This window comes from Streptomyces sp. NPDC038135 (genome assembly GCF_055601245.1).
On the sequence record NZ_JBVJXS010000007.1, the window covers coordinates 358023 to 465805 of the forward strand.

The following is a 107783-nucleotide window of genomic DNA, read 5'->3' on the forward strand; positions in this document are numbered from 1 at the left end:
GGGGTGGGGTGCGGGGAAAAACAAGGGGGCGGGAGGGTGGTTTTGTGGGGGGGGGGTGGGGTTCCCCCCGTCCCCCCCCTTCCGCCTCAGCCCGTCCCGAGCCCCGCGAGGAACCCCTTGAAACCGCTCGCCCGAATCCGGTCCAGCAGTGTGCTGTGGGCGTCGCCCGTCGTCTTGCTGCTCGTGCTCGCCTACTACTTCACGGACATCACGTCCGACCTGCGACTCGACCCGCTCGACTACGCGCCCACCGTCGTCGACGGGGTGCTGCGCAACCTGGTACCCGTCGCCTACGCGGTCGCCGCGGCCCTGGGCGCCTGGGAGGCGCGCAAGCTCGGCAACGCGGACATCTGGCAGTGGGGCGCCGTGCGTTCCCGTTACGCCATCGCCGCGCACAGCCTCGTCCCCGTGGTCGCGCTGGCCTGGCTGGTCCTGATCCTGCCCGTCGTATGCGGGCTGATCCAGACGGGAACCCCGCCGAACACGGCGGGAGCGGGCCTCCTGGTGCTCGCCATGGCGCTCTGCGCGGCCCACGCGGTGATCGGGTTCGGCTGGGGAACGGCGGTCCGGCACATCGCGGCGGTCCCGGTGATCGCGGTCCTCGACTTCCTGGCCCTCGGCTGGTCCACCGGACTCACGGTCCCCTGGCCCCGGCATCTCACCAGCCTCTACCCGGGCAGGCTGATGTTCGGCGAACTGCCGACCGCGGCCGCCCTGGTGGCTCCTCTCCTGGTCGGCCTCGGCGCCGCCGCGGCGGTGGCCCTGCTCTGGTCGGGCATACCCCGGGCGTGGCTGCGCGCCGCCCTCGCCGGGGCACTGGCGCTGTCCTGCTTCGGCGGCGGCTACGCCATCGTCAAGGACTGGAGCTACATCGGGCCGCGGAGCACCGGGAACGGATCGATGTCCTGCACGAGCGGCAGCCCTCGCATCTGCACCCCCTCGGCCTACGCCGCCGAACTCCCCGCTCTGCGCGAGGAGGTCACGGGCACCCTGCGGACCCTCCGCGGAGCGGGCGTCGAGGCTCACCCCGCCACGCTGACGGACACCCTCGCCGCGGTGCGGTACCCGGAGCCGTCCACGACCACCGACTGGCACCTCCCGCTCGGCGCGAGCCAGGCGGCGGGCATGACGCCGTACCAGGTCGCCCGTGCGGCGGTGCGCTTCGAATGTGCGCCGCCCGCGACGGAGCCCGCCCGCCTCGTCTACTACTGGGTGTCCATGAGGGTCGGCCAGGGCGACGTCTACCTGCGGCGTCTGTCCACCGAACCCGACTTCACCGCGGGCAAGCGGGAACTGCTGCGGGCCCGGGTGAACAAGGTCCTCGGCATGGACGGCGCCGACCAGGCGGAGTGGTTCCGGCGCACCGTCGCGTCCGCGTGCGGGAAGGCGTCATGACCTGGTGGCTCAAGGCGCGGCGGGTGCACACGCATCTGCCGGCCGGACTCCTGCTGTTCGTCCTGCTGGCCGCCGTCGTACAGGACGGCCCGGTCCACCTGCCGTCGATCTCCCTGGGCACCTCGGAAGGGGTGCAGGCCATGGTCTTCGTACCGCTCGTACCGGCGGCGGTCCTCTTCAACTGCCTGGGATCACGGTTCGTTCCGGCGGAGGAGTCGGGGATCCGGCGGGTACGGCAGTACGACGCGCTGCTCGCGCTCGCGGTCGTCGCGCTCACCTCTCCGCTGGGCTCCGCCGTGGCGGCCGCGACCGGTTCCCGTGCCGCCGAGTCCCTGGGCCGCAACACCGCCTTCCTGGTGGGCCTCACCCTGCTGTGCGGCGCGCTGTTCGGCGGCTCCGCGGTGCTCATGCCGGCGGTGTGGCCCCTGGTGGTGGTCATGTTCGGTCTGCGCCGCCCGAACGATCCGTACCCGTGGACCGTGCTGCTCGAGCCCGCCCACACCTGGTACGCCACCACCGGCGCCGCGCTGATGCTCGCCACCGGCATCGGCGCCCATCTCTTCTTCGCTCGGAGGTCCGCATGACCGTCGTAATGGAATCCTGCAGCTATGGCTACGGGCGCCGTCGGCGTCCCGTGCTCTCGGACTTCGGCTACCGGCTCCCGGACGGACTGACGATTCTGCTCGGACCCAACGGCGCCGGAAAGTCCACCCTGCTCAAGCTCGCCGCCGGGGTCACCTCCCCCCGGAAGGGGACGGTGACGCTCGACGGCGTCTCCGCGCGGTCCAAGGAGTACCGCCGCGCGGTGGCCTGGATGCCGCAGACCGTCACCCCGCTGCCCTCCCTCACCGTGCGGGAGTACGTCGCCTATGCGGGATGGCTGAAGGGAATGAACCGGCGCGCCGCCTGGGACGAGGCGCCCCGGGCACTGGCCCGCGTGGAGATGGGCAGGAAGGCGAGGGAGAGGACGGACCGGCTCTCCGGAGGTCAGCTGCGCCGCGTCGGCGTGGCCTGCGCCCTGGTGCACGAGGCGCGCGTACTGCTCCTGGACGAGCCGACGGCCGGAATGGACCCGCGCCAGCGCCGCGTCTTCCGGGACCTGCTGGCGAGCCTGAAGCAGGATGTCAGGGTTCTGATGTCCACCCACGACGTGGCCGATCTCGCCGAGGAGGCCGACCACGTGTCGATCCTGGCGTCCGGGAAGCTGGTCCTCAGCGGCACGACCGCCGAGTTCCTGGCCCACACCCCCGCGGGGACGGCCGAGGGCAGAAGCGCGGAAGGCGCCTACACGGCACTGCTGCAGTCGCACTGACGCACACCCGCGAGGCGGGCCGCGCACCTCACCTCCCGGAGCCGGGGCCCCGCGACCAGTCTCCGGGGCTCCGGGGCCCCGTCGCCACCCGTGGCGCGCTACCGTCGAACTGCCGGCGCGGCCGGCACCGAACCTGGCCCCCGGAGAAGCCGAAGGACTGCGCGGACCGACATGAACCACGCCCAGCTCACCGCCCTCGGACGCGCCCTCAGGCTGCTCGGGGAGCACGGGGAGACCCTGTCCGCCGACACCCCGGACGCCCGGCTGCACGAGGTCAAGGCCGATCTGCGGCGCGCCCTCGACCTGCTGGACGAGTCCGTGGGGGCGGGGGCGCCCAGCACCCGGTGCCCCGAGCACCCGCACGGGCCCGTCGACAAGAGCGCGCCCGACCTGTGTCTGCTGTGCGAGACCCGCAGACGGGCCGCCCGCCGCTCGGAGTACCAGAGCGGCGGGCGGGCGCAGGCCGGGGAGGCGCCCGCCGGCGCGCCCTCGCGCTACGGCGTCCGCGCCGACCGCCCCCAGCCCCAGCAGCGGTGGCTGCCGGAGGCCTGGAACGGCCGGGAGTGGCAGCTGTGCGGCACGCCCCGGCGGGACCGGCGGGAGGCCGAGGCGTATCTGGCCGCCCAGCGGCGCGGGTCCCGGCCGGCGATGGCGTACCGGCTGGTGCACGAGTTCACCGACTACGAGGTGCTGCGGGTGTGGGGGACGCCGGTCCAGGTCGACATCGAGCCGATGGGCAACCTCTAGGCGCCCCCCGGACCCGCCTCAGCTGAGGGACTGCAGCGCCGCCGCGTCGTACGGCTTCAGCTCGTCGAAGCGGTCGCCGAGCACCTTGGCCGCCCACTCGGGGTCCTGGAGCAGGGCGCGGCCGACGGCGACCATGTCGAACTCCTCGGCCTCCAGGCGGTCCAGCAGGTTGTCGATGCTCTTGACCGGGGAGCCCTCGCCCTGGAATGCGTTGATGAAGTCGCCGTCGAGGCCGACCGAGCCGACGCTGATGACCGGCTTGCCGGTGAGCTTCTTCGTCCAGCCGGCGAGGTTCAGGTCGGAGCCCTCGAACTCGGGGAGCCAGTAGCGGCGGGTGGAGGCGTGGAATACGTCGACGCCGGCGGCGGCCAGCGGCGCGAGGATGGCCTCCAGTTCCTCCGGGGTCTCGGCGAGACGGGCGTCGTAGGCCTCCTGCTTCCACTGCGAGAAGCGGAAGATGACCGGGAAGTCCGGGGAGACGGCGGCGCGGACGGCCGCCACGATCTGCGCGGCGAAGGTGGTGCGGGCGACCGGGTCGCCGCCGTAGGCGTCGGTGCGGCGGTTGGTGCCCTCCCACAGGAACTGGTCGAGCAGGTAGCCGTGGGCGCCGTGGATCTCCACACCGTCGAAGCCGATGCGCTCGGCGTCGGCCGCTGCCTGGGCGAAGGCGTCGATGACGGCGTCGATGTCGTCCTGGGTCATGGGCGTGGCGTCGTCGGTGCCGTCCACGCGCAGCCCGGAGGGGCCGTGGGAGGGGGCCTCCGGGTTGGGCTTCTGGCCCTGCTTGCGCACCGTGCCGATGTGCCAGAGCTGCGGCACGATGGTGCCGCCGGCCTCGTGCACCGCCTCGGCGACCTTCGCCCAGCCCGCGAGCGCCTCCTCACCGTGGAACCGGGGCACACGGCTGCTGCCGCCGGCCGACTCGTGGCCGACGTAGGTGCCCTCGGTGACGATCAGGCCGACACCGGCGGCGGCGCGCCGGGCGTAGTACGAGACCACGTCCTCGCCGGGGACGCCGCCCGGGGAGAACATCCGGGTCATCGGCGCCATCACGATGCGGTTCGGGACGGTGAGGCCGCCCAGGGTGATCGGGCGGGAGAGGATCTGGGCCGCGCGGGACGCGGGGGGCGGCGTGACGGTCACGGTGGGGGCTCCTCGGTGACGACTCGGTAGACCGATTGGTATGTGCGCACGCATTGTTGCAGCTCCTTAAGCAACCGCCCAGGGGCTCCCGCACATTCCTTTCGCGGCCGTTCAGGAGTGTGATCCCGGACACGCCCGAGGGCGGCACCCCCTGCCTGAGACAGGGAGTGCCGCCCTCGGAAAGGACAGGCCGATCCGCGCGGGATCAGAAGTCCATGTCACCGCCCGGCATGCCGCCCGGAGCGGCCGCGGCGGCCTTCTCCGGCTTGTCGGCGATGACGGCCTCGGTGGTGAGGAACAGCGCGGCGATGGAGGCGGCGTTCTGCAGCGCGGAACGGGTCACCTTCGCCGGGTCGATGATGCCCTCGGCGACCAGGTCGACGTACTCGCCGGTCGCGGCGTTCAGGCCGTGGCCCGGGGTCAGGTTGCGCACCTTCTCCACCACGACACCGCCCTCGAGGCCGGCGTTGACGGCGATCTGCTTCAGCGGGGCCTCGAGCGCGAGCTTCACGGCCTGGGCGCCGGTCGCCTCGTCACCCTCGAGCTCCAGCTTCTCGAAGACCTGGGAGGCCTGCAGCAGGGCCACGCCACCACCGGCGACGATGCCCTCCTCGACGGCGGCCTTCGCGTTGCGGACGGCGTCCTCGATGCGGTGCTTGCGCTCCTTGAGCTCCACCTCGGTGGCGGCGCCGGCCTTGATGACCGCGACACCGCCGGCGAGCTTCGCCAGGCGCTCCTGCAGCTTCTCGCGGTCGTAGTCCGAGTCGCTGTTCTCGATCTCGGCGCGGATCTGGTTCACCCGGCCGTTGACCTGGTCCGAGGAACCGGCGCCGTCGACGATGGTGGTCTCGTCCTTGGTGATGACGACCTTGCGGGCGCGGCCCAGGAGGTCCAGGGTCGCGTTCTCCAGCTTGAGGCCGACCTCCTCGGAGATGACCTCGCCGCCCGTGAGGATGGCGATGTCGCCGAGCATGGCCTTGCGGCGGTCGCCGAAGCCCGGGGCCTTGACGGCGACGGACTTGAAGGTGCCGCGGATCTTGTTGACCACCAGGGTCGACAGGGCCTCGCCCTCGACGTCCTCGGCGATGATCAGCAGCGGCTTGCCCGACTGCATGACCTTCTCCAGCAGCGGGAGCAGGTCCTTGACGGAGCCGATCTTGGAGTTGGCGATGAGGATGTACGGGTCCTCGAGCGACGCCTCCATGCGCTCCATGTCGGTCGCGAAGTAGGCGGAGATGTAGCCCTTGTCGAAGCGCATGCCCTCGGTGAGCTCGAGCTCGAGGCCGAAGGTGTTGCTCTCCTCGACGGTGATGACGCCTTCCTTGCCGACCTTGTCCATCGCCTCGGCGATGAGCTCGCCGATCTGGGTGTCGGCGGCGGAGATGGACGCGGTGGAGGCGATCTGCTCCTTGGTCTCGACGTCCTTCGCCTGCTCCAGCAGGGCGGCGGAGACGGCCTCGACGGCCTTCTCGATACCGCGCTTCAGGGCCATCGGGTTGGCGCCGGCGGCGACGTTGCGCAGGCCTTCCTTGACCAGGGCCTGGGCGAGCACGGTCGCGGTGGTCGTACCGTCACCGGCGACGTCGTCCGTCTTCTTGGCGACTTCCTTGACCAGCTCGGCGCCGATCTTCTCGTACGGGTCCTCGAGCTCGATCTCCTTGGCGATGGAGACACCATCGTTGGTGATCGTGGGGGCGCCCCACTTCTTCTCGAGGACGACGTTGCGGCCCTTGGGGCCGAGCGTCACCTTGACGGCGTCCGCGAGCTGGTTCATGCCGCGCTCGAGGCCGCGCCGCGCCTCCTCGTCGAACGCGATGATCTTGGCCATGTGAAGTGGTCCCTCCAGGACTGGGGGTGATTCCTTCGGACCGCGCCCGCGCCCGCGACGGACGGCTCGCCGGCCTCGCGGTTCCTTGCCCCACTTGGCCTGCGGGCCTCACCGACCCGGTCCTCGTTGTCACTCTCACCTTCAGAGTGCTAACGCAATGATTAGCACTCGGCATGGCCGAGTGCAAGCGCCTCCCGGGGTACGGGGCGCCCAGTCAGCCGCCCGCGAACGCACGGGCCCGCGCCCCCGCGCGCGAGCCGGGGCACGGCGAAGGGCCCGCACCCTGTGCGAGGTGCGGGCCCTTCGTGCAAGAAACGTTCAGGCGCTGAGGCGAACCATGTCGGCCTGCGGGCCCTTCTGGCCCTGCGAGATCTCGAACTCCACCCGCTGGCCCTCTTCCAGGGTGCGGTAGCCGTCCATCTGAATGGCGCTGTAGTGGACGAATACGTCCGCACCACCGTCGACCGCGATGAAGCCGTACCCCTTCTCCGCGTTGAACCACTTGACGGTGCCCTGAGCCATGCCTAACTCCCCTATTACTGGCCCTTGCACAGATCCGCACTTCGCGGACCCGGGTCAGACCTCACCCCCCATTGGCCGGGGGCGTGCGCCGGAACGCGTCGACCGCCGCTGAATGTATCTGCCCAACTGCCGTCTGCAACAGGTCAATCGGACGAGAAATATGGACGCGAACGGTCCGGAATGTAGCGTGAATTCGCCCGAATTCAGGGCAAGTCGGGCCCCATAAAATGCGCAAAAGCCGCAGAAAGCACCCGCACTTTGGCTGTTTCTTGTCGGGTGCACCGCGGTGAATCCAAGGCTCCTGACCCACGGTCCGGGAGCGGGTTCCCCAACTCTACCGCGCTCAATCACTCAGAATGGCCCCCTCCGCTTCTCTCGCGGAGGAGGCCATTCAATGAACAACGGGTAACCGGCGTTACCGAAGGTAATGATCGGTCATTCTGTCAGCCGCCGGCGACGGCCGGAATGATGGAGACGCCGGCGCCGTCCGGGGTCGCGGTCTCCAGCCCCTGCTCGAAGCGGACGTCGTCGTCGTTGACGTACACGTTGACGAAACGGCGCAGCTTGCCCTGGTCGTCCAGCACCCGCGCGGCGATCCCGGTGTGGTTCTTCTCCAGGTTCTCGATGACCTCGGCGAGGTTCGCGCCCTCGGCGGGGACCTCGGCCTGCCCGCCGGTGTAGGTGCGCAGGATGGTGGGGATGCGAACGGTCACGCTCATGCGAGGCCAGCCTCTCGGAAGGAGTCCAGGTTCGGGCGGATGGTGGCGGTGAGGCCGGTGCCGGCCACCGCGTCGAGGGTCTTGAGGCCGTCGCCGGTGTTGAGGACGACCGTGGTCTTCGCCGGGTCCAGCACGCCCTCCTTGAGCAGCTTGCGGGTGACGCCGACGGTCACGCCGCCCGCCGTCTCCGCGAAGATGCCCTCGGTCCGGGCCAGCAGCTTGATCGCGTCCACGACCTCCTCGTCCGTCACGTCCTCGACCGCGCCGCCGGTGCGGCGGGCGATGTCCAGGACGTACGGCCCGTCGGCCGGGTTGCCGATGGCGAGGGACTTGGCGATGGTGTTCGGCTTCTGCGGCCGTACGACGTCGTGGCCCGCCTTGTACGCGGTCGACACCGGCGAGCAGCCCTCGGCCTGGGCGCCGAAGATCTTGTACGGCCGGTCCTCGACCAGACCCAGCTTGATCAGCTCCTGCAGGCCCTTGTCGATCTTCGTGAGCTGGGAGCCGGAGGCGATCGGGACCACGATCTGGTCCGGCAGCCGCCAGCCGAGCTGCTCGCAGATCTCGTACGCCAGCGTCTTGGAGCCCTCGGCGTAGTACGGCCGCAGGTTGACGTTGACGAAGCCCCAGCCCTCGCCGGCCGGGTCGCCGATCAGCTCGGAGCAGAACCGGTTCACGTCGTCGTAGTTGCCCTCGATGCCGACGAGTTCACCGCCGTAGACCGCGGCCATGACGACCTTGCCCTGCTCCAGGTCGTGCGGGATGAACACGCAGGAGCGGAAGCCGGCCCGGGCGGCGGCGGCGCCGACGGCGCCGGCGAGGTTCCCGGTGGAGGAGCACGACAGGGTGGTGAAGCCGAAGGCGCGCGCGGCCTCCAGGGCCTGGGCGACGACGCGGTCCTTGAAGGAGTGCGTCGGGTTGCCGGAGTCGTCCTTCACGTACAGCCCGCCGGTGACGCCCAGCTCGGCGGCCAGGTTGTCGGCCTTGACGAGCTTGGTCCAGCCGGGGTTGATGTTCGGCTTGTCGGCCACGTCGGCGGGGACGGGCAGCAGGGGCGCGTAGCGCCAGATGTTCGCGGGGCCCGCCTCGATGCGCCGGCGCAGTTCCTCGGTGTCGTAGGCCGAGAAGTCGTAGGCGATCTCCAGCGGGCCGAAACACTCCTCGCACGCGAAGACCGGTCCGAGGGGTACCCGGTGGCCGCATTCGCGACAGCTCAGGGCAGCGGCGGGGCCGAGATCGACGGCGGGATTGCTGGTGCTTGCAACTGTCTGCACAGCCATGGAGGCGAGGCCCTTTCTCCTCATCTTCCTCACGACGCATCTCGCCGCGAGACGGATTTGGCACCTTCCCTGGCCGGGAGCCTCGCGCGAAACGAGTGCGGCTCAGGGGGGTTGCCGGGGCTTCATCGGGCCGTGTCCCTCTGCCCCTCTGGATGAGCGGTATTCGGTTGTGAACGCCGGGCGACCCCCGACATGCGATGGTCATCGGCGTTGTTCAAGACTGTAACCGACGGCCGGGACAGTTGAGATAGTCGTCCGAACCGCGAGATGCATCACCCCCCTCAACAGGCGTGATCACGACAGTGAGGAGCCGCAGACCGTGCTGGAAGAAGTCGAGCGCTGGCTGGCCACCCGCTCCTGGTCCGTGGCCGACCGCCCGCTGCACGGAGTCCTGGCCGCCAAACAGCGCTCCGGCCAGTCCGTCTCCGTCGTCCTGCCCGCGCTGAACGAGGAGGAGACGGTCGGCGACATCGTCGCCGTCATCCGCCGCGACCTCGTGCGGCAGGCTCCGCTGGTCGACGAGATAGTCGTGGTCGACTCCGGGTCCACCGACCGCACCGCCGAGGTCGCCGATGCGGCCGGCGCCCGGGTGGTGCACCGCGACAGCGTCCTGCCGCGCATACCGGCCGTCCCCGGCAAGGGCGAGGTGCTGTGGCGCTCGCTGCTGGCGACGAGCGGGGACATCGTCTGCTTCGTCGACGCCGACCTGCGGGAGTTCTCCTCCGACTTCGTCCTCGGCATCGTCGGCCCGCTGCTCACCGACCCGGACGTCGACCTGGTCAAGGCGATGTACGACCGTCCGCTGGGCGGCGCCGCCGGACAGGGCGGCCGGGTCACCGAGCTGATGGCCCGCCCCCTGCTGAACATGCACTGGCCGCAGCTCGCCGGCTTCGTGCAGCCGCTGGGCGGGGAGTACGCGGCCCGCCGCTCGCTGCTGGAGCAGCTCCCGTTCCCGGTGGGCTACGGCGTGGAGCTCGGCATGCTGGTGGACGCCCTGCACCTGGTGGGCCTGGACGCGCTGGCCCAGGTGGACGTGGGGGTGCGCAGGCACCGGCACCAGGACGGGCAGGCGCTCGGCCGGATGGCCGCGGCGATCTACCGCACCGCGCAGCTCCGGCTGGCCCGCGGCCACCTCGTACGGCCCGCGCTCACCCAGTTCGAGCGCGGCGAGGACGGGTTCGAGCCGCGCACCTACCCGGTGGACACCGAGGAGCGGCCGCCGATGGTGGAGATCGCGGAGTACGCGCACCGCAGGGTGGCCTGAGCGGCGCGGTGAACGCGGAAGAACGGCCGTATACAGCCGCCTTCCGGGGCGGAGCGCACGTTTGAGCGTTTCCGGGCCGGGCTAGGTTGAGAATCATGGCTTCCACGCAGGGTGCTGAGGTACTGGTCGCGTCCAACCGCGGCCCGGTTTCGTACGAGGCGCTCGAGGACGGTTCGCTGCGCGCCAGACGGGGCGGCGGCGGACTGGTCTCGGGTCTTTCGGCCATCGGGCCGGACGCCAACGCGGTGTGGGTCTGCGCCGCGCTCGGCGACGGCGACCGGGAGGCGGCACGGCGGGCGGGCGGCGGCCTGCTGCCGTCCGAGGACACCGGCGGGCAGCACGTGCGGATGCTGGACATCGACGCGGCCGTGCACCACGACGCCTACAACGGCATCGCCAACTCGGTGCTCTGGTTCGTCCACCACATGCTGTACCAGACCCCGCTGGAGCCGGTCCTCGACGCGGAGTTCCGCCGCCAGTGGGCCTCGTACCAGGCGTACAACCGGGCGTTCGCCGAGGCGCTGGCGCAGGAGGCGGCCGAGGGTGCCGCGGTGCTCATCCAGGACTACCACCTGGCCCTCGCCCCCCGGATGCTCCGGCAGCTCCGTCCGGACCTGCGCATCGGCCACTTCTCGCACACCCCGTGGGCCCCGCCGGACTACTTCCGGCTGCTGCCCGACGACATCGCCGCCGAGCTGCTGACCGGCATCCTCGGCGCGGACCGGGCCGCGTTCCTGACCGAGCGCTGGGCGGACGCGTTCAAGGACTGCTGCCACGCGGTGCTCGGCCCCGGCATCCCGTCCGGGACCCGGATCGGGGTGCACGGGCTCGGCGCGGACGCCGACTTCCTGCGCGAGCGGGCGCACCGGCCGGACGTGGACGAGCGGATGGCGGCCCTGCGCGAGGAGATCGGCGAGGGGCGCCGCACCATCGTCCGGGTGGACCGCACCGAGCTGTCCAAGAACATCGTGCGCGGACTGCTGGCGTACCGGCAGCTGCTGGACGCCCGTCCGGAGTGGCGCGAGCGGGTCGTGCACATCGCGTTCGCCTACCCCTCGCGCCAGGACCTCGCGGTCTACCGCGACTACACGGCCGAGGTGCGGCGGGTCGCGGACGAGATCAACTCCGACTACGGGACGCCCGGCTGGACGCCGGTGGTGCTGCACGTCAAGGACGACTTCGCCCGCTCGCTGGCCGCGTACCGGCTCGCGGACGTGGCCCTGGTGAACCCGATCCGGGACGGCATGAACCTGGTCGCCAAGGAGGTGCCCGTCGTCTCCGACGAGGGGTGCGCGCTGGTGCTGTCGCGGGAGGCGGGCGCGTACGAGGAGCTGGGCGACGACGCGATCGTGGTCAACCCGTACGACGTCGTCGGGACGGCGGACGCGCTGCACGCCGCACTGAGCCTGCCCCAGGGCGAGCGGGCCGAGCGCTCCAAGCGGCTGGCCGCCGCGGCCACCGCGCTGCCGCCGGCGCAGTGGTTCCTGGACCAGCTCGGCGCGCTGACCGGCTGAGGGCCGGCGGACCGGCGGGCCGGGTCAGCCGAGCCGCTCCGCCAGCGCGCGCAGCAGCGCGACGACGCCCTCCGGGCCGTCGACCACCAGGTCCGCCCGTTCGGCGAGTTCGGTGACCTCGGCGCTGCCGCTGCAGACCAGCAGGCCGGGGACGCCCTCGGCGCGGAGCTCCTCGACGGCCGCGAAGGCGGGCAGGTCGCCGAGGTCGTCGCCCGCGTAGAGGACGGATCCGGCGGCGGTGCGGCGGACGTGGTCGAGGAGGGCGACGCCCTTGTCCATGCCGGGCGGCCGCAGTTCCAGGACCAGCCGGCCCGGTTCGACGATCAGGCCGTGCCGGGCGGCGAGCTCGGCGAGGGGTGCGCGCAGGGCCTCGAAGGCGGCCTGGGGGTCGTCGGCGCGGCGGGTGTGCACGGCGACGGCCCGGCCCTTGTCCTCGGTCCAGGTGCCGTGCCCGGCGCCGGAGCGCTCCAGCAGCCCGGGCAGTTCGGCGCGGACCGCGGCCACACCGGGGTGCGGCGGGGGCGCGGTGACCTCGCCGGTCGCGGCGTCCCAGCGTTCGGCGCCGTAGTGGCCGAGGACGGTGAGGTGTTCCAGGCCGGGCACGTCCGCGAAGCCGCCGTAGCGCACCGCGACCTCGGCGGGCCGGCCGGTGACCACGGCGACGGAGGCCACCTCGGGGGCGAGCGCGGCGAGCGCCGGGACGGCTTCGGGGTGGGCGCGGGCCTGCTCGGGGTCGGCGACGATCGGTGCGAGGGTGCCGTCGAAGTCGAGCCCGATCACCGCCGCGCGGGGCTTGGCCAGCAGCGTGTGCAGCCCGTCGCGGCCCGCCTGGGTCGCCGGGGTCGGCAGGAGGTCCATACAGGGACAGTATCCGGCGCGGGCCCGGGTCACTCCTGGAGTGTTTCCCCCGCACGCGCCGCGGCTTCAGCGCTCCGCGCGGCGGGCCTCCCGCACCCGGCGCAGGCGGTTGACCGTGACCGGGTCCGCGGCGAGCGCCCGGGCGTCGTCCAGGAGGGCGTTGAGGAGCTGGTAGTAGCGCACCGGGGCGAGGCCCAGCTCCTCGCGGATGGCCCGTTCCTTCGCGCCGGGGCCGGCGAAGCCCCGGCGCTCCAGCGCGAGGATGGCCTGTTCGCGGCTGCCCAGTTCCTCCATGGGGCAACCGTAGCGCCGGGCGCCGACAGCCGGTCTCAGTTCACGTCGGCGCTGTCCGCCGCCGACGCCGTGGACTGCAGCCGGGCCAGCACGTCGGTGGGGTTGCCGCCGGGAGCGACCGCCTGGCCGATGTTCTTCTTCACGGCCGCGCTGACCGAGGCCCACGAGGTCTTGCCGACAGGGTAGAGCTGGGAGACCGGGAGCTGGTCGAGGAAGGGGCGCAGGGCCTTGTCGCCGGGCGCTTCCGAGTCGGCCATGGCGCTGGACGCCGAGTCGGTGACCGGCAGCAGCCCGTACTCGCGGGAGAAGGCGAGGACGTTCTTCTTCTCGTAGACGAAGTCGAGGAACGCGCCGATCTCGCGGGCGTGCCCGTTCTGCCTGAAGCCCATCATCCAGTCGGCGACGCCCATGGAGGCCTTGGCCCGGCCGGTGCGGCCCGGCATCGGCACGGTGCCGAACTTCACGCCCTTCTTCTCGGCCTGCTGGATCAGCGTGGGGTGGCCGTTGAGCATGCCGACCTGGCCGTCGGCGAAGGCGGCGAAGGCGTCCGCGCGGTTGAGCCTGCCGGGGGCGACCGGGCCGGTCAGGCCCTTGCCGACCAGGTCGTCCTTGAGCCAGTTGAAGGTCTCCACGTTCTTCGCGGAGTCGATGCTGTAGGCGCCGATGTCGTCGGTGTAGGCGTCGCCGCCGCCCAGCAGCCACTGCATGGTCTCGGCCTGGGCCTCCTCGGGGCCGAGCGGCAGCGCGTAGGGGTACTTCACGCCCTTGGCCTTGAGCGCGCGGGCGTCGGCCGCCAGCTCGTCCCAGGTGGTGGGCGGGGTGATGCCGGCCTGGTCGAACAGGGTCTTGTTGTAGAAGAGCACCCGGGTGGAGGCCGCGAACGGGATGCCGTACTGCACGTGCTTCCACTGGCCGGCGTCGGAGAGCGCGGCGAGGAGGTCGGCCTGGGTGCGGATGGAGAGCAGGTCGGAGGCCTGGTAGAGCTTGCCCGCGGCCGCGTAGTCGGCGTAGGCGCCGATCTGGGCCAGGTCGGGGGCGTTCCCGGCGTCGACCATCTCCTTGACCTTGCGGTCGACGTCGTTCCAGGAGTAGACGCTGACCTCGACCTTCACCCCGTGCTCGGCCTCGTACTCCTTGGCCAGCGCGTCCCAGTACTTCTTGGAGCCGTTCGCCGCCGAGTCGCCGTAGTCGGCGGCGACGAGTCTGAGGGTCACGTCGGAGTCCGTGCTCCCGCAGCCGCCGAGAACCGCCGTCATGCCCAGTGCGGACACCACCGCGATCGTTCCTGCCGTACGCCGACGCACCCTCAAAGCCCCAACCCTGCTGTCTGACCGTTCAATATGTGGACACATAAGGTCTACACCACGTGAGTGGACTAGACCTCTTGTGGGTCAGGGGGCCACACTGTCCCCCGTGAGACATGTCATCGCCCTGGACGTGGGCGGTACCGGGATGAAGGCCGCCCTCGTCGGAGACGACGGCGAGCTGCTGCACCGCGTCCGCCGGGCGACCGGTCGCGAGCGCGGACCGGACGCGGTGGTCGGGACGATCCTCGGCTTCGCCGCCGAACTGCGCGCGTACGGCCTCGAGACCTACGGCGAGCCCGCCGCCGCGGCCGGCATCGCGGTCCCCGGCATCGTCGACGACGAGCGCGGGATCGCCGTGTACGCCGCCAACCTCGGCTGGCGGGACGTCCCGCTGCGCGCGCTGCTCGCCGAGCGGCTCGGCGTCCCGGTGGCGCTCGGCCACGACGTGCGCACCGGCGGCCTCGCCGAGGGGCGGATCGGCGCCGGCAAGGGCGCCGACCGGTTCCTGTTCGTGCCGCTGGGCACCGGGATCGCCGGCGCGATCGGCGTGGACGGCCGGGTGGAGGCGGGCGCGCACGGGTTCGCCGGCGAGATCGGGCACATCGTCGTACGGCCCGGCGGCGCCGCGTGCCCCTGCGGGCAGCACGGCTGCCTGGAGCGGTACGCCTCCGCGTCCGCCGTCAGCGAGGCGTGGGCCGCGGCCTGCGGCGACCCGGAGGCGGACGCCGCCGACTGCGCCAAGGCCGTCGCGTCCGGTGACCCGAACGCCGTCCGGGTGTGGCAGGAGGCGGTGGACGCGCTCGCCGACGGGCTGGTCACCGCGCTCACCCTGCTGGACCCGCGCACGCTGATCATCGGTGGCGGCCTGGCCGAGGCGGGGGAAGTGTTGTTCCAGCCGCTGCGGGACGCCGTCCGGCGCCGGGTCACCTTCCAGAAACTGCCGTCCATCGTCCCCGCCGCCCTCGGCGACACCGCCGGCTGCCTGGGCGCGGGGCTTCTCGCCCGGGATCTCCTCGACTCCACCGACCCCACGACCGACCCCTCGGAGGTAACCGCCTGATGGCTCCCAGCTTGGTTCTCGCAGGTGCTCGGGTGGTGCTGCCCACCGGGGTGGTGGACGACGGGCGCGTGACCGTGGAGGGCACGAGGATCACCGCGGCCGGCGCGCCGGACCCCGGAGGCGCCGCGGCCCCGGCCGGCGCCGAGGTGATCGACGTGAGCGGTCACTGGCTGGTCCCGGGCTTCGTGGACCTCCACAACCACGGCGGCGGCGGGGCGTCCTTCTCCGGCACGGCCGAGGAGATCCTCACCGCCGTCCGCACCCACCGGCTGCACGGCACCACCACGCTGGTCGCCTCCACCGTCACCGACGAGATGGACCTGCTGGTCAGGCAGGCCGGGCTGCTGAGCGAGCTGGCCGAGCAGGGCGACATCGCGGGCATCCACTTCGAGGGGCCGTTCATCTCGCCGTGCCGCAAGGGCGCGCACTCCGAGGAGCTGCTGCGCGACCCGGAGCCGGCCGAGGTGCGCAAGCTGATCGACGCCGGGCGCGGCCGGGCGAGGATGGTCACGCTCGCCACCGAACTGCCGGGCGGCATCGACTCGGTGCGGCTGCTCGCCGAGCACGGGGTGATCGCGGCGGTCGGGCACACGGACGCCACCTACGAGCAGACCGTCGCGGCCGTCGACGCGGGCGCCACCGTCGCCACCCACCTCTTCAACGCCATGCCCGCCCTGGGCCACCGCGCCCCCGGCCCGATCGCCGCCCTGCTGGAGGACGAGCGGGTCACGGTCGAGCTGATCAACGACGGCACGCATCTGCACCCCGCCGCGCTGGAGCTGGCCTTCCGTCACGCGGGCGCCGACCGGGTCGCGTTCATCACCGACGCGATGGACGCGGCCGGCACCGGCGACGGCCGCTACATGCTCGGCCCGCTGGAGGTCGAGGTCAGCGACGGCGTGGCCCGGCTGGTGCACGGCGGTTCGATCGCCGGCTCCACGCTGACCCTGGACCGCGCGTTCAAGCGGGCGGTCACGGTCGACGGGCTGGCGGTGACGGACGCCGTCACCGCGCTGTCCGTCAACCCGGCCCGTCTGCTCGGCCTGTCCGACCGCATCGGCTCCCTGGAGCCCGGCAAGGACGCCGACCTGGTGCTGCTGGACGCGGACTTCGACCTCAAGGGCGTGCTGCGCCAGGGGGAATGGGTCGTCGCGCCCCGACTGCCCTGATCCGTCCCGGCGCCGAGAGACGGTGACCGGCCCGCGCACTGGGCCGGCCGCCGTCTCTTTGGCATGATCAGGTCCCCGCAGACCGATGACGCGACGGACTTCGAGGGAGGTCGGACCTGGTGATCCTCACGGTCACGCTCAACACCGCTCTCGACATCACCTATTACGTACGGTCGTTGCGGCCGCACGCCTCGCACCGGGTCTCCCAGGTCCTCGAACGGCCGGGCGGCAAGGGCGTGAACGTGGCCAGGGTGCTGGCCGCCCTCGGCCACGAGGTGACGGCCACCGGCTTCGCGGGCGGCGCCACCGGCCGGGTGCTGCGCGAACACCTCGCGGCCGCGCCCGGGGTGACGGACGCGCTGGTGCCCGTCGCCGGGGCCACCCGGCGCACGGTCGCCGTCGTGGACGAGCGGACCGGCGACACCACCCAGCTCAACGAACCGGGCCCGCAGATAGCGCCGGCCGAGTGGGGCGCCTTCCAGGACCGGTACGCGGAACTGCTCGGCCGGGCCTCGGCGGTGGCGCTGTCCGGCAGCCTCCCGCCCGGCGTGCCCGTCGGCGCGTACGCGGGACTGATACGCGCGGCCCGCGCCCACGGTGTGCCCGTGCTGCTGGACGCCGGCGGGGAGCCGCTGCGCCGCGGGGTGGCGGCCCGCCCCGACATCATCAAGCCGAACTCCGAGGAACTGGCCGAACTCACCGGCTCCCACGAGCCGCTGCGCGCCACCCAGGACGCCCGCCGCCGCGGCGCCCACGCGGTGGTCGCCTCCCTGGGCCCGGACGGCCTGCTCGCGGCCACCCCCGAGGGCCGCTGGCGCGCCACCCCGCCCGCGCGCATCCACGGCAACCCGACGGGCGCGGGCGACTCGGCGGTGGCGGCCCTGCTGTCGGGGCTCGTGGAACGACTCCCCTGGCCGGACCGCCTGGCCCGCGCGGCGGCCCTGTCGGCGGCGACGGTACGAGCGCCCGGCGCGGGCGAGTTCGACCCCGGGACCTACGAGGAACTGCTGGCACGGGTCGCGGTGTCCGGGGTGGTCAGCGCGGCGTGACGTGACGCGAAGCCATCCGGCGCGCCTCAGTTCCGTCCTACCTTGCCCTTCTTCAGCCGAAGCTGGTCCAGGAGGACGTTGCACTTGTCGCCGGGCGCGCAGGAGAGCGAGAGGGTGTTGGACCCCTTGTTCAGGTTCGGGTAGGCGAAGCTCTCCGTCCAGGCGAGCTTCGGATCGGTCTGGTGCGTGAAGTTGGCGAAGTTGAATCCGCTGCCGTACTTCTGACCGTTGACGGTGAGGGTCATCGACTGGTCCTCACCGGCGTTGTTGTACCGCGCGAGGAGGGTGTACGCGCCCTCCTCGGGAATGTCCACGGTCCAGGTCACCGAGGCGCCCACTGTGCTCAGGCCGCCCACGTAGGTGCCACCGGCCGCCTGCGCGCCCGGTACGTCCGTCGCCTTGGTCGCACCGCCGGCCAGCTGGAGGGCGCTCGCGTCCGACTTCGGCAGCTCGCCGGCCGGGGCCGAGGCGCTGTTCGACGGGCTCGGCGCGCCGGTCTGGGACTGGCTCGGGGAGGCGTCCGCCTGGTTGCCGGACTTGTCGTCGTCCGTGTTGCCGTTGATCATCGCCACACCGATGCCGATGACGACCGCCGCGACCACCGCGATCGCGCCGATCAGCAGGCCCTTGGTGTTGGGGCCGCGGCGCCCGCCGCCGGCGGGCGGCATGGACTGCCTGCTCGTCGGCGCGCCGCCGGGCAGCGTCTCCGGGGCCTGGTAGTGCGTGTTCGGCTGGCCGTAGGCGCCCTGCTGCGGGACCGTGGGCTGCTGCTGGCCGTAGGCGGCCTGCGGCTGGCCGTACTGGCGCTCGCCGACCGCGCGCACTCTGCTGACCGAGTTCGGATAGCCGTAGCCACCCGACGGCGGCTGGGCGCCTCGGGCCTGACCGTCGGCGTACAGGTAGCCGAACGGGTCGTCGTCCTCGGGCGTGCTCGCGCCGTTGTCGCCGGGCGTCATCCCTTGGTACTCCTCAACAGGTGCGGGTGGATGCGATACGGGTGTGGAATGGCGAGCCTACCCGCTCCGACTGGGCCAAACGGGTGACCCGGATCGCATCAGCTCACTGACCTGCGATTCATCCGGCGCGCCGGTGCTGTTTGGGACGAGATCTTTTCTCGACGTACATCCGTTCGTCGGCGGACTTCAACACTTCGTCCGCCGTCATGCCGCAGTGTGCCCACCCGATGCCGAAGCTGGCGCCCACCCGGACGGCCCGGCCCTCGGCGCGGATGGGCTGGATGATCTCGTTGCGCAGGCGTACCGCGAGGTCCTGGGCGTCGGCCTTGCCGAGGCCGTCGGCGAGGATCACGAACTCGTCGCCGCCGAGCCGGGCGACGGTGTCGCCGTCGCGCACCCCGCGGGTCAGCCGCCGGGCGACCTCGATCAGCACCGCGTCGCCCGCGTTGTGGCCGAACCTGTCGTTGATCGACTTGAAGCCGTCCAGGTCGCAGAAGAGGACGGCGAGGCCCTTGGCGCCGTCGTCGTGGCCGTCCTCGGGGGCGACGGTGTGGACGTGGTGGTCGTAGCCGTCGAAGGCCTCGGCGCCCTGCGCGAAGTCGAAGCCGTGCCCGGGCTGGGCGTCGAAGGCGGGGTGGCCGTAGGCCGCGTCCAGCGACTCCAGGGCGCCGGCGTGGGACGGACGGTGGCACAGGCGGGCGGACAGCCGGGAGCGCAGCTCGGCGGAGTTCGGCAGGCCGGTGAGGGAGTCGTGGGAGGCGCGGTGGGCGAGCTGCAGCTCGCGGCGCTTGCGCTCCTCGATGTCCTCGACGTGGGTCAGCAGGAAGCGGGGCCCGTCGGCGGCGTCGGCGACGACGCTGTTGCGCAGGCTCACCCAGACGTAGCTGCCGTCGCGGCGGCCCAGGCGGAGTTCGGCCCGGCCGCCCTCGGCGGAGGTCCTCAGCAGCGTGCCGATGTCCTCGGGGTGGACCAGGTCGGAGAAGGAGTAGCGGCGCATCGCGGAGGCGGGGCGGCCGAGCAGCCGGCACAGGGCGTCGTTGGTGCGCAGGATGCGGCCGTGCTGGTCGCCGCCCATCTCGGCGATCGCCATACCGGAGGGCGCGTACTCGAAGGCCTGCCGGAAGCTCTCCTCGCTGGCCCGGAGCGCCTGCTGCTCGCGCTCGAGCCGGACCAGGGCGCGCTGCATGTTGGACCGCAGACGCGCGTTGCTGATCGCGATGGCGGCCTGGAAGGCGTACATCTGCAGGGCCTCGCGGCCCCAGGCGCCGGGGTGGCGGCCGTTGCGCGGCCGGTCGACGGATATGACGCCGAGCAGCTCGCCGGAGGAGCCGCCGCCCTGCGCCCCGGGCGTGTACATCGGGGCGAAGAGGCGGTCGGAGGGATGCCACTCGTCCTCGAAGCGCGGGGCGGGGCCGTCGGTGTACCACTGCGGGACGTCGTCGTCGTCCAGCACCCAGCCCTCGGTGTGGGGTATGAACACGAGGTCGCCCCACTGCTCGCCCATGCTCAGCCGCCGGTCCCAGGCGTCGCGGGAGCCGACCCGGCCGGTGATCAGGGCCTCGGCGGCGGCGTTGCCCGAGAAGGCGGCGATGACGAGGTCACCGTCGGGGCGCACGAGGTTGACGCACGCCAGCTCGTACCCGAGGGCGCTGACCGCGCCGTCGGCGACCGTCTGCAGTGTGTCCGCCAGGCTGCGTGCCGTGTTCATGTCGGCCATGACCTGGTGCAGCTGCCGCAGGGACGCAAGGCGGACATACGGTTCCGACTCGGTCTCCATGCTCGCCCTCCCCCCAGACCTCGCAGCGAATCAAGGGCTGTGTCCGGCGCTTCCTTACAGTGCTTCCCGTCGTCTCTCAGTGGTCTTCAGCCACTGAATCACAGCGCGCTGCCCACTCGGTACACAGGGTCAACAATATCTGTCCCTTGTGACTCAAGTCACAGGGGAACGTGAACAATTGAGTGGAGTTTCTGCGTTTTCCCTGTGCGTTTACTGAACGCAAGCTTTGTCGTTGTGCGCACATGATGCACGAACCGTCACCTCGTGGTCCCCCGGTCCTAGGACCCGGCTAGGGCCAGGGCCCGATGCGGCCCGTCCGGGGCGGAGATTAGCGTTCATGGCGTGCTGAACACCTCCTCCACCACCGCCGCAGCAGTCAACGGGCATGCTGAGGGGGTGAGCAACGACGAGTTCCGGGCCGCCATGTCCCGGCTGGCCGCGGGCGTGGTCCTGGTGACCGCGCAGGAACCGCCGCTGGACCCCGACGACCCGGCCGCGCCCGGCGGCGAGGACGTCGGCATGACCGCCACCGCCTTCATGTCCGTCTCGCTGGACCCGCCGCTGGTGATGGTCAGTCTGCGCGAGGGCTCGCGTATGGACGAACTGCTCGCCGAACAGCCGCTGTGGGGGGTGTCGGTGCTCGCCGACGGCCAGCGCCACATCGCCGGGCGGTTCGCCATGAAGGGCCGCATCAGCGACCGGCTGCTCTTCCAGGACCTGCCGCGCGAGCGCGGGGAGGTCTCCGGCGCCCCGCTGGTCGACGGCGCGCTGGCCACCCTGGAGTGCCGCACCGAGCAGCGGGTGCCGGCCGGCGACCACACCCTCGTCATCGGCCGGGTGCTGACCGCACGGGCGCCGGACGCGCAGGGCGGCCCGCTGATGTACTTCCGCGGCCGCTACCGCCATCTGGGCTGACGGCCGACCCGGCCGGGGGGTGTCAGCCCCAGTCCCGCCCGGAGCGGCCGCGCTTGCGTTCCGAGCGCTGCTTCTTCTCGCGCAGCCGGCGCTCGTTGATGCCCCGCGGGATGCGGGTGGGGCGGCGGGGTTTCGGCGGGGGCGCGGTGGCCTCGGCGAGGAGGGCGGCGAGGCGCACGGCGGCGGCCTCGCGGTTGCGCCACTGGGAGCGGTGCTCGGAGGACCGCACGACGACCACGCCGTCCACCAGCCGCCCGGCCAGCCGGGCGAGCGCCCGCTCCTTCCACACCGGCGGCAGCGCCTCGGTGCGCGCCAGGTCGAAGCGCAGCTCGACCTGCGAGTCACTGGTGTTGACGTGCTGCCCGCCCGGCCCGGAGGACCTCGAGAAACGCCACATCAGCTCGGCCTCGGGCAGCGAGACCGAACCGCGGATGACATGGGGACCGGACATGCCTCCCATGTTCCCGGCACCGCCCGTCCCACGTCACGCGGTTTTCACCGGGAGACGGCCACATGGGTAAAAAAGGTAAAGGGATCCGGAACCACCGGGACCCCCCTCGACGTTGTCCCCGGTGACGGTAGCTTCGTCGGCACAGATGCGCACGAATAACTAGGGAAGGGACTCCCAATCATGGCTGTAAGCCTGTCCAAGGGTGGCAACGTCTCGCTCACCAAGGAGGCTCCGGGCCTGACCGCCGTCACCGTGGGCCTCGGCTGGGACGTCCGCACCACCACCGGCACGGACTTCGACCTGGACGCCTCCGCCATCGCGGTCAACGGGCAGGGCAAGGTCTACTCCGACGCCCACTTCGTCTTCTTCAACAACAAGCAGACGCCGGACAACTCCATCGTCCACACCGGTGACAACCGCACCGGCGAGGGCGCCGGCGACGACGAGGCGATCAACGTCAACCTGGCCGCGCTCCCGGCCGACATCGACAAGATCGTCTTCCCGGTCTCCATCTACGACGCCGAGAACCGCGGCCAGAACTTCGGCCAGGTCCGCAACGCCTACATCCGCATCGTCAACCAGGCCGGCGGCGCCGAGATCGCCCGCTACGACCTCTCCGAGGACGCCGCCACCGAGACCGCCATGGTCTTCGGCGAGCTGTACCGCAACGGCGCGGAGTGGAAGTTCCGCGCGGTGGGCCAGGGCTACGCCTCGGGCCTGGTGGGCATCGCCCAGGACTTCGGCGTGAACGTCTGACGCACGCCCCGCCGGGGCGGACAGGCCCGGCCCGCGGGCCGGGGGCCTGTCCGCCCCGGCCCGCGCCCGCCCGTGATTTCCGGCGGAGCCGCCAGGGCCCCGCGATACGTTGCCCGGGTGATCCTCGAACCCCTCGCCCGCACCGCCGGTCATGACCTCCCGGGCCCGCTGCTCACCGAGCTGACCGCGCTCTACGCCTCCAACCGCGCCTTCCACGCGCTCAGCGGCGACTTCCCCGACCCGGACGACGTCCGCAGCGAGCAGGTGGCGGCGGCGCTGGCCGACGAACTGGCCCAGCCGGACGCCGAGGTCCTGCTGGCCCGGTCCGAGGGGCGTCTGGTCGCGGTCGTGATCACCCTCGCCCGCCACCCCGACCCGGCCGACCCCGATCCGTGGATCGGGCTGCTGATGGTGGACGCGACCGAACAGGGCAAGGGGTACGGCCGCCGGGTCGCCGCGGCGGTCGAGGAGCGCTTCCGGGCCGCCGGCCGCCGGGCCGTGCGCCTGGCCGTCCTGGAGAACAACCCCGGGGCGCTGGCCTTCTGGACGGCCCTCGGCTACGAGGTCGTGGACCACCGCCGCGACCACGCCCTCGGCCGCCCCTGCGCCGTGCTGCGCAAGGTGCTGCGGACACCCCGTCAGGCCGCCCGGGTCGCCGTCGTGGATCCCGACGGCGCGGTACTGCTCTTCCGCTACGACAACGTCGAGGTCGGCGTGCACTGGGCGCTGCCCGGCGGCGGGCTGGAGCCGGGCGAGACCCCGCGCGAGGGCGCCCTGCGGGAACTGACCGAGGAGACCGGCTGGACCGACCTGCAGCCGGGCCCGCTGCTGTGCACCTGGGAACACGACTTCACGCACACGGGCGTCCCCGTCCACCAGCACGAGCACGTCTACGTCACCCACGGCCCGCACCGCGAACCGGCCGGCCCCCATCTGGCCGCCGCGCACGCCGCCGACGGCATCCTCACCTGGCGCTGGTGGAGCAGGGAGGAACTGGCCCGGGAGCCGGAGCCGGTCTGGCCGCCCGGCCTCGCCCGGATGCTGGACGAGTGGGAGGGCTGAAAGCCCGTCACACCGGCCGGCCCGCGAGGTGTGACGCCGGAGCGCTCAATTGCGCTTACAGAATGCTGAGTTGAACTCTCCGCGCACGTCCGGATAACGGTTTTCGAGGCACGGCATTCGGAAACGAACACGTAACATCTTGTCGGCGCTCTGTCAAACAGTGGCTGCCCAGTGTCACTCTCTCCGCACCCGCCGCAGTTGTACGTCCCCTGTGCCCCAACTGTGTCTCCGGCCCCACCGGAGGCCAGCCATAAGGAGATCGAGTGACTCAGCACCCCAGCGCCTCCCGCAGGACCGCCATGCGCACCGCCGCGCTGGCCGGCTCGGCGGCGATGGTCGTCCTCGCCCTGCAGAACGGTTCCGCCACCGCCGCCCCCACGCACACCCCCGGCGCCACGGCGGCCCCGCTCAGCGCCCCGGCCCGCGCCGCCGCCATCGAGACGGCCCAGCGGCACGCCGGCGCCACGGCCCGCGAACTCGGTCTCGGCGCCAAGGAGAAGCTGGTCGTCCGGGACGTGATCAAGGACGCCGACGGCACCGTGCACACCCGTTACGAGCGGACGTACGCGGGTCTTCCCGTGCTCGGCGGCGACCTGGTCACCCACGTGACGAAGAGCGGCTCCCTCGAGGGCGTCAGCAAGGCGGCCAAGGCCCGCATATCCGTGCCGACCACCACGGCCGCCGTCTCCGCCGCGAGCGCGAAGAAGACCGCCCTCAAGGCCGCGGACACCGCGAAGGCCGCCGCTTCGACCTCCCGCAAGGTGGTCTGGGCCGCCGGCGCCAAGCCGGTCCTCGCCTACGAGTCGGTCGTCAAGGGCGTCCAGCACGACGGCACCCCGAGCGAGCTGCACGTCGTCACCGACGCGCGGACCGGCAAGAAGATCTACTCCTACGAGGCGATCGAGACGGGCACGGGCACCAGCCAGTACAGCGGCACCGTCACCATCGGCACCACCGCCTCCGCCTCCGGCGGCTACGACCTGATCGACGGCGGCCGCGGCGGCCACAAGACGTACGACCTGAACGGCGGCACCACCGGCACCGGCGCCCTCTTCCACGACGCCGACGACGTCTGGGGCAACGGCACGGTCTCCAACCGCCAGACCGCCGCCGTGGACGCCGCCTACGGCGCCGCCGCCACCTGGGACTTCTACAAGTCCGCCTTCAACCGCAACGGCATCGCGGGCGACGGCAAGGCCGCCTACTCCCGCGTCCACTACGGCAACGCCTACGTCAACGCCTTCTGGGACGACAGCTGCTTCTGCATGACGTACGGCGACGGCTCCGGCAACGCCGACCCGCTGACCTCGCTCGACGTGGCGGGCCACGAGATGAGCCACGGTCTGACCGCGGCCACGGCGAAGCTCAACTACCGGGGCGAGTCCGGCGGCCTGAACGAGGCCACCAGCGACATCTTCGGCACCGCGGTGGAGTTCTCCGCGAACAACTCCTCCGACCCCGGTGACTACCTCATCGGCGAGAAGATCGACATCAACGGCAACGGCACCCCGCTGCGCTACATGGACAAGCCCAGCAAGGACGGCGGCTCCGCCGACTACTGGTCGAAGTCCGTCGGCCGCCTGGACGTGCACTACTCGTCCGGTGTCGCCAACCACTTCTTCTACCTGCTGTCCGAGGGCAGCGGCGCGAAGACGGTCAACGGGGTGTCCTACAACTCCCCGACGTACGACGGCTCCACGGTCACCGGCATCGGCCGGGACAAGGCGATCCAGATCTGGTACAAGGCCCTGAGCACGTACTTCACCTCGACCACCAACTACGCGGGCGCCCGCACCGGCACCCTGCAGGCGGCGGCCGCCCTGTACGGCTCGGGCAGCGCGGAGTACAACGCGGTGGCGGCGGCCTGGAAGGCGGTCAACGTCAACTAGCACCGCGCAGCGGGGCAAGGGCAGCCGGGCCGTCCGTCACGGGCGGTCCGGCCTGCCGTCTCCGTAGAGCCAGTCCCTCCAGATCCCGCCGAAGTCCTTGCCCGGGGCCCGCTTCTCCACGAACGCGGTGAACTGGGCTGTGTCGGCGGTGCCGTGGCGGTGGGCTGCGGCCCAGCCACGGAGGAGGTCGCGGAACGCGCCGTCGCCGACCTTCTGGCGGATCTTCTGCAGCACCATCGCGCCGCGCTCGTAGACCGGGGTGTCGGAGATGTGCGCGGCGCCGGCCGGCCTGGCCGGCGGGAAGTCCCAGACGGCGTCGTCGTCGCCGTCGTACAGGTCGGTGAAGGTCTGCTGGGCGCTCTTGCCGCCGTGGTCCTCCTGGTACAGCCACTCCGCGTATGTCGCGAAGCCCTCGTTGAGCCACATGTCCTGCCAGCTCAGCGGGGTGACCGAGTCGCCGTACCACTGGTGGGCGAGTTCGTGGACGAGCGTGCCGGTGTCGGGGGCGCCGGGGAAGACGGGGCGGGTCTGCGTCTCCAGGGCGTAGTCGGCGTCCCCCGGGCGGTCGACGATCACGCCGGCGGAGGAGAAGGGGTAGGGACCGAAGGTGCGCTCCTCCCAGCCGAGGATCTCCGGGATCTTCGCCAGGACGTCCTTGCTCGCCTTCGCCTGCCGGGGATCGACGGCGTTGAGGACGGGCAGGCCGTGCGGCCCGGTGCCGCGGCCGATGTCGTAGTGCCCGACGGCGACGGTGGCCAGGTAGCTCGCCATCGGCTCGGCGGCGTGCCAGGAGTACGTCGTCCGGCCGCCCTTTCCGGTCCGTCCGGTCAGCTCCCCGTTGGAGACGGCCTGCAGTCCCTCGGGGACGGTCACCGTGATGTCGTACGTCGCCTTGTCCGAGGGATGGTGGTTGCCCGGGAACCACGCCATCGAGCCGACCGGCTCGCCGAGCCCGAGCGCGCCGTCGGCCGTGGGCAGCCAGCCCTCCTCGGAGCCGTCCGGGTCGGTGAGGGTCCGCGGGGTTCCGGAGTAGCGGACGGCGGCGGTGAAGGTCTCGCCCTCGCGGAGGTCGTCGTGGGGGCGGACGGTGAGTTCCTGGCCGGCCCGGTTCCAGCGGGCGTCCTCGCCCCCGACGGTGACCGCGGCGACGTCCAGTCCGTCGAGGTCGAGGTCGAAGGCGGTCAGGTCCTGGGTGGCGCGGGCGGTGATCACGGCCCGGCCGGTGAGCCGGCGGGTGTCCGGGGTGTAGTCGAGGGTCAGGGCGTAGTGGGTGACGTCGTAGCCGCCGTTGCCCGCCTTCGGGAAGTAGGGGTCGTGCACGCCCGAGCCGCCCGGGGTGCCGCGGACGCCGGCCTCGCACGCGGTGCCGGTGAGCGCGAGCGCGAGGAGGGCGGCGGCGGCCGGGACAAGGCGTGCGGCTCCGGACATGTCCCCGATGCTACGGCGCGGCGCGGCACCGGATCGGGGCGCCGTGGCGGGGCGTGACACCATCTCCTGCGTGCTCGACATCGGCTACGCCCTCTCCAACCGCTTCCCGGACCCGCCGCAGACCGACTACCGCCGTGCGGACGTCCACGCGCTGCGGCACGACCTGTTCTGCGGGGACGTCTATCTCGCGGACACGAAATCGGACCGGGAGCTGTCCACGGCCTGGGGATGGGTGCCGGTGCTGGACTTCGCGTGGGCGCTGTGCGACATCGTGGAGCGGCTGGACCGGGACCCGATGGGCTCGCGTGCCTCCCGGCCGCAGCAGGCGGAACTGGACTTCACCGAGTCCACCGACCGGATGCTCTTCGAGCGCCGCTTCGGCTGGGTGGACATCGAGGCCGACTGGATGCCGGCCGAGGAGGCCCCGCTGTCCTTCTCCCACTCGGAACTGCGCCGGGAGGCCCGGGACTTCCTGCATGACCTGATCGCCGATCTGAGCGATCTCCACGAGGACCTGTCGGAGAATCCGGCGATCTGGACCCTGCAGGCCCGCTTCCCCCGCGTGGCCTGAGCCCTCAGTCCTCCACCCTGATCCCCAGCTCGCCCGCCAGCACCGGAGCCAGGTCCAGCAGCTGCCCGGTGCTGATCACCGCCCCCGCCAGCCGGTCCAGGCCCCGGACGATCTCCAGCGGGGCGGCCCCGCGCAGATCGACGTCCCTGAGGGTCGCGCCGCCGAAGTCGGCCTCCTTCAGGGCGCAGCCGGTGAACTCCACCCGCTCCAGACGGGCGCCGGCGAAGTCCGGCTCGACCAGGACGCAGGAGTCGAAGACCACGTCCCTGAGCCGGGCCTCGCGCAGGTTGAGGAAGTCGATCTTGCCGCCGCGGATGACGACCCGCTCCAGCACGGCGCCGTGCAACTGGGTGCCGCCCAGCCGCGGGTCCAGCAGCTCCACGTCCCGGAACGTGGCCTCGGCGAGGTCGGTGCCGACGCCCCGCAGGCCGCGCAGGACCGAGTCCAGCACGCGCGCGCGGCGCAGCACCGCCTCGTCCACCGCGCACTCCGTCAGCGCGCAGTCCATGAAGCGGGCGCCGGCGCCGTCCTGCCCGGCCAGGTCCGCCGCGCGGAACTCGAGACCGTCGTAGTCGCCGTCCGGCTCCAGGCCGCCGCCGGTCCAGGGCTCCAGGGGCGGCAGCCGCACCTCCGGCCGCCGCGCGCCCTTCACCCGTGTCCCGTCCGCGCCCGCCGCTCTCCTCGCCATGCCCCCATGCTGCACCGGACCACTGACAGTCGGGCCGGCCTGCGGGAACCGGCCCGCGTGCGCGAGAGCTCCGGCGCACGCGGATGCGACAAGCACCGATTCGTGGTGTTCTGACCAGATGGATAGCGGCCGAAAGGGTGAGGCCCCGCGTTCGTCCGCCGACGCCGGACGAACCGACCCCCACCGCTGGTGGGGCCTGGTCGTCATCGCCCTCGCCCAGCTGATGGTGGTCCTGGACGCGACGATCGTGAACATCGCGCTGCCCTCCGCCCAGCACGACCTGCACATGTCCGACGCCAACCGGCAGTGGGTGATCACCGCCTACACGCTGGCCTTCGGCGGGCTCCTGCTGCTGGGCGGCCGGGTCTCCGACCTCGTGGGCCGAAAACGCACCTTCGTCGTCGGCCTCATCGGCTTCGCGGCCGCCTCCGCGCTCGGCGGCGCCGCCACCAGCTCCGGGATGCTGTTCGGCGCCCGCGCCCTCCAGGGCGTCTTCGCCGCCCTGCTCGCGCCCTCCGCGCTGAGCCTGCTGACCACGACGTTCACCGACCCGCGCGAGCGCGGCAGGGCCTTCGGCATCTACGGCGCGCTGGCCGGCAGCGGCTCGGCCATCGGGTTCATCGTCGGCGGCCTGCTCACCGAGTACCTGAACTGGCGCTGGTGCCTGTACGTCAACGTGCCCATCGCCGTCGTCGCGGTGCTCGGCGCGCTCGCCCTGCTGCGCGACCACCCGGGCCACCGCGAGTCCCGGCTCGACGTGCCCGGCGTGCTGCTCGGCTGCGGCGGGCTCGTCGCGATCGTCTACGGCTTCGCCGAGGCCGAACCGCGCGGCTGGAGCGACCCGCTGGTGATCGCCCTGTTCGCGTCCGGCGCGGTGCTGCTCGTGGCGTTCGTGCGGTGGCAGAGCCGGGCGCCGAGCCCGCTGCTCCCGCTGCACATCGTCCGGGACCGCAACCGCGCGGGCTGCTTCCTGACCATGATGCTCGCGGTGATCGGCATGTTCGGGCTGTTCCTGTTCATGACCTACTACCTGCAGGTCATCCTCGGCTACTCGCCGGTCCGAGCCGGCCTCGCCTTCCTGCCGCTGACCGCGGCGATCATCATCGGCTCCACCCAGATATCGGCCCGGCTGCTGCAGCGGGTCGCCCCGCGCCTGCTCATGGTCCCCGGCATGCTGCTGGCCGCGTCCGGGCTGCTGCTCCTGACCCGGATGACCGTCGGCTCCTCCTACACGGGCGAGATCCTGCCCGCGCTGATCCTGATGGGCCTCGGCATGGGCCTGACCTTCATGCCGGTGTTCGCCACCGCCACCGCCGGCGTGGCCCCGCGCGACGCCGGCGTCACCTCGGCGACCGTCAACACCTCCCAGCAGGTGGGCGGCTCGATCGGCACGGCCCTGCTCAACACCGTCGCCACCACCAGCAGCGCCGCCTACATCAGCGCCCACCTGCGCGGTCCGGCCTCGAAGGCCGCGGTCGTCCCGGCGGGCGTGGTGCACGGCTACACGGTCGCGATCGCGTGGGCGGCGGGCGTGATGCTGCTGGCCGGCCTGGTGGCGGGCCTGATGGTGACCGCCCGGGCCCCGGGACGCGGGGCCCCGGCCGAGACGGCGGTGCCGGAGTCAGTCGGCTGAGCGGCCCAGCCCGGCCAGCGCCCCGTCGGTGAGCCGGTACACCGTCCACTCGTCCTGCGGGCGCGCGCCGAGGGCCTCGTAGAAGCCGATCGCGGGCCGGTTCCAGTTCAGCACCGACCACTCCAGGCGCTCGTAACCGCGCCGCACGCAGATGCGCGCCAGCTCGGTCAGCAGCGCCCGGCCGTGCCCGCCGCCCCGGGCGGAGGGACGGACGTAGAGGTCCTCCAGGTAGATGCCGTGCACACCGCGCCAGGTGGAGAAGTTCAGGAACCACAGCGCGAAGCCGACGCTCTCCCCGGTCTCCTCGTCCACGGCCATGTGCGCGTACGCCGCCGGCCGCTCCCCGAACAGCGCCTCGCGCAACTGCTCCTCGGTCGCCCGCGCCTCCCGCGGGGCCTTCTCGTACTCGGCCAGCTCGCGGATCAGGGCGTGGATGACGGGGACGTCGGCGGGGGTAGCGGAGCGAATCATGAGGGTGAGGCTAACCGGGCGCGTCCGGCCCGGTCACCCCGGTCAGCTCCGGCCCGCCACCCGGTCGGCCACCCTGGCCAGCCGGGAGGACCCGGCGCCCGGGCGGAGCAGCTCCCGGCGGTCGGCGGCCCGGTAGGTGGCGTACATGCCGTGCACACCGAGCCAGCGGAAGGGTTCCGGCTCCCACTTGCGGACCTTGTGGTTCACCCAGGGCAGGTCGGTCAGTTCGGTCCGGCCGGCCTGGCCCGAGTCCTGCTGCACGAGGTCGCGCAGGGTGCGGGCGGCCAGGTTGGCGGTGGCGACGCCCGAGCCGACGTAGCCGCCCGCCCAGCCGAGTCCGGTGGCCCGGTCGAGGGTGACCGTGGCGCACCAGTCGCGCGGGACGCCGAGCACACCGGACCAGGCGTGCTCGACCCGCACCCCCGCGAGGGCCGGGAAGAAGCGGGTCAGGATCTCCCGCAGGGCCTCTACCGTCTCGCTCTGGGTGCGGCCGTCGTTGTCGGTGCGCGAGCCGAAGCGGTAGGGCACCCCGCGCCCGCCCAGCGCGATCCGGCCGTCGGCGGTGCGTTGCGCGTACATGTAGGCGTGCGCCATGTCGCCCAGCGTCTCCCGGCCGTCCCAGCCGATCGCCGCCCACTGCTCGTCGCCGAGCGGCTCGGTGGCGATCATCGAGGAGTTCATCGGCAGCCAGGTCCGCCGCTGGCCCCGGAGCGAGGCGGTGAAGCCCTCCGTGCAGCGCAGCACGTAGGGCGCGCGGACCGTGCCGTACGGGGTGACGGCGTGCTTGGGCCGGATCTCGGTGACCGGCGTCGACTCGTGGATGACCACGCCCAGCGCCTCCGCGGCCGCCGCGAGCCCCTTGACCAGCTTCACCGGGTGCAGCCGGGCGCCGTGCGGGGTCCAGCTCGAGCCCACCGCGCCGGCCACCCTGATCCGCTCGGCGGTCTGCCGGGCCCCGTACAGCTCGCGGTCCTTCTCGCCGTACGACAGCTCATGCTCGTGGAACGCCCGCAGCCGGGCCAACTGGGCCGGTGTGGTCGCCACTTCCAGCACCCCGCCCTTGTGCACACCGGCGTCGATGCCCTCCGCCTCGGTGACGGCGACCACCTCGGCCACGGTGTCGTTCATCGCCCGCTGCAGGCGTACGGCGGCCTCGTGGCCGTGCAGCTTCGCGTACCGGTCGCGGCCCGCGATCCCGTTGTAGAGCCAGCCGCCGTTGCGGCCGGAGGCGCCGTATCCGCAGAACTTCTGCTCCAGGACGGTGATCCGCAGGAAGGGGGCGGCCTTCTTCAGGTAGTACGCGGTCCACAGCCCCGTGTAGCCGCCGCCGACGATGACGACGTCCGCCGAGGCGTCCCCGGACAGCGGCTCGCGCGCGGCCGGGAGGCCGTCGTCCGCGTACCAGAAGGAGATCCCACCGTTGACGACACTGGTTGCCGAGCTGCTCATGGCCGGGACGTTAACCCCTGGGAGCGGCCAGTGTCTCCTTCGGATTCCATGCTTTTCCGCGGCCTCTGACCAGCGGACGGCAGGCGAGACCGACCAGGACGGCCAGGAAGTGCCCGAAGTCGGTGAAGGTACGGCCGGCGGCCAGCGGCACTGCGTAGAAGGCGAGCAGACAGGCGAGGTACAGGTACCGCCAGGGCTTCGCGATCCGGTAGGTGAGCACGGCCATCACCCCGGCCAGCGCGTAACTCACGCCGATGTCGAGCGAGTTGACGGCGGACGGCGGGGCATGGCCGGCGTGGATCGCCTGGAGCAGGGCCAGCTCGCTGATCAGCGTGGCGAGCACGTGCGCGGCGACGCACACCGCGAGCCAGCGCAGGGTGCCGAGCCAGCGCTCGGCCTGGGCGTGGAAGACGGTGTACAGCACGGCGTACGGCAGCCAGCGCCCGCTGTCGATCCACATCGCGCTGGTGATGAGCACCCGCACCGGGTTCCGCGACAGCTCGTGGATGTTGGTCGAGCGCTGCCGCAGGAAGTCCTGCTCGAACGCCGGTGACATGTGGTGCAGGGCGACGGTGGTGAAGAACAGGATCGTGAGCCAGACGTAGGCGCCCGGGGCGCTGAGCACGTAGGCCGCGGCCGCCCGGAGCCCTCGCCGTGCGCGGATGACCCGGTTCACAACCGACAGTATGGTCGCCGCGGGGTCCGGGGCGCCCGGCGACTCCGGCCCGGGGCCGTCCCCGCCGCTTCGCGCGCTGCGCCGTCCGGGTGAAGCCGGGGCGGTGCCCGGCGGGGCCGAACGGGTCACCGCCGGCCCCGGCACACCGGTCGGCGCGCCCGCTTCCGGCCCGCCGTCCGCGCCGCCCCTGACACGCCGCCGGATGGCCCATACGGCCATAGCAGGATAAAACAGCCATACCGTAGGCGATATGAAGAGATGTCACATCGCATATCTCGCGTGCACCGCCGCCCTCGTCGGCACCGCCCTCGGCGCCGCTCCCGCGGTGGCCGCCCACTCGACGCTGGTGGTCCGCCCCGGCGAGTCGATCCAGAAGGCGGTCGACGCCGCCAAGGCCGGCGACACCGTCCTCGTGCTCGCCGGCACCTACCACGAGAGCGTGACGATCCGCACCCCCTACGTGACCCTGCGGGGCGTGGGTTCCGGGACGGTCATCGAGCCCGCCGCCAAGAAGGCCAAGAAGGCCAAGAAGAAGCCCGCCGGGGCGAGCGCCGGAAAGGCCGCCGAGAAGGTCTCGAAGAAGGCCTCCAAGAAGCCCAAGAAGGTCGCGAAGAGCTGCGCCGAGGGCGGCAACGGCATCTGTGTGCTCGGCACCAAGACCAAGGACGTCAAGGGCGTCACCGTCGCCGACCTCAAGGTGACCAAGTTCAGCCGCACCGGGGTCTTCGGCATGGCGACCGACGGCCTGACCGTGCGCGGGGTGAACGCCGCGAACAACGGCGTGTGGGGCATCGCCGAGGAGCGGTCGGTGCGCAGCCTGCTGCGGGACAACTACGCGCACGGCAACGGCGACGCCGGCGTGTTCCTCGCCAACACCATCCAGGAGGAGGCGGGCGCCTACGACGCCAAGCAGACCCTGGTGGCGCACAACCGGCTGGAGGGCAACCGGATCGGCGTCACCGTGCGCCGGCTGCGGAACCTGAGCGTCGCCCGGAACTACGTCTCCGGCAACTGCGCCGGGGTGTTCGTGGTCGGTGACGAGAACAAGCCCAAGGCCGGACACCTGGACGTCACCGCCAACCAGGTGGTCGCGAACAACAAGTCCTGCGCGAAGACCGAGCGGCTGCCCGCCCTGAAGGGCTCCGGCATCGTCCTGACCGGCACCGAGCAGACCCGGGTGTCGCGCAACTGGGTCGCCGGCAACTCCGGCAAGTCCCCGCTGTCCGGCGGCATCGTGCTGTTCAAGAGCTTCGTGGGCGTGGCCGGCACGAACAACCGCGTCGACGGCAACGTCCTCTCGGAGAACTCCCCCGCCGACCTGGTGAGCACCGAGACCGGCAAAACCAACTCCTTCGAGCGCAACTCCTGCCGGGCTTCGAAGCCCGCGGGCCTGTGCTGACCGCACGGGCGCTGCCACTGCTGGACCGACGAAGGCCAAGGAAAGAGAGAGGGCGGCAGATGACGTCCGCTGAAACAGCACCACCGCCTCCCATGCGGCTGCGCGAACTCGTGTTCGGCGCGGCCTGTGCCGCCGCCGTCCGGGCCGCCGCCCGGCTGGGCGTCGCCGACGCCCTCGACGACACCCCGATGACCGCGGAGGACCTCGCCGCCGCGGTCAAGACCGAACCGAAGCCCCTGCGCCGGCTGCTGCGGGCGCTGTCCTGCTACGACGTCTTCGAGGAGCGGCAGGACGGCACGTTCGCGCACACCGGCATGTCCCGGCTGCTGCGCGAGGACGACCCCAACAGCCTGCGCGCCATCGCCCTGTGGTGCACCGAGCCGTGGACCTGGGACGCCTGGCCCAGGCTCGACGAGGCGGTGCGCACCGGCGACAACGTCGTGGAGGGCCTGTACGGCAAGGAGTTCTTCACCTACCTCAACGAGGACGCCCCGGAGTCAGCGGACGTCTTCAACCGCGCCATGACCCGCTCCAGCGAGCAGTCCGCGCGCGAGGTCGCCGCCCTGCTCGACCTGTCCGGGGCCAAGTCGGTCGCGGACATCGGCGGCGGCCAGGGCCACGTGGTGGCCTGCCTGCTGGACAAGTACCCGTCGATGCGCGGCAGCCTGCTCGACCTGCCCCGGGTGGTGGAGAACGCCCTGCCGCGGCTGCGCGAGGGCGGCGACCTCGCCGACCGCGCGCGGATCGTGCCCGGTGACGTCCGGGACGCGATCCCGGTCCAGGCCGACGTCTACATCATCAAGAACATCCTGGAGTGGGACGACGAGAGCACGTCCCGCACGCTGCGCAACGTCGTCGAGGCGGGCGGCCCGGGCACCCGCGTCGTCGTCATCGAGAACCTGGTCGACGACACCCCCTCGATGCGCTTCAGCACCGCCATGGACCTGCTGCTCCTCCTCAACGTCGGCGGGGCCAAGCACACCACCGACTCCATGGTGGGCCGGCTGACCGCGGCGGGCCTGAAGGTGGGCGACATCCGTCCGGTCAACCCCTACCTGCACGCGTTCGACTGCCACGTGCCCGCGTGACGCGGACACGACGGCACAGGCCACCGGCCGCCGGGCCCGCGACGCTGCGGGCCCGGCGGCCGGTGGCCGTCCGGGGGTGCCGTACGGCTCAGTCGCGCTCCCAGACGTAGAAGCGCTGTGCCATCGCGTCCTTCGGGGACCGCCAGGTCTCCGGGTCGTACGCGCTGACGTACGCCGTCAGGCGCTCGCTGATGTCACGGAACTCGGGGTGGCCGGTCACCTTGGCGATGGCGGGCCCGGGGTCGCGCTCGGACTCGACGAGGTGCATGTACACGTCGCCGAACTGGAAGAGGCTGCGCCGCACCACACCGACGAGGTGGGGCAGCTCCCCCCGGTCGGACTCCTCGAACACCTTGGCGATGTCCGGGGCGGAGCCCGGGGCCATGCGCGCGACGATCAGTGCCTGGTGCATGGGCTCGGTCCTTCCTCCGGCTAGTCGGCGAGGGCCGGCGCGGGACGCCGTCCGGCGGCCGCCTTCTCGATCTTCTCCCGGATGAGGGCCATCTGGACCTTGGAGTTCTTGTTGATGTTGTCGGTCATCCAGTCGTCGTCGACCGGGGCGTCCGGCTTCATCGCGAAGTCCTGCGTCCAGACCATCCGGGTGCCCGCCGGGACCTCCTCGTACTGCCAGAGGATGTCCATGTGGGCGAACGGGCCGGTCTCGACCCGGCGGGCCTTCACCGTGCGGGCCTTGCGGTCCGGCTCGCGCTCGGAGACCCAGCTCCAGACGGTGCCGTTGTCGTCCGGGTGCATGGTCAGCCGGAACGTCGTCCTGCGCCCCTCCTGGGAGAGGATCTCGACGGACGCGTACTCGCTGAAGAGCTGCGGCCACTTCTCCAGGTCGTTGGTCATGTCCCAGACCAGGTCGAACGGCGCGGCGATGGTGATCTCGTTCTGCGTGTGTCCTGCCATCTCAGGCTCCTGCCATCAGGGTGCTGTTGACGAGGTTGAGGAACTGCTGGGGTGTCTTGCAGCGCTCCGCGTCGACCGGCATCGGGGTGCCGTGCGTGTTCTCCAGCTCGCCGACGATGCCGAGCAGGCCGAGCGAGTCGATGCCGAGGACGTCGAAGCCCGTGTCCGGCGTGTCCTGGAGCTGCTGCGGGCTGACGGTGACCCCGGCAGCCTTCTTCATCAGCGCGGCGAGTTCTTCCACGGTGATCTGAGGCATTGCTCTCCTCCTTTGCTGTCCTCACTGCGCGGCGCCGTGCCGGAGCACGAGCGCCGAGTTCGACCCCATGAGTCCGCGGCTGAGCACCAGCGCCGTGCGCACTTCGGCGACGCGGGCGCGGCCGGTCACGAGGTCGAGGTCGTGGCAGACGTCGGCGACGTTGGGGGTGGGTGGGATCAGGCCGTGCTCCATCGCGAGCACCGCGGCCGCGGTGTCCAGCACCGGGGCCGCGCAGTAGCCCCGGCCGATGCCGGCCTTCGGCGCGGTGACCGGTACCCGGGTGCCGTGCGCGCCGAGGGCGTCGGCGAGCGCGAGGGCCTCCGCCCGGTCCGCCTCCGGCACCCCGAGGGCGTCGGCGAAGACGACGTCGACCTCCTCGGGAGCGCAGCCGGCCTCGTCCAGCGCCTGCCTGACGGCCTGCGCCAGACCGTCCCGGGACCGGTCCCAGCGGGAGGCGCCGGTGAAGGTCGCCGCGTGGCCCGCGACGTAGGCCCGCACGTCCGCGCCGCGCTCGCGGGCCGACGTCTCCGCCTCCACCACGAGCATGGCGCCGCCCTCGGCCGGCACGAAGCCGCACGCGGCGTCCGTGAACGGGCGGTAGGCGCGGGACGGGTCGGTCTCGGTGCTCAGCTCCTCGTAACCGAGCTGGCAGACCACCGAGTACGGCGCCAGCGGCGCCTCGGTGGAACCGGCCACGATCACGTCGGTGCCGCGCCGCACCGCCCGGGCGGCGTGCGCCAGGGCGTCCAGACCGCCCGCCTCGTCGGAGGCGACGACCGAGCAGGGGCCCTTGAACTTCCGGCGGATGGAGATCTGGCCGGTGCTCGCGGCGTAGAACCAGGCGATGGACTGGTACGGGCCGACGAACCGGCTGCCCTTGCCCCAGAGCTGCTGGAGCTCGCGCTGGCCGAACTCGCCGCCGCCGGACCCGGCCGCGGTGACCACCCCGATGGAGTACGGCTCCTGGGAGGTGTCGGCCTGCCCCAGCCGGGCGTCCTCCAGCGCGAAGTCGGCCGCGGCCAGGGCGAAGTGGGTGAACCGGTCGGTCTGGACGAGGAACCGCTCGTCGATGGTCGCGGCCGGTTCGAAGCCGCGGACCTCGCCGGCCACCTTCAGCGGAAGGTGCTCACAGCCCTCGCGGGTGACCCGGTCGAGGACGCTGAGGCCTTCCTGGGTGGCCTTCCAGAACGTGTCGGTGCTGGTTCCGTTGGGCGCGACCACCCCGATGCCGGTGACGGCCGCGCGCCGTTCATGCGGAGCACTCATCCTGTCCTCACTCCCTGGAACGGGTCAGGACCACCGCGGACTGGAAGCCGCCGAACCCGCTGCCCACGGACAGGACGCTGTTCAGCTTCCGGTCGCGGGCGACGCGTGGGACGTAGTCCAGGTCGCACTCGGGGTCGGGGATCTCGTAGTTCGCGGTCGGGGGGACGACCTGCTTGGCGAGGGCCAGCACGCACGCGACCACCTCGATCGCCCCGATCGCCCCGAGGGAGTGCCCCACCATCGACTTGATGGAGCTCATGGGGGTGTCGTAGGCGTGGTGGCCGAGCGCCCGCTTCACGGCCGCCGTCTCGTGGCGGTCGTTCTGCCGGGTGCCGGAGCCGTGGGCGTTGACGTAGTCGATCGCCGTGGGGTCCAGCCGGGCGTGGCCGAGGGCCATGTCGATCGCCCGGGCCATCTCCAGGCCCTCGCTGGTCAGGCCGGTCATGTGGTAGGCGTTGCCGAAGGTGGCGTAGCCGCCGAGCTCGCAGTAGACGTGCGCGCCGCGGGCCCGGGCGTGCTCCAGCTCCTCCAGGACGAGCACCGCGCCGCCCTCGCCCATGACGAACCCGTCACGGTTGTTGTCGAAGGGCCGGGAGGCGTGCGCGGGGTCGTCGTTGTTCGGGGAGGTGGCCTTGATCGCGTCGAAGCAGGCCATGGTGATCGGGGAGATCGGCGAGTCCGACGCCCCGGCTATGCAGATGTCGGCCCGGCCCTCCTCGACCGTGTGGAAGGCGTATCCGACGGCGTCCAGACCCGAGGTGCAGCCGGTGGAGACGGTCTGCACCGGACCCTGGGCGCCGAACCGTTCCGCCACCGCCGAGGCGACCGTGCTCGGCGAGAACGCCCGGTGCAGGTGCGGCTCCGCCTCCCGGTGGTCCACGTCCCAGCGCTCACCGCGGTGGCTGACCAGGACGTAGTCGTGCTCCAGCCGGGTCGTGCCGCCGACCGCGGTGCCCACCGAGACGCCCACCCGCCACGGGTCCTCGGCGGACAGGTCGAGACCGGAGTCCCGGACCGCCTCCTGCCCGGCGACCAGGGCGAACTGGATGTACCGGTCCGCACGCGCGGCCTCGTCCTCGCCCAGGCCGTGCGCCGCCGGGTCGAAGTCGCACTCGGCCGCTATCCGTGACCGCAGCCCCGAGGGATCGAAGAAGGTGATGCCCCGCGTCGCGGTCCGGCCGTTGGCAAGCAGATCCCAGAAAGCAGGTACGCCGATACCACCCGGAGCCACGATGCCTATGCCAGTGACCGCCACGCGCCGGGTCATGACCGGACCTGACCCCGGTCGTGGCCGGCACCCGCCGCGGCCGGCTCCGTGACCACCGCGGCGGCCCCGATGATCTCCGTCTCCTCGGTGTCGACATGGCCGAGCTGCGGACGCGGCGCCAGCGGACCCAGGTGGAAGACGATCCGCGCCTCGACCTTCCCGACGTTGCGGAACCGGTGCCGCATGTGCGCCGGGATCATCAGGCCCTGCTCGGGCCGCAGCGTGTGCGGCTCGTCGTCCAGGTCCACCTCGAGCTGACCGCAGACGACGTAGACGAACTCCTCGGAGTACGGGTGGTAGTGCTCACCGATGCGGTCACCGGGCTGCACGATGGCCACGCCCATGAAGCCGCTGGTGGAGCCGACCGTGGCAGGGGTGAGCATGGCGCGCAGGTCGCCACCTCGCCGGACGTTGGGCTCGACCTCGCTGAGGTCCACGATTTTCGGACGGGGTTTGATGGACAACGTTTCCTCCGGTGTCTGGGCCGCGTACGGCGCTGGGTGCTGGTGGGAGCCGCCGCAGGATCAGGCTTCGGGCGAACGGCGGTCGGTGATCAGGTCCATGCGCGCGGCGTCGGCGTCCAGCAGCGCACGCGCCTCGGCCGCCACCCGCGCCGGCAGCGGCACCGCATCGGCGCCCTGGTCGGGACGGACGTCGACCAGCCGCACCACGACGTCGTCCCGCTGGAACACCGTGCTGCGCAGCACCGGGCTCGACGGGTCGTCGGCGGACTCCGAGTCGGCCTTGGCGAGCAGCTCCGCCAGGTGCATCCCCCGGCCCGGCCGGGCCGCGTAGTACAGGGCCTGGCGCAGCCCCTCCTGCTGGTCACCCGCGCTCACGTGGTGCACGGCGGGCAGCGCCGCACGGGTGAAGAACATCCGGGCCGACTCCTGGTCGTCGAGGTCCCGGTCCTGCTCCAGATACGGGTTGATCGCCTCCTCCACGGCCCGCACCTCAGGCTGCCGGGCCACGTGCCGCAGCGCCGCGAGCAGGTCGCCCCGCACCTCGATGGCCCGCACCACCCGGTTGCCGTGCATGAACAGCGAGGTCCGGCACAGCCGCGTGGTGTCGTCCACCCGGGCCTCGGGCGAGGCGTAGTCCGAGAGGATCTCCGCGACCTTCTTCTCGCTGCCGGGCTTCACGGTGAAGGTCAGCGCGTGGCGGATCACGCCGTCGCCGATGCGCGGGTGGGCCTGCAGCCGGCGCTGCCCCTGCTCGGCCTGCGACGCGGCGCCGCCGGTCTCGCGCACCACGTGGAACCGCAGCGACCGGGTGTCGCGGACGCAGCTGTGCAGCGGCTCCACCATCCGCACGTGCTCCTCGCTGTTCACCCAGGTGAGGAACGGCGGCGCACTCTCCCACTCGCTCGTGATGAGCCACTGGGACGGGTTCTCGATCGACTGGCAGAGCTGGTCGCTCACATGGCCCGGCACCGAGGCGACCTGGTTGCACAGCTGCTCGTAGGCCTCCAGGAACTGCTGCTGCGCTCCGTCGTGGACATCGACCAGCAGCACCACCCGGAGCCGCGAGCCGTCGAAGACGGACTGCGAGACACGCTTCGACACCTCACGGGCCGGCGTTGCTGAAGGACGTTCAGACGTCGTGGTCATCCTGTACACATCTCCTTCGCGGGGCAGAGTCGACGCCGCGCGACTGACGCGACGGCAGCGTTCCTTGATCCTGTGCCGGACCCCTCACGCCCGCGACTCGTATGAACCACGTGGGTGATTGGGCACGCGGAGCCACCGCCACCGGGCAAGAACACACACAGGCCCCCCATCTCGCGCCCCCCTTGCCTCTGGAGGCTTCGATGCATCAGAAAGCCGACCACCGGGTCCCCGTCCTCATCGTGGGCGGCTCCCTGGTGGGCCTGTCCACGTCCGTCTTCCTGGGCCGTCTCGGTGTCCGGCACATGCTCGTCGAGCGGCACTCCGGCACCTCCATCCACCCGCGCGGACGCGGCAACAACGTCCGCACCATGGAGCTCTTCCGGGTGGCCGGCATCGAACCGGACATCAAGGCGGCGGCCTCACTCCTCGCCGACAACCACGGCATCCTGCAGACGCCCACCCTCGTGGGCGACGCGGGCGAATGGCTCTTCAAGCACATCGACCCCGGCGGCGGACTCGCCAGGTTCAGCCCCACCGGCTGGTGCCTGTGCAGCCAGAACGACCTCGAACCCGTCCTCGTCGACAGTGCCCGCGAACTCGGCGGCGACCTGCGCTACTTCCACCAGATGGAGTCCTTCGAACAGGACGCCGACGGGGTGACGGCCGTGGTCCTCGACCGCGGCACCGGGGAGCGCTACACCGTCCGGGCGGACTACCTGGTCGCCGCCGACGGCCCCCGCAGCCCCGTCCGCGGCGCCCTCGGCATCGGCCAGAGCGGCCCCGGCGACCTCTTCGCCAACGTCAGCGCCACCTTCCGCTCCACCCGGCTGGCGGACACCGTCGGCGACCGCCGCTTCATCTGCTGCTACCTCACCGACCCCGAGGCCGACGGCGCCCTGCTCCCCGTCGACAACAAGGAGCACTGGGTCTTCCACGCCCCCTGGCACCCCGAGCGCGGCGAGACCCTGGAGGAGTTCACCGAGGAACGGCTCCAGCACCACATCCGGCGGGCCGTCGGCGTCCCCGACCTCGACGTCCAGATCACCGGAAAGGCGTCCTGGCGCGCCGCCGAACGAGTGGCCGACCGCTACTCCAGCGGCCGCGTCTTCCTCGCCGGCGACTCCGCCCACGAGATGTCGCCCACCGGCGCCTTCGGCTCCAACACCGGCATCCAGGACGCCCACAACCTCGCCTGGAAGCTCGCCGCCGTCCTCGACGGCTGGGCGGGCCCCGCCCTCCTCGCCACCTACGACACCGAGCGCCGCCCGGTCGCGACCGCCACCAGCGCCCGCGCCTCCGCCCGCTCCGTCGAGCACAGCCACCCGGGCTTCGCCCCCGCCCCCGGCGTCGGCGGCGGCAAGCGCGGCGGCATCCTCAACGTCGTCCTCGGCTACCACTACCCGGACGGCGCCGTCCTCGGCGCCGACCCCGGCCGTCCGGTCGTCTCCGACGCCCTCGACCTCACCGGCCGGCCCGGCACCCGCGCCCCGCACCTCTGGCTGCGCCAGGCCAACCGCCGGCTGTCCACCCTGGACCTCTACGAGCGCTCCCTGGTCCTCCTCAGCGACGCCCCCGACGACGCGGGCTGGCACACGGCCGCGCGCGCGATCGCCGCGGCGGACGGCGTACGCCTGGACGCCTACCGCATCGGCCCGGGCGCGGACGCGGACCTGACCTACGAGGACGACGCCGCCGACTGGGCCGAGCTGCACGGCGTCACCGCCGACGGCGCGGTCCTCGTCCGCCCGGACGGCTTCGTGGCGTGGCGCGCGACAGGCGCCGTACCGGACCCGGAGGGCGTGCTGCGCGAGGTCCTCGCAGCGGTGCTGCGCACCGGCTGACCCGGGACGACGACAGGGCCACCCGCACCGGTGCGGGTGGCCCTGTCTCGCGGAGCCCCCTGTCGGATTCGAACCGACGACCTTCGCTTTACAAGAGCGGCGCTCTGACCAGCTGAGCTAAGGAGGCCTGCACGCGCGCGCGTGGCGCGGGCGTGCCAGCAGTGTACCCACGTCCGGGCCGGGCCCCGGAGGGAAAATCCGCGAAGTTCACAGGGGCGGGGTACTGACAGACCGCGTGCCGCCGGGTAGCGTCCTGAGCCGGTTCACTTCGGTGGACTACACCAACCACCTTCCTACAACGGATCGTCCGGCACGTTCCTGCCGGTAGAAGGGGGCCCATTCACCATGGCCACTGTCACGTTCGACAAGGCGACCCGGATCTACCCGGGTTCCACCAAGCCCGCCGTCGACGGTCTCGACATCGCGATCGAGGACGGCGAGTTCCTCGTCCTGGTCGGTCCGTCGGGCTGCGGCAAGTCCACCTCCCTGCGCATGCTCGCGGGCCTGGAGGACGTCAACGGCGGCGCGATCCGCATCGGTGACCGCGACGTCACGCACCTGCCGCCCAAGGACCGGGACATCGCCATGGTGTTCCAGAACTACGCCCTCTACCCGCACATGACGGTCGCCGACAACATGGGCTTCGCGCTCAAGATCGCCGGCGTCAACAAGGCGGAGATCCGGCAGAAGGTCGAGGAGGCCGCGAAGATCCTCGACCTCACGGAGTACCTGGACCGCAAGCCGAAGGCGCTCTCCGGCGGTCAGCGCCAGCGTGTCGCCATGGGCCGCGCCATCGTGCGCGAGCCCCAGGTCTTCCTCATGGACGAGCCGCTGTCCAACCTGGACGCCAAGCTCCGCGTGTCCACCCGTACGCAGATCGCCTCGCTGCAGCGCCGCCTCGGCATCACCACCGTCTACGTCACCCACGACCAGGTCGAGGCCATGACGATGGGCGACCGGGTGGCCGTGCTCAAGGACGGTCTGCTCCAGCAGGTCGACTCGCCGCGCAACATGTACGACAAGCCCGCGAACCTGTTCGTCGCCGGCTTCATCGGCTCCCCGGCCATGAACCTGGTCGAGGTGCCGATCACCGACGGCGGTGTGAAGTTCGGCAACAGCGTGGTGCCGGTGAACCGGGACGCGCTGAAGGCCGCCGCCGACAAGGGCGACCGCACGGTCACCGTCGGCGTCCGGCCCGAGCACTTCGACGTGGTCGAGCTGGGCGGCGGCGCCGCCGCCACCTCGCTGTCCAAGGACACCGAGGACGCCCCGGCCGGTCTCGCCGTCTCCGTGAACGTCGTCGAGGAGCTGGGCGCCGACGGCTACGTCTACGGCACCGCCGAGGTCAGCGGCGAGGTCAAGGACCTGGTGGTCCGGGTCAACGGCCGCCAGGTCCCGGAGAAGGGCGCCACGCTGCACGTCGTGCCGCGTCCGGGCGAGACCCACGTGTTCTCGACCTCCACGGGCGAGCGTCTCTCCGACTGAGCCCCGACGGGCCGAGGAACCCCGGGTGAATCCGGGATGAACCGGTCACGTTGACGCCAGAGGCCCCGCGAACCGCCGCGGGGCCTCTCCGTTTGTGTCGACATACCCCGGCAGAGCGATCATTTCGGGCGATGGGCGTCAACCCCTTACCCAGAAAGTAGCGGCACTTCATCCCCCATAGGGGTGACTAAATGTCGCCAAATCATTACCGGGCGCTACCCTCACACGCGTGAAGCACTCCACCATCCCTCAGACGCGACGCGGCCACCGGGGCGGCCCTGCCCGCCGTATCGGCCGCACTCTCGCCCTCGTCCTGCCCGTCGTCCTGGTGCTCTCCGGAACCCTCGCGGTCACCCGGGTCAACTGGACGGGGAGCTCCTCCAGCTCGGTGCTCATGGCCTCGGACGTCTCCTCGGCGTCCGTCTCCTCCAAGGCCGTCTCCCGCGCCCCGCAGGACCTGCTCCGTGACCGGCTGATGACCGAGCTGCAGGACAAGAACCCGGGCGTGGTCCTGACCCACCTCCAGCAGGCGGTGAACGGGCACCCGTCACTGGCCAGGCACTGCGGCTCCATCGCCCGCGCCCTCGGCAAGGCCGCCGTGCGCATCTACGGCCCCACGCGCGCCCAGTCGTACGCCCGCCCGGTCTGCGACACGTCCTTCGCCTCCGGGGTGCTGACCGCGCGAGGCTGAGCCGCCGGGGCGCCACGTACAGTTCGGGCATGACCCATCCGAACTCGGCGTCGCGCCCCACTCAAGCCGTCGTCCTGGCCGGTGGCCAGGGCTCACGGCTGCGTCCCTACACCGACGACCGGCCCAAGCCGATGGTCGAGATCCCGGGCACGGGAACTCCGATCATCGGCCATCAGCTTGCCTGGCTCGCCGAGGAGGGCGTGACGGACGTGGTGGTCTCCTGCGGCCACCTCGCCGAGGTCCTGCAGAAGTGGCTGGACTCGGCCGATCTGCCGGTGTCCGTCACCACCGTCGTCGAGACGGAGCCACTCGGCCGCGGCGGCGGCCTGAAGTACGCCGCCGCGCGTCTGCCCCACCCCGACCGGCCCTGGTACGCCACCAACGGCGACATCTGGACCCGCTTCTCCCTGCGGGACATGGCCGACTTCCACACCGAGCGGGACGCCGTCGCCACGCTCGCGCTGGCCCGGCCGCGGCTGCCCTGGGGCGCGGTGCGGACCGACGGCTTCGGGCACATCACCGACTTCATCGAGGCCCCGCCGTCGACGTTCGAGATCAACGCGGGTGTCTACGTGTTCTCGCCCGAGTTCGCCGGCCTGCTGCCCGAGCGGGGCGACCACGAGCGGACGACGTTCCCCCGGCTGGCCCGGGAACGCCGGCTGGCGGGCTTCACGATCCCGCAGGGCGCCTACTGGCGGGCCATCGACACCGCCAAGGACCTCGCCGAGGCGGCCAAGGAACTGGCGGCTCTGGGGCGGTAGACCCGGCCCGAGCCGAGCGAAGGACCCGTACCGCGCCGGTACGGGCCCTTCGGTGTTCGTCGCGACGGGCGCTAGCCCAGCAGGCCGCCCACCAGGCCCGGCTGGCCGGAGGAGGTGCTGCCGCCCGAACCGGTGCCGCCGGTCGAGCCGCCGCCGCCCGTCGAGCCGCCGCCGGTGCTGGTCGGGCCCGCCGTGGTGCTCGGGGCGCCGCCGCCGGTCGGGGAGGTCGGGCGGGGCGGGATCCGGCCGGTGGTGCCCTGGGTCTGGCTGGGCGTCGTCGTGGTGGTGCCGGCGCTGCTGCGGCTCGCGCCGGGCGTGCTCGCCGCACCGGACGGGCCGGTGGTGGCGCCCCCGCTGGGCGCCCTGGAGGCCGGCGGGGACGACCGCCGGTCCTGGCCGGGCTTGTGCGGGAGCGGGGAGCCGGGCACGTTGTTGCGCGGGGCCTCGCCGGGGCCCGGGACGACCACCCGGCTGGAGTCGCGCACCGCACCGCCCAGCAGGGAGCCGACGAGCAGGGTGAGGCCGACGGTGACGGCGGTGACGAGGGCGCCGCGGCGCAGGACGTAGCGGCGCAGCTCCCAGATGTCGGAGCGGGGCCCGAGCCTGCGCCAGGCGCTGCCGGCCAGCCGGCCGTCGACCGAGTACACCGGGGCGCCGGCGATCACCAGCGGGGACCAGGCGGCGAGGTAGATGATGTCGGGCGCGTCGTAGGCCGGGACCGTCTTCCAGCTCACGGTGACGATCAGCGCGGCGGAGAGCAGGGCGCCCACGACGGCCGCGACCCGCTGCCAGCAGCCGGCGATGGTCAGGACGCCGACGACCACCTGCAGGAAGGCGATGACCAGCCCGGAGCCGATGGGGTGGTGCAGGGCGAACTGGCGCAGCGGCTCGGCGACTTCCCACGGGTGCAGGGTGTTGAGCCAGGTGACCATGGAGCCGCGCTTGCCGCCGTCGAAGTAGACGGGGTCGCACAGCTTGCCCATGCCGGCGTAGATGGAGATGAAGCCGAGGAAGATGCGCAGCGGGAGCAGGACGACGCCGAGGTTCATCCGGCGGCCCGGGTAGTAGGCGTGCCGGGCCGGGTCGTCGCTGTGCCGCCTGCCGCGGCGGGGGCGGTCGCCGGCCGTCTCCGCGGAGTCCTCGTAGTCGTCGAACTCGTCGTCGTACGCGGGCTGTTCGTTGCCGGAGTCGCCGTACGCCGACTCGGCGTAGCCCGGTTCGTCGTAGACGCTGCCGCCGCCGCGCAGGGGCGGCAGCAGCCGGGTGCCGTCGTCGGAGGAGGTGCGCTGGTGGCCGACGACGGGGGTCTCCACGGTCCCGTCGAGGTCGCCGTAGCCGTCCGGATACCCGCCGCCGACACGCGGGATGACCTGGGTGGCGCCGGCCAGGCCGGGCTCCTCGGTGTGGCGGACGCTGCTGCCCCGCACGGCCTGGAGCAGCCGGTGGGCGCCGGTGTCGTCGGGGGCGGACCTGCCGCTCCACACGACGGGCCGGCGGCGCCCGGCCGCCCCGGCCCGGCCCGCCGCGCCCACGGACGGCATGCGGGCGGTGTCCTGGGCGGCACTCAGGTGGCGGGCGATCCGCGGGGACTGGCTGCGCCTCGACGACGCGCCCAGCTGCACGCGGAAACTGGCGTGGGTGACGATGACCTGCGCCGGATCGCTCGGCACCTTCACCATGCTCAGCGCGGGAGCGTCGTCGTACCCCGACGAGCGGTCCCCCGTGGGTGTGCGGGGTGTTCTGGTGTCCACACTCATCTAACCGAGTGACGTGGAGTTAGGACACTGCCACGACGGGGCGGATGTGTCCGGACTCCGTCAAAGGTGTCCCGAACACCCCATGGACACCTGAATTCCCCCGTGCGAGTGAAGCCGCGGACGGGTGTTCAGGCCCGTCCGCGTGACGTCGCGTCAGCTACGGCGGCGCGCCGCCTCGTACAGCACGATGCCCGCCGCCACACCGGCGTTCAGCGACTCCGCGCCACCCGGCATCGGGATGCGGACCCGGTAGTCGCAGGTCTCGCCGACCAGGCGGGACAGGCCCTTGCCCTCGGAGCCGACCACGATGACCACCGGACCGCCCAGCGCCTCCAGGTCGCCGAGCTCCACCTCGCCGTCGGCCGCGAGGCCGACGACCGTGATGCCGGCCTTCTTGCAGGCCTCCAGGGTGCGGGTGAGGTTGGTGGCGCGGGCGACCGGGGTGCGGGCCGCCGTGCCGGCCGAGGTCTTCCAGGCGCCGGCGGTCATGCCGGCCGAGCGGCGCTCGGGGACGACCACGCCGTGCCCGCCGAAGGCGGAGACGGAGCGGACGACGGCGCCGAGGTTGCGCGGGTCGGTGACGCCGTCGAGGGCGACGATCAGCGGGTCCTCGCCCGCGTCGTACGCCGCCGCGGTGAGGTCCTCGGGGTGCGCGTACTCGTACGGCGGGACCTGCAGGACCAGGCCCTGGTGGTTCAGGCCGTTGGTCATCCGGTCCAGCTCCGGGCGCGGGGCCTCCATGAGGTTGATCCCGCCGCGCTCGCCGGCGAGCTGGAGGGCCTCGCGCACCCGCTCGTCGTTGTCGATGAACTGCTGCACGTAGAGCGTGGACGCGGGCACGCCCTCGCGCAGCGCCTCGACGACCGGGTTGCGGCCGACGACCAGCTCGGAGGCGGACTTGCCGCCGCGGCCCCGGGCCACGGGGCGGCGCACGGCCTGCTTCGCCTTCGCGTTGGCGACGCGGTTCTTCTTGTGGCCCTTGCGCATCTCGGCGGGCGGGGTCGGGCCCCTGCCTTCGAGGCCCTTGCGCCGCTGGCCGCCACTGCCGACCTGCGCGCCCTTCTTGCCGGACATGCGGCGGTTGTTCGCGGCCATGACCTACCTGTTCTCTGACGGAAGTGTTCGTACGTCTATGCAGTGTGCCGCCCGGAGGGCCGGACGGCACAATCGATCACCGGATCGCCCGCCGGTTCAGCGCGGGCCGAGGCTCCAGCGCGGACCCTGCGGGCTGTCCTCGATGACCAGTCCGGCCTGCCCCAGCTGGTCGCGGATGGCGTCGGCGGTGGCCCAGTCCTTGCGCGCGCGGGCGGACTCGCGCTGCCCGAGGACGAGCCGGACGAGGCTGTCGACGACGCCGTGCAGGTCGTCGCCCCGGTCGCCCTCGCCGGCCCACCGGGGGTCCAGCGGGTCGAGGCCGAGGACGCCGAGCATGGCCCGCACCTCGGCGAGCCGGGCGACGGCGGCCTCCTTGTCGTCGGCGGCCAGCGCGCTGTTGCCCTGCCGGACGGTGGTGTGCACCACGGCGAGGGCCTGCGGGACGCCGAGGTCGTCGTCCATGGCGTCGGCGAACGCGGGCGGGACCTCGGCGGCGGGCTCGACCACTCCCCCGGCCAGTTCCACCACGCGCTGCACGAAGCCCTCGATGCGCGCGTACGCCGACTCGGCCTCGCGCAGCGCCTCCTCGCTGTACTCGATCATCGACCGGTAGTGCGGGGTGCCGAGGTAGTAGCGCAGGACGACCGGGCGCCACTGCTTGACCATCTCGGAGACCAGGACGCTGTTGCCGAGCGACTTGGACATCTTGTCGCCGGCCATGGTGACCCAGGCGTTGTGCACCCAGTACCGGGCGAAGTCGTCGCCGTAGGCCTTGGCCTGGGCGATCTCGTTCTCGTGGTGCGGGAAGATCAGGTCCAGGCCGCCGCCGTGGATGTCGAAGGCGCTGCCCAGGTACTTGTGGGCCATGGCGGAGCACTCCAGGTGCCAGCCGGGCCGGCCCGGGCCCCACGGGGTGGGCCAGGTGGGCTCGCCCGGCTTGGCCGCCTTCCACATCGCGAAGTCACGCGGGTCCCGCTTGCCGGTCTCGCCCTCGCCGGATGGCTGGAGCAGGTTGTCCAGCTCCTGCCGGGACAGCTCCAGGTAGCGCGGGAAGGACCGCACGTCGAAGTAGACGTTGCCGTCGGCCGCGTAGGCGTGCCCGCGCTCGATGAGGCCCTGCATCATCTCGACCATCTCGGTGACGTGGCCGGTGGCGCGGGGCTCGTAGGTGGGCGGGAGGCAGCCGAGGGCGGTGTAGCCGTCGTTGAACGCGCGCTCGTTCTCGTAGCCGATCGACCACCAGGGCCGGTTCTGCTCCGCGGCCTTGGCGATGATCTTGTCGTCGATGTCGGTGACGTTGCGGATGAACGTCACCTCGTAGCCGCGGTACTCGAACCAGCGGCGCATGATGTCGAAGTTCAGGCCCGAGCGGATGTGCCCGATGTGCGGAGCCGCCTGCACGGTCGCGCCACAGAGGTAGATCGAGACACAACCCGGCTTGAGCGGGGTGAAGTCGCGGATCTGCCGGGCGTTGGTGTCGTACAGGCGAATAGTCACCACTCCAGGGTAGTGGGCCAGGAGCGGTGCCTCGTGCCGGTTGGCTAGAACATGCCCACGACCTTTTCGGGGGTGATCCGGACGACCACCCGGTCGGCGTCGTCGACGGACGCCGGGTTGAACTCGGCGTACCTCTTTCCGGTGTACTTCACCGACAGTTCGTCGATGAGGTCGTCGGCGCCGTCGGTGGTGAACTCCGCGGTGCCCCGGATCTCCCCGTAGACGTAGGGCATCTCGGGGTCCTGGACGACGACGCTCACCCGGGCGTCGCGGTCCATGTTCTTCTTCTTGCGGCGGTCGACGGTGGTGGAGAACAGGATCTGGTCGCCGTCCCGCTTCACCCACACCGGGGACAGCTGGGGGCTGCCGTCGGGCTGGATCGTGCCGACCACGATGAAGACGGGTCCGTCGAGCAGGGACTTGAGCCGGTCGGACAGGGCGGCGGGCATGGGTACCTCCACAAGCTCGAGTCTGCGGTGACTTGGCAGGTACCCTCGCACGCCCTCAGCGCACCCGCACCACGAGCGCGGTGGCGACCGCCATCAGTCCCTCGTCGCGTCCGGGGAAACCGAGCCCGTCCGTCGTCGCGCCGGACACCGACACCGGCGCCCCGGCCGCCTCGGAGAGGATCTTCTGCGCCTCGTCGCGCCGCCTGCCGATCTTCGGGCGGGGCCCGACGACCTGGACGGCGACGTTGCCGATGGTGAACCCCGCCTCGCGGACGATCCGGGCGGCCTCGGTGAGCAGGGTGACGCCGGAGGCGCCGGACCACTCGGGACGGCCGGTGCCGAAGTGCTGTCCGAGGTCGCCGAGGCCGGCCGCGGAGAAGAGCGCGTTGCAGGCGGCGTGGGCGACGACGTCGGCGTCGGAGTGCCCGGCCAGGCCCGGCCCCTCCCCCTCCCACTTCAGTCCGGCGCACCACAGCTCGCGGCCGTCCTCGAAGGCGTGGATGTCGGTGCCGATGCCGACCTGGGGCAGCACGGGGGCGTCAGAAGCCATCGTTGAGCCTCCTGCGGGCCAGGACCGCCTCGGCGAGCACGAGGTCGAGCGGGCGGGTGACCTTGAAGGCCTCCTCGTGGCCGGGGACGGTGACGACCCGCCGGCCGAGCTGCTCGACCATGCTCGCGTCGTCCGTGACGTCCTCGGTGACCGTCTCGTGGGCGTGGACCAGGGTCTGCCGGTCGAAGCCCTGGGGCGTCTGCACGGCGCGCAGCCGGGACCGCTCGGGCGTGGCCACCACCGGCTCGGGGTCGCCGGGGACGGCCGCGGGCTCGACCTCCTTGACGGTGTCGGCCAGCGGCAGCGCGGGGACGACGGCGGGCGCGCCGTCGCGCACGGCCTCGATGACCGCGTCCACGGTGTCGACCGGCACCAGCGGGCGGGCCGCGTCGTGCACGAGGACGACGCCGTACTCGGGCGGCAGGGCGTCGAGGCCGAGCCGGACCGACTCCTGGCGGCTGTCCCCGCCGGGCACGACGAGGAAGTCGGTGCGGTCGGGCAGGGCGTGCGCGTCGAGCAGCGACTTGGCCTCGGCGGCGCCGTCGGGCGGCGCGACGACGATCACCAGGGAGACGTGGCGGGACGCGGCGAGGGCGCGCACCGCGTGGATCAGCATGGGCGTGCCGTTCAGCGTGCGCAGCGCCTTGGGGGCGCCCGGGCCGAGGCGTACGCCGCGGCCGGCGGCGGGAATCACGGCGGCGACGGGGATCTGCGCGGGTGCGGGGCGCGAATCGTCAGACATCGGTTCCTGTCAGGTTTGTGTGCTCGACCTACGTGGGTATGGCCTGGAGAGTGCCGGGCACGACCGCTCGACCGGACCCTTCCGTGACCCTGGTCGAGCCATCTGCCCGGGCCCGGCACACCAAGTATCGGGGGACCTCACCCGAGATGAACGGCAGGCGCTCGCGGCGCCCGGCACGGCGGACGGTATGTCCGGGTACGAACATGCCGCAGCGCCCGGCGACAGGGTGAGTGTCATCGGGCACCGCGGCATCTTCACTGTGCTGAGCGAGTCGACGGCGGCGCGTGCCGTCCGTCGCGCGTCAGGAGGCGAGCACCTCGTCGAGCAGGGCCTCGGCCTTGTCCTCGTTGGTGTTCTCCGCGAGGGCGAGCTCGCTCACCAGGATCTGGCGGGCCTTGGCGAGCATGCGCTTCTCGCCGGCGGAGAGTCCGCGCTCGCGCTCGCGACGCCACAGGTCACGCACGACTTCCGCGACCTTGATGACATCGCCGGAGGCGAGCTTCTCCAGGTTTGCCTTGTAGCGACGGGACCAGTTCGTGGGCTCCTCTGCGTACGGCGCGCGCAGTACCTCGAAGACCCGGTCCAGCCCGTCCTGACCGACCACATCACGCACGCCGACGAACTCCGCATTGTCCGCTGGCACACGCACCGTGAGGTCACCCTGGGCGACCTTCAGCACCAAGTAGGTCTTGTCCACGCCTTTGATCTGACGAGTTTCGATGGCCTCGATCAGCGCGGCCCCGTGATGGGGATAGACCACGGTGTCGCCAACCTTGAACGTCATGTGACAGGTACCCCTTCCGTGGCTATCCAGGGTAACACGGATACGGCGTGTTCTGAATGGCGTTTTCGCAGGTCAGGGCATATCTCGGGGCTTGACAACAGCAACAGGAACGTGCTGCGAGGGTGGCGTCCGAGCCGGAAGGCGGCGGGAATTCGCAGGTCGGAGGGGCTCTTCGGGCGAGGCGAAACACGTACGCCACACACGCGCCGAGCCGCCTCCAGAAGGTTGAACGTCCCGATATGTCCGCTCCCAAGCGTACGACTTCCGCTACTCCGTTCGGCGGCGGGGGTCGGGTCCGGGACGATTCCGGAATTGATCACAACGGCCGGGAAGGGCGGTCGGTGATCAATATCCGGGGTGGTCGCGCATTCCTTCACGGAAATTTCGCGCAGCGTGTTGCCGGGATGCGGACCCCGGCGTCACGGGCGCGTTATACGAATGCGGACGGCCCGCTCCGGCAATGTGACCGGCGGGTCACTTCCGGCCGCGGGGTACCCCCAGCCGGAGGGAAGCGGGGCGCTTGGGGGAGGGTCGGGTGCGATCGCGTGGGAACGGCTCGGTAACCTGAGGCCGCTGACAGACACTTAGGGCGGCTTTATACGGGAGCCGCCCCTGCGTTCAAGGAGATGCCGCCGCCGTGAGCAGCAGCCTTCGACGCGGCGCCCTCGGCGCCGCCGCCATCGCCTTCTCGGTCGCCTCGCTCGCCGCGTGCGGCTCCGGCAACGACGCCCAGACTCTGCAGATCAAGCCGGACAACGCGGCGACCAGCGTCGGGAACATCAAGGTCCAGAACGCCACGGTCATCACGCAGCCCGACCTGACGTCCACCGGTCCCGCCGTCGTGTCCGCGACCATCTTCAACACCGGCAAGACCGCCGAGACGCTGCAGTCGATCGCCGTCCCGGGCACCGGCAAGACCGCCACGCTGCACCCCGCCAAGGGCCAGAGCCTGACCATCCCGCCGCAGGGCTCGCTGATCCTCGGCGGCAAGGACAACGCCTCCGCGGTGCTGGAGAGCAGCCGCGAGGCGGTCCGGGACGGCAACGCCCAGAAGGTCACCTTCACCTTCGACAAGGCCGGTGACGTGAGCCTGCGCGCCTTCGTGGTGCCGGCCACCAGCTACTTCAGCGGCTGGGGCCCGAGCGAGGTCCCGTCGGCCTCCGCCTCCGCGGCTCCGGGCGCGAACGCCTCCGGCAAGGGCAAGGGCAAGAACGACAAGGCGAGCGCCTCGGCGAGCGCCTCGGACGCCGCGTCCGTCTCGGGCGGTGACGCCGCCGGCGGCGACGCCACCGGCGCCACCCCGAGCGACTCCGCGTCGCAGTCGGCCGCCGGCAACTGAGCAGCCGCGACACGAAGGGCGGCACCCCGCACGGGGTGCCGCCCTTCGTCGTGTCCGCGTGTCCGCCCGCCGGCAGCCTCACCGGTCGTCGGGCCTGCCGGTCTACGGCTCGAACTTGTAGCCCAGGCCCCGCACCGTCACCAGGTACCGGGGCGCCCCGGGGTCCGGCTCGATCTTGGCCCGCAGACGCTTGACGTGGACGTCGAGCGTCTTGGTGTCGCCCACGTAGTCGGCGCCCCAGACCCGGTCGATGAGCTGCATGCGGGTCAGGACGCGGCCCGCGTTGCGCAGCAGCATCTCCAGCAGGTCGAACTCCTTCAGCGGGAGGTCGACCTTGGAGCCGGAGACCGTCACCACGTGCCGGTCGACGTCCATGCGGACCGGACCGGCCTCCAGGGCGGCCGGGGTGACCTCCTCCGGCTCGCCGCGGCGGCGCAGCACCGCGCGGATGCGGGCGACCAGCTCGCGGGAGGAGAAGGGCTTGGTGACGTAGTCGTCGGCTCCTATCTCGAGCCCCACGACCTTGTCGATCTCGCTGTCCTTCGCGGTCACCATGATCACGGGGACGTTGGAGCGGCCGCGCAGCTGACGGCACACCTCGGTACCGGGCAGACCCGGCAGCATCAGGTCGAGGAGAACGAGGTCGGCGCCGTTGCGCTCGAACTCGTCGAGTCCGTCGGGGCCGGTGGCCGCGACTGCGACCTCGAAGCCCTCCTTGCGGAGCATGTACGACAGGGCGTCGGAGAAGGACTCCTCGTCCTCGACGACGAGCACTCGGGTCACGGAAGGACCTCCGGGGCGGGAAGCGGTTCGTAAGGAGATGAGTCGGGCGTGCCGCCGGCCTCGTCATCGAGGTCGGGGTGCTGCTGTGCGCGGTCGCGGGCCACGCCCGCCTCCGGCAGCCTGAGGGTGAACGTGGAGCCCTGGTTCTCGGCGCTCCACACCGTGACCTCCCCGCCGTGCGAGGCAACCACGTGCTTGACGATCGCGAGACCCAGACCGGTGCCTCCGGTGGCCCGGGAGCGGGCCGGGTCGACGCGGTAGAAGCGCTCGAAGATGCGCTCCTTGTCCCGGTCGGAGATGCCGATGCCCTGGTCGGTGACGGCCAGTTCGATCAGGTCGCCGCCCGGGGCGCTGACCCGGCGGGCGGCGATGCCGACGCGGGTGCGGGCCGGGGAGTAGTTGACGGCGTTCTCGACCAGGTTGCCGAGCGCGGCGGCGAGCTGGCCGCGGTTGCCCCAGACGTGCAGGTCGGCGCCGTCCTCGCGCCGTCCGCCGCCGGTCTGGTCGGGCCCTTCGGGGGACCACACGTTCGAGGCCATGGTGATCTGCTTGGCGCCTGCCTGGTGGCGGCAGCGGTCGACGGCCTCGGCGACCAGCTCGTCCACCCGGACCGGCTCGGCGTCCTCGAGGGGATCGTCGTTCTGCACCCGGGACAGGTCGATGAGCTCCTGGACCAGGTTGGTCAGCCGGGTCGCCTCGATCTGCATGCGGCCGGCGAAGCGCTGGACGGCCTCGGGGTCGTCGGAGGCGTCCATGACGGCCTCGGAGAGCAGGGAGAGCGCGCCGACGGGCGTCTTCAGCTCATGGCTCACGTTGGCCACGAAGTCGCGCCGCACGGCCTCGATCCTGCGGGCCTCGGTCAGGTCCTCGACCAGCAGCAGGACCAGCCGGGAGCCGAGCGGGGCCACGCGCGCGGAGACGGCGAGCGCCTCGCCGCGTCCGGTGCCGCGCCGGGGCAGGTCCAGTTCGACCTGGCGTATCTCGCCGTCGCGTCTGGTGTCCCGCGCCATCTGCAGCATCGGCTCGACGGAGAGCCTGCCGCCGCGGACCAGCCCGAGGGCGTACGCGGCGGAGCTGGCCTTGACGACGGCGTCGGCCTCGTCGAGGACGACGGCCGAGGAGCGGAGCACGGACAGCACGGTGTCCACGCCGGGCGGGAGTACGGCATCGGTGTGCAAGGAAGTCCTGGTGGGTCGCTTCTGGTCGCGTTCGCTCCAGCGGAACGCCAGCATGGCGATGACACCGGTGAGCACCCCGGCGATCGCTGCCGCTGCGGCGACCGCCGCGTTCACGTCCATGCCACAAGGTTAGGCATGGCGTGCGACGTGACCACAGCCGTCGAGGTGCGACCTCGAACACTCGTCGCCCAGAGTTCACCTTGGAGCCAGGACCGGTTCATTTGGGGTGGCGGAAACGGACGCGTACGGGGCAGAACGTGGGAGCGTGGGGTTCATACCGCCGGTCACGCCACGGGGCGCCTGGTGTCACGGCCCCCGGGAACCCCGAAGGAAGAACGTACGAGAGGGAATCTCTGATGCGGGACGCGTACCACGAGGAACTTGACTCGATCGGCGACAGCCTGGTGGAGATGGCCCGGCTGGTCGGGTCGGCGATCGGGCGCGCCACGACCGCCATCCTCGACACCGACCTGAAGCTGGCCGAGAACGTCATCGAGGCCGACAAGAAGGTCGACGAGCTCCAGCACGACCTGGAGGCCCGGGCGATAGCCCTGCTCGCCCGCCAGCAGCCGGTCGCGACGGATCTGCGGATCGTCGTCACCTCGCTGCGCATGTCGGCCGACCTGGAGCGCTCCGGCGACCTCGCCCAGCACGTGGCGAAGCTGGCCCGGCTGCGCTTCCCCGAGCGCGCGGTGCCGTACGACCTGCACGCCACGATCCTGGAGATGGGCCAGCTCGCCCAGCGCCTGATGGCGAAGGCGGCCGAGGTGCTCATCACCAAGGACGTCGACCTCGCGATGCAGCTCGAGCAGGACGACGACGAGATGGACCTGCTGCACCGCACCCTCTTCCAGCACCTGATCGACGACCGCTGGAAGCACGGCATCGAGACCGCCGTCGACGTCACCCTGCTGGGCCGGTACTACGAGCGCTACGCCGACCACGCGGTGGCCGTCGCCAAGCGGGTCGTCTACCTGGTGACGGGCGAGCACGCGGACGACCTGCAGCAGGACATCCAGCCGGTGACCAAGGTCGAGGGGGCGTAGCGCCTCCCGCCGGATCGAGCCGCTCCCGGGCCGGATCGAGCCGGTCTCCCGGCCGGATCGCGACCGGCTCGCGGGGAGGCCGGGCGGGGCGGCCGGACGCCTCGATGCGCCGTTGATGCGCCCGGCGGAACGGGCATGGAATGGGCGAAGGCATTTTGCCGAGCCTCTGAGGAGGGGACCCATGGCCGAATCCCCCGGCACCACGCCCGATCCCACGCAAGCGCGTGAGTCGGACCAGCCCACCGAGAGCAGGCACCTCCCGCTCGTCGCCGCGTGCGGCTGCGGATCGGGCTGTGGCTGCGGGTGCCAGTCGGGCGCTCCCTGCCAGTGCGGCTGACCCGGACGAACGCCGAGGGGCCGGTGTGAACCCGTTTCACACCGGCCCCTCGGCGTTCCCGCCGCTCACGCGTCGGCGTTCAGGGCGCCTGCGCGCTGCGGTGCAGGTCCTCCAACGCGTCCAGCGCCGTGGACGTCCGGTACCAGTCGAGCCAGGCCCCCGCCTCCCGGGCGACCAGGTCCAGGGCGTCCAGTTCGGCGCCGGTGAAGTCGTGGCCCGGCTGAGCGTGGTGGGTGGAGAACATGCCCTGCGCGCGGCCGGCGGGGCCGGGGATGGGCGTGCACTGCACCGAGCGGCTGTGCGCGGCGAGCGCCGCGGCGCGTGAGGGCTCGTCGAAGTCCGGGGCGCTGGCCACGTCGTCCACGACGACCCGCTCGCTCTTGCGGGCCGCCTGGCCGCAGGGGGTCGTGGTGCCGTCGACCACCGCGAAGAAGTGCACGAAGTCGGCGGGGAAACCGCAGTGGGACTCCAGCCGCAGCGTGTTGTCGCAGGGGTCCAGGAGCTGGACGTTCGCCATGTCGGTGTGGGTGATCGCGCAGGCGGTGTCGCGGAGCGCGTCCAGGAACACGTGCAGCGGCAGCGAGTGGCCGACGGGCAGGGGCAGGAAACCGACGGCCGGCTCGGCGGGGTGCGCGCGCCCGGGGAACCAGGGCTCGCCGGAGCGCGGCGGCTCGGCCTGCACCAGTGCACCGGCCAGCCGGACCGCCCGCATCCCGTGCCGCCGGGCCACCGTGCGCAGCAGCGTGCCGGCGGTGTCCGGGCCGGGCAGGCCGTAGCGCTCCACGAGCACGCCCTGCGCGCGGGCGACCAGGGCGTGCGTGAGCAGGCGGTGCCGCAGTTCCACGGCGTCGGTGCGCGCGAACGGCGGTGCCGGCGACGGCTCCGGGGCCGCCGCGGCCGCGGCGATGACCCCGGCGAGCGCTTCGGACACCGACGCGTACAGCTCGGGCCCGGCCCGGCCGGCCCGCTCGAGGGCCGCCCCGGTCCGGGCGAGCACGGCGGCCGCCTGGGCGGTGCAGCCGGTCAGGCGCAGCGGGCGGCCCAGGTCGGCCGACTCCTCGGCGAACCGGTACAGGACCTCGGCGCCCGCGGGCTCCAGCCGGTACAGCCCGGTCAGGTCGACGATGAGCTGGGCGGCGCCGGGCGCGGCGAGGGCGGCGGCGAGACCGGCACTGGTCGTGGCGTCGGCGACGCCGTGCAGGGCGAGCACCGTGAGCCTGCCGGTGGCCAGTCCGGGGACCGCCAGGTCGGCCACGGTCTCGCAGGAGAACTGTTGCATGGCCGCTCCCTGCGCTGGGGGGCGACGGGACCTGCGGGCCTCGCTGCCGGGCGCTTCCCGGCACTTCTCAGCGTAGTCGCGCCCGGGCGGGACGGCAGATCCTCGGTGGGTCAGGGGGCGGGGCGGGACTGGTCCCGGGGTGTGAGGTCCGCTCCCCCCCAGCACCCGCCGCCCCTCTCCAGCGGACCCGCCCCCCGAAAGCCCTCGGCTGCGCCCCTGCGCACGAGAGCGACACCCGCGGCGAACCGGGGTGCGGGCGTCAGCTCCGGGGCGTGATCACGGCGTCCGGGGCGAGGGTGCGGCGGATCAGGGCGTGCGCGGTGTCGACGAGGCGCTGGTGCCGGTCCCGGGAGTACGCGCGCAGCAGGCCGTGGGCCTCGGTCAGGGAGACGCCCGCCGTCTCGGCGATCATCCCGGTGGCCATGCTGACCGCCGCGCGGCCGGCCAGCGCGGCCTGGACGCTGCTGGCGACGTCCGTGGCCCGCAGCGGGTCCGGGGTCCAGTTGACCAGCGCGACGGCCGACACGTCCGCGAGCGCCTGGGCCAGCTCCAGCTCCAGCGGGGCGAGCCCGCCCGGCCTGCGCAGCAGCAGGTTGACCGCGCCCACGGTCTGCCCGTGGACGCGCAACGGCAGCGCGTGCGCCGCGCGGAAGCCGCTGTTCAGGGCGAACGGGACGACCAGGGGCCAGCGGTCGGTGTCGGCGGCGAGGTCCCGGGCGTCGACGCGGTGACCCTCGCGGAAGCAGTCCAGGCAGGGCCCCTCGTCGGTCTGCAGCTCGAACAGCTCCAGGAAGCCGGCCTGGTCGTCGGTGACCGCGAGCGTGCGCAGGTCGCCGCGGACGGTGACGGCCATGATCCCGACCGCGTCCGCCCCGGTGATCTCGACGCAGTGCTGGGCCAGCCGGTCGACGAGCACGACCGGGTCGACGTCGTCGGCGAAGGAGTCGGCCAGCCCGACGAGCGCCTCGGCGAGCTGCTGTTCCCGGCTCATGACCGGTCACCGTCCCTTTCCTGCTCGTCGTCGGGGTCGTCCGGTTCCGGCTGGAAACGGAGCTTGCGGGCCAGGACCTCCCGGGCCACCTGGCTGACCGTACGGCCCTCGGCGAAGGCGCGGGCGCGCATCCGGTCCAGGGCCTGCTCGGGGTCCACGTCGATCTGCACCATCACCATGCCGACCGCCTGGTAGACCTCGGTGTGGTCCGCCTCCGAGGCCTCTACCCAGGACGCTACCCCCTCCTCCGCCTCGTCATCGGTCCCGTAGGCGGGCTGCACGCTCATCAGGGCGTAGGTGACCGCGTCGCGCACCCACAGCGCGGTCCGCAGATCGGGTTCGGACAGGCCGCCCACCTGGTCGCAGTACAGGTCGAGGGTGCCGACGGCGGCGCCGCTGACCCCGAGGGGGAGGGAGAACACCGCGAGCACGCCCAGCCCGGCCGCCTCGTGCGCGAAGACCGGCCAGCGCCGGGCGTCACGGCCCGCGGTCAGGTCGGCGGCGATCACCGGCGCGCCCTGGTCCAGGGCGGTCTGGCAGGGGCCGTCGCCCAGGGTGTACTGCAGTTCGGCGAGCCGTGCCGCGACGCGGTCGCTGGCGCACCAGGTCACCTGGACGCCGCGTCCCCCGGAGATCGACACGGAGGCGCCGGTCACCGGCAGCAGACGTACGCACGCCTGGCACAGCGCCTCCGGCATCCGCTGCGGGTCGTCCCGCACCGCGCGGGCCGCCGCGGCCAGCGCGTCACTGACATGGATCCGGCTCCGGACATCGGGCGGCACACCACCACCGTCCGGCTGCTCGGGCTGCCCGGGCGGCATGGTCATCACCCCCGTCGGGCCAAGCGGTCAGCAGACATGATCCCTCAGTATCCCGTCCCCGGATCGCTGTCCGGGGCGCTACGGCGGCCGAGTTCCCCGCTCACGGGAAGTAGCACGGAAAATCGCCGAACGCCCGCTTTCCGGAGCCGGACAGCCCGCCGGCCGAGGCGGACAGCCCGCTCGCCGAGGGGACAGCCTGCTCCCTGAGGGGACAGCCCGCTCGCCGAGGGACAGCCCGCTCACCGCCGGGACCGGCCGCCTGGCGGAGCCGTCCTGAGGTGGGGTCCTGCGGAGATCACCGGTCCGCTGACGCCACCACGACCCCGTAGGTGACCAGGCCGTAGGCCAGGTGCGGGATGGCGTCCGAGGCCCAGTCCACCGCGGACCACGTGCGCGGATCGCTCACCCCGAGACCGGCGATCGGAGCGTCCGCCGCCGCCATCGCCAAGGCCCCGGTGAGCGGGCCACCCAGCCACACCGGTACGCGCGCACCGGCCCGGTGAGCCAGTGCCACGGCCACCCCGGCCGCCACGCCCACGGCGATGCCCGACAGCGCCCCCAGCCCGGTCAGCCGGTTCGCCCGGCCCTCCGACTCCGGGACCGGGTGCCCCAGGCCCGAGCTGACCTTGTCCACCACGGTCTCGGGGGTCCCGCTGGAAGGCCTGCCGCGCAGCGCCATGTCCCCGTACGTCACTGCGTTCAGCGCGGTGGTACCGGCAGCCCCCGCGGCACACCCCCACAAGATGCTCCGGATCATGCCGCTACGGGTTTCCAGAACGCGCGCGGCCGAATCACCAGGGGCCCCACGGTCACCGAGGCGGGTGAAGCATGAGGCGTCCGCGCGGCCATGTGCGCGACGGCGGGAGGTCGGTCAACGGCACCTCACGCGCGGGTCCGCCCTCTCACCGCGGATCACCCTGCCGGACATGGCCTGCACGACCCGGAGCCGGGGTCCCGACTCGCCTACGCCGTACGGGCGCAGGAGAGCCAGCTGGTCGCGCTGTTCTCCGGGAGACCGCACGGGGGACGGCGCGTGACGCCGGATCAGGCACGGCGCGGGGCCGTCGCCTCTAGGGCACTCCTCATCGGCCTCGCCCAGCGTCACCCTGGGCCTCGCACCACCGAGGACGCTCCTCAACGGGTCGCTGAAGAAAGGCGGATACCGTTCAGCCGCCGATGAGCCGGCGCGCCGCGTGACGCGCGGCCGGGTGATCGGAGCTGCGGGGGGCGGCCGGCGGCCGGCGCCCCCGTCGTTCGTGGCGCTAAGCCGCCTTGCGTCCCGGCGCGCGTACGGCCGGGTCCGGCTCCAGCGTGTCGTCGAGCAGCAGGGTTTCGTCGTCCCCGAAGTCGGGGGCCTGGAAGGGGTTGGTCGCCGGAGGCGGCGACACCGCCGCGGAGCGGCCGGGCTGCGCTTCCAGGGCGGAGAAAAGCGACGTCATGTCGATCGGAGAACTCTCTCTCGGTGCAGGTCCCTTAAGGGAACCTGGTTGTGCCGTGACCGGGCACAGCGGTCCTACAGCTTGGTCATCTTGGCGTACGGGCTCAGGATCCGCATCTGCGACGAGCCGAAGTCCACGAGCACCGCGACTCCGTCCTCGATGCCGACGACTCGGCCGAGGCCGTACATGTCGTGCGTGACCTGGTCGCCCACGGCGAAGTACTTGGGAGCCGGTGCGACCGGCGCCTTGAAGGGGCTCGTGGGCAGATGGCGCTTCGGCGCAGCAGGCTTTGTCATGGCTCAGTATGCGCCTTCGTTCGACCTGTTTGCTGTGGCCGTCGGCACAGATCCACACGAGCACCCCCACCCCAAGCCGCTGACCTGCGACTTCGACCTCGCCGAAGCCAAAACTGAACCGCATATCCCCTTCCCCGGCGCCGGCAGACGCCTACGGCGGCCACGGCACGGCACGAACGGCGGACGGAACGTGTCATACGGACCCAGCCCTGGCGATCAGTGCCCGCGGCTATGTTGGTACCGCGAGCGAGCGCGACGCTCCGGGGGAGGTGCCATGGGGGCGAAGGCGGGACTACTCACGTACGCCGACGGCGACTTGTCGGGTCGGCCGCGGAAGATGGAGACGTCGAGCCCGGCATGGACCTGACCACATGGCTGGCCGTACTCGGCTTCATCACCGGTGCCGTCGGCCTCGGCTGGCAGATCCTGACCCACAGGCTCACGGGTGGAAGAGTCCGGATATTCGCCACCCGCGAGAAACTGGACGACCAGTGGATCGTGCGCGTGAATGTCACCAATGCCGGCCGGCTTGCCGCGTCGGTGGAGGGCGTCGCCATCTGGGCACAGGTGAACGGACGACGCCTCCGCAGGCTCGCCTGGCGAGCGGTGCTCATCGCGCGGATCGGCTGGGTGGATGCTCGTGCGCGGCTTCTCATCTTCTCGCCGTGCTTGACCTTCAGCGCCCCAGCGGGATACGCCGACCCTCGGGACCGGGTGCAGTTCCCGTTCGTTCTGCAGCCGGGACAGACCGTAACGCTGCCCACGTTGGGCATCACCTGGTCCGACGTGGACAAGCGGCCCCTGCGGGCGGCGGTACTGCTCGGCTTCGGCCCCCCGGTGCAAGTGGAAGTCCGGGATGTCGAAGAGCTGAACCCGTTCGTGATCTCAGCACCCTCGGGGAACTGGACCTTCCACCTCTCCGCGTTCTGGTCCCGGCCTCCGGCGGAGGACGACGAGTCCATCATCCGGCGCGCAATGCTCCACTCGGCATTGGTGGAATCCTTCCCAGAGCTGCTGCAGGACCTCGAGCGCTTGTCGCCGGCACCCGCCACCACCTCTCTCGTCGACCTCCTTCGGGAGGCCAGGCACCAGCGGGGCTCCGGGTTGATCGCTGACGAGCTGCTGAACACGCTTCGGCAGCGGCTGGACGAAATGGCACGGACGGGCCCGAGTTCTGTCGAGGTGGTTCGGGCGGCGCTTTCCGAGCTGGAGCGCTTCGAGCAGCGGACTTCTCAGTAGACCCCGAATGCGGGTAGATCTCTCGGACTCATGGCGGCCGTGAGCGGAGGGCCCGGGCCTCCCGAGGCCAGAGCTGGGCTCTGCCCCATCATGTGCTTCATGCCTCTGACCTTCGGCCCCGACCGGCAGACCCGCGAGTTCCGGTGCGACTGCTGCAACGCCCCCATCGAGCGGGCCTGGAACTTCGTGTATGCGGACGGCGCGCCGTGCGCGGTGTACTTCGCGAACTGCTACCACCACGAGGACCGGGACCACGACGCGTGGATAGACGTGATCTTCGGGACCTGGGGCGCCGGATCCGACCGGTGGGACGATCACGTCTCGTTCGCATGCCGGGTGGGACCGGTCGCCGGTCAGGTCCAGCCCGCGTCCACCCTCGTCACTGCGGGACTCGCGCATCCCGACGGCCCGCTCTTCGGCCGCAAGCTGGACCGGGAAGCCGCTCTGCGGCATCCCCGCCTGGCGGAGTTCTGGCAGGTCTCGGACTTCATCCTGGAGCACGACCCGTTGGTGCGAGGTCACGTCTACGGTCGCTGAAACGGCCCCGTCGAGTAACCCGGCCGTGAAAATGCCCCCGAGCCGCGCCGCATGCGCAGGTCGGGGGCATGATCGCGGAACCTATTTCTTCTTGCCCTGGGTCTGGCGGGCCCGGGTTTTTGCCCAGGCCAGCGGGACACTGACTAGCGCTGACCTGCGATCGGGTGGTCATGGCTGGTCGTTATTGGCCCTTGCTTGTCACTCTCGGAGGGCCCAGAGAGGGCCCCGGCGGCGTCGCCGCGGGCCCTCAGCCGCGAAGAGGAGCAGCCTCCCGCACCCGGCCTGCCAGCAGTCCGGCACAGTCCTGTCGTTGCGGTCCCTTAGATCGCTCCTCGCTTCTTCCCTCGTCTCACGGTGGGAAGTCCAGAGTGCCCTGCGTAGTGGTATCCGCAGGGTGGTGATGGATCGTGTAGCGACTGAGACCACACCGAACGAGCCGCCGGTCAACTGCGCGCCTATGCGCTGTCTCGCTTCCGGGCCTGCGCGCGAGCGGGTGTGAGCCAAGGCCGCGGAACGCGCTTGAACCCAGGATCGGTGGTTACCCCGCAGGTATGGGGTAAGGCAGATGGCTCCACGAGCGGGCCGTCTGCCGTTGAAGGCTCCCAAGACCGTTTCGGTAGGCGGCCCTACTCGGTTGGTGAGAGACGAGCCCAGGGCCACCCGACAGGACGGCCCGGAGAGGGGTCGGACCATCATGTCCGCCGCGATGTCAGTTGCCCCGAGACGCTTTTCGACTAATGTGCCTCCCCCTGCTGGGGTGACGTGATGGTCGTCCAGCGGCTGGATATCCACCGGCATGACCGGGGGGAGAGGGCCCTCATGACGCTGGCCGGTGCGATCGGGCCGATCACGGCTCCTCTACTGCGGGCCGCGCTGAATCAGTGCCTGCGCGACGGCGTGACCGCCATCGACGTCGACCTCGCCACCGTCGGCTCCTGTGACTCGACGGGCCTGGACGTGTTCCGGGTGGCATCGCAGTGCGCGGACCGGGTGCATGCCTCCGTACGGCTGCACCATCCCTGCGCGCAGATCACGCGCCTCCTCGCCGTCACCGGTTCCGCCTCGCTGCTCAGCGGGGTACCCGATGCGCTCCCGTCGGCCGATGTGCGGCAGGACGGCGGAGACCTTGTCAGTGCGCCAGTCGTCAGAGACGGGATCCGTCTCCGCCGCCTGACCCGCCAGCAGACGGAGGACATGAGTGAGGACATCGCCGACCTGGCCGTGGAGCCGGTCGCGTGTCTCTCGGCGCAGGCGTACCGGGAGCGAGGCGGCTTCTTGCGGTGGCTCGCTGCGAACGCCGGACGGCCGGGCTTCGCACTGGTGGTCGCCGAGACGACCGTGCTGGTGGGGTGTGCCTTCGGGTTTCCGATAGGGCCAGGGGCACGCTCTGAGCAGAGATTGCAGGAGAGCGTCCAGCGGCTCACGGGTCGGAACCACTTCCTGCTTGTCACCCAGGTCGTAGCGCCTCACCACGCCCAGCACCGCGACATCGGCCACCGCCTGCAACGACGGTTGCTGGCCGACCGGCGCACCGCGCTCGGAGTCAGCCTGCTCCTTGTGACCGACAACGCCGGGCAAGCCGCCTTCAAGTCCTGGGGGTGGCAGAACTGCGGGGAGATGGTAGGGCTGCCCGGCCGGGGCGCCCCGCGCGTGCTGGTCCTGTTCCAGGAAGGCGGGCCAGGGCGGCTTCGGTCAGGAGAGCGCCAGGGATCGGAACGCCCCATGATGGATTAATGGGACAAGTAGCGTCTTCGTCGGCCACAGAATCGCGCGTCCACGTGGATGGCGTCGTGGTGAGCGGATGACGGCCGAACCGCGCGCGGACCGCAGCGAAAGCTTCGGTGAAGCACTTCTAGGCACGATTCTGGATCGTGCCCATGAGCTTCCGCCCCACCTCATCGGCCCGCTAGTCGCCGACGTGGTGAAGCGGCTGGGGGGTCGCAGTCCGCAGATCCTGCTGCAGGACTACGGCCAGCTGCTGCTCGTCCCTCTGCCAGGCGAGGGCCTCGAAGGTGGTGCCCCGCAGGTGATCGACGATGCCGCAGCGGGTCACTGCTTTCTCGACGCGCTGACCGTGGAGCTGCCGCTGGACGACGGCGTACGGCTCCATCTGCCGCTGCTGGACGGCGGTGACCAAGTGGGTGTCATGGCCGTGACGCTCGGCCGGGTCGATGACGACGACCGCCGCATGCTGCGACGGCTCTCGAATTTGGTGGCCGACCTGCTGGTGACCAAGCACGGGTATTCCGACCTGTTCTTCCGCACCCGACGCGGTGAAGCGATGAGTGTGGCCGCCGAGATCCAGTGGTCCCTACTGCCGCCTCTGGCCATGATCATGCCGAGCGTCGCAGTCGCGGGAGTACTGGAGCCCGCGTACGACGTGGCAGGGGATAGCTTTGACTACGCGCTCAACGGCGATGTCCTCCACGTAGCCATGATCGACGCTATGGGGCACGGACTCGGCGCCGCCACCATGGCCACCGTGGCTATCGGCGCCTACCGCCATGCCCGCCGCCTCCGCACCGGCCTGAAGGAGATTTATGCCTTCATGGATGAGGCCGTGGCGGACCAGTTCGGCACCGAGCACTTCGTCACCGCGCAGATGATGCAGCTGGACACGACGACGGGCCATCTCCAGTGGGTCAACGCCGGCCACCCCGCACCATTGCTTGTCCGCGAGCACCGTGTCACGCGCCAGATGGTTGGGCCGACGACTCTCCCCGTGGGACTTGGCGGAGCGGAGCCAGAGGTCAGTGAGCTGGGGTTGGAACGGGGCGACCGCGTCCTGTGCTTCACCGACGGGCTGATCGAGGAGCACGTGGCCGGTGAGGAACAGTTCGGGGAGGAGCAGTTGATCGACTGGGTGAACCGACTGGAGACGACCGGCCGCGGAGTCAGAGCAGTGGCGCGTGCCCTGTCGCACACACTCAAACGGGCGCGGGGCGGACAGACCACAGACGACGCCACACTCCTCCTGGTGGAGTGGCGCCGCTGACGAACCAGTAAGCACACCCAACTGCCGGGCGACTCAACAACCCGGCGCGCACCTCATGCCGAGCGGCCGAGACCGCGCCCGGAAAGCCCTCGGACGAGCACTCCGGCCGCAGGACCCGGGGGCCTGAGGGCCCGGAGAGGGCCCGGGCCGCGAAAATGCCCCCGATCCGCGCCGCATGCGCAAGTCGGGGGCATGATCACGAACCCTACTTCTTCTTGCCCTGGGTCTTGCCGGAGATCTTGGGGACCTGCGTTTTCGCTGCTCAGAGGCGGTGGGCTCGTGCGCCTGGTGGTCGTCGTTGGTCGTCGTTGGCCACTGCAGAGCGGCCTCGGACGGCCCAGGGACGGCCCAGCTCCTCGGTCTGAGGGGGCGGCCCGCCGGTCTCAGCGCGAGGGGCGCCTCTTCGGGGGAACCGGGCCAGGGATCACATCCTTGCCAAGGTGTTCCTTGATCAGGTATTTGAGTTCCGGCCCCTCGATGAGTTGGAGCCGGCCATGCTGGCGGGCAAAGTCGTGGCTGGCCCTGCCGAACCACGACGTGGTGATCAAGACTCCCTTGGCAGCACGCTTGTGCTCGACTACGCCGGCGAGCGCCTGAACGGACTCAACACCCACGAGCTTGCTGTAGCGCTTCGCCTGAATGATGCACTCACCGTTGAAGACGGGGTCCTTGCTGACGGCCACCGCATCAACGCCCTCGTCCTTGGACGCCTGGGTGTTCCAGGCCTCCATGCCGATCGCCTCAAACAGTTGGCGAATGAGGTGCTCGAACTCGGTGGGCGTCAGCTTCACCAGCACGGGCCTGCTGTCCAGACCGGCGACTACATCCATGCTGTCCATGAGCCGGTACTTCGACAGGTCGAACTCGACGATGGGACGAATCGGTTCGAGATCGTAGGGGTTGGGAGACACCAGAGCGTTAAGCCCCCTGAGGCACTGCGCTGGATCAACCTGACTGAGACGAAGCTTCCCGAACTGCTCCCTGCTAGCGCTGAGTGTCACCAGACAGGGTGAGACTTCCTGACCGGTCGCCCGATCAATGGTTCTCACGTGGCCGTTCAGGATCACGCCATTGACGACCCGGTCCGGATCACCCGTAAGGACCTCGTGGACCGTCCTCAGAGCAACTTGCGCCAGGACAGAGGCATAGATCTCCTTGCGCTCCTTCTCCAGACGAGGCAGCACGGTCGTCTCGTCTCGGTTCTTCACGTACCGGTAGCCCCGCGCGGTAGGAATGATCGCCTCAGGAGGCAAGTGGATCTCAACGAGTAAGTCGCCGGTGGCAGGTCGAAAGGCGATCCGATGCTCGTGGGGGAAGCCCAATGGATACTCCGATGCATCCAGAACAGCCCCTAGATGAGCCTCGACCGCCGCGGGCTCCCCGGCCCTGTACGCCTCGCGCTCCTCGTCCAACTTCCCGTTGAAGGTCGCCACCTCGTCAAGGGCTTGCGCTTCGGCCTGGCGGTGCTCGGCACGCTTCCGCTCCAGCGTTGCCAGCCGCTTCTCCTCGGCTCGCCTGTGGCGCTCTTGTGCCTCACCGAACCGCACACGCGCATCGGCAACTTCAGCTTCATAGCGCTTCCTGCCAAGACCCAGGACAGCAGCCAGACCGCCGGGCTCCGGTGGTGCGAACTCCTCCCAGCGCCGTGAAGGCTCCGGACGAGACCAGGGACGCTCGTCTAACTTTGTTGGCGTGTGAGTCCTCCGCCGGCGCTCAAAGGTCGTTGGCGGATCGCCCACCAACGCGTCACGGAGCAACTGCCCAAGCTGCTCGACCTCGTGCTCGACCCCGATCGTGCGCACCTGCGCCTGCTCGGCCTGCTGCTCCTGATACGCAGCCTTCCGCTCGCGCTCCTGCCGCTTGCTGGCTGTCTCAGCGGCCTTGCGTTCCCTCTCCACTTGCCGTGCCTGTTGCTCCTGGGCACGTCGTAACGCCTGCTGCTGCCGCTGATAGTCGTTGCCTCGACCGCCACCCCGTTGCGCCACCTGTTTACCCCTCCCCTGGCCCTACTCCGCCACAGGGCTGCATTCCCCGTCCACACCGCAGAATCACGCAGGGCAGGGACGTCACCTAAGCCGGCCCGCACGGTGCGTGCACTCAAGTCGCCGACACCTCAACCGACGACAGTCAGCCACGATGGCGGGTCTGCCAACCGACCAGGCGCGCGTGTGCCTCGCCGCACTCCCACAGACCTCAGCCACGCTGTCGCGGTGTTGTCGACCAGAGGAAGCCAGGACGGCCGGCCCGTGAGCACACTGCCCGAGCCATCAGGTTGGGAAGCTAGGGTGATCTACGCCCGGTTGTTGAGCTGACTTGCGGTGATGCGGTCCCGGCGCCGGATTGGCCACTGGCCTGGTCCCCGGTGTTCCCCGTGGTTCCCCGCACGATCTGGCACGCCTATGGCACGCTCCTCCGCCCTAACCCCGGGTTGTCGTCCGAGTCGTGCACCAACCGGGTCTAGGCCCGCCTATTACGCGGCTCCCACATGTACCCATGTCGCTGGAAGCAGTGAACCTGTTCCCGTGTCGCGCCGCCTGAGGCATACTCATCGTGGAGTTAATGAAGTCTTCTGGGGTTAAGGATCGGGGCGGGAATGTCGGAATCTGGCATTGTCAAGAAGTTCAAGCAGTCTCAAGATGCTCTAGTAATCCAAGCGTCTGACCTTTCTTTGGAAACCATCTTTCAGATGGCGCAAACTGACGCGATCGACGTTGCGCCACTATTTCAACGCCGAGAGAGGTGGGATCAGCGTCGCCAGTCTGCTCTCATCGAGTCCTTCCTAATGAACGTCCCCGTTCCGCCGGTATATCTGTCTGAGGATGATTACGGAAAGTATTCCGTAATCGACGGCAAGCAGCGCATCACGGCGATTCGCGACTTCATGGCAGACAAGTTTCAGCTAACGCAGCTAACTCGCTTTGAAGAGATCAATGGCTTGCGATTCTCGGACTTGCCAGGCGAGCTTCAAAATGCTCTCAAAGTTAGGCCCTACATTAGGGCAATCACCATCCTGCGACAGTCGGACCGGTCAACAAAATATGAGGTGTTCCATCGCCTGAACTCCGGCGGTGAGCCACTCAACGCACAGGAGATCCGCAACGTAATCTACCGCGGCCCACTGAATGATCTGCTTATGGAGCTTTCTGAGGCGCCATTCTTGCGGCAGCAACTTAAAATTAGGGACAATAGGTCTTCTGCCTACAACCTAATGCAAGATGCAGAGTCCGTGCTGCGTTACCTGGTCCTTCTGGAGCAGTGGCGGGATTTCTCTGGCGACTATCGAGCCTCTATGGATAGCTACATGGAGGCAAACATGAACATGGCTGCTCGGGAAATCGATCGGCTTCGCCAAACGTTTATGCGGGCGCTCAGTGCATGCGAGCAAATTTGGGGACCTCACGCCTTCAAGCGCCCCGAGGGAAACGGCTGGCGTGACCAGATGTTGGCTGGCATGTACGACGCCCAAATGGTGGCCGTAAGTTCAGTAGATGACAAGCGGCTAGCTTCGCTGATGTCAAGGAGCAGCGACGTTGTGGAAAAGACGCGCTCCCTGTTTGAAGACCGGGCCTTCAATGAAGCCGTCCGCCTGTCTACTAACACGCCTTCGCGTCTAGTTTATCGGATCAGTAGGGTTTTGGAATTGGTGACGGAGTTCTAGCGGCCTGCGGGGGGTATATATGTCTCTGTCATCGCGTGAAGCGTTCATTCAGCGGATCCGCACAATCGAGCAAGCCGCTAGCGAATCGTTCCTTATCGATCGCGTGCTGACCGATGTAGCTCATAATAGCCGCGCCCGCCTGTTGCGGAATGGACTCATGGTTGTGGCTTTCACGTCCCTGGAGGATTTCATCCGCGCCAGGACGGGGGACTTGCTGCATGCGGTGAGCAGAACGGTCGTTCATTTCACGGATTTGCCGGAAATTCTGCGAAATGCCGCCACGCTGGGAGCTATGAAGGCGGCCAGGGCCCGAGCGGATATAGTCAAGAACGCCGGTCAGGATCCAGTAGCGCTGCTCCAGGAGGCCGCCATGCATGTTGCGAGCACGGCCGCCGGCGCTCTTCAATTGAGCCGGTTCAGTCTTGGGTATTCTGGTTCGAATGTAAGCAGTGGCGAGATAGCACAGATTGTCACCTCCTTTAATGCTGCTGATGCCTGGAACGAAATATCTCTTATCGCAAGCAGATGCGGTGCGGGCAGCTTGCCGCTAAAATCTGCTTACGACCAGGCAATGCGGTGGCGTCACGAGGCAGCCCACAATGCTGATGCCGACACTCAGCCGCGAGACCTGGAGACTTTCTGCACGCAAGCCGTGTCAATCGCTCTCGGGTTTGACATTATCCTGAGCAGGGCTGCTCGGCTACTGAAACAGGGTGACGCCAAAATTCTTGCCGGAAAAATCAAAGTCTCGACGGGGCTGAGTCTGCGATTCTTGGAGCCGGGCCCCAGGGGATATCGCGAAATAAGAGAGAATGCAACTCGCGCCACCAACGTGACTAGGAATCTAGATGACGCACTGAAGGTCGCAATACAGAGTGCATCGAAGAAATACGAGCCTGTCGTGTTGCAGGATTCTCAAGGTTTGCCTGCCTCGTGGGTGGTAACGGACGTCATGTAGTGGTCACGCCACTCTTTAGGTCGGCGGAGCGATTTTGGGCTGGAGCTGCTTTGGCGCGAGTGATCATGGCCCCGTAAGCTTCCGGCGCGTCGGGCAGTCTGTGGACCTGCCCGGTAAAGCACGACGTTGGGGCCATGATCTTCGAGGCTCGCGCCAAAGTGGCTGCCTAAAATCGCGGAGCCGACCGCCCCAGCCACGACGTACCCCTTCTCTGGCGTCAGGCGGCTGATCGGTGCGCGCGGGACGGGCGCCGGCCGGGCTGGAGCGGGGCGGAGACAGGAGCGCAGGCCCGGCCGGGGGCCGGGCCGCGCGCGGTGAGCGGAGCGAGCCGCCTTGAACCAGTAGAGAAAGTTGTAACTCAGTCGGTCGCGTGGGCCTTGAAACGGTATGCGCACGAAGGTAGTTCGGCGTCCTGACGGTGAGCCAGCGGTAGGAAGAGCACCGGCCGGATGGTCCACGTGATCCGGGTCCTGGCGTGGGTGACAGGCACCGTGCACGGCTCCGCCCGCAGCAGGGCTCGTCGGGTCTCGATGCGGCCCTCGTACAGCCACTCCCACGCCGCGGCCGATGCGTCCGCGTCCAGTGCCGGTGAGATCGTGCGGAGTACGACCGCTACCCAACGATCCGCCTGCGCTGCGGAGTAGGCGTCGCACGATGCAAGCAGTGCCGGCGGCCACTCCTCGGTCAGGTCCTCAGTCCAGCACTCGCACCAGTAGCCCCGCTGCGGTGGCTTCATCAACACAGCCCACCTCCCCGCCGGGCGTCCGCGTACAGCTCCGCGGTGACCGTGTGGCCCTGGTCGCTGTCGTGCACGACGACCCGGTGAGCGATGACGCTGACCATGCCCAGGCCCCGGCCATGCTCGGCGTCCTGGTCCTGGTGCTCGACCTTCGGGGCCGTCCCCGTGCCGCCGTCGTCCGTGACCGAGACTGCCACCACCCGAGCGGAGACCGCGACGGCCAGGTGGAAGCTGCCGTACTCCCGACCGCTCGCCGTGTGAAGGATCGCGTTCGCGCTCAGCTCGCTCACGATCAGTTCGGCGTCCTCCGCTAAAGGGGAGCCGCGCAGGATGTCACGGGTCCATCGACGGGCCCGGCTCACCTCTTCCGGGAATCCTGGGCAACTCAGCCCCCAGACCCGAGTTGTACTCGTATACTCGTGCATACAAGTTCCTTTACGCTGGTAGGCCGCCATGTGCAGCGGGTTCGGGCTAGACGAGTTTCACGCCGTCGTGGGCGCGGATGGCCGGCGGGGTCGTCGCGTCGAGTGCGTCCAGGACGCGGATCGAATACGCCTCGTCGGCAAGCTCGGTGACCTCTTCGCGGGTGGCCCAGCGCAGCGCGCGGGTCTCGTCACCGGTGGTGGGCACACCGTCGGCGGCTTCACAGCGGAAGACCAGCGAGACGATCAGGCCCGTCATGTTCTTGTAGACGCCGGTCAGAGTCGCGGGAAGCGCGATCTTGATGCCGGTCTCTTCGAGGACTTCGCGCTGAAGGGCTTCCGGGATGGTCTCCTCGCGTTCGAGGATGCCGCCCGGCGGCTCCCAGTGGCCGTTGTCCCGGCGCTGGATCAGGAGGGCCCGGCCCTGGTCGTCCACGACGACCCCGGCGACGCTCACGGAGTGCGGGCGTTCAGTGCTCACGTTCCTCGGCCCTCTCGGCTGGCTAGGCTCTCCACCGTAGCAACAGAACTCGCCCACTCGTCTAGATACCTAAAGGAGTACTCACGTGAGCCCTCTTCCTTCGGGCCTCCTCGGTGATCTCGACCCCACGAGCGATCGTGCGGTCTTCCGGCAGATTGCCGACCAGCTGCGCGAGGCCATCGACCGTGGGCGATTCCGTGAGGGCGAGAAGCTGCCCTCCGAAGCCGAGCTGGTAGAGCACTACGGCGTCTCCCGGATGACCGTCCGGAACTCCTTCTCCGTCCTCACGGGCGAGGGCCTGGTGCACGCCGAGCACGGCAAGGGCGTCTTCGTCCGGCCGCGTCCCCCCGTGCGCCGGCTCGCCTCCGACCGGTTCGCCCGGCGCCACCGCGAGCAGGGCAAGTCCGCCTTCATCGTGGAGGCCGACGCCGCAGGCAGTCATCCGACGGTCGACAGCCTTGAGGTCAAGGAGGAGAAGCCCAGTCAGGACATCTCCACCCGGCTCGGGTCGGTGCGGCGCGTCCTCGCTCGTCGGCGCCGGTATCTCCTCGACGGGCGGCCGGTCGAGTTCGCGACCTCCTACCTCCCGCTCGATATCGCCCGCGGCACTCCTATCGCCGAGCCCAACCCGGGTCCCGGCGGCATCTACGCCCGCCTCGAAGAGCTGGGGCACCACCTCGACCACTTCGAGGAAGAGATCCGCGCCCGCATGCCCTCGCCCGCAGAGGTCAAGCTCCTGCACCTGGCGGCCGGCGTGCCCGTCATCCACCTGATCCGGACCGCCTTCGATGCCGAAGGACGTGCCGTCGAGGTCTGCGACACGGTCATGGCGGCGGACGCGTACGTCCTGTCTTACCAGCTCCCGGCTACCTGATCCAGGGAGCGGCGGTAGTGCGCGGGGACGCTTCTCCGAACTCGTACACACCGACACGCTTACTCGTATAGACGAGTGGGCAAGTTGTGTGGCAAGGTGATCCACATGATCCCGGAGATCGGGCTCACGGATCGACTCTTGTATAGACGAGTAGATAGGGGCAATACCTTGCGCACCATCCGCGTTGAGACCTCCGCCGCGACGATCCTCCTCACGGAGGCCCCGGAGCCGAAGGTCCGTGACCGGCAGACCGGCGAGATCGCCAAGGACGCGACCAGCGGCGAGGCGCTGATGACCATCGGCGTCGTCTACATCGAGGACGGTGAGTCTTCGCTCATCAAGGTCACCGTTCCCGAGGGCGGTGTCTCCGAGGGCCTGATCCTCGGCTCGCCGGTGTCGCTGCCCGGCCTCATCGCCCGGCCGTGGGAGTCCGTCTTCAACGGCCAGCAGCGCCACGGCATCGCCTACCGGGCCGCCGCCGTCACCCCGGCCGCCTTCCCGGCCGTCGCCGGGGCCGCCGCCTGATGTCCGACCTGACGACGCTCCTCGAAGTGGGTGGTCCTGTCGCCGCGCTCGGCGGTGGGGCCGCCTACGCCCGGGCCAAGCACCCGGCGGCGTACTGGTCGACGGTCGGCCTCCCGGTGTCCACGGTCCGACTGCTCAGCTCGTACGGCTCGGTCATGGAGGCATGCGGCCTGACCGTGACTCCCTCCCGGCTGCGGGTCCTCACCGTCAAGGCCATGACCCAGCGCGAAGTGCGGCCCGTGCCGCCCCGCCGGGGCATCATCCGACCCACCACGACCGGACTGCGGCTCCGTCTCCGCCTGGCGCCGGGCCAGGAGCCCGCCGACTTCGCGGCCTCCGCCGAGCGACTGCGGCACGCCTGGGGCGTCCACGCCGTCTACGTCACCACCGTGAAGCCTGGGGTCGTCGACCTGCGGCTCGTCGGCTACGACGTCTTACGGCGGGTGCGCATGCCTCGCAAGGCCGCGCACGGCCCCCTCAAAGTGCCGGTCGCGCTGCGAGAGGACGCCACCCCCTTCGTCCGGGACTACCGCACCATCCCCCACCAACTCACCCTCGGCGCCACCCTGTCCGGGAAGTCCATGTACCTGCGGCATCTGGTCGCCGGGCTCGCTTCTCAGTCCGTCGCCCTGGTCGGCATCGACTGCAAGCGGGGCGTCGAACTGGCCCCCTTCGCACCGCGGCTCTCCGCACTGGCCACCGACCCGGAGCAGGCGGCCGAGCTGCTGCCCGTACTGGTCAACGAGATGGAGGACCGGTACGACCTGATCAAGGCCCGGCAGGGCATCGCCCCTGGCACTCCGGACGAGGAGATCACCTCCGACATCTGGGGCCTGCCCGACCACGAACGCCCGGTGCCCGTCGTCCTGTTCGTGGACGAGGTCGCTGAACTCTTCCTCGTCGCGACCAAGAAGGACGAGGAACGCCGCGACGAGATGGTCACCCAGCTCATCCGGCTCGCCCAGCTCGGCCGCGCAGCCGGCATCTACCTGGAGGTTTGCGGGCAGCGCTTCGGCGCTGAACTCGGCAAGGGCGCCACCATGCTCCGCGCCCAGCTCACCGGCCGCGTCTGCCACCGCGTCAACGACGAGGCCTCCGCAAAGATGGCCCTCGGCGACATCGCACCGGAGGCTGTCCAGGCAGCCTGTTCCATCGCTCCCGAACGGTCTGGCCTGGCCGTAGCGGGCGACACCTCCGGCGGCTGGTCCCGCATCCGCACGCCGTACCTCTCCCTCGGGGACGCTGCCGAGACCTGCCGCGAGTCGGCCCACCTGGTGCCCGACCTGCCCGCGCTGAAGCCCTTCCGGCCCGACGTACCCGTGCGCCCGGTCGGGACCGCGGCCCCGGTCTTCCTGCCCCGCCCGGTCACCGACTGATCTCCTCTGCTCGACTCCGGAAGGAGCCGCATCATGCGCGCCCGCTTGGCCCGCGTCGACGCGGTGCTCGTCCAGGCGCTCATCGCCGCCGCGCTGTCCTTCGCCCATCTGCACGACGTCGCCGTGGCGGCCGGACAGGACGGCTGGAAGGCCTGGGCCTACCCCGTCTCCGTTGACCTGCTGCTCGTCGCCGCCTGGCGTCGACTGCGCTCCGGTACGACCAAGACGGCGGCCTGGTGCTGGTTCGTCGTCGCACTCACCGCATCCCTCGGCGCCAATGTCGCCACCGCCGGCCTTCTCGACCTCGGCAACGTCCCGGCCTGGCTGCGCATCCTCGTCGCGGGCTGGCCCGCTGTCGCTTTCCTCGGCGGGACCCTCCTCGCGCACACCGCGCCGAAGACGGGCCCCGGTGCGGAGGTCATCGAGGACCACGAGGACGAGCCCGAAGCCGCGGCCGACCCGCCCGCCCAACCCGCCATCGAGGAACCGCCGCAGCCCCCGCCCGTACCCGTGCCATCTGCCCTGGTCGCCCACGCCCGCAAGGTCGCCGCCGAGCACCACGCCCGGACCGGCACCCCGATCGACACCCCGACCCTGCGCGCTCGCCTCGGTGTCCCGGTGCCCATGGCCGAAGCCATCGCCGCCCACCTCTGAGAGGAGATCCATGGCCGCCAGCCGCAGCTTCCGCAACGTCACCCGCATCGGCCCCGTCCAGGTCGGCACCGCCTACGACCACCGAGGCCGCGAGAAGCACACCGCCGCCTGCACCGCACCGCGTTGCGGCTTCTCCGCCGACTACGACAGCCGCGCCGCCGCCGAACTGGCCGCCCGCACCCATCGCTGCCCCTTCCGCTGAAAGGACCCGGATCACCGTGACCGTCAGCCTGCCGCTCGTCGTCGTTCTCGGCTTCTTTGCCTGGGGAGCGATCAAGTTCCTCGGCGTCCGCACCTGGATCGTCGTCCTGATCGCCCTGTTCGGCTTCTGGCTCTCGCACACCTTCCTCGCGCCCGCCATCGAGTCCGGCACGCGGTCCGGCGTGGGTGTCGTAAACGGCTCACATGACTAGACGAGTAGGCAAGGAGAAGCCCGTCGTGTTCCTGCCCAAGTACCCGGACAACCCGACCCCGCCGCCGGTTCACACGCACGCCCCGACCGACCCGGCTCCCGCCCGACGCGCCCTGCCGTCGATCTCCATCGACCAGAAGACGGTCGCGGCCGTGGTCGTCGCGGGTGTGGTCCTCACCGCGCTCCTGGCCGCCGTCGCCGTCACGGCCATCTCTGTCGCCATCGCCGCCGTGGTCGTGCGCTCGCTGCTCCACGAGCACAACCGGCGCTGAGGCGCCCAGACCTCCGGGGCGGCGTGACACGGCCAAGCATCCGCCGCCCCGGTGGCCCATCCCTCCCGACAGTGCCCGTCAGAAGGAGACCGCCATCTTCGCCCGCACCACCCCGCCACCGCTCCCGGAACTCTGCAACCTCGCCGCCGACGGCACCCTGCCGGGTATCCTCCGTCAGCTCTCCGGGCTCGGCGGCTGCACGCACCCCATCCGGCTGGACGGCCACCGCACCGAGTACGACGTCGACACCACGACCGGCGAGATCGGCCGTGTCCTCCAGCACCTCGACTCGACCGCCCTCCCGGCCGGCCAACTCCTCGTCCGCTGCAACAACCGTCGGACCACCCGCTGTCCGGCCTGCGCCGAGGTCTACCGCCGCGACACCTTCCACCTGATCACCGCTGGACTGCGCGGCGGCAAGGGCACTCCGGAACACGTCGCCGCCCACCCTCGCGTCTTCGCCACCTTCACCGCCCCCGGCTTCGGCCCGGTCCACAACCGCCGCACGGACGGCCGCTCCTGCCGCTGCGGCACCCACCACGACCAGGACGACGACGCCCTTGGCACACCGCTCGCCCCGGACACGTACGACTACGAAGCGGCCGTCCTCTGGAACGCGCACGCCGGACAGCTCTGGCGGCGCTTCTCCATCTACCTCCGCCGAGAGGCCGCCAAGCGCGCGGGCCTGTCACAGCGCCACTTCCGCCGGCACGCCCGCGTCTCCTTCGCCAAGGTCGCCGAGTACCAGAAGCGCGGAGCCGTCCACTTCCACGCCGTCATCCGCCTCGACGGCCCCGGCGGCGGCGACACTCCGCCCCCGGCCTGGGCGACCGCCGAACTCCTCACGGACGCCATCGAGGCCGCCGCCGCCAAGGTCCGCGTCGACGGCCCAGTCATCGACGGCCGTGCGCACACCTTCGTCTTCGGCCGACAGCTCGACGTCCGCACCATCCGCTCGGCCGACTTCGACGGCGGCCAGGAACTGACCGAGCGGGCCGTCGCGGCGTACATCGCCAAGTACGCCACCAAGGGTGCTGAGACCGCCACGGGAGCTCTCGACCGTCCGCTCAAGTTCGTCGCTGAACTCGCCCAGCTCGACATCAGCGACCACGCCCGCCGCCTCATCCGAACGGCCTGGACCCTCGGCGCCCGCAAGGACCTCGAACACCTCCGCCTGCGCGCCTGGGCCCACATGCTCGGGTTCCGCGGCCACTTCTCCACCAAGTCCCGGCGGTACTCCACCACCCTCGGCGCCCTGCGCGACGCACGTGCCGAGTGGCGCCGAGCCCAGGCAGCAACCGACGAACGGCCGACGGACACGACGTACGTCCTCGCCCACTGGGTGTTCGCCGGCACCGGCCTGTCCAATGCCGAAGCCTGGCTGGCCGCATCCCTCGAACCCGCACCCGGAACCGAAGGAGAGCCCACCCATGGGTAGCCGACGCCTCACTGTCGCGGAAGCGGCCTCCGGATCCGGTGACCTGCCGTCGAGGTACCTGACTCCTGACGACCTCGTGGTGATGTTCGACCTCCCCAGTGTCGAGACGGTCTACCAGTGGCGTCGCAAGCGCACCGGTCCCCGCGGCTTCCGAGTCGGCCGACACCTTCGCTACGACCCTGCGGACGTTCGAGCCTGGGTGGAGTCCCTGCGTGAAGGAGCTGCCGCCTGATGGCCGGGCACATCCAGGACCGGTGGTACCGGACCGAGACCGGCCCGGACGGGAAGGTACGCAAGGTCAAGACCGAGCGCTACGGCTCGGGTCTCCGCTACCGCGCTCGCTACGTCGGCCCGGACGGCACGGAGAAGTCCAAGAGCTTCCCCGACCGACAGAAGCGGCTTGCTGATCAGTGGTTGGCGCACGTCGAAGCGGACATGGCGCGCGGGCAGTACATCGACCCGCGCGCGGCCCGGATCACCTTCCAGCAGTACGCCGAGCAGTGGGTCACCACGCAGGGCGCCGACCCCAACACGCAAGCCTCGATGGAGTCGCAGTTACGGCTGCACGCCTTCCCCTACCTCGGCTCGCGTCCACTCGGCTCCTTTCAGCCGGCGCACATCCGCGACTGGGTGCGGCAACTCCAGGAGAACGGCGTCCGGGGGTCGTACGCCCGGACCATCTACTCCAACGTGCGGGCAGCGCTCAGCGCGGCAGTGGATGACGGCCATCTTCCGCGCAACCCCTGTGCCGCCCGGTCCGTCCGGCCGCCGACCGTCGACAACAAGCGCGTCGCGCCCTGGACGCCAGAGCGGGTCTTCGCCGTCCGGGCCGCCATGCCCGAGCGCTTCCAAGCCATGGTCGACCTGGGCGGTGGCTGCGGGCTCCGTCAGGGCGAGATCCTTGGCGTGGCCGTCGACGCGGTCGACTTCACCTCGGACACGCTCCACGTGGTCCAGCAACTGAAGTTGAGCCGCAGCAAGGCCGTGTTCGCCCCGCCGAAGGGCGGCAAGCTTCGGGACGTCCCGCTTCCTGGTCCCGTGGCTGATGCGCTTCGGGAGCACATGAAGCGGTTCCCGCCGGTCGAGGTCACCTTGCCGTGGAAGGTGGCGGACGGTCCACCGGTGACCAAGCGGCTGATCTTCACCGGGCCGCGTGGCGGGCACGTCTGGCGTACGTCGCTCAACGAAGAGGCATGGAAGCGGGCTCTCGCCTCGGTCGGCGTGATTCCCAAGCGGAAGCCGGGCGAGCCGTACGCCGAGTCCCGCGAGAACGGGATGCACGCCCTGCGCCACTTCTACGCCTCGGTGCTCCTGGACGCGGGCGAGAACATCAAGGCCCTCGCCGAGTACCTCGGCCACTCGGACCCCGGTCTGACGCTCCGGGTGTATGCGCACCTGATGCCGTCGAGCCAGGAGCGTACGCGTAACGCTGTGGCCTCTGTCTTTGACTCCTCCAGGAGACCGATGCTCGACAAAGCCGCGGACTTTCCAGGGTGGTAACACCATCCGTGAAAGCCACCTCGGTACCCACATCTTCGACAAAGCCGCGGACTTTCCAGGGCGGTAACACCATCCGTGAAAGCCACCTCGGTACCCACATCTTCGACAAAGCCGCGGACTTTCCAGGGTGGTAACACCATCCGTAAAAGCCACCTCGGTACCCACATCTTCGACAAAGCCGCGGACTTTCCAAGGTGGTAACACCATCCGTGAAAGCCACCTCGGTACCCACATCTTCGACGAAACCGCAGATGGGTGAGCGAGGAGCCCGGTGGCAAGCCACCCACTGGCCCATCTGCCCGGACGCCCGCCCGGCCGCCCGGACGCCCGCCCGCCCGGACGCCCGGACGCCCGGCCGGTCTCCCTCCCAACCGGTCGGCCGTCCGACCGGGAAGCCGCCCTATCAGTCACCGCGAAGGCGGACGTTCACACAGAACAAGACCGGCAGGCACAAGGAAACAAATCGTGCCGGAAGTAGGGTTCGAAAGAAGTCCTGGCAGCTTAAGTGTGCCGACTGACTCGACACCTACGCGGAGGCACTAGTTCCGCAACCATGTAGGGATTTGCGCGACGTGACGCCTGTGCAATATCGTCCCGATCGCTAGCGGGGAAGCGAGAAGGCCACCCATTGCCCTGGGTGGCCTTCGATCTCCATTAGCGCCTTTTCGTTGCGACAACAAGGAGGAACCCATGGAGAACACCATGGTGCCACGCTTTGGCGTAACCATCGACATCACCCCCCGCGAACTTCCGTTCGCGTTGGTCGGGGGCGCGGGCAGCTCCCTCGGTATCTGGGCGGAAGCCCCTGTGTATGCCGTTGCCGTCGGGGCCTTCCTCGTCACGTTCCGAGTAGGCGTCCGCATCTGGAGGAGGCGGGGCATCTAGCGTCACGGCCCCACCACGGCCCAGACATGACACCAGGCCTCCTGTCAGCGGAGAAATCCCTGGTAGGGGGCCTGGTGCATCAGAATTACTTCTTCTTGCCCTGGTTCTTGACCGCCTCGATGGCCGCCGCCGCGGCCTCCGGGTCGAGGTACTTGCCGCCGGGGGTGACCGGGCGGAAGTCGGCGTCGAGTTCGTAGTACAGGGGGATGCCCGTCGGGATGTTGAGGCCCGCGATGTCGGCGTCCGAGATGCCGTCCAGGTGCTTGACCAGGGCGCGCAGGGAGTTGCCGTGGGCGGCGACGAGGACCGTGCGGCCGGTCAGGAGGTCGGGGACGATGCCGTCGTACCAGTACGGGAGCATGCGGTGCACGACGTCCTTCAGGCACTCCGTGCGCGGACGCAGCTCCGGCGGGATCGTCGCGTAGCGGGCGTCGTGCGCCTGGGAGAACTCGGAGTCGTCCGGGAGCGGGGGCGGCGGGGTGTCGTAGGAGCGGCGCCAGAGCATGAACTGCTCCTCGCCGAACTCGGCCAGCGTCGCCGCCTTGTCCTTGCCCTGCAGGGCGCCGTAGTGGCGCTCGTTCAGGCGCCAGCTGCGGTGGACCGGGATCCAGTGGCGGTCCGCGGCCTCGAGGGCCAGCTGGGCCGTGCGGATCGCGCGCTTCTGGAGCGACGTGTGGACCACGTCGGGCAGGAGGTCGGCGTCCTTCAGGAGCTCGCCACCGCGGACTGCCTCCTTCTCGCCCTTCTCGTTCAGGTTGACGTCCACCCAGCCGGTGAACAGGTTCTTCGCGTTCCACTCGCTCTCGCCGTGGCGGAGGAGGATCAGCTTGTACGGTGCGTCGGCCATGCCTCAGAGCGTAATCCACGTGTTCGGGCCGTTGCCCGGCCCGCCCGGTGGGCGGACAGGCCGTCCGGAGGCCGGGCCGCCCCCCTCGGGCCTCCGGCCCGGCCTCCGTGCGGTCTCCGTGCGGCCTTCGTGGAGCTCACGTGCGGCTCGCCTGCGGTTGCCCGTTAATCGAGTGGCCGTCGGACGCCCCGTGGATGTAAGTTGCGGATGCCTTGTGAGCCGCTTACATCTCCGTACCCGTGGGGGGTCCCGTCCATGTCCGTCGCGTCCGTCGCGTCCGTCGCCCGTCTCAGACGTGCCGCCCGGGAGACCGTCTCCGGACTGCCCCGCGAGTTCTGGTGGCTGTGGACGAGCACCCTGGTCAACCGGCTCGGCGCGTTCGTCGCCACGTTCATGGCGCTGTACCTCACGCTCGACCGGGGCTACTCGGCCTCGTACGCCGGTCTCGTCGCCTCGCTGCACGGGCTCGGCGGCGTCGTCTCCTCGCTCGGCGGCGGGGTGATGGCCGACCGGCTCGGGAGGCGGCCCACCCTGCTGATCGCCCAGACCGCCACCGCCGTGTCCGTCGCGGTGCTCGGGTTCATGCAGGACCCGGTCACCATCGCCGGCGTCGCCTTCCTCGTCGGCATGGCCTCCAACGCCTCGCGGCCCGCCGTGCAGGCGATGATGGCCGACATCGTCCGGCCGGAGGACCGGGTGCGGGCGTTCTCGCTGAACTACTGGGCGATCAACCTCGGCTTCGCCGTCTCCTCCATGGCCGCCGGGTTCATCGCCGAGTTCAGCTATCTGGCCGGGTTCCTCATCGAGGCGGGGATGACCCTCGCGTGCGCGGTGGTCGTCTTCCTCAAGCTGCCCGAGTCGCGGCCCGTGGCCACGGCCAAGCGGGCGGACGGTGACGTGGGCCTCGGCACGGTGCTGCGCGACGGGCGGTACATGGCCGTCGTCGGGCTGTCCTTCCTCGTCGCCCTCGTCTTCCAGCAGGGGTCCGTCGGACTGCCGGTGGCCATGGGCCGGGCCGGGTTCACGGCCGCCGACTACGGCTTCGCGGTCGCCGTCAACGGCGTCCTGATCGTCGCCCTGCAGATCCCGGTCACCCGTTTCATCGAGCACCGCGACCCGCGCACGCTCCTCGTCGCCTCCTCCCTGCTCGCCGGGTACGGCTTCGGGCTCACCGCCTTCGCCGGGTCGGTCGGCGTCTTCGCGCTCACCGTGTGCGTCTGGACGCTCGCCGAGATCGTCAACGCCCCGACCCAGACCGGGCTCGTGGTGCGGCTGTCGCCGGTGCACGGGCGCGGGCGCTATCAGGGGGTCTACACGCTGTCGTGGTCCCTGGCCGCGCTGGTGGCGCCGCTCATGTCCGGCGCGGTCATCGACCGGTTCGGCGCCGAGTGGCTGTGGGCCATGTGCGCCGGCGTGGGGACCGTGGCCGGCGTCGGGTACGGGGTGCTGATGCGGCGGACCCCGGCCGAGCGGCGGCCGGCGGAGACCGCCCCGGCCGATGCGGAGGCCGAGCTGAGCGCGGCCTGAGCACCGGCGAGACGGAGGTCGGGACGAAAAGGGGCGAGCCCCCCGCGCGCGGTGACTCCGCGTGCGGGGGGCTCGTCGCCGTCGGCGCCGGTGGGGCGGCGCGAGGGCGGTCAGAAGGAGGCGTAGACGCCGACCCGGTTGAACTGGGCGGCGGCGCCCTGGAGCTGACCGACGGCGCCCTGGACCGTGTCCGTGACGGTGTCGAGCTGGGCCAGCAGGTCCGAGCTGTTGAGCGCGGCGGGCCCGGCGACGATGCCGGCCTGCGGGTTGAGGCCGCCGGAGACGCCGTCCAGCTCGGCGTCGGAGATCTCGGCGGTCTGGACCTGGGGAGCGGAGGTCATGTCGAAACTGCCCTTCGTCGGAGGTTCCACAAGGGGAGGGCGGAGCCGCCGGGGACGGACGGCTCGGCCGCGCGGGCGTAAGGCATCCGTTTCCGGACGCCCTGGCTTGAACCCGGCGGCGCGATGGATCAAATCACGGAGCGTGTCCGGCATCCAGTCGACCGCCGTGCGGCACCGGGCAGTTGGGAGCGCCGGCTCCTCATCCGTGCACACCCGGTCATCGGTTGCGGGCAGCTTCTCCACAAGCGGTCCGGCGCGGCGGGGCCGTAGCCCTTGCCAGGCCCGGCCCGATCCGGACAACTGCGTACCAAGCGCGTTCGCGGGCGCGGGCTTGCGTGTGCGCTGTGCAGATTCGGTCACCGATGCATCCGGGCGCCCTTCAGCACCTTGTCCACGCCGTTGCGCGGGCCGTACACGGCGAGCCCGACGAGATCCAGGCCCGCCGTCCCCACCGCCCGCACCGCGGCGCGGTTGTCGCGGTCGTTGCCGGTGACGAACAGGTCGGAGGTGAACACCGACCGGGGCAGGGCGCGGGACAGGGCCCGGGCGTGGGCCGCCGTGAGGGTCTCCTTGGCGCCCTCGAAGACCAGCACCGGCTGGCGGAACATCGGCAGGTAGGACACGCCGTCGGCGTCCTCGTACGGCTCCCCGATCACCTCGGGGACCTGGCTGCCCAGACCGCTGACCAGGAACGCCGTCACGTTCAGTCGCTGCCAGGGCGCCAGGTCCTCGCGGAGCAGTACGGCGATCTTGGTGTCGAAGCGGACGGGGGCGGCGGCCGGGTCGGCCTGCGGTTCGGTGTTCATGGAGTGAGACTGCCGACCGGGGCGCGCCGCGGTCTTGTACGTTTTTTGCGTGGCCGCCGACCAGTCCGCCGTCTCCGCCTGGCGCCCGCGCGTCCCGGGTGTCGTGGAGGTCTTCCACGCCCACTTCACCGAGTACGCGTACCCGATGCACGTCCACGACGCCTGGACGCTGCTGATCGTCGACGACGGCGCCGTACGGTACGACCTCGACCGGCACGAGCACGGCACCCCGCACGACACCGTCTCGCTGCTGCCGCCGCACGTGCCGCACAACGGCTCCCCCGCCACCCCGCGCGGCTTCCGCAAGCGGGTGCTGTACTGGGCGGCAGCCACCTGGGCGACGAGCTGATCGGCCCGGCCGTGGACGGCCCCGACCTGCGGGACCCGGTACTGCGGCTGCGGGTCGGGCAGTTGCACTCCGTGCTGGGCCGGCCCGGCGACGAGCTGGAGGCGGAGAGCCGGCTGGCGCTGGTCGGGGAGCGGCTGCGGGAGCATCTGCGGCGCCGGGACGCCGGCGCCCGCCGGCCCGGCCGCGGCCCCGCTCTCGCCCGGTCGCTGCGCGAGCTGCTCGACGAGCACGTCACCGAGGGGCTGGTGCTCGCCGACGCGGCACGGCTGCTGCACGCCCATCCGGCCCACCTGGTGCGGGCGTTCAGCGGCGCCTACGGCATCCCCCCGCACCAGTACCTGACGTCCCGCCGGGTCGGCCGGGCCCGGCGGCTGCTGCTGGACGGGCTGCCGCCGGGCGAGGTGGCCGCGGCCACCGGGTTCTGCGACCAGGCCCATCTCACCCGGCACTTCAAGAGACTGGTGGGCGTGCCGCCCGGGCGCTACCGGCTCAGTGCCCGGTGAGGGAGCGCCGGGTCACCTGACGTCGACGTAGTCGCCGGCGGCCGTGGCGCCGCCGGTCGTGGACGTCTCGCCGTACGTCCAGCGCCAGTAGCCGTCCGCGGCAGCGGTGACCGTGGTCTTGAGGTAGCCCGCGGAGTCGGCCTGCACGATCTTGACGGTGGAGTAGGTGCTGGTGCCCGCCTTGCGGAACTGCAGCTTGGCCGACTTGCCGCCGAAGCCCGTGTAGGTGTGCTTCACCCAGTCGGCGCGGGTGAGCCGGCCGGTCACGGTGATCTTCCCGCCCTTGGCGACGGGCTCGGGCGAGGCGTTGACGGTGGCCTTGCCCGCGCGCTTGACCTGGACGGAGCTCAATCCGGTCAGGTACTCCTCGCCCTTGAAGTTCTCGTTCGAGTCCCACAGGCGCACCCAGACGGCCGTCTTCCAGGTGGTCGCGTCGTTGTTGGAGTCGAGCCGCGAGCGCGGGTCGATGTACAGCTCGCCCTCGCAGTCGGCGGCGCGCGGACCGGCCGGGCTGCAGCTGGTGAAGCCCGTGTAGATGCCGCCGGACTCGGCGCCCTTGGCGGCCGTGGTGTCGTGGTACAGGTACGGGAACGGGGTGACGTCGTCGGCGGTGACGCCGGACGGCAGGGACATGTGGAAGGTGAAGCCGGGCCGCACCTCGGCGGTGGTGCCCACGACGACGGGCTTGCCCTTGTTCACGACCAGGTTCGACACCGTGACGCCGGTGTCCGCCGCCGCCGCGGACGGCGCGGCGTACGCCCCGAGGGCGAGCGCTCCCGCGAGCGCGGCCGCGGAGCCCGATCTTCCTGCGCGCATGCACAACCTCTTGCTGGTGAGAGAGCGGTAAGGACCCGGTGAGAATCCGGGTCGCCGCAGGCTAACAGCACGCGGGGAAGGGCCGCTTGGGACCCCGGGGCCGGGTCCCGTCCGTCAGTCGGCCGGACGCTCTAGGAGGTGGCTGAAGGCGTCCAGGTTCCGGGTCGACTCGCCGCGCGACACCCGCCAGGCGTACTCCTTGCGGATCGCCGAGGCGAAGCCCATCTCCAGCAGGGTGTTGAAGGCGCCGTCGGCGGCCTCCAGGACCTGGCCGAGGAGGCGGTCGGTCTCCTCGGGCGTGACGGCGGCCAGCGGCAGCCGGGCGGTGACGTAGATGTCGCCGAGCCGGTCGACGGCGTAACTCACGCCGAACAGCTTGAGGTTGCGCTCCAGCAGCCAGCGGTGGACGCCCGCCTCGTTCTCGTCCGGGTGCCGGATGACGAAGGCGTTGAGGGAGAGGGTGTGGCGGCCGACGATGAGGCTGACCGTGGTGGAGAGCTTGCGGGTGCCGGGGAGCTTGACGACGTACGTCCCGGTCTCGGGGCTCTCCCATTCCAGCTCGGCGTCCTTCAGGACGTCCTCGACGACCTGCGTGGCCTTCTCGACATCACCCATGCTGGGAGCGTACGCGACGGCGGTGGGACTGGGTCGCGGCCGTGTAGACGTCGGCGGTCGCGGCCGCCGCTGTGTCCCAGCCGAAGCCCAGCGCGTGCCGGGCGGCGGCCGCGCCCATGCTGTCCGTCAGCGCGGGGTGATCGGCGAAGCGGGCCAGCACGCGCGCGTACTCGGCCGGGCGGTGGCCCTGCACGAGGAAGCCGGTGGCGCCGTCGCGCACGGCCACCGGCAGCCCGCCGACCGAGGCGGCCAGCACCGGGGTCCCGGCCGCCTGCGCCTCTATGGCGACCAGCCCGAAGGACTCGCTGTAGGACGGCATGACCAGGACGGAGGCCGCCCGGAGCCAGTCCGCGAGCTGCTCCTGCCCGACCGGCGGGCGGAACTGCACGACGTCGGCGATGCCGAGGCGCGCGGCGAGCTTCTGCAGGCCCTCGGGCCGGGCGAGACCGCTGCCGCTGGGCCCGCCGACGACCGGTACGACGATCCGGGAGCGCAGCTCGGGCCGCTCGTCCAGCAGGGCGGCGACCGCCCGCAGCAGCACGTCCGGCGCCTTCAGGGGCTGTATGCGGCCCGCGAAGAGGGGGATCAGGGCGTCCTGCGGGAGACCGAGGCGGGCACGGGCGGCGGCGCGGCCGTCGGCGGGGCGGAACCGGTCGAGGTTCACGCCGGGGTGGACGACGGCGACCTTGCCGGGGTCCGCCGCGTAGTGCCGGGCGAGTTCGCCGGCCTCCTCCTCGGTGTTGGCGATGAGGCGGTCGGCGGCGGCGACGATCTGGGTCTCGCCGATGACGCGGGCGGCGGGCTCGGGGGTGTCGCCGTCGGCCAGGTTGGCGTTCTTGACCTTGGCCATGGTGTGCATGGCGTGCACCAGCGGCACGCCCCAGCGCTGGGCGGCGAGCCAGCCGACATGGCCGGAGAGCCAGTAGTGGGAGTGGACGAGGTCGTAGTGGCCCGGGCGGTGGCCGGCCCACGCCTGCATCACGCCGTGCGTGAAGGCGCAGAGCTGGGCGGGCAGGTCCTCCTTGGCCAGGCCCTCGTAGGGACCGGCGTCGACGTGCCGGACGAGGACGCCCGGGGCGAGGTCGACGCGGGGCGGCAGGCCGCCCTCGGTGGCCCGGGTGAAGATCTCCACCTCGATGTTGATCGCGGCCAGCCGCTGGGCCAGTTCCACGATGTAGACGTTCATGCCGCCGGCGTCACCGGTTCCCGGCTGGTGCAGCGGCGAGGTGTGCACGGAGAGCATGGCGACGCGGCGCGGTCTGCGGTGCAGCCTGAGCCGCGGGGACGCCGCCGGGGAGCGACGCCCGAGCCTGCCGGCGTACTGGCTCACGTGGCGTTCCTCCTCGGTGCGGGCATGCCTGCCGGAGGACCTACCGCGCCCTCCTGGGAGTGCAACAGCCGACGGGTGCCCTGCCATTTCCCGATCACGCGCCTTTACCGAATCATGACCTGGTCTCGCTCAACCGTTCGACTGGAGCGTGCGTGGGCCGCGGCGGGAACCCGGACGGAGACCGAGCGGAGCCGGCCGCCGCGGGGCCCCGCTTACCCTCGTAGTCATGACCGCCCGCGCCACGCCCCTCCCCCACGCCCGGCGCCGCCCGAGCGGGGCGGGCGCCGTGGTGGGGAACGTGACGCGCGGCACCACCAACCCCAACCGGCTGCGCCGCATGGACCGCTGGATCGCCGCCACGCACGGCGCCGCCCTGCGCCGCGCGGCCGACCCGGTGGCGATCGATCTCGGGTACGGGGCCGCGCCCTGGACCGCCGTCGAACTGCTCGGCCGGCTGCGCACCGTCGCGCCCCGCGCCCGCGTGGTGGGCGTCGAGATCGAACCGGCGCGGGTCGCGGCCGCCCGGCCGTACGAGCGGGACGGACTCGCCTTCCGGCACGGCGGCTTCGAGATCCCCGTGCCCGGGCGCCCGGTGCTGGTGCGGGCCGCGAACGTGCTGCGGCAGTACGACGAGGACCAGGTCGCCGCCGTGTGGCAGCGGCTGTGCGCGCGGCTCGCGCCGGCGGACGCCGGCTCGCCCGGTGGGCTGCTGGTGGAGGGGACCTGCGACGAGATCGGCCGGCGGCACGTATGGGTGGCGCTGGGTCCGGAGGGCCCGCGGACGGTGACCTTCGCGACCCGGCTCGGCTCGCTCCAGCGGCCGTCCGACCTCGCCGAGCGGCTGCCGAAGGCGCTGATCCACCGGAACGTCCCCGGCGAGCCGGTGCACTCCTTCCTGCGCGACTTCGACCGCGCCTGGGCCGCCGCCGCCCCCTACGCCTCGTACGGCGCCCGCCAGCGCTGGATCCGCGCGGTGCGGGACCTCACCGCCGACTGGCCCGTGACGGACACCGCCGCGCGCTGGCGGCAGGGTGAAGTGACGGTCGCCTGGGACGCGTTGGCGCCGCGCGCCCACTGAAACCGCGCCAACCGGCGCGCATCCGCGCGAACCCGCGCCGACTCGCCGCCGGGAACGATCTCGGTGCGTCGTTCGTCACATCGTCGAGAAGATCGTCGTGACGGGCGCCGGCCAGGGGAAGCGGGGACGGGGCGATGGGTGACCGGGGCGTGCCCGAGGGCGCCGCGGCGGGCGGAAACCCGACTTCCCATGACCTCTGTCGTTTTGCGCGCCGCCATGGCACGATCCTCGGACGACCACAAGTTACTGACGGTTAACCAGCTTGGGGGACTGTATGGGGACGGGCAAGCGCGGCCTGCTCATGGCCGCCGTGACCGTGGTCTGCGCGGTGACCGTGCTGACGGCGCCCGGCACGGCGTTCGCCGCTCCGACTCCCACACCGAGCGGGAGCGCGACACCGGGCGCGTCCCCGAGCCCGGCTCCCCCGCCGAACAGGGACCTGGAGCAGGTCCGCGCGAGACTCGACCGGCTCTACCACGACGCGGCCGTGGCCACCGACGCCTACAACGCGGCCGAGGAGAAGACGAAGAAGCAGTCGGCCCGGATCGCCGCGCTCACCAAGAAGATCACCGAGGGCCAGGAGAAGCTGGAGCGGCTCAGGAACCAGGCCGGCGCGTCGGCCCGGGCCCAGTACCGCAACGGCGGACTGCCGCCCACGGCCCAGTTCCTGCTCAGCGACGACCCGCAGCGCTTCGTCGACGGCGCCGGGACGGTGCTGAACGGCCAGCGGGCCACCCACAAGCTGATCGGCGAAATGACCCGCACCCAGGCGGACTTGCGGGACTACGCCGACGACGCCGCCGCCCAGTGGAAGAAGCTCGAACTCAACCGCAAGGCCAAGGCCGCCGCCAAGAAGCGGATCAAGCGGCAGATCTCGGCGGCCGAGCAGCTCGAGAACCGGCTCGAGGAGAAGGAGAAGGAGCGGCTCGCCCAACTGGAGGCGCAGGCCGCCGCCAAGGCCCAGACGAAGTGGCTGGACAGCGGCGTCCTCGACGACATCGGCGCCAAGGCCTCCAAGCAGGGCCGCGCGGCGGTGGAGTTCGCCACCGCCCAGCTCGGCAAGCCGTACGTGTGGGGAGCCGAGGGCCCCGACTCCTTCGACTGCTCGGGCCTGACCTCCCAGGCCTGGGCCGACGCCGGCCGGCCCATCCCGCGCACCTCGCAGGAGCAGTGGAAGCGGCTCCCGCACGTCGCCGTCGAGGACATGCGCCCCGGCGACCTCATCATCTACTTCGGCGACGCCAGCCACGTCGCGATGTACGCCGGCGACGGCAAGATCATCCACGCCCCGCGGCCGGGGCGGACGGTGACGGTGGCGGGCGCGGGCACGATGCCGATCCTGGGCGTCGTACGTCCGGACGCGTGACCCAGGTCATGTGACGGCCCGCACGCCGGGCGACGCACACCCTCCGGCGGCCCCCCGCGGGCCCCGTCGCACCCCGTCCGTGTGACCCACCGCACGGCCAACCGCCTTACGGACGGGGCGATCAGTGAGCTTCGTCATCCCCGCCGCCCGGGCGGGCTGTCCAACTGCGGTACGAATCGCGGCATATGACAGGGGCCTGCGCGCGAGCGACGCGGCTCACACCATTCCGTCGAGGCGGGCAGTACCGCTAGGGTCACCCGTCGGTGGGTCGAGGTCCCTCGCCCCGCCTGCCCTCGGGGGGAGGGAAGGAAAACAGGACGATGCCCGTACCCGTACCGCGGCAGAGAGCGATCCCGGCCGTGGAGAGTGGTCAGGCGCAGGCCGTCGCTCAAGGCGGCCCCCTCAAGGAAGAGGCTCACCGCAACGCCACGGCCGGCGCCAACAGCGCCACTCTCACCCTGCTGCTGATCGAGGACGATCCGGCAGGCCTGCCGATCGTGCCCGACATGCTGGACTCCTCCGGCAAGCCGGTCCGTGTCCGCCGCGCCCGCAACCTCACCGAGGCCGAGCGGCTCCTCACCGACGACGTCCACTGCATCCTGCTGGACCTCGCCCTCCCGGCGCCCGGCCGGGCGCACGACGAGGACGCCGACGAGCTGGCCGTGCTCCGGCACGTGCTCCAGCTCGCGCCCCGGCACGCCGTGCTCGCGCTGACCGCCTCCGGCGACGCCGAGCGCGGCGCCGAGGCCGTGCGCGTCGGCGCCCAGGACTACCTGTTCCGGGACGAGCTGGACGGCCGGCTGCTCAGCCGTGCCATCCGCTACGCGGTGGAGCGCAAGCGTTCCGACACCGCCGAGCGGCGGCTCGCCGAGGGCAAGCTGCGCGCCCAGGAGAACCGCCGGCTGGAGCGGGGCCTGCTGCCCACGCCCCTGCTGGAGGGCTCCTCGCTGCGCTTCGCCGCCCGCTACCGGCCGGGGCGCTCCCGGGCCCTGCTCGGCGGCGACTTCTACGACGCCGTACGCACCCCCGACGGCACCGTGCACGCCATGATCGGCGACGTCTGCGGCCACGGCCCGGACGAGGCCGCGCTCGGCGTGGAGCTGCGCATCGCCTGGCGCGCGCTGACGCTCGCCGGGCTGTGCGGGGACGAGCTGCTGGGCACCCTCCAGGAGGTGCTGGAGCACGAGCGCGCGGACGAGGAGATCTTCGCGACGCTGTGCACGGTGGACATCGCGCCCGACGGCCGCCGGGCGGGCCTGTGCCTGGCCGGTCACCCGTCGCCGCTGATCGCCCGCCCCGGCCGGGCCCCGAAGCTGCTGCCGTACGAGAACAACGGCCCCGCCCTCGGCCTGCTGCCCGGCGCCCGCTGGCCCCGGATGCAGGTGGAGCTGGGCGCCGAGTGGAGCCTGATGCTCTACACCGACGGCCTGATCGAGGGCCGCGTCGGCACGGACGGCGAGCGGCTCGGCCAGGACGGCATGGTGGACATGATCCGCCGCCAGCTGGCCGAGGGGCTGCGCGGCGAGGACCTGCTGCGGGCCGCCGTGAGCGAGGTCCGCGACCTCAACGGCGGCGAGCTGACCGACGACGTGGCGGTGGTCCTGCTGGACCGCACGGCCTGACCGCGCGGCGGCCCGCCGTCAGCGGCCGCCGTTGTACGGGCCGTAGGGGCCGTCGCTGCTGCTTCCGCCGCGGCGGCGGCCCCAGCCGCTGCCGCCGGAGACCTGCTTGAGCGCGGGACGCACGTCGACGATGTAGACGATGCTCGCGATCACGCCGGCGATCGGCAGGATCGACAGGAGCGAGAACAGGTAGCTGACCACGAGCGCGATGCCGAGGATGATCAGCCAGAAGACCTTGTTCTGCTTGTCGGCCGCGCGGAAGGCGTCCTCGCGCCGGAAGGCGGCGTCGAACAGCCCGAACGCGGCGATGGCCATCATGACGATCTTCAAGATCCCCATGAACCCCGCGAAGCCCAACATCAGCATGCTGTCCACCGCCCGTTTCTCCTGATCCGTACGCGGTCACCGTACCCGTAGAACGGGCCGGGCACCCCAAGGGTGCCCGGCCCGTTCAGGTCCTGCCGGCCGTTCTGCCGGACCTGCTCACTTGGCCGGCGGCGTCGTCTTCTTCGCGGTGGTGGTGGTGGGGGTGACCTTGCGCGGCGCCGGGGCCTTCTTCGATGCGGAGTCCTTGGCCGCGGGCTCCTTGACGGCGGACTCCTTGACCACGGGCTTCTTCACGGCGGCGGGCTCGGTCCTGACCACGGCCGGCTTCGGTTGCGTCCGGACCTCGCCCGGCTCGGGCTTGCCCTCGACGGCGATGGCCAGGTCCTCGATCTCCTCGGCGGCCTCGCCGCGCCAGTTGCGCACGGTCTGCTCACCGTGCTCGGCGACCTTCTCGTAGGCCTCGCGCGCCTTGACGGCGTACTCGGCGGCGACGCCGACCCCGCGCAGGGCGAGGTCCTGGGCGTTCTCGCCCAGCTTCTTCAGGTCGACGTCCAGGGTGCCGATGAACTCGTTGACCTTGGCCTGCAGGGTCGTCTGGGCCTCCTTGGCCCGGCTGGCGGCCCGCTCCTGCACGGCCTTCGGGTCGGTGTTGCGCACCGCGTCGATGCGGGCCGGCGCCTCGGCGCGCAGCTGCTCGACCAGGGCGGGCACCTTCTTGGCCTGCTGGAGCGCGAGGTCGGCGGTGCCGGCGGCGAAGTAGAGGGGCTTCGGGTCGCTGAGGGTCTTGCGCAGGTCGTCGGTGATGGCCATGGTGATGGTCCTCCCGGATTCGCGTTCGGCTGAGGTTGGTGTGTCCGCGGTCTGGGCGGCCGGGCCCTGGTCCGGCTATCCGGCCGTCCGCCGCGGACCGGCATCACTGCCGCCGGCCGTGCGGATGCCGCGTTCGGCGGTGTCGCCCGGGACTTCGGCGCCTTCGGTCCGCTCCGCCGCGTGCCCCTCCCGCGCCGCCGGCTCGCCGACCCCGAATCCGTTCTCCTTGCGGAAGGACTCGTAGATCTGGAGCAGCACCTGCTTCTGCCGCTCGTTGAGCGAGGGATCGGCGAGGATGACGGCGCGCGTCTCGACCTCGTCCCGGTCCCGTTCGGCGTCGAGGATGCCGGCGCGGACGTACAGCGTCTCGGCGGAGATGCGCAGCGCCTTGGCGACCTGCTGCAGCACCTCCGCGCTGGGCTTGCGCAGCCCGCGCTCGATCTGGCTCAGGTACGGATTGGACACCCCGGCGGCATCGGCGAGCTGCCGCAGCGAGAGCTGGGCGTTTCGCCGCTGCTCGCGCAGGTACTCACCGAGATTGCCGACGTTGAGCGATGCCATGACTCCACCATGCCGCACTTCCGCTAACAATTGCAAGCATCTGCTTGCAAGAGTGCGCCACGCCACGCGCGGAGTTCACCCGCTCGTCCCAGTGCCGGCCCCCTCCGGGGCCCGAGCCGCACGGAAACTCGCTGGCGTCCCGGCGGCTCCGGACGTGAGACTGCCGCGGTGACGCTGCACGAGGACGAGATCCCGGTCGACGAGACGCTCATCCGGTCGCTGCTGCGGGCCCAGTGCCCGCAGTGGGCCGGCCTGCCGTTGTCGCCCGCGGGCTCCGGCTCGGACAACACCATGCACCGGCTGGGCGACGACCTGCTGGTACGGCTGCCGCGGACCGCCGACGGGCGGTCCGTGCGCAAGGAACAGCAGTGGCTCCCCCGCCTGGCGCCGCTGCTGTCCCGCCCGATTCCCGAGCCCGTGCACGCCGGGACGCCCACCGGCGCCTTCCCCGCCGTCTGGTCCGTGCACCGCTGGATCGACGGCGACGAGGCCGGCCCGCACACCGTCCGGGACTGGGCGGCCTACGGCGCCGACCTGGCGGCGGTGGTGCGGGAGCTGCACGCCGTCGACCTCATGGGGGCGACGCGGGCCGGGGACCTGAGCTGGTACCGCGGCGGCCTCCTCGGGCCCTGCGACGAGTGGGTCGGCGCGGCCTTCGAGGACTGCCGGGCCACCGTGGGCCAGGAGATGGACGTCGACCTCCTGGAGCGGCTGTGGCGGGCGGCGCTCGCCCTGCCCGACCCCTGCGGACCCCATGTGTGGCTGCACGGCGACCTCAAGCCGACCAACGTGCTGGTCCGGGACGGCGCGCTGCACGCCGTCATCGACTTCGGAGCGCTCTCCGTCGGCTTCCCCGACGCCGAGCACGCCCCCGTGTGGGACCTGCCGCCCCAGGCGCGCCAGGCCTACCGGGACGCCCTGGACCTCGACGACGCGACCTGGGCGCGCGCCCGCGCCTGGGCGATCGCGGTCGGGGTCAGCGGGGTCTCCTACTACTGGCACACCTGGCCCGCCTTCGTCGCCGAGTGCCGGGCCCGGCTCCGGGCGATCGTCACCGACGCCGCGGCCGGCTGAGCACCGGGGCCGGCAGCCGCAGCCAGTCCGCCACGGCGCCGAAGTCCGCCCCGGTCAGGCCGTACCGGTGGTCGACCCGGTGCAGGAGGGCGGGCGCGCGGTGGTGGACGGCGACCCAGGAACGGTCGGCCTCGGTCAGCTCGTCGTCGATCCAGACGAAGGGGCGGCCCGCCGCCCAGGCGACCAGCGGGCGGGTCTTCCAGTGCAGCAGGCCGGGCGGCTCGTCCTCGTCCGGCCACCGCACGACGGGCAGCGCGGGCAGCCCGAGCCACGGCGCCAGGCACGCGTTGGCGTCGTCCATCCAGGTCGTCGCCCACACCAGTTCGCAGCCGAGCCCGCGGAGTCGCGCGCCGAGCGCCGGGTCGACCCGGTTCAGCAGGGGGTGGCCGCCCGCGTCCGGCGGCCCGGCGAGGCCGCGGTCGAACACCGGATAGGCCCCGTCCGACGCCCCGAACGGGATGAGCGGCCCGTCCACGTCGAGGAAGAGCAGCATCACCGTCCAGGATGCCCTTCGCCGGGCGCCGGCTGAAGAGCGTCACCGGAACGGCAGCGGCCGGGAGTGGACGACGTCCAGGCGGGGGACGGCCATGGGGGGAGCCTGGGCGCAGGGCCCGTCCCGGCTCACGCCAGAGCGCGGGCCAGGTACGGGTTCGCGGTCGGGCGGCGGGTGGGCAGGCCGAGGGAGGCGGTCGCGGCGGCCAGCGTCATGGCGTACGAGTCGACGGCCCGGCGGACGTTGGGGGCGTCCAGGCTCGCGCCGGTCACCAGGCGGTCCAGGTCCACGTAGGCCGAGCGCACGATCTCGATCCAGCGGTAGACCCGCCAGTCCTGCGGCCAGTCGACGGTGTGCCCGGGGGCCAGCAGCTTCTGCCAGCGCTGGAACATGCGGTCCCGGATCTCCGGGCGGGTCGGGGTGAGGTGCATGTGCCTGACCAGGTCGTAGAGCGGGTCGCCGACCACCGCCATCTCCCAGTCGATGATCGTCAGCGCCAGCCCGTCCGCACGGCGCACCAGGTTCCACGGATTGAGGTCGCCGTGCAGCAGGGCCGGCTCACGGCGGCTCACGGTGTGCCGGGCCAGGATCTGCCGGAGCCGGCCGGCGTCGGGCAGTCCGAAGAGCCGCGCCAGTTGCTGGGACTCCTTCGGCAGTTCCTCCACGAGCAGGACGAGCCGGTCGCTCAGCATGCCGTAGAAGTCCCCCTCGCCGCCCGCCGGGTCGAGCTCCTTGTAGCCCACCCGTGTCAGGGCGTGGAGCTGGTCCACCAGCCGGTCCGCCTCGTGCGGCAGCAGGCCGTGCACGGGGTGGTTGGGCGGATGCTCGCCGTCCCGCGGTCCCTCGTAGGTGTGGATGGCGAACTGCTCCCCCTGGTAGCTGGTCCCCAGGGCCAGGAGCTTGGGGGCCGCCACGCCCACGCCGGCGAGTTCGATGGCCCTCAGCACGGCGTGCTCGCTCAGGAAACCGCGCTCCCGGCGGCAGACGTTGGCCACCTTGCGCCGGACCACGACGGGGAAGTCGACCTCGGGGACCCGCACCACCGAGTTGAGGTGCCCGGTGCCCTTGAAGACCCGGCTGGCGGGTGTGGCGCCCTCCGCGAAGAGGGCCTGGCGCACCGCCGAGTGCGGGAAGTCCGGGTGCTCCGGGACGCGCTGGTCCTGGTGCCAGTCCCTGATCTTCGCCGACAGTCCGAGGCCGCCGTTGCGCGCGGCGCGCCAGCGGAAGAGGATCCGCTCGATCTCGCGCGCGTCCGGCAGATTGCCGAGGCGGAGCGGGCCGGCCGCCGCCTCCAGGGCGCGCCGCACCGCCGCGGTCGCGTCGTCCAGGCTCTTCTGGTCGGGTGACGCGTGCAGGGAGTCGGCCGCCCGCATCACGTCCGGGTAGACCGACTGGGCCCGCTCGAAGGCGATGTAGTGCCGCAGGTCCTTGGCGAGCCCGTTGACGGCCGCGGGACGGATCAGCCGCATGGCGTCCGCCCAGGCGTCGATCACCTCGTTCCACTGGTGCGCGGGGTACTGCATGCGGACCAGGTGGGTCGCCAGGTCGTGCAGGGGGTCGCCGTAGGTCGCGAGCTCGAAGTCGACGCAGATCAGGGGCGGGTCACCACCGTAGGACATGATCAGGTTGTCGCGGTGAAGATCGGCGTGGAGCAGGCTGTAGGGGCGCCGGGCCATGGCCGGGACCCGCTCGGCGAACCGCGTCAGGGCGTCCTCCGGGATGCCGAGCGCGGCGAACAGTCCGCCGAAGCCCGGCCAGTTCGCCCGTCTGATCTGACGGTCCGCCATATGGGCCAGCGTCTGCAGGAAGCCCTGGCTGTCCTTGTCGTTGCGCGGCCAGACGGCCGGCAGGGGCGGCAGCGCCTCCCTGCGCACCTGCGCCATCTGCCCGAGCAGACCGGCCAGGGCCTTGACGAGCAGGGCGTCGACCGGCTTGCCGTTCTCGCACACGCTGGACAGCGGCACGCCCTCGACATAGCTGTGGATCGCGTAGCCGTCACCCTTGGCCAGGCACTGCGGGACGTGCGGCAGGATGCCCTTGATGGCGTCCAGGATCGCCGACTCGTCCTGCCAGGTCCTGATCACGACCGGCAGCGCGTCGCCCCGGCGGACCCGCACCGTCACGGAGGTGCCGGTGTCCCGCCCCAGCAGGTGCCGCACGTCCTCGGTGACCGGCAGCACGTAGTTCCGGTTGTGGTGCCCGCTGCTCGCCACGCCCCGTTCGGCGGCTCTGCGGACGAATGCGCTGACGGCGCCGGGCCAGGCGCCTTCCCCGGGGTACCGACGGGGAAGAGAGGGTGCGCCCACTGGCCGCTCCGGGTGATTCGCGCGAGAGAGACGGAAGGTATGCCAAACATTAGGTGCAGGTGATTCCAGGCACGACCGGAATGGGCCTCGAATGGTCACAACGGGTGGTCTGCCGGGTTTCGAGGCCGGTCGCCGGGCGTGCTGGTTCGCCGTCTCCATGCACGGGGAGCAGACCGACCGGTGCAGCGGTGCGGGAATGCTAGCGCACGGGCGCCGCCCTCCGGGGCGCCCCGCGCTATTCGGCGAGGCGGTCCCAGACCGAGTCGAACCACGCCTGCATGCTGCCGACGAACACCGATCCGGGCGAGCTCGGGTCGCCGTCCTTCACATGGTGGGTCAGGGTGGCGCCCAGGCCGAGCACGTCGAGGGCGGTGATCACCTCTCCGTCGTCGAGCATGATCGGACGTTCGATCACCTCGTACATGCCGTGCAGCGCCTCGACGCCGTTGAGCAGGTAGAGCTTGCACACGGGGGTGAGCTGGGCGTACCGGACAAGGAACTCCACGGACGGGACCAGCCCCTCCGTCATCAGTTCGCCCAGCATGGTCCGCAGGGACTGCGTGTGGCGCCGGCCGATGGCCCGCAGGCGCTTCTGGGGGCGGTCGTCCGCCCGGTCGTCCCTGTTCCGCGGATAGGGCAGGACCAGCGACTCGGAGGGCAGCAGTACGCGCAGGGCGATGCGCTGCGGACGGATGATGCCGGCGCGGATGCGCTCCACCTGCAGGCGGATGTGCGCGTCCAGCGTCTCGGACGTCAACGTGTAGACGTCCAGGTTCACTTCGGCGCGTTCGAACGCCTCGCTGATGAGCGGGCCCAGGGTCGCTCCTCGGCTCGACCGGGTGGCCTTGGGCGTCGCGGACTGTATGAGCTGGGTCTTGACCACCCGCCAGCCGCTGCCCTGGCGGGACTCGATCCAGCCCTCGTCGGCCAGTTCGCGCAGGGCCCGCTGGACCGTGTCCCGGGAGACCTCGAGCTCCTCGGCGAGGTCGCGCTCCGAGGGCAGGAAGGAACGCAGCCGGTACGTCCCGTCGGTCATCCTGGAGCGCAGCTCACCGGCGACACGCTGGAACTTCCTGCCCTGGCCGCCCTCACTGGTCTGCTGGTCGTCCACAACAGGACCGTACCGCTTTCCGTCCACCGGCAAACCGGGCGCACGGCCAACTCGTCAGCTATTTCCGCCTGTTGGTTAAGCGATCAGCCGGACCGGGCAGACCAGAACCAGTCCAGCAGGCCAATTGGACCGAGTCTTGGACGGTTGCCGGAAGTGGACGGAAGGTGGGGGGCCATGCTCCTGCTTCAGATCGTCAGAGCGGTTTTCGAACTCCTTCTCGGTGCAGAGGCGCAGGCCAGGCTCGGCGTCGCCGGCGTGCTGCTCCTGACCACCGTGGCGGTGGGCGTACGGGCGCGGCGGGCCGGCCTCGCCGTCGGGGCCGCCGTGCTCTTCACGCTGCTGATGGCTCAGGCCTGAGCCAGCACCTCTCTCAGCACCGACTGCAGCGAACGCACGGTGCGGGTGGCTCCGGCCTCCCGCAGCAGCTTCTCCTTGCGCTCGTTGCGCGCGTAGCCGAGGAAGGGGACGCCCGCGCTGTTCGCCGCGAGCAGGTCCGAGGGCGTGTCGCCGATCATCAGGGCGGTCCCGGGGGCCGCGCCCATCGCGCTCAGGGCACGGTTCAGGCAGTGCGGGTCCGGTTTGAGGTGATGGAGGTCCTGGCTGCGACCGTAGATGTGCGGCGTGAAGCAGTCCACGAGACCCCGGCCCGCCAGGTACTCGCGCACCACCCGCGGCGAGTTGTTGGTGGTGATGGCGAGCCGGGAGCCGACCGCCGTCCAGGTGCGGATCAGCGGATCGGCGTACGCCGTGGGCATCGCCGATCCGGTGGCCCGCAGCTCCTCCTGGGTGAGGCGTTCCTCGAGCTCACCGACCAGGTCGCTGCCGGGGTGCCTGCGGTCCACGGCGCGCAGCACGACGTGCGGGTCCAGGGACTCCCGTTCCTCTTGGGTGAGCAGGCCGTGCAGGCCCCGGCTCTCCAGCCAGCGGGCCAGGTCGACGGCCACCCGCTCCGCCGAGTGCCCGGCGAAGAGCCGGCAGATCGGCCCGTCGAAGTCCCACAGCACGACACGTGCGCGTCTGATCAGATTCCGCAGTTCCTCGGTCTCGTCCTCGGTCTCGTCCTCGGTCTCTTCCGTCACCGGTTCGGTCCGCGTCGCATCAGAAGTCACTAGGAGAGTGTCAGGTCCGTCGTGATGGTTTCCCAGAGGGCGTCGAACCACTTCTGCGATTGCTCCACGAATGCGGCGTCCCGCTGGCCGGCCCGCCTCTCGAAGGAGAAGAGCAGGGACTCGGAGCCGAGCGTGTCGTACATCTCCAGTGTTCCGGAGTCGGTGGGCTCCTCGCGGCGGGTGACCATGTAGTGCGCGAAGAGCGCTTCCACGCCGTTGAGCAGGTACAGCTTGACCGGCGGGGTGAAGGGCAGGGCCCGGAAGGTGACGTGGACGTCGATGTCGTGCGTGGAGCGCAGGGCCCGCAGGTTGTACTGCAGGACCTGGCCCTGGGCGTTGCGCATCTCCAGCCAGCGCCGGTGCACGGGGTCGTCGTCGCCCCGCGCCTCGACCGAGACCGGGAAGGCGAGGTTGATGTCCCGGGACGGCAGCAGGACCCGCACGTCGATCCGGCCGGGGCGGATACGGCCCTCGTGGATCAGCCTCAGCGGTTCGCCGAGGGCCGGGATCAGGCTCTGCGCGGTCAGGCACACGGCGTCGATGCGCACGTGCGGGGCCGCGAAGGCCTCGGTCAGCCGGGGGGCGAGGCCCACCATCGTCGGCTGGGGCTCGTCATGGGCGGGGGCGGGCTCGGCGACGCGCGGTGGACTGCCCTTGCTGACGCCGCTCAGCAGACCGTCGTCCGCCAACGCCCGCAGGGCCTGCCGTACGGCCCCGCGCTCCACGCCGAACTCGACGGCGAGCTCGGCCTGGGTGGGCAGGCGCTCCCCGGCCTTCAGCTCGCCGGTGCGGATGCGTTCCCGCAGGACGTCGGCGATCTGCCGGGACGTGAGCCTGCCGCTGCCGTTCACTGCCACGTTCTCCTGAGCCACAACCAAACGCTACAACCCTGATCCATCTGACGGGAGTTGTCGCCAAGTTGTTTATGAGTATGGACCAAGTGGGGACAACTTAAACAGAGTTGGCTGCCAACTCGGGCGAGTTGGCAGACTGAAAGGGGGAACGTCCATGCCTGTCCTCGCGCTCCTCTGCGCCGTCCTCGTCGTCGGCTTCGAACAGCTCGTCGAATGGAAGTACGGCGCCGCCGGTCTGGTCGGCCTGCTGCTGCTCTCCGTGGGCATCAAGGCCAAGAGCCCGGCGGTCAGCTCCGCCGGGGCCCTGCTGCTCGCCCTGCTCCTCGCCGGCCCGGCCCTGTGAACGGCGCCGGCGATCCCCCGGGCGCGCCCGGACAGCGCGCCTAGGGCGTGAGCAGCAGGTCCGAACTGATCGTCTCCCACAGTGCGTTGAACCACAGGTGGGACTGTTCCACGAACGTGGTGTCGCGCAGGTCCGCACCCTGCGCGAAGGGGAACAGCATCGACCGCGTGCCCTCGGCGTCGTAGAGCTGGAGGTGCTCGTGGTCGATCTCCCGCTCGCGGCGGGTGAGCGTGTAGTAGGCGAACAGCGCCTCGCTCCCGTTGAGCAGGTACAGCTTGACCGGCGGGGTGAAGGGCAGGGCCCGGAAGGACACGCGCACGTCCATGCCGTGAGTGGTGCGCAGCGCGAGCAGGTTGTCGCGCAGCACCTGGCCCTGGGCGTTGCGCATCTCCAGCCAGCGCCGGTGCACGGGATCGTCGTCGCCCTGCGCGTCGACGGAGACCGGGAAGGCGAGGTCGATGTTCCGGGACGGCAGCAGGACCCGCACATCGATCTTGGCCGGTTTCAGCCGTCCGGCGTGGATCTGCCGGAGCGGCTCCCCGATCGCCAGCGTGAGCGAGACGGCCGTCAGGCACAGCGCGTCGACCTCGACGTGCGGGGCGGCGAAGGCGGCCGCGATGCGCGGGGCGAGGCCGACCATGGTGGGCTGCGGCCCGGCCGCGGGGCCGGCCGCGGGCCCGGCCTGCTGGGCGAGGGCGGCCACGATGGCGGGGGCGCCCTTGGAGACGCCGGTCAGCAGGTGCTCCGACTGCAGGATGCGCAGCGCCTGGCGCACGGCGCCGCGCTCCACACCGAACTCGTCGGCCAGCTTGGCCTGGGTGGGCATGCGCTGGCCCGGCCGCAGGTCCCCGGACCTGATCCGGGCGCGCAGTTCGTCGGCCACCTCGCGGTGTGACGTGCGTGACCGCTGTGGCCTCTTCCGCCCATTGGCGGAGGCGTGTTCCGGGTCCACGAACGCACACTACAACTTCGCGCCAAGTTGCGGCAGTTCACGGAAAGGTGGTTATGAGCCGCTTCCAAACGGAGATAAGTACAGTGAAGTTGGTCGCCAACTTGGGCGACATGGTCGAGCTTCTCAGTGGTTGGCCGACCGGGCTCCCTTCCGGAGGGGAGCCGGGAGCCCGGGCAGGGGGCGGCCACCGGAGCGCACAGTCACAACTGAACGGCCCGTACGGCCCGCACAGCCACAACTGAACACGTCATCGCACAGCCACAACCGAACACCGTGACAACCGAACAGCTCGCTACGGATGAACAGCACGTGCCGCCGGCAGAAGGGACCTCAGAAGATGTCCGGGCACCACGGTCGCCCGGGCGTGCGCAGCAGGGCGTCGGCCTTACGGGCGGCGCCCTCTCGCTCTTCCTGGACCCGTCCGAGGGCCGCGAGCCGCACCAGGGACTCGTCCCCCAGCCACACCGTGCCCAACTCCGCGACCGGAAGCGTCAGATCGGCGCCCACCCCACCGGCCGGCCCGCAGGAGGCGCCCTGCGGCGAGGCCTCCAGCCGGAACCGCCCACCGGCCAGGCCGTCCGCGTCCACGACCTCCAGCACCAGCGAGCCCGTCCCGTCGTACGTGCGCGCCTCCAGGGCCCGTACGACGTCCAGGATCCGCACCCACAGCCAGTCCGCGTGGGCCGTCACCCGCGCCGCGCGGGGGTCGGGGAGGAAGAACGGCAGCAGGTCGTCCGGGCCGCGCCAGCCGCTCTTGACCTTCGTGATCCAGTCGATCGAGCACAGGAACCGCCACAGCGCCCGCTCCGCCGCCGGAGTGGCGGCGAGCAGCCAGTTGACGTCGGCGGTGTTGTGCGGCTGCTTGTCGTGCCAGCGGTCGTCCGACTCGTACGACACCAGGCCCTCGACCTCGCCGGAGGCCGACCGGTAGACGGCGTAGAACGGCTCGGTCCAGCCGCTGTCGCGGCCCAGGATCCCGGTGTTCAGCTGCCACCACAGCTCGTTCCTGCTGACCGCGCCGGGCTGGGCGCGGCGGACCCGCTCGTGCAGCCCGGGACCCAGCTCGCGGACGTCCTCCCCGTCCACCAGATCGATCCGACCGCCGTCCTCCGGTCCCGACCAGCGCGGATCGAGGCCGCTGCGGGGCACCTCGACGGTCCACTCGGTCGTCCAGGTCGCCGGGCCGAAGCCGTAGCGGCCGTAGATCGGGTACTCGGCGGCGATCAGCGTGGCGACGACGTCACCGCGCTCCTTCGCGGCCGCCAGGTCCCGCGCCATCATGCGGCTCAGCAGGCCGCGCCGGCGGTGGGTGGGGGTGACGGTGACGTTGGTGATGGCGTCCGCGGGCACGGCGCCGCCGCCCACCGCGGTGATCTCCTGGTCGAAGGAGCGGAAGGTCGCCACACAGCGGCCGTTGTCGAAGGCGCCGAGCGGCCGGCTTCCGGCCCAGTGCTTGCGGCGCCCCTCGAGCTGCTCGGGCTTGAGCACCGGCTCCTGGAGGAATCCGATGTTCCGCGCGCGCTGCCAGTCCTCGAAATCGGCCTCGGTCGCCGTGCGGATGTCGATCGTCATGGGGTCACGCTAGGCGGGCGCGCCGGACCCTGTCGCGCGGTTTTCCCTCCGTCCGGCCGTCCCCGCGCCGGTCAGGTCAGCAGGTCGTCGACCTGCGCCTCGCCCACCCGGTAACGGCGGGCGATCTCCCCGCTGCAGTCGTCCGTGACGCGCTGCAGGCGCTGGCGGCGCCGGGAGACCTCCTGCTCGTAGCCGATCAGACGGCCCATGGCGCAGGTCAGCTCCCGGTCGGTGCGGGCCCCGAGGTCCGACAGCTCGACCTCGCCGAGCATCTCCGCGGCCAGCAGCCGGTACTCCTCGTTGAGCGGGGTGCCGAGGGTGACGTGGCGGGCCGAGGAGCGCTGGCGGGCCGGGGCGTCGGTGAGGATCTCCGGGAGCCGCTCCACCACGGAGGCGTCCGCGGGCGCCGGTACGGAGGCCCGGCCGCGGCGGGCGAGTTCGGCGCGCAGGATGTCGATCCGGCCCTGCAGCAGCCGCCGCACGTAGCTGAGGTCCGCCTCGTCGCGCTGGGCGTCGCGGCGCAGGGCGCGCAGCTCGGGCAGGCTCGGCCGGGTCAGGTCGTACTCGGCCGGCTCCGCGGGCAGCGAAGGGCCGGGCTGCTCCTCGCCGCGCTGCGCGGGCGGCCGGTGCGTCTCCAGCCTTCCGGTACTCGGTGTGCTCATGTGCGTGTGACCGTCCCCTCGACCGGCGTGTGGGAGCATCGTGCCACCCCAAGTCGCCGCTATGTGACCGAGTGCCCCCGAACGGCCCCACATGGGGGCGTAAGGATCAATAATGGGCCGACCGTGTCCGGGGCCCGGCCACCCGGCATGATGGTCGGCATGCGTGCGGTGGTGCAGAGGGTGGACGGCGCGAGCGTCGTCGTGGACGGCGAGACGGTGGGCGCGATCGAGGGCGAGGGCCTGTGCGTCCTGGTCGGCGTCACCCACGAGGACACCAAGGAGAAGGCGGCCCAGCTCGCCCGCAAGCTCTGGTCGATCCGGATGCTGCAGGACGAGCGGTCGTGCAGCGACGTCGACGCCCCGCTGCTCGTCGTCAGCCAGTTCACCCTGTACGGCGACGCCCGCAAGGGGCGCCGCCCCACCTGGAACGCGGCCGCGCCCGGCGATGTCGCCGAGCCGCTGGTGGACGAGGTCGTCGCCCAGCTGCGGGCGCTGGGCGCGACGGTGGCGACGGGGCGGTTCGGGGCCCGGATGCGGGTGTCCCTGACGAACGACGGGCCGTTCACGGTGCTGCTGGAGATGTGACGCGCCCGCCGCGGGCCTGCCGCCGTAGGCCCCTCGGCGGGCGAGGGCGCTACGGCTCGACGATCACTTCCTGGGCGGCGGCCGTCTCCCCGGCCACCAGCCGGGCGTCCAGCGGTACGTTGCGCTTGACCAGGGCGAGGGCCACCGGGCCCAGTTCGTGGTGGCGCACGGACGTGGTCACGAAGCCGATCCTGCGGCCGTCGGGCCCCTCGTCCGCGAGGCGGATCCCGGTGCCGTGGGCGGGCAGGTGCACCTCGCTGCCGTCGAGGTGCAGGAAGACCAGCCGCCGGGGCGGCTTGCCCAGGTTCTGCACCCGGGCCACCGTCTCCTGGCCGCGGTAGCAGCCCTTCTGGAGGTGGACGGCGGTGCCGATCCAGCCCAGCTCGTGCGGGATGGTGCGGTGGTCGGTCTCGAAACCGAGGCGGGGGCGGTGGTGCTCCACGCGCAGCGCCTCGTGGGCGAGCAGGCCGGCCGCGGGGCCGGACCTCGCGGCGAACGACTCCAGCTCGGCGCGCGGCAGGAAGAGGTCACGGCCGTACGCCGTCTCGCGTACGGCGACGCCCTCGGGCACCTCGGCGATGGAGCCGGCGGGCAGGTGGACCACCGCCACATCGGCGGTGCGGTCGGCGACCTCGACCCGGTAGAAGAACTTCATCGACTCCAGGTAGGCGATCAGCGCCTGCTCGGTGCCGGGCTCCACGTGGGCCCAGACCGTCGTGCCGTCGTCCACCAGGTAGAGCGCGTGCTCGATGTGGCCGTTCGCGGAGAGGATCAGGGCCTCGGTGGCCTCGCCCGCCGGCAGGTCGCTGACGTGCTGGGTGAGCAGCAGGTGCAGCCAGCTCAGCCGGTCCTCGCCGGTGACGGTGATCACGCCGCGGTGGGACAGGTCCACGAAGCCGGTGCCTTCGGCGAGGGCGCGTTGCTCGCGGAACAGCTCGCCGTAGTGGGCGGCGACGCCTTCGTCCGGGCCCTCGCCGGGGACGGCGCCGGGCAGGGACAGCAGAGGGCTCTTCATACCGGCAAGCCTACGTCGTGGTAGTTGAGCCCTTCAGGGCGCAGTCCTTGCAGCGGCCGAAGATCGCGAAGTGCTTCATGTCGGTGTCGAAGCCGAACTGCTCGCGGAGCTTGGCGGTGAAGTCCGCGGCCACGTCCACGTCCGCCTCGATGACGTTCTCGCAGTCGCGGCACACCAGGTGCAGATGGTGGTGGCGGTCGGCGAGGTGGTAGGTGGGCGCGCCGTGGCCGAGGTGGGCGTGGCTGACCAGACCGAGTTCCTCAAGCAGCTCCAGCGTGCGGTAGACGGTCGAGATGTTGACCCCCGAGGCGGTCTTGCGCACCTCGCCGAGGATGGCGTCGGGGGTCGCGTGCTCCAGGGCGTCCACGGCTTCGAGCACGAGTTGCCGCTGCGGCGTGAGCCGGTAGCCGCGCTGCCTGAGGTCGCTCTTCCAGTCGGTGCTCACCACACCGGAAAGTCTAGGGCCACCGGCCCCCGGGGCTCACGCGGCGACAGGCCCGCCCGCCGGACGGGCCGCCGTGAGGCGGACCCGCCGGCGGACGGGCCTGTGGAAGCACGGGCCGGCGTGGGCCGGCCGGGAGCAGACCGGGCGGAAGCGCGAGCCGGCCGGAGACCGGGCCGCCCGGACGGCGTGGCCTACTTGAAGAACGCGATGCCGTCGTCCGGCATGTCGTCGGGCAGGGCCTTCGCCCAGCGCTCGACCTCCTCCGGGGTGACGACCTTCTTCAGATGGGCCGACATGTAGGGGCGCAGCTCGACCTCGGGGGTCTGCTTCTCGCCGACCCACATGAGGTCGCTCTTCACGTAGCCGTACAGCCGCTTGCCGCCGGTGTAGGGCGGGGCGTCGGGGGTGCGGGCGACGGTGTCGGAGACGAGGTCGATCTGCGGCTTCTTGTCGGCCATCTCGCCGTACCAGATCTCGATGACGCCGTCGTCGCGGGTCATCGTCACCTCGACCCGGCGCTCGGCGTCGATCCGCCAGAAGCCGGACTCCGACTCCAGCGGGCGGACCTTGTTGCCGTCGTTGTCCAGCACCCAGGTGCGGGAGTGGTACTCCAGGAAGTCCCGGCCGTCGTGGCCGAAGGTGACCTCCTGACCGAAGTTGCACTTCTCCGAGCCGGGGAAGTCGTGCACGCCCGCGCCGGCCCAGTTGCCGAGCAGGAAGGCGAGCGGGACGAGGTCCTTGTGCAGGTCGGACGGGATCTCGATCATGATCGGCAGAGTTCCTGGGTGGGGGTGGTCAGCGCTGGCCCTGGTACAGCTTCTTCACGGTCAGACCGGCGAAGGCGAGAACGCCGACGCAGACCAGGACCAGCAGGGTTTCGAAGAAGATCTCCACGGGTGCTCCTTGAGCGAGGGTGGGCGTACGACAGAGCCGGGGCCCAGCTTACGCGGCCGGGACCCGGCCCTCCTTCCGAGGTGGCGCCCCGGAGCCCGTCGGGGGGTCAGCGGAGCAGCTGGCTCTGCAGCACCACCGTCTGCTGGAAGGGGATCGCGAGGGCGGAACCCTTCCGGGACTGCAGGACCACGGCGTACACGTCCCCCGCCGAGACGAAGGCCTCACGGACCTGTTCGGCGCCGTAGGGCCTGGTCTCGACGTACGCGGTGCGCTCGGTCCCGGACACCGACGCCGCGTCGGGGAAGCGCTCGTCGTAGACGGCCTCGCCGACGCCGCGCACCTGGCGGCCGGGGACGCTGTACGCCACGTTCTCGCTGGCGAACTCGTTCTCCACGACGTTCGCCGTGCCGAACTGCAGCAGGTAGATCCGGGTCCGGGTGCCGTCCGGCATGGTCCAGCCGCGGGCCGCGATGTGCCGCAGGCCGGTGTCGAGGAGTTTCTGCCGCAGCTCGTCCCGTTCCTCCTTGCGCGGGAACTCCGCCAGGTAGGCGCCGGTGGCCAGCCAGCCGTCCCGGCCGCGCAGCGCCTTGTCCTCGGTGGCGCCCTCGGGCGCGGGGAGCAGCAGGGCGCGCAGGTCGGCGAAGTGCGAGCCGGCCCGGTTCGAATCGGCGAAGGGGGCGGGGCTGCCGGCGGGCAGCGGGGGCCTGGTCAGCTCCGGGTAGTCCCACCGGCCGTCGGACTCGGTGGCGAGTCCGGGTACGTCCGTACGGTCCATCCGGGTGATCCCGTACGCCGTGCCGGCCCCGACCGCCGCGAACGCCACGACGGCCGCGGTCCAGCGCAGCACGGCCCGCAGGAGGCGGCGGTCCCGGCCGGGGGCGGACGGCGCCGGCTCGGGCGCCGGCTCGGGCAGCGCGGCGGACGGCTCTGTCGACAGGTGTTCGCTCATACGGCCGCTCCCGGTTCGGCTATACGGTCGAGCTGGGTGGCGAGGAGCTTCGCGACCCCGTCGCCGTCGAGGGTCTTCGCACCGGACGCGGTGATGGTGACCAGGACGTCGCCGACGTAGGCCGAGCAGAACATCCCGTTCACGCCCTCGCCCGAACCCTTGGGCGAGCGGAAGCACTTGGCGTCCTCGTGGCCCTTGACCGCCGGCCCCGCGCGCAGTGCGCCCAGCTCCTGGACGATCTTGTTGGTGGACGTGGAGATGCGGCGGGCCGCGGACTCGTCCCCCATCCGGGACAGCGTGATGCTCACCGCGTAGACCTCCTCGTTCCACAGGTAGGGCTGGGACTGCGCGCTGAAGTAGCTGCGCATGGCCATGCCGGTGATGTGCTGCCGGTCGATCTGCCGCTCCATCTCC

At 71.3% G+C, this 107783-nt stretch carries 112 protein-coding genes, 1 tRNA gene, 1 pseudogene and 1 riboswitch (1 of these 115 only partly in view); of the genes and pseudogenes, 49 read left to right on the forward strand and 65 right to left on the reverse strand.

Translation table 11 applies throughout. From position 1 onward, the window contains the following. The first annotated feature begins 117 nt into the window (after nt 1-117). The 4 genes from ACZ7JA_RS21965 (at nt 118) to ACZ7JA_RS21980 (ending at nt 3454) form a co-directional block, all read left to right on the forward strand. Complete coding sequence (locus tag ACZ7JA_RS21965) at nt 118-1395, forward strand: hypothetical protein (RefSeq protein ID WP_470809875.1); 1278 nt, start codon at nt 118-120, stop codon at nt 1393-1395. Continuing rightward, nucleotides 1392-1979, forward strand: coding sequence for a hypothetical protein (locus tag ACZ7JA_RS21970; protein WP_470809877.1), 588 nt, complete (start codon nt 1392-1394; stop codon nt 1977-1979). The genes ACZ7JA_RS21965 and ACZ7JA_RS21970 overlap by 4 nt, the downstream gene beginning before the upstream one ends. Then, complete coding sequence (locus tag ACZ7JA_RS21975) at nt 1976-2707, forward strand: ATP-binding cassette domain-containing protein (RefSeq protein WP_470809880.1); 732 nt, start codon at nt 1976-1978, stop codon at nt 2705-2707. The genes ACZ7JA_RS21970 and ACZ7JA_RS21975 overlap by 4 nt, the downstream gene beginning before the upstream one ends. 171 nt (nt 2708-2878) lie before the next feature. After that, entirely contained in the window at nt 2879-3454 is a 576-nt protein-coding gene (locus ACZ7JA_RS21980; protein WP_470809882.1) for a hypothetical protein, read from the forward strand. 18 nt (nt 3455-3472) lie between these two features. Here the strand turns inward: ACZ7JA_RS21980 and ACZ7JA_RS21985 are convergent, their stop codons facing one another. The 5 genes from ACZ7JA_RS21985 to thrC form a co-directional block, all read right to left on the reverse strand. Continuing rightward, nucleotides 3473-4597: an NADH:flavin oxidoreductase gene (locus tag ACZ7JA_RS21985; protein WP_351665959.1), complete on the reverse strand. Its 1125-nt coding sequence runs from the start codon at nt 4595-4597 to the stop codon at nt 3473-3475. Nucleotides 4598-4802: 205 nt separating this feature from the next. Then, nucleotides 4803-6425 (reverse strand): chaperonin GroEL, encoded by a 1623-nt coding sequence (groL, locus tag ACZ7JA_RS21990; protein WP_351665962.1) that lies wholly within the window; start codon nt 6423-6425, stop codon nt 4803-4805. A gap of 318 nt (nt 6426-6743) precedes the next feature. Next, entirely contained in the window at nt 6744-6947 is a 204-nt protein-coding gene (locus ACZ7JA_RS21995) for a cold-shock protein (protein ID WP_004929928.1), read from the reverse strand. 443 nt (nt 6948-7390) lie between these two features. Further along, nucleotides 7391-7666, reverse strand: a complete 276-nt coding sequence (locus ACZ7JA_RS22000; RefSeq protein ID WP_351665964.1) for a MoaD/ThiS family protein — start codon at nt 7664-7666, stop codon at nt 7391-7393. Next, the gene (thrC, locus tag ACZ7JA_RS22005) at nt 7663-8946 is read right to left on the reverse strand and encodes a threonine synthase (RefSeq protein ID WP_351665966.1); all 1284 of its coding nucleotides are present in this window, start codon (nt 8944-8946) and stop codon (nt 7663-7665) included. Before thrC ends, ACZ7JA_RS22000 begins: the two co-directional genes overlap by 4 nt. 17 nt (nt 8947-8963) lie before the next feature. After that, nucleotides 8964-9105: riboswitch (SAM riboswitch) on the reverse strand. Nucleotides 9106-9265: 160 nt separating this feature from the next. On the opposite strand from thrC, the gene ACZ7JA_RS22010 reads away from it, so the two are divergent. Together ACZ7JA_RS22010 and ACZ7JA_RS22015 are read left to right on the forward strand one after the other, a co-directional pair. Further along, entirely contained in the window at nt 9266-10210 is a 945-nt protein-coding gene (locus tag ACZ7JA_RS22010; protein ID WP_470809886.1) for a glucosyl-3-phosphoglycerate synthase, read from the forward strand. 95 nt (nt 10211-10305) lie between these two features. Next, nucleotides 10306-11724: an alpha,alpha-trehalose-phosphate synthase (UDP-forming) gene (locus ACZ7JA_RS22015; RefSeq protein WP_389303075.1), complete on the forward strand. Its 1419-nt coding sequence runs from the start codon at nt 10306-10308 to the stop codon at nt 11722-11724. Between the two features lie 24 nt (nt 11725-11748). On the opposite strand, the gene otsB is transcribed toward ACZ7JA_RS22015, so the two are convergent. The 3 genes from otsB to ACZ7JA_RS22030 form a co-directional block, all read right to left on the reverse strand. Next, nucleotides 11749-12582, reverse strand: coding sequence for a trehalose-phosphatase (gene otsB / locus ACZ7JA_RS22020; RefSeq protein WP_351665972.1), 834 nt, complete (start codon nt 12580-12582; stop codon nt 11749-11751). 66 nt (nt 12583-12648) lie between these two features. Continuing rightward, nucleotides 12649-12876, reverse strand: coding sequence for a DUF3263 domain-containing protein (locus ACZ7JA_RS22025; RefSeq protein ID WP_351665974.1), 228 nt, complete (start codon nt 12874-12876; stop codon nt 12649-12651). A 35-nt stretch (nt 12877-12911) separates the two neighbouring features. Then, nucleotides 12912-14228 (reverse strand): extracellular solute-binding protein, encoded by a 1317-nt coding sequence (locus tag ACZ7JA_RS22030; RefSeq protein ID WP_470809889.1) that lies wholly within the window; start codon nt 14226-14228, stop codon nt 12912-12914. A gap of 61 nt (nt 14229-14289) precedes the next feature. Between ACZ7JA_RS22030 and ACZ7JA_RS22035 the strand changes: the two genes are divergently transcribed. From ACZ7JA_RS22035 to ACZ7JA_RS22045, 3 genes are all read left to right on the forward strand, one after another. Further along, nucleotides 14290-15243, forward strand: a complete 954-nt coding sequence (locus tag ACZ7JA_RS22035) for an ROK family protein (protein WP_470809891.1) — start codon at nt 14290-14292, stop codon at nt 15241-15243. Continuing rightward, complete coding sequence (gene nagA / locus ACZ7JA_RS22040; RefSeq protein WP_404033362.1) at nt 15243-16412, forward strand: N-acetylglucosamine-6-phosphate deacetylase; 1170 nt, start codon at nt 15243-15245, stop codon at nt 16410-16412. Before ACZ7JA_RS22035 ends, nagA begins: the two co-directional genes overlap by 1 nt. A 119-nt stretch (nt 16413-16531) precedes the next feature. Then, complete coding sequence (locus ACZ7JA_RS22045; RefSeq protein ID WP_351665982.1) at nt 16532-17461, forward strand: 1-phosphofructokinase family hexose kinase; 930 nt, start codon at nt 16532-16534, stop codon at nt 17459-17461. A 26-nt stretch (nt 17462-17487) separates the two neighbouring features. Here the strand turns inward: ACZ7JA_RS22045 and ACZ7JA_RS22050 are convergent, their stop codons facing one another. Both ACZ7JA_RS22050 and cdgB read right to left on the reverse strand, forming a co-directional pair. Then, nucleotides 17488-18417 (reverse strand): carbohydrate-binding protein, encoded by a 930-nt coding sequence (locus tag ACZ7JA_RS22050; RefSeq protein ID WP_470809894.1) that lies wholly within the window; start codon nt 18415-18417, stop codon nt 17488-17490. A 118-nt stretch (nt 18418-18535) separates the two neighbouring features. After that, on the reverse strand, nt 18536-20194 hold the full coding sequence (gene cdgB, locus ACZ7JA_RS22055) for a diguanylate cyclase CdgB (protein ID WP_351665986.1): 1659 nt from the start codon (nt 20192-20194) through the stop codon (nt 18536-18538). 342 nt (nt 20195-20536) lie between these two features. Between cdgB and ACZ7JA_RS22060 the strand changes: the two genes are divergently transcribed. Further along, on the forward strand, nt 20537-21109 hold the full coding sequence (locus ACZ7JA_RS22060) for a flavin reductase family protein (RefSeq protein WP_470809897.1): 573 nt from the start codon (nt 20537-20539) through the stop codon (nt 21107-21109). Between the two features lie 22 nt (nt 21110-21131). Here the strand turns inward: ACZ7JA_RS22060 and arfB are convergent, their stop codons facing one another. Further along, the gene (gene arfB / locus ACZ7JA_RS22065) at nt 21132-21569 is read right to left on the reverse strand and encodes an alternative ribosome rescue aminoacyl-tRNA hydrolase ArfB (RefSeq protein ID WP_351665990.1); all 438 of its coding nucleotides are present in this window, start codon (nt 21567-21569) and stop codon (nt 21132-21134) included. A 171-nt stretch (nt 21570-21740) separates the two neighbouring features. Between arfB and ACZ7JA_RS22070 the strand changes: the two genes are divergently transcribed. The 3 genes from ACZ7JA_RS22070 (at nt 21741) to ACZ7JA_RS22080 (ending at nt 25267) form a co-directional block, all read left to right on the forward strand. Then, nucleotides 21741-22316 (forward strand): TerD family protein, encoded by a 576-nt coding sequence (locus tag ACZ7JA_RS22070; protein WP_031170907.1) that lies wholly within the window; start codon nt 21741-21743, stop codon nt 22314-22316. Between the two features lie 117 nt (nt 22317-22433). Then, a complete protein-coding gene (locus ACZ7JA_RS22075; protein ID WP_470809899.1) occupies nt 22434-23378 on the forward strand; it encodes a GNAT family N-acetyltransferase in 945 nt (314 codons plus the stop codon). 299 nt (nt 23379-23677) lie between these two features. Further along, nucleotides 23678-25267, forward strand: coding sequence for a M4 family metallopeptidase (locus ACZ7JA_RS22080; protein ID WP_351666205.1), 1590 nt, complete (start codon nt 23678-23680; stop codon nt 25265-25267). Between the two features lie 36 nt (nt 25268-25303). Here the strand turns inward: ACZ7JA_RS22080 and ACZ7JA_RS22085 are convergent, their stop codons facing one another. After that, nucleotides 25304-26695: a M1 family metallopeptidase gene (locus ACZ7JA_RS22085; RefSeq protein WP_470809900.1), complete on the reverse strand. Its 1392-nt coding sequence runs from the start codon at nt 26693-26695 to the stop codon at nt 25304-25306. A 70-nt stretch (nt 26696-26765) separates the two neighbouring features. On the opposite strand from ACZ7JA_RS22085, the gene ACZ7JA_RS22090 reads away from it, so the two are divergent. Further along, nucleotides 26766-27266, forward strand: a complete 501-nt coding sequence (locus ACZ7JA_RS22090; RefSeq protein WP_351666207.1) for a hypothetical protein — start codon at nt 26766-26768, stop codon at nt 27264-27266. Between the two features lie 4 nt (nt 27267-27270). Here ACZ7JA_RS22090 and ACZ7JA_RS22095 read toward each other — a convergent pair whose 3' ends face one another. Then, nucleotides 27271-27954, reverse strand: coding sequence for a pentapeptide repeat-containing protein (locus ACZ7JA_RS22095; protein ID WP_351665997.1), 684 nt, complete (start codon nt 27952-27954; stop codon nt 27271-27273). Nucleotides 27955-28072: 118 nt separating this feature from the next. Between ACZ7JA_RS22095 and ACZ7JA_RS22100 the strand changes: the two genes are divergently transcribed. Then, nucleotides 28073-29587 (forward strand): MFS transporter, encoded by a 1515-nt coding sequence (locus ACZ7JA_RS22100; protein WP_470809902.1) that lies wholly within the window; start codon nt 28073-28075, stop codon nt 29585-29587. Here ACZ7JA_RS22100 and ACZ7JA_RS22105 read toward each other — a convergent pair. The 3 genes from ACZ7JA_RS22105 to ACZ7JA_RS22115 are packed head-to-tail and all read right to left on the reverse strand — an operon-like array spanning nt 29576 to nt 32183. Then, the gene (locus tag ACZ7JA_RS22105; protein WP_470809904.1) at nt 29576-30058 is read right to left on the reverse strand and encodes a GNAT family N-acetyltransferase; all 483 of its coding nucleotides are present in this window, start codon (nt 30056-30058) and stop codon (nt 29576-29578) included. The genes ACZ7JA_RS22100 and ACZ7JA_RS22105 overlap by 12 nt on opposite strands. Nucleotides 30059-30100: 42 nt before the next feature. Beyond that, complete coding sequence (locus ACZ7JA_RS22110) at nt 30101-31507, reverse strand: NAD(P)/FAD-dependent oxidoreductase (protein ID WP_351666003.1); 1407 nt, start codon at nt 31505-31507, stop codon at nt 30101-30103. 10 nt (nt 31508-31517) lie between these two features. Continuing rightward, the gene (locus ACZ7JA_RS22115; protein ID WP_470809907.1) at nt 31518-32183 is read right to left on the reverse strand and encodes a rhomboid-like protein; all 666 of its coding nucleotides are present in this window, start codon (nt 32181-32183) and stop codon (nt 31518-31520) included. A gap of 250 nt (nt 32184-32433) precedes the next feature. Here ACZ7JA_RS22115 and ACZ7JA_RS22120 point away from each other — a divergent pair, with 250 nt between their 5' ends. Beyond that, nucleotides 32434-33582 carry a right-handed parallel beta-helix repeat-containing protein gene (locus ACZ7JA_RS22120; RefSeq protein ID WP_351666007.1) on the forward strand — a complete coding sequence of 383 codons (1149 nt, stop codon included), beginning with the start codon at nt 32434-32436 and terminating at the stop codon, nt 33580-33582. A gap of 59 nt (nt 33583-33641) precedes the next feature. Continuing rightward, nucleotides 33642-34670 (forward strand): methyltransferase, encoded by a 1029-nt coding sequence (locus ACZ7JA_RS22125; protein WP_351666008.1) that lies wholly within the window; start codon nt 33642-33644, stop codon nt 34668-34670. 88 nt (nt 34671-34758) lie between these two features. Here the strand turns inward: ACZ7JA_RS22125 and ACZ7JA_RS22130 are convergent, their stop codons facing one another. The 7 genes from ACZ7JA_RS22130 to ACZ7JA_RS22160 all read right to left on the reverse strand — a co-directional run bounded on the left by ACZ7JA_RS22130 (nt 34759) and on the right by ACZ7JA_RS22160 (nt 39981). Continuing rightward, nucleotides 34759-35082, reverse strand: coding sequence for a TcmI family type II polyketide cyclase (locus ACZ7JA_RS22130; RefSeq protein ID WP_199211023.1), 324 nt, complete (start codon nt 35080-35082; stop codon nt 34759-34761). A gap of 20 nt (nt 35083-35102) precedes the next feature. Then, entirely contained in the window at nt 35103-35582 is a 480-nt protein-coding gene (locus tag ACZ7JA_RS22135) for an SRPBCC family protein (RefSeq protein WP_351666009.1), read from the reverse strand. Between the two features lies 1 nt (nt 35583). Next, entirely contained in the window at nt 35584-35838 is a 255-nt protein-coding gene (locus tag ACZ7JA_RS22140) for an acyl carrier protein (protein WP_143630953.1), read from the reverse strand. A 21-nt stretch (nt 35839-35859) separates the two neighbouring features. Next, nucleotides 35860-37104, reverse strand: coding sequence for a ketosynthase chain-length factor (locus tag ACZ7JA_RS22145; protein ID WP_351666011.1), 1245 nt, complete (start codon nt 37102-37104; stop codon nt 35860-35862). 7 nt (nt 37105-37111) lie between these two features. Then, nucleotides 37112-38371 (reverse strand): beta-ketoacyl-[acyl-carrier-protein] synthase family protein, encoded by a 1260-nt coding sequence (locus tag ACZ7JA_RS22150; protein WP_351666013.1) that lies wholly within the window; start codon nt 38369-38371, stop codon nt 37112-37114. Then, entirely contained in the window at nt 38368-38808 is a 441-nt protein-coding gene (locus ACZ7JA_RS22155) for a cupin domain-containing protein (RefSeq protein ID WP_351666015.1), read from the reverse strand. The genes ACZ7JA_RS22150 and ACZ7JA_RS22155 overlap by 4 nt, the downstream gene beginning before the upstream one ends. Before the next feature lie 87 nt (nt 38809-38895). Beyond that, on the reverse strand, nt 38896-39981 hold the full coding sequence (locus ACZ7JA_RS22160) for a SchA/CurD-like domain-containing protein (RefSeq protein ID WP_351666017.1): 1086 nt from the start codon (nt 39979-39981) through the stop codon (nt 38896-38898). Between the two features lie 200 nt (nt 39982-40181). On the opposite strand from ACZ7JA_RS22160, the gene ACZ7JA_RS22165 reads away from it, so the two are divergent. After that, a complete protein-coding gene (locus ACZ7JA_RS22165; protein WP_351666019.1) occupies nt 40182-41822 on the forward strand; it encodes an FAD-dependent oxidoreductase in 1641 nt (546 codons plus the stop codon). Nucleotides 41823-41875: 53 nt separating this feature from the next. Here ACZ7JA_RS22165 and ACZ7JA_RS22170 read toward each other — a convergent pair. After that, nucleotides 41876-41949, reverse strand: a tRNA-Thr gene (locus tag ACZ7JA_RS22170). Nucleotides 41950-42167: 218 nt separating this feature from the next. Here ACZ7JA_RS22170 and msiK point away from each other — a divergent pair. The 3 genes from msiK to ACZ7JA_RS22185 all read left to right on the forward strand — a co-directional run bounded on the left by msiK (nt 42168) and on the right by ACZ7JA_RS22185 (nt 44759). Continuing rightward, complete coding sequence (gene msiK, locus ACZ7JA_RS22175; protein WP_351666045.1) at nt 42168-43307, forward strand: diacetylchitobiose ABC transporter ATP-binding protein MsiK; 1140 nt, start codon at nt 42168-42170, stop codon at nt 43305-43307. Nucleotides 43308-43536: 229 nt separating this feature from the next. Further along, nucleotides 43537-43998: a hypothetical protein gene (locus tag ACZ7JA_RS22180; RefSeq protein WP_351666046.1), complete on the forward strand. Its 462-nt coding sequence runs from the start codon at nt 43537-43539 to the stop codon at nt 43996-43998. A 29-nt stretch (nt 43999-44027) separates the two neighbouring features. Continuing rightward, nucleotides 44028-44759 (forward strand): nucleotidyltransferase family protein, encoded by a 732-nt coding sequence (locus tag ACZ7JA_RS22185; protein ID WP_351666047.1) that lies wholly within the window; start codon nt 44028-44030, stop codon nt 44757-44759. 71 nt (nt 44760-44830) lie between these two features. On the opposite strand, the gene ACZ7JA_RS22190 is transcribed toward ACZ7JA_RS22185, so the two are convergent. The 7 genes from ACZ7JA_RS22190 to ACZ7JA_RS22220 form a co-directional block, all read right to left on the reverse strand. Continuing rightward, a complete protein-coding gene (locus tag ACZ7JA_RS22190; protein WP_470809913.1) occupies nt 44831-46516 on the reverse strand; it encodes a DoxX family protein in 1686 nt (561 codons plus the stop codon). Between the two features lie 153 nt (nt 46517-46669). Beyond that, nucleotides 46670-47611, reverse strand: coding sequence for a 23S rRNA (guanosine(2251)-2'-O)-methyltransferase RlmB (rlmB, locus tag ACZ7JA_RS22195; protein WP_351666049.1), 942 nt, complete (start codon nt 47609-47611; stop codon nt 46670-46672). Between the two features lie 96 nt (nt 47612-47707). Beyond that, the gene (cysS, locus tag ACZ7JA_RS22200; RefSeq protein ID WP_351666050.1) at nt 47708-49108 is read right to left on the reverse strand and encodes a cysteine--tRNA ligase; all 1401 of its coding nucleotides are present in this window, start codon (nt 49106-49108) and stop codon (nt 47708-47710) included. Nucleotides 49109-49152: 44 nt separating this feature from the next. Further along, nucleotides 49153-49557, reverse strand: a complete 405-nt coding sequence (locus tag ACZ7JA_RS22205) for a PPOX class F420-dependent oxidoreductase (RefSeq protein ID WP_199211034.1) — start codon at nt 49555-49557, stop codon at nt 49153-49155. A 55-nt stretch (nt 49558-49612) separates the two neighbouring features. Continuing rightward, nucleotides 49613-50107, reverse strand: coding sequence for a 2-C-methyl-D-erythritol 2,4-cyclodiphosphate synthase (gene ispF, locus ACZ7JA_RS22210; RefSeq protein ID WP_351666051.1), 495 nt, complete (start codon nt 50105-50107; stop codon nt 49613-49615). Continuing rightward, nucleotides 50097-50849 carry a 2-C-methyl-D-erythritol 4-phosphate cytidylyltransferase gene (gene ispD, locus ACZ7JA_RS22215; protein WP_351666052.1) on the reverse strand — a complete coding sequence of 251 codons (753 nt, stop codon included), beginning with the start codon at nt 50847-50849 and terminating at the stop codon, nt 50097-50099. The genes ispF and ispD overlap by 11 nt, the downstream gene beginning before the upstream one ends. A 301-nt stretch (nt 50850-51150) precedes the next feature. Next, nucleotides 51151-51633: a CarD family transcriptional regulator gene (locus tag ACZ7JA_RS22220; RefSeq protein ID WP_003953493.1), complete on the reverse strand. Its 483-nt coding sequence runs from the start codon at nt 51631-51633 to the stop codon at nt 51151-51153. Nucleotides 51634-52270: 637 nt separating this feature from the next. Between ACZ7JA_RS22220 and ACZ7JA_RS22225 the strand changes: the two genes are divergently transcribed. Then, the gene (locus tag ACZ7JA_RS22225; RefSeq protein ID WP_351666053.1) at nt 52271-52972 is read left to right on the forward strand and encodes a copper chaperone PCu(A)C domain-containing protein; all 702 of its coding nucleotides are present in this window, start codon (nt 52271-52273) and stop codon (nt 52970-52972) included. Between the two features lie 102 nt (nt 52973-53074). Here ACZ7JA_RS22225 and phoP read toward each other — a convergent pair whose 3' ends face one another. Both phoP and phoR read right to left on the reverse strand, forming a co-directional pair. Continuing rightward, complete coding sequence (phoP, locus tag ACZ7JA_RS22230; RefSeq protein ID WP_018568744.1) at nt 53075-53746, reverse strand: two-component system response regulator PhoP; 672 nt, start codon at nt 53744-53746, stop codon at nt 53075-53077. A 5-nt stretch (nt 53747-53751) separates the two neighbouring features. Further along, a complete protein-coding gene (gene phoR, locus ACZ7JA_RS22235) occupies nt 53752-55053 on the reverse strand; it encodes a two-component system sensor histidine kinase PhoR (RefSeq protein ID WP_403681917.1) in 1302 nt (433 codons plus the stop codon). 236 nt (nt 55054-55289) lie between these two features. Here phoR and phoU point away from each other — a divergent pair, with 236 nt between their 5' ends. Then, entirely contained in the window at nt 55290-55979 is a 690-nt protein-coding gene (gene phoU, locus ACZ7JA_RS22240) for a phosphate signaling complex protein PhoU (protein WP_351666055.1), read from the forward strand. Between the two features lie 416 nt (nt 55980-56395). Here the strand turns inward: phoU and ACZ7JA_RS22245 are convergent, their stop codons facing one another. From ACZ7JA_RS22245 to ACZ7JA_RS22270, 6 genes are all read right to left on the reverse strand, one after another. Then, nucleotides 56396-57595, reverse strand: a complete 1200-nt coding sequence (locus ACZ7JA_RS22245; RefSeq protein WP_470809918.1) for an ANTAR domain-containing protein — start codon at nt 57593-57595, stop codon at nt 56396-56398. Between the two features lie 259 nt (nt 57596-57854). Continuing rightward, complete coding sequence (locus tag ACZ7JA_RS22250) at nt 57855-58586, reverse strand: GAF and ANTAR domain-containing protein (protein WP_470809920.1); 732 nt, start codon at nt 58584-58586, stop codon at nt 57855-57857. Further along, nucleotides 58583-59407, reverse strand: coding sequence for a GAF and ANTAR domain-containing protein (locus ACZ7JA_RS22255; protein WP_470809922.1), 825 nt, complete (start codon nt 59405-59407; stop codon nt 58583-58585). Before ACZ7JA_RS22255 ends, ACZ7JA_RS22250 begins: the two co-directional genes overlap by 4 nt. A 295-nt stretch (nt 59408-59702) precedes the next feature. Continuing rightward, entirely contained in the window at nt 59703-60164 is a 462-nt protein-coding gene (locus ACZ7JA_RS22260; protein WP_403681908.1) for a hypothetical protein, read from the reverse strand. Between the two features lie 505 nt (nt 60165-60669). Continuing rightward, a complete protein-coding gene (locus ACZ7JA_RS22265) occupies nt 60670-60846 on the reverse strand; it encodes a hypothetical protein (protein ID WP_389303023.1) in 177 nt (58 codons plus the stop codon). A gap of 74 nt (nt 60847-60920) precedes the next feature. Continuing rightward, nucleotides 60921-61142 carry a CarD family transcriptional regulator gene (locus ACZ7JA_RS22270; RefSeq protein WP_351666061.1) on the reverse strand — a complete coding sequence of 74 codons (222 nt, stop codon included), beginning with the start codon at nt 61140-61142 and terminating at the stop codon, nt 60921-60923. Nucleotides 61143-61499: 357 nt separating this feature from the next. Between ACZ7JA_RS22270 and ACZ7JA_RS22275 the strand changes: the two genes are divergently transcribed. From ACZ7JA_RS22275 to ACZ7JA_RS22290, 4 genes are all read left to right on the forward strand, one after another. After that, nucleotides 61500-62381: a hypothetical protein gene (locus ACZ7JA_RS22275; protein ID WP_389303021.1), complete on the forward strand. Its 882-nt coding sequence runs from the start codon at nt 61500-61502 to the stop codon at nt 62379-62381. A gap of 99 nt (nt 62382-62480) precedes the next feature. Continuing rightward, entirely contained in the window at nt 62481-62918 is a 438-nt protein-coding gene (locus ACZ7JA_RS22280; RefSeq protein WP_351666062.1) for a hypothetical protein, read from the forward strand. An 819-nt stretch (nt 62919-63737) separates the two neighbouring features. Beyond that, the gene (locus tag ACZ7JA_RS22285; protein WP_470809926.1) at nt 63738-64652 is read left to right on the forward strand and encodes an STAS domain-containing protein; all 915 of its coding nucleotides are present in this window, start codon (nt 63738-63740) and stop codon (nt 64650-64652) included. Between the two features lie 67 nt (nt 64653-64719). Continuing rightward, a complete protein-coding gene (locus ACZ7JA_RS22290; protein WP_470809928.1) occupies nt 64720-65913 on the forward strand; it encodes a PP2C family protein-serine/threonine phosphatase in 1194 nt (397 codons plus the stop codon). Nucleotides 65914-66296: 383 nt separating this feature from the next. On the opposite strand, the gene ACZ7JA_RS22295 is transcribed toward ACZ7JA_RS22290, so the two are convergent. After that, nucleotides 66297-67811 carry a restriction endonuclease gene (locus ACZ7JA_RS22295; protein ID WP_470809930.1) on the reverse strand — a complete coding sequence of 505 codons (1515 nt, stop codon included), beginning with the start codon at nt 67809-67811 and terminating at the stop codon, nt 66297-66299. Between the two features lie 695 nt (nt 67812-68506). Here ACZ7JA_RS22295 and ACZ7JA_RS22300 point away from each other — a divergent pair. Further along, complete coding sequence (locus ACZ7JA_RS22300; RefSeq protein ID WP_470809932.1) at nt 68507-69571, forward strand: GmrSD restriction endonuclease domain-containing protein; 1065 nt, start codon at nt 68507-68509, stop codon at nt 69569-69571. Between the two features lie 19 nt (nt 69572-69590). Further along, nucleotides 69591-70529, forward strand: coding sequence for a hypothetical protein (locus ACZ7JA_RS22305; protein ID WP_470809934.1), 939 nt, complete (start codon nt 69591-69593; stop codon nt 70527-70529). 358 nt (nt 70530-70887) lie between these two features. Here the strand turns inward: ACZ7JA_RS22305 and ACZ7JA_RS22310 are convergent, their stop codons facing one another. The 3 genes from ACZ7JA_RS22310 to ACZ7JA_RS22320 are packed head-to-tail and all read right to left on the reverse strand — an operon-like array spanning nt 70888 to nt 72147. Beyond that, nucleotides 70888-71265 (reverse strand): hypothetical protein, encoded by a 378-nt coding sequence (locus ACZ7JA_RS22310; protein ID WP_470809936.1) that lies wholly within the window; start codon nt 71263-71265, stop codon nt 70888-70890. Continuing rightward, nucleotides 71265-71693 carry an ATP-binding protein gene (locus ACZ7JA_RS22315; RefSeq protein ID WP_470809938.1) on the reverse strand — a complete coding sequence of 143 codons (429 nt, stop codon included), beginning with the start codon at nt 71691-71693 and terminating at the stop codon, nt 71265-71267. Before ACZ7JA_RS22315 ends, ACZ7JA_RS22310 begins: the two co-directional genes overlap by 1 nt. 46 nt (nt 71694-71739) lie before the next feature. After that, nucleotides 71740-72147 (reverse strand): NUDIX hydrolase, encoded by a 408-nt coding sequence (locus ACZ7JA_RS22320; RefSeq protein WP_263280133.1) that lies wholly within the window; start codon nt 72145-72147, stop codon nt 71740-71742. A gap of 109 nt (nt 72148-72256) precedes the next feature. Between ACZ7JA_RS22320 and ACZ7JA_RS22325 the strand changes: the two genes are divergently transcribed. The 11 genes from ACZ7JA_RS22325 to ACZ7JA_RS22375 all read left to right on the forward strand — a co-directional run bounded on the left by ACZ7JA_RS22325 (nt 72257) and on the right by ACZ7JA_RS22375 (nt 80107). Next, nucleotides 72257-73045 carry a GntR family transcriptional regulator gene (locus ACZ7JA_RS22325; RefSeq protein ID WP_470809940.1) on the forward strand — a complete coding sequence of 263 codons (789 nt, stop codon included), beginning with the start codon at nt 72257-72259 and terminating at the stop codon, nt 73043-73045. 168 nt (nt 73046-73213) lie between these two features. Next, a complete protein-coding gene (locus ACZ7JA_RS22330; RefSeq protein WP_390654114.1) occupies nt 73214-73570 on the forward strand; it encodes an SCO3933 family regulatory protein in 357 nt (118 codons plus the stop codon). Then, the gene (locus ACZ7JA_RS22335; RefSeq protein WP_470809943.1) at nt 73570-74946 is read left to right on the forward strand and encodes an FtsK/SpoIIIE domain-containing protein; all 1377 of its coding nucleotides are present in this window, start codon (nt 73570-73572) and stop codon (nt 74944-74946) included. Before ACZ7JA_RS22330 ends, ACZ7JA_RS22335 begins: the two co-directional genes overlap by 1 nt. Before the next feature lie 33 nt (nt 74947-74979). Next, complete coding sequence (locus ACZ7JA_RS22340; RefSeq protein WP_470809945.1) at nt 74980-75600, forward strand: DUF2637 domain-containing protein; 621 nt, start codon at nt 74980-74982, stop codon at nt 75598-75600. Nucleotides 75601-75610: 10 nt separating this feature from the next. Further along, on the forward strand, nt 75611-75802 hold the full coding sequence (locus ACZ7JA_RS22345; RefSeq protein WP_470809947.1) for a mobile element transfer protein: 192 nt from the start codon (nt 75611-75613) through the stop codon (nt 75800-75802). A gap of 16 nt (nt 75803-75818) precedes the next feature. Further along, a complete protein-coding gene (locus tag ACZ7JA_RS22350; RefSeq protein ID WP_020940615.1) occupies nt 75819-76013 on the forward strand; it encodes a hypothetical protein in 195 nt (64 codons plus the stop codon). 25 nt (nt 76014-76038) lie between these two features. Beyond that, entirely contained in the window at nt 76039-76284 is a 246-nt protein-coding gene (locus ACZ7JA_RS22355) for a SpdD protein (RefSeq protein WP_470810044.1), read from the forward strand. A gap of 157 nt (nt 76285-76441) precedes the next feature. Then, the gene (locus ACZ7JA_RS22360; RefSeq protein WP_470810046.1) at nt 76442-77722 is read left to right on the forward strand and encodes a replication initiator; all 1281 of its coding nucleotides are present in this window, start codon (nt 76442-76444) and stop codon (nt 77720-77722) included. Then, the gene (locus ACZ7JA_RS22365; protein WP_451792984.1) at nt 77715-77954 is read left to right on the forward strand and encodes a helix-turn-helix transcriptional regulator; all 240 of its coding nucleotides are present in this window, start codon (nt 77715-77717) and stop codon (nt 77952-77954) included. The genes ACZ7JA_RS22360 and ACZ7JA_RS22365 overlap by 8 nt, the downstream gene beginning before the upstream one ends. Next, the gene (locus ACZ7JA_RS22370; protein WP_470809951.1) at nt 77954-79222 is read left to right on the forward strand and encodes a tyrosine-type recombinase/integrase; all 1269 of its coding nucleotides are present in this window, start codon (nt 77954-77956) and stop codon (nt 79220-79222) included. The genes ACZ7JA_RS22365 and ACZ7JA_RS22370 overlap by 1 nt, the downstream gene beginning before the upstream one ends. A 690-nt stretch (nt 79223-79912) precedes the next feature. Further along, the gene (locus ACZ7JA_RS22375; protein WP_470809953.1) at nt 79913-80107 is read left to right on the forward strand and encodes a hypothetical protein; all 195 of its coding nucleotides are present in this window, start codon (nt 79913-79915) and stop codon (nt 80105-80107) included. Between the two features lie 85 nt (nt 80108-80192). Here the strand turns inward: ACZ7JA_RS22375 and ACZ7JA_RS22380 are convergent, their stop codons facing one another. Continuing rightward, nucleotides 80193-80954 (reverse strand): phosphoglyceromutase, encoded by a 762-nt coding sequence (locus tag ACZ7JA_RS22380; protein ID WP_351666063.1) that lies wholly within the window; start codon nt 80952-80954, stop codon nt 80193-80195. A gap of 255 nt (nt 80955-81209) precedes the next feature. Between ACZ7JA_RS22380 and ACZ7JA_RS22385 the strand changes: the two genes are divergently transcribed. Further along, complete coding sequence (locus tag ACZ7JA_RS22385; protein WP_351666064.1) at nt 81210-82481, forward strand: MDR family MFS transporter; 1272 nt, start codon at nt 81210-81212, stop codon at nt 82479-82481. Nucleotides 82482-82591: 110 nt separating this feature from the next. On the opposite strand, the gene ACZ7JA_RS22390 is transcribed toward ACZ7JA_RS22385, so the two are convergent. Both ACZ7JA_RS22390 and ACZ7JA_RS22395 read right to left on the reverse strand, forming a co-directional pair. Continuing rightward, nucleotides 82592-82822 (reverse strand): hypothetical protein, encoded by a 231-nt coding sequence (locus tag ACZ7JA_RS22390; protein ID WP_351666065.1) that lies wholly within the window; start codon nt 82820-82822, stop codon nt 82592-82594. Between the two features lie 356 nt (nt 82823-83178). Further along, on the reverse strand, nt 83179-83628 hold the full coding sequence (locus ACZ7JA_RS22395; RefSeq protein ID WP_470809956.1) for a DUF2000 family protein: 450 nt from the start codon (nt 83626-83628) through the stop codon (nt 83179-83181). 49 nt (nt 83629-83677) lie between these two features. Here ACZ7JA_RS22395 and ACZ7JA_RS22400 point away from each other — a divergent pair. Next, nucleotides 83678-84480: pseudogene (locus ACZ7JA_RS22400) on the forward strand (helix-turn-helix transcriptional regulator). Nucleotides 84481-84492: 12 nt separating this feature from the next. Here the strand turns inward: ACZ7JA_RS22400 and ACZ7JA_RS22405 are convergent. The 3 genes from ACZ7JA_RS22405 to mshA form a co-directional block, all read right to left on the reverse strand. Then, entirely contained in the window at nt 84493-85296 is an 804-nt protein-coding gene (locus tag ACZ7JA_RS22405; protein WP_470809958.1) for a hypothetical protein, read from the reverse strand. A gap of 114 nt (nt 85297-85410) precedes the next feature. Continuing rightward, nucleotides 85411-85911: a type III secretion system chaperone family protein gene (locus ACZ7JA_RS22410; protein WP_470809959.1), complete on the reverse strand. Its 501-nt coding sequence runs from the start codon at nt 85909-85911 to the stop codon at nt 85411-85413. Continuing rightward, nucleotides 85904-87241, reverse strand: a complete 1338-nt coding sequence (gene mshA, locus ACZ7JA_RS22415) for a D-inositol-3-phosphate glycosyltransferase (RefSeq protein WP_470809960.1) — start codon at nt 87239-87241, stop codon at nt 85904-85906. The genes ACZ7JA_RS22410 and mshA overlap by 8 nt, the downstream gene beginning before the upstream one ends. Nucleotides 87242-87467: 226 nt before the next feature. On the opposite strand from mshA, the gene ACZ7JA_RS22420 reads away from it, so the two are divergent. From ACZ7JA_RS22420 to ACZ7JA_RS22430, 3 genes are all read left to right on the forward strand, one after another. Next, nucleotides 87468-88319 carry a class I SAM-dependent methyltransferase gene (locus ACZ7JA_RS22420; RefSeq protein ID WP_389302947.1) on the forward strand — a complete coding sequence of 284 codons (852 nt, stop codon included), beginning with the start codon at nt 87468-87470 and terminating at the stop codon, nt 88317-88319. 274 nt (nt 88320-88593) lie between these two features. Further along, nucleotides 88594-89685, forward strand: coding sequence for a C40 family peptidase (locus tag ACZ7JA_RS22425; protein ID WP_351666071.1), 1092 nt, complete (start codon nt 88594-88596; stop codon nt 89683-89685). Nucleotides 89686-90005: 320 nt separating this feature from the next. Beyond that, nucleotides 90006-91307 carry a PP2C family protein-serine/threonine phosphatase gene (locus ACZ7JA_RS22430; RefSeq protein ID WP_389302942.1) on the forward strand — a complete coding sequence of 434 codons (1302 nt, stop codon included), beginning with the start codon at nt 90006-90008 and terminating at the stop codon, nt 91305-91307. 18 nt (nt 91308-91325) lie between these two features. On the opposite strand, the gene ACZ7JA_RS22435 is transcribed toward ACZ7JA_RS22430, so the two are convergent. The 3 genes from ACZ7JA_RS22435 to ACZ7JA_RS22445 all read right to left on the reverse strand — a co-directional run bounded on the left by ACZ7JA_RS22435 (nt 91326) and on the right by ACZ7JA_RS22445 (nt 93005). Next, nucleotides 91326-91673, reverse strand: coding sequence for a DUF2516 family protein (locus tag ACZ7JA_RS22435; protein ID WP_351666211.1), 348 nt, complete (start codon nt 91671-91673; stop codon nt 91326-91328). Between the two features lie 117 nt (nt 91674-91790). Then, nucleotides 91791-92444, reverse strand: a complete 654-nt coding sequence (locus ACZ7JA_RS22440; protein ID WP_470809961.1) for a hypothetical protein — start codon at nt 92442-92444, stop codon at nt 91791-91793. A 75-nt stretch (nt 92445-92519) separates the two neighbouring features. Continuing rightward, nucleotides 92520-93005 carry a helix-turn-helix domain-containing protein gene (locus ACZ7JA_RS22445; RefSeq protein WP_389302937.1) on the reverse strand — a complete coding sequence of 162 codons (486 nt, stop codon included), beginning with the start codon at nt 93003-93005 and terminating at the stop codon, nt 92520-92522. 168 nt (nt 93006-93173) lie between these two features. On the opposite strand from ACZ7JA_RS22445, the gene ACZ7JA_RS22450 reads away from it, so the two are divergent. Next, complete coding sequence (locus ACZ7JA_RS22450) at nt 93174-94079, forward strand: aminoglycoside phosphotransferase family protein (protein ID WP_470809965.1); 906 nt, start codon at nt 93174-93176, stop codon at nt 94077-94079. Here the strand turns inward: ACZ7JA_RS22450 and ACZ7JA_RS22455 are convergent. The 3 genes from ACZ7JA_RS22455 to ACZ7JA_RS22465 form a co-directional block, all read right to left on the reverse strand. Next, nucleotides 94057-94572, reverse strand: coding sequence for an HAD domain-containing protein (locus tag ACZ7JA_RS22455; protein WP_389302931.1), 516 nt, complete (start codon nt 94570-94572; stop codon nt 94057-94059). The genes ACZ7JA_RS22450 and ACZ7JA_RS22455 overlap by 23 nt on opposite strands. Before the next feature lie 128 nt (nt 94573-94700). Then, on the reverse strand, nt 94701-96878 hold the full coding sequence (locus ACZ7JA_RS22460; protein WP_470809968.1) for a phosphotransferase: 2178 nt from the start codon (nt 96876-96878) through the stop codon (nt 94701-94703). A gap of 235 nt (nt 96879-97113) precedes the next feature. Then, nucleotides 97114-97989 carry a winged helix-turn-helix domain-containing protein gene (locus tag ACZ7JA_RS22465; RefSeq protein ID WP_470809970.1) on the reverse strand — a complete coding sequence of 292 codons (876 nt, stop codon included), beginning with the start codon at nt 97987-97989 and terminating at the stop codon, nt 97114-97116. Nucleotides 97990-98163: 174 nt separating this feature from the next. Here ACZ7JA_RS22465 and ACZ7JA_RS22470 point away from each other — a divergent pair, with 174 nt between their 5' ends. Next, nucleotides 98164-98346, forward strand: coding sequence for a hypothetical protein (locus tag ACZ7JA_RS22470; RefSeq protein ID WP_470809973.1), 183 nt, complete (start codon nt 98164-98166; stop codon nt 98344-98346). On the opposite strand, the gene ACZ7JA_RS22475 is transcribed toward ACZ7JA_RS22470, so the two are convergent. Both ACZ7JA_RS22475 and ACZ7JA_RS22480 read right to left on the reverse strand, forming a co-directional pair. After that, nucleotides 98337-99149 carry an HAD family hydrolase gene (locus ACZ7JA_RS22475; RefSeq protein ID WP_470809975.1) on the reverse strand — a complete coding sequence of 271 codons (813 nt, stop codon included), beginning with the start codon at nt 99147-99149 and terminating at the stop codon, nt 98337-98339. The genes ACZ7JA_RS22470 and ACZ7JA_RS22475 overlap by 10 nt on opposite strands. Then, nucleotides 99098-99976 (reverse strand): winged helix-turn-helix domain-containing protein, encoded by an 879-nt coding sequence (locus ACZ7JA_RS22480; protein WP_351666090.1) that lies wholly within the window; start codon nt 99974-99976, stop codon nt 99098-99100. Before ACZ7JA_RS22480 ends, ACZ7JA_RS22475 begins: the two co-directional genes overlap by 52 nt. A 130-nt stretch (nt 99977-100106) precedes the next feature. Here ACZ7JA_RS22480 and ACZ7JA_RS22485 point away from each other — a divergent pair, with 130 nt between their 5' ends. Further along, entirely contained in the window at nt 100107-100295 is a 189-nt protein-coding gene (locus ACZ7JA_RS22485; RefSeq protein WP_351666092.1) for a hypothetical protein, read from the forward strand. Between the two features lie 40 nt (nt 100296-100335). Here the strand turns inward: ACZ7JA_RS22485 and ACZ7JA_RS22490 are convergent, their stop codons facing one another. The 3 genes from ACZ7JA_RS22490 to ACZ7JA_RS22500 form a co-directional block, all read right to left on the reverse strand. Then, nucleotides 100336-101247, reverse strand: coding sequence for a winged helix-turn-helix domain-containing protein (locus ACZ7JA_RS22490; RefSeq protein WP_351666094.1), 912 nt, complete (start codon nt 101245-101247; stop codon nt 100336-100338). Nucleotides 101248-101577: 330 nt separating this feature from the next. After that, complete coding sequence (locus ACZ7JA_RS22495) at nt 101578-102819, reverse strand: GNAT family N-acetyltransferase (protein ID WP_470809979.1); 1242 nt, start codon at nt 102817-102819, stop codon at nt 101578-101580. A 71-nt stretch (nt 102820-102890) separates the two neighbouring features. Further along, complete coding sequence (locus ACZ7JA_RS22500; RefSeq protein ID WP_351666098.1) at nt 102891-103481, reverse strand: RsiG family protein; 591 nt, start codon at nt 103479-103481, stop codon at nt 102891-102893. Nucleotides 103482-103640: 159 nt separating this feature from the next. Between ACZ7JA_RS22500 and dtd the strand changes: the two genes are divergently transcribed. Then, entirely contained in the window at nt 103641-104066 is a 426-nt protein-coding gene (gene dtd, locus ACZ7JA_RS22505; protein ID WP_351666100.1) for a D-aminoacyl-tRNA deacylase, read from the forward strand. A 49-nt stretch (nt 104067-104115) separates the two neighbouring features. On the opposite strand, the gene ygfZ is transcribed toward dtd, so the two are convergent. The 5 genes from ygfZ to ACZ7JA_RS22530 all read right to left on the reverse strand — a co-directional run. Beyond that, the gene (gene ygfZ / locus ACZ7JA_RS22510) at nt 104116-105081 is read right to left on the reverse strand and encodes a CAF17-like 4Fe-4S cluster assembly/insertion protein YgfZ (RefSeq protein ID WP_351666102.1); all 966 of its coding nucleotides are present in this window, start codon (nt 105079-105081) and stop codon (nt 104116-104118) included. 10 nt (nt 105082-105091) lie between these two features. After that, nucleotides 105092-105529 carry a Fur family transcriptional regulator gene (locus ACZ7JA_RS22515; protein WP_351666104.1) on the reverse strand — a complete coding sequence of 146 codons (438 nt, stop codon included), beginning with the start codon at nt 105527-105529 and terminating at the stop codon, nt 105092-105094. 188 nt (nt 105530-105717) lie between these two features. Continuing rightward, nucleotides 105718-106293, reverse strand: a complete 576-nt coding sequence (locus ACZ7JA_RS22520; protein WP_351666106.1) for a heme-binding beta-barrel domain-containing protein — start codon at nt 106291-106293, stop codon at nt 105718-105720. Nucleotides 106294-106526: 233 nt separating this feature from the next. Further along, nucleotides 106527-107369 carry a hypothetical protein gene (locus ACZ7JA_RS22525; RefSeq protein ID WP_470809984.1) on the reverse strand — a complete coding sequence of 281 codons (843 nt, stop codon included), beginning with the start codon at nt 107367-107369 and terminating at the stop codon, nt 106527-106529. Further along, on the reverse strand, nt 107366-107783 hold the end of the coding sequence (locus ACZ7JA_RS22530; protein ID WP_470809986.1) for a hypothetical protein. 428 nt of this gene lie beyond the right edge of the window; the window shows 418 of its 846 coding nt (coding positions 429-846); the start codon falls outside the window, past its right edge; it ends in the stop codon at nt 107366-107368. Before ACZ7JA_RS22530 ends, ACZ7JA_RS22525 begins: the two co-directional genes overlap by 4 nt.

Coding starts and splice junctions, on each gene's coding strand:
- cdgB (WP_351665986.1), bottom strand. CDS start 20,194: ATGGAGACCGAGTCGGAACCGTATGTCCGCCTTGCGTCCCTGCGGCAG.
- ACZ7JA_RS22260 (WP_403681908.1), bottom strand. CDS start 60,164: ATGATCCGGAGCATCTTGTGGGGGTGTGCCGCGGGGGCTGCCGGTACC.
- ACZ7JA_RS22190 (WP_470809913.1), bottom strand. CDS start 46,516: ATGAGTGTGGACACCAGAACACCCCGCACACCCACGGGGGACCGCTCG.
- ACZ7JA_RS22405 (WP_470809958.1), bottom strand. CDS start 85,296: ATGCGCGCAGGAAGATCGGGCTCCGCGGCCGCGCTCGCGGGAGCGCTC.
- ACZ7JA_RS22285 (WP_470809926.1), top strand. CDS start 63,738: ATGACGCTGGCCGGTGCGATCGGGCCGATCACGGCTCCTCTACTGCGG.
- ACZ7JA_RS22135 (WP_351666009.1), bottom strand. CDS start 35,582: ATGGCAGGACACACGCAGAACGAGATCACCATCGCCGCGCCGTTCGAC.
- ACZ7JA_RS22430 (WP_389302942.1), top strand. CDS start 90,006: ATGCCCGTACCCGTACCGCGGCAGAGAGCGATCCCGGCCGTGGAGAGT.
- ispD (WP_351666052.1), bottom strand. CDS start 50,849: ATGTCTGACGATTCGCGCCCCGCACCCGCGCAGATCCCCGTCGCCGCC.
- ACZ7JA_RS22160 (WP_351666017.1), bottom strand. CDS start 39,981: ATGACCACGACGTCTGAACGTCCTTCAGCAACGCCGGCCCGTGAGGTG.
- ACZ7JA_RS22280 (WP_351666062.1), top strand. CDS start 62,481: ATGCCTCTGACCTTCGGCCCCGACCGGCAGACCCGCGAGTTCCGGTGC.
- ACZ7JA_RS22270 (WP_351666061.1), bottom strand. CDS start 61,142: ATGACAAAGCCTGCTGCGCCGAAGCGCCATCTGCCCACGAGCCCCTTC.
- nagA (WP_404033362.1), top strand. CDS start 15,243: ATGGCTCCCAGCTTGGTTCTCGCAGGTGCTCGGGTGGTGCTGCCCACC.
- phoU (WP_351666055.1), top strand. CDS start 55,290: ATGCGGGACGCGTACCACGAGGAACTTGACTCGATCGGCGACAGCCTG.
- ACZ7JA_RS22120 (WP_351666007.1), top strand. CDS start 32,434: ATGAAGAGATGTCACATCGCATATCTCGCGTGCACCGCCGCCCTCGTC.
- ACZ7JA_RS22435 (WP_351666211.1), bottom strand. CDS start 91,673: ATGCTGATGTTGGGCTTCGCGGGGTTCATGGGGATCTTGAAGATCGTC.
- msiK (WP_351666045.1), top strand. CDS start 42,168: ATGGCCACTGTCACGTTCGACAAGGCGACCCGGATCTACCCGGGTTCC.
- ACZ7JA_RS22300 (WP_470809932.1), top strand. CDS start 68,507: ATGTCGGAATCTGGCATTGTCAAGAAGTTCAAGCAGTCTCAAGATGCT.
- ACZ7JA_RS22310 (WP_470809936.1), bottom strand. CDS start 71,265: ATGAAGCCACCGCAGCGGGGCTACTGGTGCGAGTGCTGGACTGAGGAC.
- ACZ7JA_RS22125 (WP_351666008.1), top strand. CDS start 33,642: ATGACGTCCGCTGAAACAGCACCACCGCCTCCCATGCGGCTGCGCGAA.
- ACZ7JA_RS22085 (WP_470809900.1), bottom strand. CDS start 26,695: ATGTCCGGAGCCGCACGCCTTGTCCCGGCCGCCGCCGCCCTCCTCGCG.
- ACZ7JA_RS22445 (WP_389302937.1), bottom strand. CDS start 93,005: ATGGCATCGCTCAACGTCGGCAATCTCGGTGAGTACCTGCGCGAGCAG.
- ACZ7JA_RS22500 (WP_351666098.1), bottom strand. CDS start 103,481: ATGAGCACACCGAGTACCGGAAGGCTGGAGACGCACCGGCCGCCCGCG.
- dtd (WP_351666100.1), top strand. CDS start 103,641: ATGCGTGCGGTGGTGCAGAGGGTGGACGGCGCGAGCGTCGTCGTGGAC.
- ACZ7JA_RS22185 (WP_351666047.1), top strand. CDS start 44,028: ATGACCCATCCGAACTCGGCGTCGCGCCCCACTCAAGCCGTCGTCCTG.
- ACZ7JA_RS21980 (WP_470809882.1), top strand. CDS start 2,879: ATGAACCACGCCCAGCTCACCGCCCTCGGACGCGCCCTCAGGCTGCTC.
- phoR (WP_403681917.1), bottom strand. CDS start 55,053: ATGGACGTGAACGCGGCGGTCGCCGCAGCGGCAGCGATCGCCGGGGTG.
- ACZ7JA_RS22395 (WP_470809956.1), bottom strand. CDS start 83,628: ATGAACACCGAACCGCAGGCCGACCCGGCCGCCGCCCCCGTCCGCTTC.
- ACZ7JA_RS22000 (WP_351665964.1), bottom strand. CDS start 7,666: ATGAGCGTGACCGTTCGCATCCCCACCATCCTGCGCACCTACACCGGC.
- ACZ7JA_RS22250 (WP_470809920.1), bottom strand. CDS start 58,586: ATGAGCCGGGAACAGCAGCTCGCCGAGGCGCTCGTCGGGCTGGCCGAC.
- ACZ7JA_RS22150 (WP_351666013.1), bottom strand. CDS start 38,371: ATGACCCGGCGCGTGGCGGTCACTGGCATAGGCATCGTGGCTCCGGGT.
- ACZ7JA_RS22140 (WP_143630953.1), bottom strand. CDS start 35,838: ATGCCTCAGATCACCGTGGAAGAACTCGCCGCGCTGATGAAGAAGGCT.
- ACZ7JA_RS22105 (WP_470809904.1), bottom strand. CDS start 30,058: ATGATTCGCTCCGCTACCCCCGCCGACGTCCCCGTCATCCACGCCCTG.
- ACZ7JA_RS22525 (WP_470809984.1), bottom strand. CDS start 107,369: ATGAGCGAACACCTGTCGACAGAGCCGTCCGCCGCGCTGCCCGAGCCG.
- rlmB (WP_351666049.1), bottom strand. CDS start 47,611: ATGGCCGCGAACAACCGCCGCATGTCCGGCAAGAAGGGCGCGCAGGTC.
- ACZ7JA_RS22440 (WP_470809961.1), bottom strand. CDS start 92,444: ATGGCCATCACCGACGACCTGCGCAAGACCCTCAGCGACCCGAAGCCC.
- ACZ7JA_RS22255 (WP_470809922.1), bottom strand. CDS start 59,407: ATGCCGCCCGGGCAGCCCGAGCAGCCGGACGGTGGTGGTGTGCCGCCC.
- ACZ7JA_RS22370 (WP_470809951.1), top strand. CDS start 77,954: ATGGCCGGGCACATCCAGGACCGGTGGTACCGGACCGAGACCGGCCCG.
- ACZ7JA_RS22410 (WP_470809959.1), bottom strand. CDS start 85,911: ATGGGTGATGTCGAGAAGGCCACGCAGGTCGTCGAGGACGTCCTGAAG.
- ACZ7JA_RS22345 (WP_470809947.1), top strand. CDS start 75,611: ATGGCCGCCAGCCGCAGCTTCCGCAACGTCACCCGCATCGGCCCCGTC.
- arfB (WP_351665990.1), bottom strand. CDS start 21,569: ATGGGAGGCATGTCCGGTCCCCATGTCATCCGCGGTTCGGTCTCGCTG.
- ACZ7JA_RS22305 (WP_470809934.1), top strand. CDS start 69,591: ATGTCTCTGTCATCGCGTGAAGCGTTCATTCAGCGGATCCGCACAATC.
- ACZ7JA_RS22165 (WP_351666019.1), top strand. CDS start 40,182: ATGCATCAGAAAGCCGACCACCGGGTCCCCGTCCTCATCGTGGGCGGC.
- ACZ7JA_RS22390 (WP_351666065.1), bottom strand. CDS start 82,822: ATGACCTCCGCTCCCCAGGTCCAGACCGCCGAGATCTCCGACGCCGAG.
- ACZ7JA_RS22265 (WP_389303023.1), bottom strand. CDS start 60,846: ATGACGTCGCTTTTCTCCGCCCTGGAAGCGCAGCCCGGCCGCTCCGCG.
- ACZ7JA_RS22245 (WP_470809918.1), bottom strand. CDS start 57,595: ATGCAACAGTTCTCCTGCGAGACCGTGGCCGACCTGGCGGTCCCCGGA.
- ACZ7JA_RS22335 (WP_470809943.1), top strand. CDS start 73,570: ATGTCCGACCTGACGACGCTCCTCGAAGTGGGTGGTCCTGTCGCCGCG.
- ACZ7JA_RS22470 (WP_470809973.1), top strand. CDS start 98,164: ATGCTCCTGCTTCAGATCGTCAGAGCGGTTTTCGAACTCCTTCTCGGT.
- ACZ7JA_RS22385 (WP_351666064.1), top strand. CDS start 81,210: ATGTCCGTCGCGTCCGTCGCGTCCGTCGCCCGTCTCAGACGTGCCGCC.
- ACZ7JA_RS22365 (WP_451792984.1), top strand. CDS start 77,715: ATGGGTAGCCGACGCCTCACTGTCGCGGAAGCGGCCTCCGGATCCGGT.
- ACZ7JA_RS22425 (WP_351666071.1), top strand. CDS start 88,594: ATGGGGACGGGCAAGCGCGGCCTGCTCATGGCCGCCGTGACCGTGGTC.
- ACZ7JA_RS22455 (WP_389302931.1), bottom strand. CDS start 94,572: ATGCTGCTCTTCCTCGACGTGGACGGGCCGCTCATCCCGTTCGGGGCG.
- ACZ7JA_RS22340 (WP_470809945.1), top strand. CDS start 74,980: ATGCGCGCCCGCTTGGCCCGCGTCGACGCGGTGCTCGTCCAGGCGCTC.
- ACZ7JA_RS22100 (WP_470809902.1), top strand. CDS start 28,073: ATGGATAGCGGCCGAAAGGGTGAGGCCCCGCGTTCGTCCGCCGACGCC.
- ACZ7JA_RS22380 (WP_351666063.1), bottom strand. CDS start 80,954: ATGGCCGACGCACCGTACAAGCTGATCCTCCTCCGCCACGGCGAGAGC.
- ACZ7JA_RS22110 (WP_351666003.1), bottom strand. CDS start 31,507: ATGAGCAGCTCGGCAACCAGTGTCGTCAACGGTGGGATCTCCTTCTGG.
- ACZ7JA_RS22220 (WP_003953493.1), bottom strand. CDS start 51,633: ATGACGTTCAAGGTTGGCGACACCGTGGTCTATCCCCATCACGGGGCC.
- ispF (WP_351666051.1), bottom strand. CDS start 50,107: ATGGCTTCTGACGCCCCCGTGCTGCCCCAGGTCGGCATCGGCACCGAC.
- ACZ7JA_RS22520 (WP_351666106.1), bottom strand. CDS start 106,293: ATGATCGAGATCCCGTCCGACCTGCACAAGGACCTCGTCCCGCTCGCC.
- ACZ7JA_RS22145 (WP_351666011.1), bottom strand. CDS start 37,104: ATGAGTGCTCCGCATGAACGGCGCGCGGCCGTCACCGGCATCGGGGTG.
- ACZ7JA_RS22495 (WP_470809979.1), bottom strand. CDS start 102,819: ATGACGATCGACATCCGCACGGCGACCGAGGCCGATTTCGAGGACTGG.
- ACZ7JA_RS22205 (WP_199211034.1), bottom strand. CDS start 49,557: ATGCCCGCCGCCCTGTCCGACCGGCTCAAGTCCCTGCTCGACGGACCC.
- otsB (WP_351665972.1), bottom strand. CDS start 12,582: ATGGACCTCCTGCCGACCCCGGCGACCCAGGCGGGCCGCGACGGGCTG.
- ACZ7JA_RS22315 (WP_470809938.1), bottom strand. CDS start 71,693: ATGCACGAGTATACGAGTACAACTCGGGTCTGGGGGCTGAGTTGCCCA.
- ACZ7JA_RS22025 (WP_351665974.1), bottom strand. CDS start 12,876: ATGGAGGAACTGGGCAGCCGCGAACAGGCCATCCTCGCGCTGGAGCGC.
- ACZ7JA_RS22080 (WP_351666205.1), top strand. CDS start 23,678: ATGCGCACCGCCGCGCTGGCCGGCTCGGCGGCGATGGTCGTCCTCGCC.
- ACZ7JA_RS22420 (WP_389302947.1), top strand. CDS start 87,468: ATGACCGCCCGCGCCACGCCCCTCCCCCACGCCCGGCGCCGCCCGAGC.
- ACZ7JA_RS22275 (WP_389303021.1), top strand. CDS start 61,500: ATGGACCTGACCACATGGCTGGCCGTACTCGGCTTCATCACCGGTGCC.
- ACZ7JA_RS21995 (WP_004929928.1), bottom strand. CDS start 6,947: ATGGCTCAGGGCACCGTCAAGTGGTTCAACGCGGAGAAGGGGTACGGC.
- ACZ7JA_RS22070 (WP_031170907.1), top strand. CDS start 21,741: ATGGCTGTAAGCCTGTCCAAGGGTGGCAACGTCTCGCTCACCAAGGAG.
- ygfZ (WP_351666102.1), bottom strand. CDS start 105,081: ATGAAGAGCCCTCTGCTGTCCCTGCCCGGCGCCGTCCCCGGCGAGGGC.
- thrC (WP_351665966.1), bottom strand. CDS start 8,946: ATGGCTGTGCAGACAGTTGCAAGCACCAGCAATCCCGCCGTCGATCTC.
- ACZ7JA_RS22015 (WP_389303075.1), top strand. CDS start 10,306: ATGGCTTCCACGCAGGGTGCTGAGGTACTGGTCGCGTCCAACCGCGGC.
- ACZ7JA_RS21975 (WP_470809880.1), top strand. CDS start 1,976: ATGACCGTCGTAATGGAATCCTGCAGCTATGGCTACGGGCGCCGTCGG.
- ACZ7JA_RS22485 (WP_351666092.1), top strand. CDS start 100,107: ATGCCTGTCCTCGCGCTCCTCTGCGCCGTCCTCGTCGTCGGCTTCGAA.
- ACZ7JA_RS22030 (WP_470809889.1), bottom strand. CDS start 14,228: ATGTGTCCACATATTGAACGGTCAGACAGCAGGGTTGGGGCTTTGAGG.
- groL (WP_351665962.1), bottom strand. CDS start 6,425: ATGGCCAAGATCATCGCGTTCGACGAGGAGGCGCGGCGCGGCCTCGAG.
- ACZ7JA_RS22375 (WP_470809953.1), top strand. CDS start 79,913: ATGGAGAACACCATGGTGCCACGCTTTGGCGTAACCATCGACATCACC.
- ACZ7JA_RS22095 (WP_351665997.1), bottom strand. CDS start 27,954: ATGGCGAGGAGAGCGGCGGGCGCGGACGGGACACGGGTGAAGGGCGCG.
- ACZ7JA_RS22050 (WP_470809894.1), bottom strand. CDS start 18,417: ATGACGCCCGGCGACAACGGCGCGAGCACGCCCGAGGACGACGACCCG.
- ACZ7JA_RS22130 (WP_199211023.1), bottom strand. CDS start 35,082: ATGCACCAGGCACTGATCGTCGCGCGCATGGCCCCGGGCTCCGCCCCG.
- ACZ7JA_RS21970 (WP_470809877.1), top strand. CDS start 1,392: ATGACCTGGTGGCTCAAGGCGCGGCGGGTGCACACGCATCTGCCGGCC.
- ACZ7JA_RS22290 (WP_470809928.1), top strand. CDS start 64,720: ATGACGGCCGAACCGCGCGCGGACCGCAGCGAAAGCTTCGGTGAAGCA.